This is a genomic window from Pinisolibacter sp. DMC100, assembly GCF_056313705.1.
This window is the reverse complement of sequence record NZ_JBQUZT010000002.1, coordinates 334,310-448,980: the sequence shown is the minus strand read 5'-3', so window position 1 is coordinate 448,980 and position 114,671 is coordinate 334,310. Positions and strand designations below refer to the sequence as shown.

Genomic DNA, 114,671 nt, shown 5'->3' with positions numbered 1-114,671 from the left:
GCCTCGCCAAGGCCGGCCACGTCGCGCTCGCCGCGCTGACGGTCGTCTCGGCCTGGACCTTCATCCAGACCTCCTTCGCCGTCCACTATGCCCATTCGTGGGCGATCGCGGTCGATTCCGGCTTGCCACAGTGCATGAGGATTCCCGGAGAAGATGCTCCGGATTATTGGGATTTCCTCTATGTATCGGTTTCGATCGGCACCTCGGGTCAGACGGCCGACGTCGAGTTCACCTCCAAGGCCCAGCGCCGCATCGGCACGGCGCACGCCACACTCGCCTTCTTCTTCAACGCCACCGTGCTGGCGCTGACGATCAACATCGCCGCCGGCCTGATCTGAAGGGCGTTGGATCGGAGGGCGCGGGCGCCCTTCCCCGTCAGTCGACCGACGGGCGCCCCTGCCGCAGGCTCTTCACCGCGCCGCGCTTCTTCTTGCCCTCGAGCCGGCGGATCTTCGACCCGAGCGTCGGCTTCGTCGCCTTGCGCGGCGGCGGTGGCGGCAATGCGGCCTCGCGCAGCATGGCGAGCAGCCGCTCCAGCGCGTCGGCGCGGTTCTGCTCCTGGGTGCGGAAGCGATCGGCGCGGATGACGACGACGCCGTCGTTGGTCAGCCGCCGTCCGGCGATCGCCGGCAGGCGCTCGCGCACCCGCTCCGGCAGGTTCGGCGAGTTGGCCACGTCGAAACGCAGGTCGACCGCCGTCGCCACCTTGTTGACGTTCTGCCCGCCCGGCCCCGAGGCGCGCACGAAGTTCTCGACGATCTCGTCGGCATCGATGGCGAAGGAGCGGGTGACGGGGATGAAGGGCGGCATGGGCTTCCCATAGCATGGCCGCCCTGCCCCGGTCTCCCCCGGCAAGGCGTGCCGCCTCTGCTATCCTGCGGCCGAATCGCGGCCTCTGGGCCGAGCTGGCCCGAGGAACCGCCGATGACCCCGTCCCGCGACATCGCCCGTCTCGTCGAGATCATGGCGCGGCTGCGCACGCCCGGCACCGGCTGCCCCTGGGATCTCGAACAGACCTTCGCGACCATCGCCCCCTACACGATCGAGGAGGCCTACGAGGTGGCCGAGGCGATCGGCCGCGGCGACCGGCACGACATCTGCGACGAGCTGGGCGATCTGCTGCTGCAGGTCGTCTTCCACGCCCGCATGGGCGAGGAGGAAGGCAGCTTCGACTTCGGCTCGGTGGTCGAGGCGATCACCGCCAAGATGATCCGCCGCCACCCCCACGTCTTCGGCACGCTCGACACCCGCGAGGTCGCCGTCGCGCAGGACGCCTGGGCCCGCATCAAGGCCGAGGAGAAGGCGGCGCGTGCCGCCCGCCTCGCGGCGGAGGGCCGCGTCGAGCCGCCGAAGGGCCTGCTCGACGGCGTCGCCCTGGGGCTCCCGGCGCTCTCCCGCGCGGTGAAGCTGCAGGAGAAGGCCGGCACGGTCGGCTTCGACTGGAACGATCCGAAGGCGGTGATCGCCAAGATCCGCGAGGAACTCGACGAGATCGAAGCCGAGATCGACACCCCCTCCCCGGTCCCCGCCCGTCAGGCCGACGAGCTCGGCGACGTGCTCTTCGCCGTCGCCAATCTCGGCCGCCACCTTTCGATCGACCCGGAGACCGCCCTGCGCGGCACCAACGACAAGTTCCGCCGCCGCTTCGCCCACATCGAGGCCCGCCTCGCCGAAACCGGCCGCACACCGTCTGACGCGACCCTCGACGAGATGGAAGCGCTGTGGGTCGAGGCGAAGGGCTCGGAGACCGGCTCTCAGTAGCGCAGCGCCGTCTCCTTCAGACGCGCGGCGTGCAGGAAGATGTCCTCGAGCCGTTCGATGTCGACGCGTTCCTCGTTCTTCTCGGCATCGAACAGGCCGATGAACTTGACGCTGCGATTGAAATGCAACCGGCAGAGCGGTTTGCGATTGTTGTCGTCGATCAGGATGCCGCAGTAGCTCTTGGCGTCGCGCATGAAGACGCGGTCGACCGGGATCACCTCGCGCACGATCGCCCGCACGATGTTGAATCCGTCGAGTTCCTCCGCCGTGGTGACGACGTCGTCGACCGGGGCCATCATCTCCGTCGTCGTCGCGCCGGCATCCTTCGCCCCCTCGCCGGCACTCGGCAGCGGCGACGGCGCGGTGTCGTCGATCGCCGACGAGAGCTTCTGGTTCACCAGTTCGCGGATCGTGTCGCGGATGGCGCGTTCGACCAGCGGCGAGAACTTGCCCATGACGTTCGTCGTCAGCTTGCCGTCGTAGACGCGGCCGACCAGCATCCGGCACAGCTCGTCGCAGGGCTTCTCGAGCTCGGCGGCGAACTCCTTCATCAGCTGCGACCGATATTTCAGATCGCTGGCGGTGACGAGGATCGAGTCGACGTCGAAGTTCTCGTTGCAGAACTTGGAGAGCTCCTCGATCTGCGCCGGCCGGAAATTGGCCATGTCGAACTCGAAGAACGGCTTGGCGTCCATCTTGTTGGGCTCGTCGAGATCGGAATAGAACCAGTAGACGATGCCGTTGGTGAGCACCGCGAACCGCGCCGCCGTGACCGAGAAGTAGCGGTAGAGTTGCGACGTGTGCGCGTCCGACAGCGCCGAGCGGCAGGGCTTGCACTCCACCAGGATGGCGATCTCGCCGTTTCGTTTGATGGCGTAGTCGACCTTCTCGCCCTTCTTCACCCCGACGTCGGCGGTGAACTCGGGGATCACGACGTTCGGATCGAAGACGTCGTACCCGAGTGCGCCGATGAACGGCATGATGAAGGCATTCTTGGTCGCCTCTTCGGTCTCGACCGAATCCCTGAGCTTGGAAATCCTCTGCGCGAGCGCTGCGATCTTCTCGTCCACACTCATGGCCACTCTCCCCGGCCCGGCGCGCGCCATGCGTGCGCGGCACGTCCAGTGAGACACTCTGCAATTCGGTTGTCCATATTCGGTTGTTGCCGTATTGCGTGCATATGGTACCCGGCTCCGTGCACCCCCGACGTGGCGGCATCCGGATGTTTCCGGGGCCCCCGGGCGACGCCTTTCCACCACGCCCACCGCATCGTAGGATGCGCGGCCCGTCGGTGAATTCCCCCCCTCACCGGCCGGCCGGATCGAGCGCATGCGCGACGAAGGGCGGCGATGAACCACCGGACGGACGGGATCTTCGAGACGATGCGCAGGAGCCGCCCCGGCGGCTTCGCGGCGATCGCGCTCATCCTGTTCCAGGTGGTGCTGTCGACCGATCACCTCGGCGCGGTCGCGGCACGGGCGTCCGGTATGGTCGCCTCGGATGCCGCGCTCGGTCTTCTCGCCCTGTGCGGCGGCAGAGAGACCAGCCCCCTCGATGCCACCGGCCCACAGGGCTTCCCGGCAGACCGCGCCAACGACTGCGTGCTCTGCTCCCTCGCCGCGATCGCGAGCAACGGTGTCGCCCCGACCGCCCCTGTCGTGGACGACCTGCCGCTCGCCGCCCGCGCGACCCCTCCGGCCGCCGTCGTCGCCGAGGCGATCCTCGATCGCCGCCCGGCGCTGCGCCACGGCACGCTGCGCGGACCTCCGCTGCCGATCTCCTTCGTCTGAAGGACGTGATCCCACGATCGCCCGTCGCCCGGACGTCGCGATCGATCGAGGCGCCTGCCGCGCGCCCCGTCGAGACGAGCGCATCGCGCCCTCGACCATCCGGGCGAGCCCCCTTCCCCACCCGACTACGACGGACGAACGCGGTGACAAGCGCCGCGTCGGTCGCTAGAGCATGGGCAGAACCGCCCGCGCCGATCGGGCCGAAGGAGATCCCCATGAGCACCATCACCAGCGACGGCCTCGAACCGCGGCGCAAGAAGGCGTTGTTCCGCGCCTGGCATCGCGGCACCAAGGAGATGGACTTCGTCATGGGCCGCTTCGCCGATGCGCATCTGGCGACGATGTCCGACGCCGATCTCGCCGACTTCGAGCACCTGCTCGACGTCTCCGACCGCGAGCTCTTCGCCTGGGTGGTCGGCACCGAGCCGGTCGACCCGATCCACGACAAGCCGGTGTGGCGGGCGATGAAGGCCTTCACCGACGCCAACGGCGGCTGACGGCCCCATCCCGCGACGGGATCAGTTCAGGGCCGAGACGACCGCGGCGAGGAGCCACCCGCCCTCGACGTTGGGCAGGAAGCAGAAGCCCCACGCTTGCGCCGGCAGCGCCCGGCCCGGTGCGACCCAGCCGGTCTTGCCGTCGGGCAACGTCACGCGGTTCCAACCGCCCTCGCCGGCACCGCCGTCGACATAGAGCTTCGAGGGCGCGAGCCGCGCCACGGGTTTCGCGCCCGCCGACGGCGACGCCCGCGCGTCGGTCGGCTCGAGCACGAAGACGGCTTGGGTCTCGAACTTCGCCTTCGTCGCCGCCGCCGCATCCCAGCGTGCACCGGCCCGGGTGCAATGACCGCCCGGCACCAGCGGGTCGGAGGCCCAGCGCGGCGCCTTCAGATCCTCGGCGATGCGGGTGAGCGCCGTGGCGATGCGGGCATCCTTCAGATCGAGCGGCCCGCCGCCGGGGCCGACCGGCTCGCCTTCGGTGAAGGCCCGGCCGATCGCCTCGAGCGCCGCTTCGGCGCCGTCGAAGCTGCGCTTCTCCGCCTTGCGCGGCACCGTCGGGGTGATACCGGTTTCGACGAAGATCACGTCGTCGGCGATGCCGGCATAGACCGCGTCGCGATCGCCGGCGGCGGCCGCCGCACGGACGGCCTCCGCGGCCGCGGTGAGATCGGGCAGCGCCTTCAACGGCTTGCCGACGGTCGCGGCGAGCGGCGTGTAGGGCTTGTGCTCCACCGCCACGGCCGAGCCGGCGAGAATGACGGGTGCGACGAGGGCTGCGAGCGCGACGGCGAACGGGCGTGCGAGACGGGTCATGGCGCGATCTCCCGAGGGTCCTCGATGATGCGCCTCGCCGGGCGGCCCGGCAATCGCCGCGCGTGGTGCGATGCTCGCGATCCCGCCCGTTCACGCCGATTTCGCTGGCGGCAGGCCTCGGAATCCTGTTCAAGAGACGGGCACCTGCGCGGGCATGAAAAGTCCCTCGCGGGCGTTTTCCGTTTTCCGCCGGCCGCGAGCCGATCACCGGGACATGCCGTCTTGAAGAAGCTCCAGGGTCTCTTCCGCACCCGCATCCACGTCACCCTGTCGCGCGTCCCCGACGGCGCCGAGGGCCTCGTGATCGGCGATCTCGCCCGCGATGCCGGCGCCCGCGACGGGCGGGCGAGCCTCCTGGTGATCTGCCGCGACGGCGTGCGGATGCAGCGGCTCGAGGCGGCGCTCGCCTTCTTCGCCCCCGACGTCCACGTCCTGGCGCTGCCCTCGTGGGACTGCCGGCCCTACGACCGCGTCTCGCCCAATCCGGTCGTCGTCGCCCGCCGCATGACGACGCTGTCGCATCTGGCCAGCCCCCGCGAGCGCAAGAAGCCGATCGTGGTGCTGACCACGGTCAACGCCGCCGCCCAGCGCCTGCCCACCCGCGACAGCGTGGCGAAGGAGACCTTCGCCGCCCAGGCCGGCGGTCGCGCCGACATGAAGAAGCTGGTCGAGTGGCTGGAATCGAACGGTTTCGAGCGCACCTCGACGGTGCGCGACACCGGCGAATACGCGACGCGGGGCGGCATCCTCGATCTCTTCGCGCCGGGCTCGGAGACGCCCGTCCGTCTCGACTTCTTCGGCGACGAGATCGAGCAGATCCGCCGTTTCGATCCCGAGACCCAGCGCACCACCGGCCAGCTGAAGCGGCTGGAATGGGTGCCGATGTCGGAAGTGACGCTGACGCCCGACGTCGTCTCGCGCTTCCGCCGCAACTATCTCGCGACCTTCGGCGCCGCGATGCGCGACGACGCGCTCTATTCCGCCGTCTCCGAGGGCCGCCGCTACGCCGGCATGGAGCACTGGCTGCCGCTCTTCCACGACCGGCTCGAGACCGTCTTCGACTATTGCGACGGTGCCCGCGTCGTCCTCGACGATCACGTCGAAGACGGATTGAAGGAGCGCATCGCCGACGTCGCCGATCACTACGCCGCCCGCCGCGAGGCGATGGAGGAGGCCCAGTCGGGCTCCGTTCCCTACAAGCCGCTCGAGCCCGCCCTCCTCAACCTGACGGCGGAGGAATGGACGGCCCGGCTGGTCGATGCCCAGACCACCCGCCTCACCCCCTTCGCCCTGCCCGGCGACCGGCTCGACGTCGTCGACTGCGAAGGCCGGCAGGGCCGATCCTTCGCCGCCGAACGAGCGGCCGAAGGCGTCAACGTCTTCGACGCGGCGATCGCCCATCTCTCCGAACTGCGCGGGGGCAACCGCAAGGTCGTCGTCGCCGGCTGGTCGGAAGGCGCGCTCGATCGCCTGCGCCAGGTGCTCGAGGACCACGGCCTCGGCCGCACCAGGCGCATCGAGACCTTCCCCGAGGCGGGCCTGCTGGAAAAGGGCGAGATCGGCCTCGCCGTCCTCGGCCTCGAACAGGGCTTCGAGATCGAGGATCTGGCGGTCGTCGCCGAGCAGGACATTCTCGGCGAGCGCCTGATCCGGGCGAAGAAGCGCAAGCCCAAGGGCTCGGACTTCCTGACCGAGGTCGCCGGCCTCGCCGAGGGCGATCTCGTCGTCCACGTCGATCACGGCATCGGCCGCTTCACCGGCCTGAAGACCATCACGGCGGCCGGCGCCCCGCACGACTGCCTCGAACTCGTCTATCAGGGCGGCGACAAACTCTATCTGCCGGTCGAGAACATCGAGCTCCTGACCCGCTACGGCACCGACGAGAGCGACGCCCAGCTCGACAAGCTCGGCGGCGTCGCCTGGGGTGTGCGCAAGGCGCGGATGAAGAAGCGGATCCGCGAGATCGCCGATCAGCTGATCAAGACCGCCGCGCAGCGCCTCCTCAAGACCGCCCCGCGCCACACCGTGCCGGAAGGCCTCTACGACGAGTTCCGCGCCCGTTTCCCCTGGGAGGAGACCGACGACCAGCTCGCCTCGATCGAGAGCGTCTTCGACGATCTCGCCGCCGGCCGCCCGATGGACCGCCTGGTGTGCGGCGACGTCGGCTTCGGCAAGACCGAAGTCGCGCTGCGCGCCGCCTTCGCGGTCGCCACCGCCGGCCGTCAGGTGGCGGTCGTGGTGCCGACCACGCTGCTGTCGCGCCAGCACTACCGGACCTTCGCCGACCGTTTCAAGGGCCTGCCGGTGCGCGTCGCCCAGGCCTCGCGCCTCGTCTCGCACAAGGACATGGTGGCGACCCGCAAGGAGCTGGCCGACGGTACGCTCGACATCGTCGTCGGCACCCACGCGCTGCTCGCCAAGGGCATCGAGTTCAAGGATCTCGGCCTCCTCATCATCGACGAGGAGCAGCACTTCGGCGTCAAGCACAAGGAGCGGCTGAAGGAGCTGAAGGCCGACGTCCACGTCCTGACCCTGTCCGCCACGCCGATCCCGCGTACGCTGCAGCTGGCGCTGACCGGCGTGCGCGAACTCTCGATCATCGCCACGCCGCCGGTCGACCGCATGGCGGTCCGCACCTTCGTCTCGCCTTTCGACGCCCTCGTGGTGCGCGACGCCCTGATGCGCGAACACTGGCGCGGCGGCCAGAGCTTCTACGTCTGCCCCCGCCTCTCCGACCTCGCCGAGCGGCGCGAGTTCCTGGAAAAGGTCGTGCCGGAGGTCAAGGTCTGCGTCGCCCACGGCCAGATGCCGGCGACCGAGCTGGAAGACGTCATGAACGCCTTCTACGAGGGCAAGTACGACGTGCTGCTCTCCACCACGATCGTGGAATCGGGCCTCGACATCCCGACCGCCAACACGCTGATCGTCCACCGCGCCGACATGTTCGGCCTCGCCCAGCTCTACCAGCTGCGCGGCCGCGTCGGCCGGTCGAAGGTCCGCGCCTACGCCCTCTTCACCACCCCGGCGGAGAAGAAGCTGACGACCCAGGCCGAGAAGCGGCTCAAGGTCCTCCAGTCGCTGGAAAACCTCGGCGCCGGCTTCCAGCTCGCCTCCCACGACCTCGACCTGCGCGGCGCCGGCAATCTGATCGGCGAGGAGCAGTCCGGCCACATCAAGGAGATCGGCTACGAACTCTACCAGCACATGCTGGAGGAGGCCGTCGCGGCGCTGAAGTCGGGCGACGAGGCGATGCCGGAGGAGAAGTGGTCGCCGCAGATCACCGTCGGCACGCCGGTCCTGATCCCCGAGGACTACGTCGCCGATCTGGCGCTGCGCCTCGGCCTCTACAAGCGCCTGTCGGACCTTCAGACCCTCGAGGAGATCGAGGCCTTCGGCGCCGAGATGATCGACCGCTTCGGCCCGATGCCGGAGGAGGTCGAGCAGCTCCTCAAGATCGTCTGGGTCAAGGCGCTGTGCCGCCGGGCGAACGTCGAGAAGATCGAGGCCGGCCCCAAGGGCGTCGTCGTCTCCTTCCGCGACGGCTCCTTCGCCAACCCGGCCGGTCTCGTCCGCTTCATCGCCGAGCAGGGCTCGATGGCGAAGATCCGCCCCGACCAGAAGATCGTGCTCACCCGCGACTGGCCGGAGCCGGCCGATCGCCTGCGCGGTGCCGCGGTCGTGCTGACCCAGCTGGTCAAGATCGCCGAGCGCAAGGACGAGGGTCCGATCACCCTGTCGGCGGGCATGGTGGAAGCGGCCGAACCCAAGAAGCTGCGGCTCGAGCCGACCCCGCCTCCCCCGCCCCCGCCGCAGAAGAAGATGGGCCGCTATCCGAGCCTCGACAGCCTGAAGAACCGCAACAAGTCGAAATGGCCGACCGGCGGCGGCTCGGGAGGATCGGGCGGCGGACGCTGGCGGTGAGGGAGGCGCGCTGCCGTCGCACCGATCGACAGCAGCGCCGCCGCATGCGACCGTCCCGCGAAACCCTCCATCGGGCCCCGCGTGCGCCGTGTCGCGCGGAGCGGATCACACGTCGAGGACCGTCCCTTGAAGCCACCCGTCAGGATCGCCGTCGCCGGCCTTCGCGGCCGCATGGGCCGCACGCTCGCCGAGGTTCTGGCGAAGGAGCCGGATGTGGCCTTCCTCGGCGGCTTCGGCCGTGACGGGAAGGCGGACGACGGGTTGATCGATCGCGCGACGGCGCTCGAAACCGCCGACGTCGTCCTCGACTTCACGACCGGCGCCGCCGCCGCGGACCTCGCCGAGATCTGCGCCGCGCGTGGCGGGCCGGCGCTGGTGATCGGCGCGACCGGCTTCGAAGCCGACGAGATCGCCCGCATCGACGCGGCTGCCCGCGTGATCCCGATCGTGCGCTCCGGCAATTTCTCGATCGGCGTGAACATGCTGATGTCCCTCGTCGCCGGCGCGGCGCACGCCCTGCCGCCCGAGGCGTGGGACATCGAAGTCGTCGAAATGCACCATCGAAACAAGATCGATGCGCCGTCCGGCACCGCCCTGATGCTCGGCGAGGCCGCGGCGGAAGGACGGAGCGTCCCCCTCGCCTCGGTCGAGCGACGCGGTCGCGACGGCATCGGTGGCGAGAGGCCCGTCGGCGCGATCGGCTTCGCCGTCTTGCGCGGCGGCGGCGTGATCGGCGAGCACTCCGTCGTCTTCGCCGCCGAAGACGAGGTGGTGACGCTGTCGCATTCCGCCAGGGATCGCGGCATGTTCGCCCGTGGCGCGCTGGCGGCCGCCCGCTGGGTCGTGGGCCGCGCGCCCGGCGCCTACGACATGCAGGACGTCCTCGGCGCCGCACCACGTCACGGCACCGTCGCCGACGGGACGGAGACTGGAGAACCCAGACCCACCGGAACCGATCCGATGTCCGACCTGCCCGCCCCGATCCGCGCCTACATCGACGCCTACAATCGCAAGGACGTCGCCGGCATGCTCGCCTGCCTGAGCGACGACGTCGTCTTCCGCAACCTCTCCGGCGACGAGGTGACGGCCGAGACCGCGGGCAAGGCGGCCTTCGCCGACCTCGCCGCCTTCGGCGCGACGGCGTTCTCGGAGCGCTGCCAGACCGTCGTGCACGCGATCACCGTGGCCGATCGGACGCTGGTCGAGATCGCCTATGCCGCGACCGTGGCGCAGGATCTCCCCAACGGCTGGAAGGCCGGCCAGGCGCTCGACTTCGCCGGCACCTCGTCGTTCCGTGTCGAGAACGGGCTGATCGCAGAGATCGTCGACCAGAGCTGACGCGGTCGCGCGTGGGAGGCGGGGCCGCATCGCTCCCTCGCCCCGCCCCCTCCCCTCCGTTCGCCCTTCCTGCTAGAACATATCGAGAATCCACCGCGACCGCACCCGAGGCTCCATGCGCCCCGAGATCCTGACGCCCCTCTTCGCCGGCCTGAAGGGCCTTCCCGGCATCGGGCCGAAGACGGCGCCGCTGTGGAACCGGCTGGTCGGTGCCGACGTCGCCGGCGGCGAGGCGCGGGTTCTCGATCTCCTGTTCCATCTGCCGGTCTCGGTGATCGATCGCCGCAGGACGCCGAAGATCGGCGAGGCGCCGGACGGCGAGATCGCCTCCATCCTCGTCACCGTCGCCCAGCACCGACCGCCGCCGCGCGGCAGTCGCGCGCCCTACAAGATCGTCGCCTTCGACGACACCGGCGACATGACGATCGTCTATTTCTCGCCGCGCGCCGACTGGCTGGCGAAGCTCTTTCCCGAGGGCGAGAAGCGCTGGGTCTCCGGGCGGATCGAGTGGTTCAACCGCTCGCCGCAGATGGTCCACCCCGACATCGTCGCGACCGAAGCCGAATTCGCGACGCTGCCGCTGGTCGAGCCGGTCTATCCGCAGACCGAAGGCATCTCGTCGCGCCAGATCGCCAAACAGGTCGCCCATGCCTTCGAACGCTTGGCCCATCTGCCGGAATGGCAGGATCCCGACTGGCTGGCGAAGCAACGCTTCCCCGACTTCCGATCGGCACTGACGGCCCTGCACCACCCCGAAGGCGCGATCGACGACGAGGCGCCCTCGCCGGCGCGCGATCGGCTCGCCTATGACGAGCTCCTCGCGCAACAACTGACCTTGGCGCTGGTGCGCGCCGATGCCCGCCGTCTGCCGAAGGAACCGCGCATCGCCACCGGCACCCTCACCGACAGGATCCGCGACGCCCTGCCCTTCGAGCCGACCGGCGCGCAGGAGGCGGCGATCGCCGACATCCGCGCCGATCTCGCCCGGCCCGACCGCATGCTGCGCCTTCTGCAGGGCGACGTCGGCGCCGGCAAGACACTGGTCGCGGTGATGGCGGCGGCGATGGCGGTGGAGACCGGCGGTCAGGCCGCGATCATGGCGCCGACCGATCTGCTCGCCCGCCAGCATGCCCGCTCGCTCGCCCCCCTGGCGGAGGCCGCCGGCATCCGCTGGGCGATCCTGACGGCGCGCGAGAAGGGCAAGGAACGCGAGGCGATCCTCGAAGGGCTCGCCGCGGGAACGATCGACGTGCTGATCGGCACCCATGCACTCTTCCAGGGGCCGGTCGAATTCGCCGATCTGGCGCTGGCGGTCGTCGACGAACAGCACCGTTTCGGCGTCCACCAACGCCTGGCGCTGACCTCCAAGGGCCGCTCGACCGATCTCCTGGTGATGACGGCGACGCCGATCCCGCGCACGCTGATGATGAGCTTCTTCGGCGATCTCGACGTGTCGCGCCTGATGGAGAAGCCCGCCGGCCGCCAGCCGATCGCCACCCGCCTCGCCTCGTCGGAGCGCATGGGCGAGATCGTCGAGAGTCTCGGCCGCGCCATCGCCAACGGCCAGAAGATCTATTGGATCTGCCCGCTGGTGGAGGAGAGCGAGGTCTCCGACCTCGCCGCCGCCTCCGAGCGCTTCGAGGATCTGACCCGCGCCCTCGGTCCGGTCGTCGGCCTCGTCCACGGCCGGATGAAGGCCGACGAGAAGGACGCCGCCATGCGCGCCTTCAAGGAGGGCGACACGCGGCTCCTGGTGGCGACGACGGTGGTCGAGGTCGGCGTCGACGTGCCCGATGCCACCATCATGGTGATCGAACACGCCGAGCGCTTCGGCCTCGCCCAGCTCCACCAGCTGCGCGGACGGGTCGGGCGTGGCAGCGAGGCCTCGTCCTGCCTCCTCGTCTACAAGGGACCGCTCGGCGAGACCGCCAAGGCACGGCTGGAGATCATGCGCTCGACCGACGACGGCTTCGTCATCGCCGAGGAGGACCTGAAGCTCAGAGGCGGCGGCGACGTGCTCGGCACCCGCCAGTCCGGCCTGCCCGGCTTCCGCATCGCCCGGCTCGACCGCCACGGCGACCTGCTCGAGGCGGCGCGCGACGACGCCCGGCTGATTCTTTCCCGCGACCCAGCCCTGCGTTCGCCTCGGGGTGAAGCCCTGCGGGTGCTGCTCCATCTCTTCGATCAGGACCGCGGCATTCGCCTCGTCGAGGCAGGGTGACGCCGAGGAGGCCCACCATGACCGAGCGTACCCCTGCCGAAGATCCCGCGGCCTTCGCGACCTGCGCCCTCACCGACGCCGTCCTGCCGCGGTCCGATCTGGTGCCCTTCTTCTCGCTCACCCCCGGCCTCGCCGACACGCTGCTGCGGGAGCGCCCCGGCCTCGCGCACGATGCCCTGCTGTCGCGCGCCGCCGTCGCCGAGCGCCGCGATCGCTACATCCGCGACATGCTGACGGCCGAACACGGCGAACTGAACGAGCTCGAGGCGCAGGTTGCGGCCTCGATCGCCCGCGCCGACACGATCTCCTCCGACGTCGCGGCCGAATTCGCCGAAGTGCGGACGGTGGGCCAGCGCATGGCCGACGTCGTCGCCTCGTTCGGCGGGTCGTGGACCTTCATCGCCCTGTTCGGCGCGTCGATGGTGGTGTGGATGGGCCTCAACGTCGCGCTCTCCGCCCGCGCCTTCGACCCCTACCCCTACATCCTGCTGAACCTCGTGCTCTCCTGCCTCGCCGCCGTCCAGGCGCCGATCATCATGATGAGCCAGAAGCGGCAGGAGGCGAAGGATCGCATGCGCTCGGAGAGCGACTATCGGGTCAACCTCAAGGCCGAGCTCGAAATCCGCCATCTCCACGAGAAGCTCGACCACATCCTGCAGCACCAGTGGCAGCGGCTCGCCGAGATCCAGCAGATGCAGATCGAGATCATGCAGGATCGCCAGGCGGCTCCGCCGCCGGTACCGGAACCGCCGACCCGACCTCCCGAGCCGGAACCGCCCGCTCGGGCGTGACGATGCCGCCGGAGATCACCAGTTTTGCGCCGTCCTCGACGCTCATGGCGAGGATCCGCACTTGCGTCTTCGGCAGGAACATGACGTAGCCGCCGGTCGGGTTGGGCGTCGTCGGGATGAAGACGGTGAGCCAGTCGTCGATGCCGACCTCCGGCCGCTCGGCCGAGAGCCGCTCGGCGACCTCGCCCTTCGCCGGGCCGGAGACGAAGACCAGCGACCACACGCCGGCGCGCGGCCATTCGATCAGCCCGACCTCGCGGAACGACTGGTCGCGCGAGGAGACGAAGGTCTGGAAGATCTGCTTCAGCGTCCGATAGACCGGCCGCACGAAGGGGAGCCGGCCGACGAGATCCTCGCCGTAGGAGAGCAGCGTGCGACCGAGCAGCGAGGCGGTCAGCGCGCCCAGAAGGGTGATGCCGATCATCGCCACCAGCAGCCCGAAGCCGGGCACGGCGAAGGGCAGATGGGTGTCGGGGTTCCAGGTCGAGGGGATCAGCGGCTTGACCGAGGCATCGACCCAGTCGAGGAAGCCGCGCGCCAGATAGACGGTGATCGCCAGCGGCCCGACCACCACGAGACCGGTGACGAAGTGATTGCGCAGCCGCGCCTTCCACGTCGTCTGGATCGGTCCGTCGTCCGGCCTGTCGTTCATCGGCGAGCGCGCCCCGTGCCGGCGAAGCAACTTCGCCATGGGGCGACCCTAGCCGCCTTCGCCGCCGGAATGAACCCCGGATCGGCGAGCCGCGACGACGACGCGGTGCAGCGTTGCATTCCGGCAAGAGCGCGGCGGGAACCTTACTTCTCCCCCTGCGGGAGAAGGCGCCGGATGGGCGGAAGAGGGGTATCGCGGCGCGCCACGACACCTCTCGCGCTCGGGAATCCCACGGGCTCGCGCCCGCCCCTCATCCGGCCCCGCGGGCCGTCATTTCCCACGATGGAAACCTCTGCGCATGTCGGTGGAACCGAACCGGATGCCGTGCGCGATGCTTCGAGACGGCGTTCTCCGAACGCCTCCTCGGCACGAGGCGCTTGTTTTGCATGGGAAATCCGGAGAGCCTCATCCTGAGGAGCGCCGCAGGCGCGTCGCGAAGGATCGCGCACGGACGTCGATCCGCGCCTCTCCGGACCGACGCAAAGGTTCCACGAAGGGGAGACGAGCACCCCCACCGCCGCACCACCTCGGCCCCACCGCCCCCGTCACCCGCGGGCCCATCTGTCGCAGGCCCCGGCCGAAGGTGTGACTTGTGTCGCGGTCAAAGTTGGATTTTATGTCCAACATATTTGATCTGGCGCATGGCTCGGAATCGTTCGAACCTGCACTGTCCGCCCGACCACCCCGCTCCGCGGGGGCACGAAACGTTCGGAGACGATCTCGATGGCCAAGGGTCCCGGCTTCGCGAAGCCCGCACCGCCGAAGGATGCATTCGAAGAGAGCTACTATCAGGAGCACATCAAGGTCTATCCGGCCGCCGTCGAAGGCACCGTCCGGAAGGTCAAGTGGGCGATCCTGGTGGTTCTGCTCGGCATCTACTACGTCATGCCCTTCATCCGCTGGGAACGCGGCCCCGGCCTGCCGAACCAGGCGGTGCTCGCCGACCTGCCCGGCCGGCGTTTCTACTTCTTCTTCATCGAGATCTGGCCCCAGGAAGTCTACTACTTCACCGGCCTCTTGATCACCGCCGCCTTCACGCTGTTCCTGATGACCTCGATCGGCGGGCGCGTGTGGTGCGGCTACCTGTGCTGGCAGACGGTGTGGACCGACCTCTTCCTCGCCGTCGAGCGCCTGATCGAAGGCGACCGCCGCGATCGCATCAAGCTCGACGAAGGCCCGAAGAACGGCACCTATTTCGGCAAGAAGATCCTCAAGATGCTCGCCTGGGGCGTGATCGCCGCGGCGACCGGCGGTGCCTGGGTGCTCTATTTCGCCGACGCGCCGACGCTTCTGAAGCAGATCTTCACCGGACAGGCGCCCTTCATCGCCTATCTGTGGATCGGCATCCTGACCTTCACCACCTGGTTCTTCGCCGGCTGGATGCGTGAGCAGACCTGCATCTACGTCTGCCCGTGGCCGCGCATTCAGGCGGCGATGACCGACGAATATGCGCTGAACGTCACCTACCGGGCCGACCGCGGCGAACCGCGCGCCTCGGTCAAGGAAGGCAAGAAGCTCGCCGCCGCCGGTGAGCCGGTGGGCGATTGCGTCGACTGCTACCAGTGCGTCGCGGTCTGCCCGACCGGCACCGACATCCGTATGGGCTCGCAGCTCTCCTGCATCCAGTGCGGCCTGTGCATCGATGCCTGCACCTCGATCATGGAGAAGCTCGGTCGTCCGACCGGCCTCGTCGCCTACGACACGCCGATCAACTTCGACCGCCGCAAGGAGGGCCTGCCGCCGATCTACAAGATCGTCCGGGCGCGCACGGTCCTCTACGCGGTGCTGATCTCCGGCGTGCTCGGCTTCATGTCCTACACGTTCATCATGCGCGGCAATGCCGGCGTGAACGTGCTGCACGACCGCAATCCGCTCTACGTGACCAATTCGGACGGTTCGGTGCGCAACGGCTACACCGTGCGCCTCCTCAACCGCATCGGCCACGAGCGCAACTTCACCCTCGCCGTCGAGGGCGCGCCGGAAGGCACGCGTCTCGAGGTGGTCGGCATCGACCAGAACGTCGGCGGCCTGCCGCTGATCCACGTCGGCGCCGACACCACGCGCGAAGTCCGCGCCGCGGTGGTCGTCCCCGGCGACAAGATCAAGGGCACGTCCGACGACGTCGTCTTCCGCATCGTCTCGCAGGAAGACAAGGTCACCGCGACCGCCAAGGACTTCTTCAAGGCGCCCTGATCGACGCCCCACGCAAACGAAGACGCCGCCCCTCGGAGATCCCGAGCGGGCGGCGTTCTCGTCTGGAGGGGACACACGCGGCGTCGACCGACCGGGAAAGGCCTCTCCCCGATCGGGACCTCCGCGCAAGTTCGCAAAGGGCCCGGATCGACGTCCGTGCGCGATCCTTCGAGACGCGCCTGCGGCGCTCCTCAGGATGAGGCGTTGGAGATTTCCTCTGCGAAAACAGACGCCTCATGCCGAGGAGGTGTTCGCGGAACGCCGTCTCGGAGCATCGCGCACGGCGTCGAACTCGGTTCCACCGAATGACGCGCGGGTCTCCGATCGGGACCCGCGGCCTCAGCCGCGGTTGCGCATGTGGAGGGCGAGCATCTCGATCTGCGGCAGGATGGCGGCGCGCGTGTCGGGATCGGCGACCGTGTCGGCGAGCGCGGTGCGGAAGCACAGCATCCAGCCCTTGATCTCGTCCTCGCCGATCGGCGAGGTCAGATGCCGGGCGCGCAGCATCGGCGCGCCGCGCTTCTCGACGAAGAGCTGCGGCCCGCCGAGCCAGCCGGAGAGGAACTCGAAGAACTTCTGCTCGCTGTCGGCGAGGCTCTCGGGATGGATCGCCCGCGCCGCCGCCGCCTGCGGATCGCTCTCCATCACCTCGTAGAAGCGCCGGGTGAAACGCCGAATGCCCTCTTCGCCGCCGAAGCGGTCGTAGAGGCTCGGTTGCGGGGTGGTCTCGACCGACGACATGGCGCGATCTCCGGCTCGTGCTGACGTTTCGAACCATCGACCACGGTTCGCCTTCCGCTGCAAGTAGGTCGAATCCCGTCGCGGAGGTTCTCGACACTTCGTCGGGGGCTGCGAAGGAACGAGGCGCCGGCCCCCCGCCGCGACCGACGCCGAGCACGCCGATCTCGCGCCTCCCGTTACCGCAAGGGCACCGTCGGCGGGACTGGGCGCCCATGGCCACCGGCCTGCGCTGTCACCGACAATACGTTGAAATGAAACGGAAACGTGACCCTTCGTCGAAGCCCCGCCCGGCTCCGGCCGTCGCCAAGCGTCGTCACCACGCGAGGCCGCCTCTTCCCGGACGTCATCGCCGTCGCCGCGCGGACCGTCGCACCGGTCCGCGGCTGCAACAATTCGTTCACAATTCGAAAAACCGACGCAAAACTTTCATGCGACCCCGCCCCTCGGCCACACCCCGCCCGAGGCTGGACGACGTTCGTCCCGACGAGCGGCAACGGACCGAACGATCGCGACCGGGAGGGTCTCGATCGTCTCTCGGGGGCAAGAGGGTGCGGCCGTGGAGGGCGGGACGACGTCCCGTCGGGAGGAAAGGTGCCGGGTCGCGCGTCCGTCGACGATCCCGTGTGCCGTCAAACGGGGGAGTGGACGCCATGTCCGGCTCGACTACCGAAAAGGTCCGAGCGAATCCGAAATTCCAGGAGCTCAAGTCGAAGCGCGCGCGCTTCGCCTGGACGCTCGCGGCAATCGTTCTCGGCACCTACTACAGCTTCATGATGATCGTGGCCTTCGCGCCCAGGAGCCTCGTCGGCAAGATCGGCGAGGGCTGGACGCTGTCGATCGCCTTCCCGATCGTCGCCGTCATCATCGTCGGCTCGTGGATCCTGACCGGGGTCTACATCCGCCGCGCCAACGGCGAGTTCGAAGCCCTGACCCGGGACATCGTCAAGGAGGCCAAGTCGTGATGCGTCGCGCCCTTTCCGCCGCCGCGCTTCTCGCGGCATCCACCCTCCCCGCGCTCGCCGCGGGCATCGAGGGCAAGGCCGAACAGCAGCCGATCAACTGGATCGCGATCGGCATGTTCGTCGCCTTCATCTTCATGACGCTCGGCATCACGTACTGGGCGTCGAAGCGCACCCGGTCGGCCGCCGACTTCTACACCGCCGGCGGCGGCATCACCGGCATGCAGAACGGCTGGGCGATCGCCGGCGACTACATGTCGGCCGCGACCCTCCTCGGTCTGTCGTCGATGGTGTTCTCGTCGGGCTACGACGGCTATCTCTACGCCACCGGCTTCTTCGTCGGCTGGCCGGTGATCATGTTCCTGCTCGCCGAACGCCTGCGCAATCTCGGCAAGTTCACCTTCGCCGACATCGCCTCCTACCGTCTCGACAAGACCAAGGTCCGCACCTTCGCCGCCGTCGGCTCGCTGACGGTCGTGTGCTTCTACCTGATCGTCCAGATGGTCGGCGCCGGCCAACTGATCCAGCTGCTCTTCGGCCTGCCCTACAACTACGCCGTCGTCCTCGTCGGCGTGCTGATGATCGTCTACGTGACCTTCGGCGGCATGGTGGCGACGACCTGGGTGCAGATCATCAAGGCCGGCCTGCTGCTCTTCGGCGGCACGGTCCTCTTCGTCCTGTCGATGTTCAAGCTCGGCTTCTCGATCGACGGCATCGCCGCCCAGGCGGTCGCCGCGCGCGGCGTCGCCGGCGATGCGCTGATGGGCCCCGGCAAGCTGCTGGCCGATCCGGTGACCGCGGTGTCGCTGTCGCTCGGCCTGGTCTTCGGCAACGCCGGCCTGCCGCACATCATGATGCGCTTCTTCACCGTTCCCAACGCCCAGGAAGCCCGCAAGTCCGTGTTCGTCGCGACCGGCCTGATCGGCTTCTTCTTCCTCGTGGTCTGCACCGTCGGTCTCGCCGCCGTCTCGATCGTCGGCACCGACCCGCAGTTCTTCGAGGGCGGCAAGGTCGGCGGCAAGCTGATCGGCGGTTCCAACATGCCGATCATGCACCTCGCCAAGGCGCTCGGCGGCGACGTCTTCCTCGGCTTCCTGTCGGCGGTGGCCTTCGCCACCATCCTGGCGGTGGTCGCGGGTCTGGCACTCGCCGGTGCCTCGGCGATCGCCCACGACCTCTATGCCGGCGTCATCGCCAAGGGCACGGCGACCGAGGCCTCGGAGATGCGCGTCTCCAAGATCTCGACCGTCGCCATCGGCATCGTCGCGATCTTCCTCGGCATCGCCTTCAAGGACCAGAACGTGGCCTTCCTCGTGGCCCTCGCCTTCGGCGTCGCGGCCTCGGTGAACTTCCCCGTGCTGCTGCTCTCGATGTACTGGCGCGGGCTGACCACCAACGGCGCGCTGGCGGGCGGCATCGCCGGCCTCGTCTCGGCGGTGACGCTGGTCGTCCTGTCGCCGGCGGTGTGGGTGAAGGTGCTCGGCAACGCCCAGGCGATCTTCCCGATCGACCATCCGGCGCTGTTCTCGATGACCGCGGCCTTCCTCGTCGCCTTCGTGGTGTCGAAGCTCGACAACTCGGCCGCCGCCAAGGCGGAGGCCGCCGCCTTCGACGAGCAGGACGTCCGTGCCGAGACCGGCATCGGCGCCGCCTCGGCGAGCCTGCACTGATCGGCGGACCCGTCCGCACGACGCCATCGGCCGGCGCGGGGTTCCTCGCGCCGGCCTTTCCTTGGGGCGGAACAGCCGACCGCCGACCGCCCTTGCACCCCCGCCGCCCCGCCGTCATGGTGAGCGCCGGGCCGCATCACCCCGACCGCGCCCGGAAGGTGTCATGGTCAAGTCTCGCCTGTTCCTCGAGATCTTTTCGGCGCTGATGCTGGTCGTCGCCGTGCTCGCGGGCGCGGTGTGGCTGTTCACCGTGCCGCTGGTCGAGCGCAAGGCCTACGAGATCGAGATGGCGGCGGGTCGCACCATCCTCGACAACGTCTTCGAGATGGCCTCCAAGATGGCCGGCCGCCTCGACGAGACCCGCGACATCACGCTGAAGTCCTTCGAGGGCCAGCTGCGCGCCGCCGTGTCGCTCGCCGTCGCCCTGATCGAAGGCGTCGAGGCCCGCCGCGCCCGCGGCGAGATCTCCGCCGCCGAGGCCGATCGCCTCGCCTTCGACACGCTGCGCACCATCAAGTGGGGCAACGACGACTACATCTGGGTGTCGGACTACGCCTCGCGCATCCTCTCCCACCCCGATCCGCGCTGGCACGGCCGCAGCGTCGCCGACGTCAAGGACGAGACCGGCGAGACCATCATCCCGCGCGTCATCGAGGTCGCCCGGAAGGCCGGTGAAGGCTCGACCATCTACGACTGGACGCGGCTGGGAGCGACCAAGCCGTCGCGCAAGCTCTCCTATTTCCGCGATCTGCCGCAGCTCGGCATCGTCGTCGGCGCCGGCGCCTGGCTCGACGACATCGACGCCGAGGTCGAACGCCGCCGCGTCGGGGCGATCGACGACATGCGCCGTGCCCTGCGCGAGATCCGCATCGCCCGCACCGGCTACGCCTACATCTTCGACGCGTCGAACAACATGATCATCCACCCCAACGCCAACATCGAGGGGACGGAGTTCACCGCCCGCAACGATCCGGCGACGGGGCGGCCGATCGCCGAGGAACTGCGCGCCGTCGCCGACGCCGACCGGCCGCTGCACTATCTCTGGGACAAGCCGTCCGACCCCGGCAACTACGTCTACGAGAAGATCTCCTGGGTCCGGCACTTCAGGGAATTCGACTGGTACATCGCCTCCTCGGTCTATGTGGAGGAGCTGAAGTCCTCGTCCGAAGTCCTGTCGCGGCGCATCCTGGCGATCACCACCGGCGTCGCCCTCATCGCCGCCCTCGTCGCCGGCTTCGGCATCTGGCACCTGGTCGAGCCGCTGCGCCGCCTCGCCGACACCGCGGCGCGGGTCTCCGGCGGCGATCTCGCGGTCGAGACCGGCATCCGTCGCTCCGACGAGATCGGCGTGCTGGCCGCCGCCTTCGACGCCATGGTCGCCCGCGTCCGCGAGAATGTCGGCGCGCTCGAGGGCCGGGTGCGCAAACGCACCGCCGAACTCGAGAGCGCCAACGCCCGCCTCGCCGCCTCCGCGAGCGCCGAACAGCAGAGCCGCGCCGCACTCGCCGAGGTCGAGGCTCGCCAGCGTCTGATCCTCGACGCCATCCCCGCGGCGATCGCCTATCTCGACGCCGACGAGACGTTCCGTTTCGTCAATCGCGCCTGGAGCGAGCTGATGGGCCGGCCGAAGGAGGCGATCGTCGGTGCGCCGCTGGTCTCCATCCTCGGTCGCTCCGCCTATGCCGCGATCTCCGAACCGCTCGCCCGCACCCGTCTCGGCGAAGTGGCGACGCTCGAATATGCCTTCACGCCCCGCGACGGCCGGCGCACCGTCACGGCCAACACGCTGATCCCGCAGATCGGTGCCGACGGTGCGGTGATCGGCTGCTTCGTGCTGACTCGCGACGTCACCGACGAACGCGAGACCGAACGGCGCATCTTCGAGGCCGAGCACCTGAAGGCGATCGGCGAACTCTCCGGTTCGCTCGCCCACGACTTCAACAACCTGCTCGCCATCATCATCGGCAATCTCGCCACCGCCCGCGAGAAATACGCCGACGTCGACGGCTTCGTCGCCTATGTCGCGCCGGCCGAACGCGCCGCGCGGCGCGGGGCCGACCTCACCTCGCGGCTCCTCTCCTTCGCCCGCCGCCAGCCGCTGCGCTCCGAACGGGTCGAGGTCGCCTCGCTGCTGGCCGAGACGACGACGCTGCTGCGCCGCTCGCTCCCCCACACGATCGACATCGCGCTCGAGGCCGAACGCGGCCGGCACGACTTCTGGATCCTGTCGGACCACGTCCAGCTCGAGCGCGCCGTGGTCAATCTGGCGCTCAACGCCCGCGACGCCATGCCCGAAGGCGGCCACATCCGCCTCGTCTGCCGCCGTCTGCCCGAAGGCGAGACCGAGGGCTGGGACGAGCCGGTACCGCCGGGGCGCTGGATCGAGGTGGCGGTCGCCGACGACGGCACGGGCTTCCCCGAGGGCGCGCTCGCTCATGCCTTCGAGCCCTTCTTCACCACCAAGAAGACCGGTTCGGGGCTGGGCCTCGCCATGGTCTGGGGCTTCGTCAAGCAGAGCCACGGCTACATCCGCATCCGCTCCGAGAAGGCGCGCGGTGCCACCGTCGCCATGCTCTTCGCCGAGACCGACCCCGCCCCCGACGCACCGCCGATCGACGCCGCCGCCTCCGACGGCGAGGCGCTCTTCCCCGGCATGATGGCGCTGGTGGTGGAAGACGACGACGACGTCCGCCGCGTCGTGCTCGAGCAGATGATCGGCCTCGGCTTCTCGGTGATCGAGGCGGAGAGCGGCGAGGAGGCCCTCAGCCTGATCTCCGGCATCGCCGACATCCGGGTGGTCGTCTCCGACGTGGTGATGCCGGGGATCTCCGGCCTCGACCTCGCCCGCCGGCTGACGAAGGAACGGCCGGAGATCGCCGTCGTCCTCGTCACCGGCTATGCCCGCGGCGAGACGCCGACCGATCTCACCGACGTTCCGATCTTGACCAAGCCTTGGGAAAAGGCCGATCTCGTCGACGCGCTGGCCTCGGCCATCCGCGCGCGCGGCGACGACGACAGGGAGCGCGTCTGATGAAGAAGCGGATCTATCTGGTCGACGACGATCCCGACATCTGCGACGTCGTGCGCGGCCTGCTCGAGACCTACGGCTATCAGGTGGCGACCTTCGGCACCGGCCGCGACGCCCGCCAGGCGATCCGCCGCGAGGCGCCCGATCTGCTGGTCGTCGACCTCGCCCTGCCCGACATGAACGGCCTCGACATCGTCCGCGAGAGCTGGAACGACGTCCGCTTCGGCCTCGTCGTGCTGACCGGCCGCGCCGAGGTCTCCGACCGCGTCCTCGGCCTCGAACTCGGCGCCGACGACTACATCGTCAAGCCCTTCGAGCCGCGCGAACTCGTCGCCCGCATCGGCGCCGTGCTGCGCCGCCACGATCAGCTCGTCACCGCCGCCGCCTCCGCCGATCAGGCCCGCGCCACCTTCGGCCCCTGGACCTTCGACGTCGGCAACCTGACGCTGACCCGCGACGACGGACGGGTGGAGAACCTCACCGCCGCCGAGGCGCAGCTGATGCTGATGTTCGCCCGTTCCCCCAACCGGGTGCTGTCGCGCGAGCAGCTGCAGGCCGACGGCGACGACGGCGACGACTTCCCCTACGAGCGCTCGATCGACGTCCGCATCTCGCGCCTGCGCAAGAAGATTGAGATCGATCCGCGCAAGCCGCAGTTGATCAAGACGGTCTACGGTGCAGGATATGTCCTGGCGAAGGACGTCGTCTGGTCCAAGACGCGCTGAGCGCGAGGCCCGGAGGTCGCCGGACGGCCTACGACCTATGGACCGGCCGTTGCAACATTCGGTTCACATTCGGACAGCATTGCGCAAAATCGCGTTGCTAGCGTGCCCTACAAAGAGGAACCCCGCGCTCGACCCCGGTCGGCCGACGGGCGAACGAGGAGGAAAGCCGAGTTGACCGCGCGCAACCCCTACGAGATCGATCTCGAGCAGAACGCCGCGAATTTCGTGGCGCTGTCGCCGCTCACCTACCTCGAGCGCTCCGCCGCGATCTGGCCGACCAAGACGGCCGTCATCCACGGCACCCTGCGCCGCACCTGGGCCGAGACCGCCGCGCGCTGCCGCCGCCTCGCCTCCGGCCTCGCCGCGATGGGCTTCGCCAAGGGCACGACCATCGCCTTCCTCGCCGCCAACACGCCCGAACTCTTCGAGGCGCATTTCGGCGTACCGCTGATGGGCGGCGTGCTCAACGCCATCAACACCCGCCTCGACGCCGAGGCGATCGCCTTCATCCTGAACCACGGCGAGGCGCCGATCGTCTTCGTCGACCGCGAGTTCTCCAAGGTCGCCAAGGCGGCGATCGCCGAACTCGGCCGGCCGATCACCGTCGTCGACATCGACGATCCGCAATACGAGGGCGGCGAGCTGATCGGCTCGATGACCTACGAGGACGTGCTGGCGAAGGGCGATCCGGAGGCCCCGTGGTCCTTCCCGACCGACGAGTGGCAGGCGATCGCGCTGAACTACACGTCGGGCACCACCGGCAACCCGAAGGGCGTCGTCTATCATCACCGCGGCGCCTATCTGAACGCCGTCTCCAACGCCCTCTCCTGGAACCTCGGCGACGACACGGTCTATCTCTGGACCCTGCCGATGTTCCACTGCAACGGCTGGTGTTTCCCCTGGACCATGGCGGTGGTGGCCGGCACCTCGGTCTGCCTGCGCGCCGTCCGCGTCGACCGCATCTACGACGCCATCGCCACCGAGCGCGTCACCCATTTCTGCGGCGCGCCGATCGTCCTCAACATGATCAACAACGCGCCCGCCGCCCTGAAGGAGAAGGTCTCCCACTCCGTCAAGGCGATGGTCGCCGGCGCCGCCCCGCCGGCCGCCGTCATCGCCGGCATGGAGCGCATGGGCTGGGACGTCACCCACGTCTACGGCCTGACCGAGGTCTACGGCCCGACCATGCTCAACGTCTGGAAGGACGAGTGGAAGGACCTGGAGATCGACGAGAAGGCGGCGATCAAGGCGCGTCAGGGCGTGCGCGGACCGATGCTCGAGGGCGTCATGGTGGCCGATCCCGTGACGCTCCAGCCGGTGCCGAAGAACGGCCGGACGATGGGCGAGATCTTCATGCGCGGCAACAACGTGATGAAGGGCTATCTCAAGAACGCCAAGGCCACCAAGGAGGCCTTCGAGGGCGGCTGGTTCCACACCGGCGACCTCGCCGTCTGGCACCCCGACGGCTACGTCGAGATCAAGGACCGCTCCAAGGACATCATCATCTCGGGCGGCGAGAACATCTCCTCGATCGAGGTCGAGGACGTGCTCTACAAGCACCCCGACGTGCTGGAGGCCGCCGTCGTCGCCCGCCCCGACGAGAAGTGGGGCGAGACGCCCTGCGCCTTCGTCATGCTGAAGGACGGCGCCGAGACGACCGAGGCGCAGATGATCGAGTTCTGCCGCGCCAACATGGCCGGCTTCAAGATCCCCAAGACCTTCGTCTTCGGCCCGCTGCCCAAGACCTCGACCGGCAAGATCCAGAAATTCATGCTGCGCAACCAGGCCAAGGAGATCTGAGGCCGACCGCGCATCGCCGGGGCGGTCGCCGCCCCGGTTCCGAGCTCCCGTGATCGATCGAGGCGGCCGGCGGACCCCGAAAGCCGCCGGCATCCCGTCCGATCGATCCGCGCCGGCGGTCTTCGCCGGCGCGTCTTTCTCACGCCCGAGGGCCCGCGCCCAGGAGACAGCCATGTCCGGCTATGCCGCGCCGATCCGTGACATCCGCTTCGTGCTCGAGTCCGTCGTCGACCTCCCCGGCCTCGCGAGCCTTCCCGGCTTCGAAGAGGCGACGCCCGATCTCGTCGCCTCGATCCTGGAAGAGGCCGGCAAGATCGCCGCCGACGTCGTCGCGCCGCTGAATCGCGTCGGCGACGAGCAGGGCGCCGTCTGGGTCGACGGCGCGGTGACGACCGCGGAAGGCTGGAAGGACGCGTGGACCGCGCTGGTCGAAGGCGGCTGGAACGGTCTGCCCTTCTCCGCCGACCACGGCGGCATGGGGCTCCCCCATGTGCTGAACCTCGCGGTGCAGGAGATGTGGCAGTCGGCCAACATGGCCTTCGCCCTCTGCCCGATGTTGACGCAGGGCGCCGTGCATGCGCTCGAGCTCTTCGGCTCGGACGCGCAGAAGGCCAAGTACCTGCCGAACATGGTCGCGGGCACCTGGACCGGCACCATGAACCTGACCGAGCCGCAGGCCGGCTCCGACCTCGCCGCGGTCCGCTCCAAGGCGGTTCCGGAGGGCGACAGGTACCGGATCTCCGGCCAGAAGATCTTCATCACCTACGGCGAACAGGACCTGACGGAGAACATCGTCCATCTCGTCCTCGCCCGCCTGCCCGACGCCCCGCCCGGCGTGAAGGGCATCTCGCTCTTCCTGGTGCCGAAGGTGCTGGTGAACGACGACGGGTCGCCGGGTGAGCGCAACGACGTCGTCTGCGCCTCGATCGAGCACAAGCTCGGCATCCACGGTTCGCCCACCGCCGTCCTCGTCTTCGGCGAGAAGGGCGGCGCCCTCGGCGAGCTGATCGGCCTGCCGAACCGCGGCCTGGAATACATGTTCACGATGATGAACCACGCCCGCCTCAACGTCGGGCTCCAGGGTCTCGCCATCGCCGAACGCGCCCATCAGCAGGCCGTCGCCTATGCCCGCGAGCGCGTGCAGGGCAAGCCGGTCGGCTGGACGGAGGCCAAGGCACCGCCGATCGTCGCCCACCCCGACGTCGCCCGCATGCTGGTGTCGATGAAGAGCCGCATCGAGGCGATGCGCGGCCTGCTCTATGCCGTCGCAGCAAGCGGCGACCGCGCCCATGCCCACCCCGACGAGGGCGTCCGCAAGGCGGCGCAGTTCGAGGTCGATCTGCTGGTGCCGGTCGCCAAGGGCTGGTCGACCGAGACCGGCGTCGACATCGCCTCGCTCGGCGTCCAGATCCACGGCGGCATGGGCTACATCGAGGAGACGGGCGCCGCCCAGCACCTGCGCGATGCCCGCATCACCACGATCTACGAGGGTACCACGGCGATTCAGTCGAACGCGCTGGTCGGCCGCGCGGTGCTGCGCGACGGCGGCCGCTCGGTCGATGCCTGGCTGGAGGCGCAAGGCGCCGTCGCCGCGGCGCTCCTCGCTCGCCCGGCGCTCGCCGAGATCGGCGAGGCGCTCGCCTCGGCGCTCACCGCCACCCGTGCCGCCACCGTCTGGCTGGTCGAGGCCGCGAGCGAAGACATGCGCCTGCCCTTCGCCGCCTCGGTGCCCTATCTGATGGCCTTCGGCACGCTCGCCGGCGGTCTCCAGCTCGGCCGCGCCGCGCTCGCAGCAGACGCGAAAGTCGCCGCGGGCGAGGACGGCGACGGCTGGTATGCCGGCCGCATCGCCATCGCGCGGGCCTATTGCGGCCAGACGCTGCCGCGCGTCGAGGCGGAATGGGCGACGATCCGCCAGTCCTCCGCGGCCGTGCTCGCGGTCGACGCGTCCCTGCTCTGAGACGAGACGTCGGGGCGCGGCCGATTGGACGGCCCCGCCCCGACGCGATCACCGACCGTCCTTCATCGTGACGCCGCCCGCGGTCCGGGTCGGCGAAGGGGAAAGCCATGTTCTTCGTCGAAACGGTCCGCCCCGCGCCCCGTCGCCGTGTCGCCCCCGAGGTCGCACGGGTGGAAGCCCGGCCGCTCGATCCTTTCGATCTCCTCGCCGTGGCGCTGCCGGCGCGTGCCTCCCGCGCGGTGCCGGCGGTCTCCGATCATGCGCTCGCCGCGCGGCTCCGGATCGATCGCCAGACCATGACGAAGCTGCGCGCGAGCGGTCTCCTCGGTCGTGAGCGCACCGGCCGGGCCTGGCCGCACGACGCGCGGTCTGCGGCGCGTGTCGCGGCGATCCGCGATCTGATGCGGATGGGGGCGACGCTCGACGAACTCGTCGCCGTCGCCGAGGACGAGAGCCGCGACGCGTACGCTCGCGCGATCGAACTGATGGAACGGATCGAGGCCCGCATCGCCGACGAACTCGCCCGCCGCAGCGCCTTCGAGACGCTGCTGCGCGACCACGCCGAGGGGCGGCGTCAGGCGAGCGGGTCGTAGGGGACGGAGGCCGGGCGTTCGTCGTCGCGCTTGGGCTCGACCACGCGGCCGCGCACCTCGCGGATGAAGCGGCCGGCGCGGGCGCGGAAATGATCGAGCGTCTTGTCGGGCACCCGCAGGCGCAGCGACACCGACTCCTCGCCGTCGACCCGTTCGATCACCTCGGTGTTGCGATGGACCCAGGCGACCAGTTCGCCCTCGGCCACCGGCACCTCGATGCGGAAGACCGCCCGGTCGCGGTTCAGCCGATCCTCGATCAGCGCCAGCAGCGAGGCGAGCCCGTCGCCGGTCAGCGCCGAGACCGGCAGCGCCGTCGGCGCGTCGAGCGCGTCGCGGCTGCCCTCCTCGAGCAGCTTCGCCCGATGGTCGGGATCGAGCTTGTCGATCTTGTTCCAGACCTCGATCATCCGATCGCGGTTCTGCGGATCCATGCCGAGCTGCGACAGCACGCCCTCGACGTCGGAGGCCTGCGCCGCCGTGTCCTCGTGGGCGATGTCGCGGACGTGGAGGACGAGATCGGCCTCGATCACCTCTTCCAGCGTGGCGCGGAAGGCGGCGACCAGCGTCGTCGGCAGATCCGAGACGAAGCCGACGGTGTCGGACAGGATGATGTCGCCGCCATGGGGCAGGCGCACCTTGCGCAGCGTCGGATCGAGGGTGGCGAACAGCAGGTCCTTGGCGAAGACGTCGGCCTCGGTCAGCCGGTTGAACAGCGTCGACTTGCCGGCGTTGGTGTAGCCGACCAGCGCCACGACCGGATGCGGCACCTTCTTGCGGTTCTTGCGATGGAGCGCGCGGGTGCGAGCGACCTGTTCCAGCTCGCGCTCGAGCTTGGCGATGCGCTCGGTCAGCATCCGCCGGTCGGCCTCGATCTGGGTCTCGCCCGGGCCGCCGAGGAAGCCGAAGCCGCCGCGCTGACGCTCGAGGTGGGTCCAGGAGCGGACGAGGCGGCTCTTCTGATAGTTGAGATGGGCGAGCTCGACCTGGAGCCGACCCTCCTTGGTATGGGCGCGCTCGCCGAAGATCTCGAGGATCAGACCGGTGCGGTCGAGCACCTTGGCCTTCCATTCCTTCTCGAGATTGCGCTGCTGGATCGGCGTCAGCGGGTGATCGACCACGACGAGTTCGATCTTCTCCGCCTCGATGAGGGCCTGGGCCTCTTCGAGCTTGCCCTGACCGAGCAGCGTCGCCGGCCGCGCCTCGCGCAGCTTGACCGGGAAATCGGCGATCACGTCGAGTTCGATGGCGCGGGCGAGACCGACCGCCTCCTCGCGACGGGCATCGAGCGACCGCGTCGCGGAGGGCGCATCCGCCCCCTCCCCGCGCACCGGTCGTTCGGACCGCCACGGCACCACCACCAGTGTCCGGGTCGGCGCCTTGTCGCGCGCCACGGCCTTGCGCGCGCGCGCATTGCGCGGCTCGTGGCCCTCGTCCTCGCCGGCACCCTCGAAGGGGCCGTCTTCGTCATCGATGTCGATCAAGTGCGTATCGTTTCGGGGTGCGGAACCGCCGCGGGAAACGCGCACGATCCCGCAACGCGCTCCGCCGATCAAGCCCCATTCGTCGGGGCGGGGAACAATCCGCGATCAGCCCTCTTCCGCCGGCTCGAAGAGCTGAACGGGGCCGCCCGGCATCACGGTCGAGATCGCATGCTTGTAGACCAGCTGCGAATGACCGTCCCGGCGCAGCAGGACGCAGAAATTGTCGAACCAGGTGACGACGCCCTGGAGCTTGACGCCGTTGATCAGGAAGATCGTCACGGGCGTCTTGTTCTTGCGAACGTAGTTGAGGAACGTGTCCTGAAGGTTGGGAGCGCGATCCGCCATAGTTGGTGACCTCTTTTCTTGGTGTTGCGAGGCTCCCGTTTCGTGGACGAACGGGTAGGCCCGCGTCGGGCGACGCGGACGCCTCGGGTCTGCAGTTCATGATAGACGGAACCGGCCGGCCCCGAACAGTGCAACGCCTTGCCGCATGACCAAACTTTGCGCATGGGTGTCGCCCCCGCCACACCTGTGACGCATATGCCACGGATGACGTTACGACTTTCCGTGCGGAAAACCGGCAGCCGCCGGCGCGGGCCTCAGAGCGGCACGCGCTCGACCGATTCGTGGAAGGCGCGGCGCAGCGCCAGCGAGGTCTCGCCGGGATGGCCGTTGCCGACGGTGTCGCCGTCGATGGTGACGACCGGCATGACCAGCGTCGTCGCCGCCGAGATGAAGGCCTCCTTGGCGGCCTTGGCCTCGGCGACGGTGAAGGCGCGCTCCTCGACCGTCAGGCCGAGCGAGGCGGCGACCCTCAGGAGCACCGTGCGGGTGATGCCGCGCAGGATGCCGGTCTCGGCCGGGCGGGTGACGAGCCTGCCGTCCTTGGTGACGATCCAGGCGTTGGTCGACGAGCCCTCGGTGACGAGGCCCGAGGCGTCGACGAACCACGCCTCCTTGGCGCCGGCCTGCTTGGCCGTCTCCTTGGCCATGCAGTTGGGCAGGAGGCCGACGGTCTTGATGTCGACGCGGCTCCAGCGGTTGTCGGGCACGGTGACGACGGCGATGCCCTTCGCGGCCTGGGCCTCGGCCTTGGCGCGGTCGTGCGGCTTGGCGGTCATGACCACGGTCGGCGGCAGGTCGGCCGGCGGGAAGGCATGGTCGCGCGGCCACACACCACGCGAGACCTGGACGTAGACGCCACCGTTCTTCACCCGGTTGCGCTTGGCTGTCTCGCGCATGACGATCAGCAGCGCGGCGCGGCTCATCGGCATGCGGATCGACAGTTCACGCAGCGAACGCTCGAGCCGGTCGAGATGAAGCCCCGAATCGATGACGAAACCGTCGCGGATCTCGCAGACCTCGTAGACCGCGTCGGCGAACTGATAGCCGCGATCGTCGATCGAGACGGCGGCGTTCGCGTGGGGCAGGTAGCGGCCGTTCACGTAGGCGATGCGGGTCATGATCCACTCCGGTTCGGGCGTCAGTTGACGCCGAGCGACTTCAGTTTGCGGTGGAGCGCCGAACGCTCCATGCCGACGAACTCGGCGGTGCGCGAGATGTTGCCGCCGAAGCGGTTGATCTGCGCCACCAGATACTCACGCTCGAAGATCTCGCGTGCGTCGCGCAGGGGCAAGCTCATGAGATGCTCGCCTCCCGTGGACGAGGGTAGCGCCGGGAGCATGGCACCGATCTCGGCCGGCAGCAGGTCGGCGGTGATGACCGCATCCTCCTCGCCGCGGGTCAGGATCATCAGCCGCTCGACGTTGTTCCTGAGCTGGCGAATGTTCCCCGGCCAGTCGTGCGCCTGCAGCACCGCCATGGCGTCGTCGCCGATCTTGCGGATCGGCAGACCCGCGGTACGCGACAGCTGCTCCATGAAGTGGCGGACGAGATGGGGGATGTCGTCGCGCCGTTCGGCGAGCGAGGGTACGCGGATCGGCACCACGGCGAGGCGGTGGAAGAGATCCTCGCGGAAGCGCCCCTCCTGGATCTCGCGCGGCAGATCGCGGGCGGTCGAGGAGACGACGCGCACGTCGACCTGCACCTTCACCGAGCCGCCGACGCGGGTGAAGGACTGTTCGACCAGCACGCGCAGGATCTTCGACTGGGTCTCGCGCGGCATGTCGGCGACCTCGTCGAGGTAGAGCGTGCCGCCGTGGGCCTCCTCGAGCGCCCCGATCTTGCGGTTCGAGCCGCCGTCCTGCTCGGTGCCGAAGAGTTCCATCTCCATCCGCTCGGGCGTGATCGCCGCGGCGTTGAGGACGACGAAGGGCCCCTTGGCGCGCAGCGAGGTCTGGTGCAGCAGCCGCGCCGCCAGCTCCTTGCCCGAACCCGACGGGCCGGTGATCAGCACGCGGCTGTTGGTCGGCGCGATCCGTTCGATCTGCTGGCGGAGCTGATTGACGGTGGTGGAACTGCCGAGCAGCTCCTGCGTGTCGATCGAGCGCTCGCGCAGCTCCTTCACTTCGCGCTTGAGCTTGGAGGCCTCCAGCGCGCGCTCGGCGATGAGGATCAGGCGATCGGCCTTGAACGGCTTCTCGATGTAGTCGTAGGCGCCCCGCTTGATCGCCGAGACGGCGGTCTCGACGTTGCCGTGGCCGGAGATGATGACGACCGGCAGGTCGGGGTGCTGGCGCTTGACGACGTCGAGCAGCGCCAACCCGTCGAGCCGGCTCTGCTGCATCCAGATGTCGAGGAAGACCAGGGTCGGCCGGCGGTTCTCGATCGCCGCCAGGCACTCGTCGGAATTCGAGGCGAGCCGCGTGCCGTGGCCCTCGTCCTCGAGAATGCCGGCGATCAGTTCGCGAATGTCACGTTCGTCGTCGACGATCAGAATGTCGGAGGCCATGGCCGGTCACTTCGTTTTCGTTGTCGTTGTCGCGATGTCGGATTGCGTCGAGGCGTCGACCCCGTCGGGAGGCGGATCGGGGGGCAGCGCCTCCCCCGCCCCGGCCGTACCGTCCTCGGGCGGCGCGACCTCCGGCGGCGGCATCTCCTGCGGCGGAACCGAGGTCCGCGGCGTCTCCGGCTCGGCCGGCAGCGTCAGGCGCACCATGGCGCCGCGCCCGCCCTGGGCCACCGCCGGCGCATCGACCAGTTCGATGCGGCCGCCGTGGTCCTCGAGGATCTTGCGGACGATGGCAAGGCCGAGGCCGGTGCCCTTCTCCCGCGTCGTGACATAGGGCTCGAGCAGCCGGTGGCGGTTCTCGGACGGCAGACCGATGCCGTTGTCGATCACCTCGACCACCACCATCTCGCCGTCGCGCCGGATCGCCGCCTCGACGGTACCGCGGCCGCGCTGGTCGTCGGGCACCGCGTCGATCGCCTCGCAGGCGTTCTTGACGAGGTTGGCGAAGGCCTGCAGCAGCAGGCGATGGTCGTACTGGCCCCAGATCGGCTCGTCGGGCAGACGGGTGACGAAGTCGACGTCGGCGGCGGCGACCGAGCGCAGGAACACCGCCTCGCGCAGCGCCTCGACCAGATCGGCGCGCACCAGTTGCGGCTTGGGCATGCGGGCGAAGGACGAGAACTCGTTGACCATCCGCTCGATGTCGCCGACCTGGCGGATGATCGTGTCGATGCAGCGATCGAACACCTCGTGGTCGTCGGCGACCACCTTGCCGTAGCGCCGGCGCAGCCGCTCGGCCGAGAGCTGGATCGGCGTCAGCGGGTTCTTGATCTCGTGGGCGATGCGCCGCGCCACGTCGGCCCAGGCCGAGGAGCGCTGCGCCGAAACGAGGTCGGTGATGTCGTCGAGGGTGACGACGAAGCGCCGGCCGGCCGGGTCGGAGGCTTCCGAGGTGATGCGGACGTTGACCGTCAGCTCGCGCCCGGCGCGCAGCAGCGAAACCTGTCCCTGATGGATGGCCGTGGTCGGCTCCGACAGCGCCTCCTCGAGAATGATCGCCAGTTCCGGCACCGCCTCGACGAGGCGGCGGCCCATCAGGTCCTCCTCGATCGTGGCGAGGAGCTTTTCCGCCGAACGGTTGACCAGCGTGATGCGGCCCGAGGCATCGACGCCGAGGACGCCGGCGGTGACGCCCGACAGCACGGCCTCGGTGAAGCGGCGGCGGCTGTCGATCTGGTCCTTGGCGGCGATCAGCTCGGCGCGCTGGCCGCGCAGCTCGTTGGTCATGGTGTTGAAGGTCTCGGCCAGGTGGGCGAGATCGCCCTCCTTCTTGCGGACCGGCACCTGCACCGCCAGATGGCCCTTGGAGACGTAGTCGGCGGCGAGAATCAGCCGTCGGATCGGCGAGACCAGCCGGTTGGCGAAACCGATGCCGATCCAGATCGCCGCGATCATGAAGATCAGCGACACGCCGACGAAGATCATCGCGAAGGCGAGCTGCGAGCCGAACCGCGTCTGATCGAGCTGGCGATAGTCGGCGACCGCCTCCTTGGCCTGACGCAGCGGCCCCAGCACCTTCGGGTCGAGAGGCCGGGTGATGTAGAGGAACTGTTCGTTCCAGCCCTCGAGCTTGATGATGACGCCGACCTGATTGGTCTGGCCGGGCGTGATCACGACCGGTTCGCCGTCGTCGGCCTGGGCGAAGGCCTCCGGCGGCGGCATCTGGATCTCGGCCCAGTCCGAGACGATGACGGTGCGGGTCAGCACCGTGCCGTCTTTCTCCAGGATGAAGGCCGCCGGCAGGCCGCGGACCTGCGCCTGGGCCACCATCACGGCGTCGAAGCGGTCGGGCTCGGTGTCGTAGAGCTCCTTGGCGCGGGCGACGTCGGTCGCCATGGCGACGGCGTCGGAGCGGATGGCGCGCGAATGCTCGGCGAGATAGGCGTTGCCGACCATCGCCGCGCTGTCGACGATCAGGCGCGTGCGTTCCTCGAACCAGCGATCGAGGCCGCGGTCGAGGGTGATCGAGGCCAGCACCGCGACCAACAGCGCCGGAGCCGCCGCCACCGCCGTGAAGGCGCCGATGACGCGCAGATGCAGCCGCGCCGCCGCTCGGCCGGCCGCCCAGGCCCGCCACAGGCCGATCAGCTCGAAGCCGATCAACCCGAGCAGCAGGCACATGAAGACGCCGTTGACGACATAGGTCGCGTAGACCGTCGAGGCGGTCGGGACGATCCGCGTCATGCCGGTCAGGATGGCGAAGGAGACGACGACGGTGACCAGCGCGACCACGGTCAGCGCCAGACCGATGCGTCGAACCGGTCGCGAGCGATCGCCCACCGGCACGGCCGTCGCCTTCTGGATGGTCAGAATGGTCTGTTGATCCACGCGCACCCTCGGTCTGGCCCACCCGCCCGTCTCGGAGAGGCGAGTCGGCGAATGACCTTCCTGTCATCGGTCGGGATTGTTGCCGAATTGCGGCACTGTTGCCAGCCGGCCACGCTTTTCCGTGTCCGCTGCGGCGTTTGGCGTCACGCCCGATGCGGCATCGCGGCGTCCCAGGCGGTCTTCAGCCCGAACAGCACGAAGAGCACGCCGACCGCCCGGGTCACCCCGCCACGGAAACGCAGGAAGAGCCGACCGACCTGCGGCAGGCCCGACCAGGCGACGGTGACGACGTCGCCGATCGCCATGCCGAGCGTCGTGGCGGCGAAGAGCATCGCCGCGCCGGGAAGATCGAGCGACGGCCCCGCCCCCACGGAGAGCGCGCCGTACATGGCGAGCGAGAACGGGTAGGCCTTGGGATTGGTCAGGCCGAACATCAGCCCGGCGCGGATCGGCCGGTCGCCGACGACCGTCGTCGCCCCGCCGTCACCCTTCGAGACGATCGCGCGGACACCGAGCCAGACGAGATAGAGGCCGCAGGCGAGGCCGAGCAGGCGGAAGAGCTCCGGCCCGAGCCGGCTCGCCCCCATCAGCGCGGCGAGCGCCAGCGCCGACCACGTCATGTCGCCGACGCCGTGGCCGAGGAAGAAGGCGAGCCCGCGCCCCCTGCCCTTGTCGGCGGTGATGGCGAGGACCGCCAGCGTCGCCGGACCCGGCGTCACCACGTAGACGATGCCGGCGAGAACGGCGGCGGGGATGATCGTCCAATCCATCGTCGTTCTCCCGAGTTCGGTTCAGCGCGACGAGCGGATCACCTGCACGTCGAGATCGCGGATCTTCTTGCGCAGCGTGTTGCGGTTCACGCCGAGCAGTTCCGCCGCCTTGATCTGGTTGCCGCGGGTCGCGGCGAGCGCCGCCGAGATCAGCGGATATTCGACCTCGCGCAGGATCCGGTGATAGAGCCCGGGCGGCGGCAGGTTGTCGCCGAAGGAGGCGAAATAGGTGGTGAGATGCCGCTCGACCGCCGCCGAGATGCCCTCTTCGCCGGGCTTTTCCTCCGGCGCGGAGACCAGCACCGGCTGGGCGAGTTCGGTCTCGATCACCGAGGTGGTGATGATGTCCTGCGGATAGAGCGCGGCGAGGCGGCGGATCAGGTTCTCGAGCTCGCGCACGTTGCCCGGCCAGCGATAGCGGCGCAGGCGGTCGAGCGCCGCCGTCTCGATCTGCTTGGCCGGCAGGCCTTCCTTCTCGGCGAGCGTGAAGAAGTGGCGCACCAGATCGCCGATGTCCTCCGACCGCTCCCGCAGGGGGGGAAGCCGGATCGGCACGACGTTGAGGCGGAAATAGAGGTCTTCGCGGAAGAGCCCCTGGTTGATCAGCTGACGCAGATCCTTGTTGGTCGCCGCGACGATCCGGACGTCGGTCTTGATCGGGGTGCGGCCACCCACCGTGGTGTATTCGCCCTGCTGCAGCACGCGCAGCAGGCGCGTCTGGGCGTCCATCGGCATGTCGCCGATCTCGTCGAGGAAGAGCGTGCCGCCCTCCGCCTGCTCGAAGCGGCCCGAGGCGCGGCTGGCGGCGCCGGTGAAGGCGCCCTTCTCGTGGCCGAACAGTTCCGATTCGATCAGGTCGCGCGGGATCGCCGCCATGTTGATGGCGACGAAGGGCCCGGTGCGGCGCTTGCCGTAGTCGTGCAGCGCGCGGGCGACCAGTTCCTTGCCGGTGCCGCTCTCGCCGGTGATCATCACCGTGAGATCGGTCTGCATCAGCCGGGCGAGGACGCGGTAGATGTCCTGCATCGCCGGCGAACGGCCGACCAGCGGGATGGCGTCGCCGTCGCCGTCGACGCGATCGGGCATCCGCCGGTTCTTCGGCTCGGCGAGCGCGCGCCCGACGATCGAGATCAGCTCCTTCAGGTCGAAGGGCTTGGGCAGATACTCGTAGGCGCCCTTCTCGGAGGCGCGGATCGCCGTCATGAAGGTGTTCTGCGCGCTCATCACCACGACCGGCAGATCCGGCCGCATCTTCTTGATGCGCGGCAGCAGGTCGAAGGCGTTCTCGTCCGGCATGATGACGTCGGTGATGACGAGGTCGCCCTCGCCCTGCGCCACCCAGCGCCACAGCGTCGCCGCGTTCGAGGTCAGACGGACTTCGTAACCCGCCCGCGACAGCGCCTGATTGAGCACCGTGCGGATGGCGGCGTCGTCGTCGGCGACCAGAATGTTGCCCGATGGCATGATCGAAGGTCCTCGCCGTTGGTCAGGAGCCGAAGTACGTCCGTTCGTCCCGATGCGCGGTGTAGGCCGGCATCAGGATGCGGAAGACGGTCTTGCGGGGCTGGCTTTCGCATTCGACCACGCCGCCGTGGTCGCGGACGATCTTGGCGACCAGCGCCAGACCCAGCCCCGACCCGTTGGTCTTGGTGGTCACGAAGGGATCGAAGAGATGCTCGAGGAGATCGGCCGGAACGCCCGGGCCGTTGTCCTTGACGCAGAATTCGAGCGGCAGCGTCATCTTCTCCTTCGAACCCGGCACCGACAGGCGGACGCCGGGACGATAGGCGGAGGTGAGCACGATCTCGCCGTCGGGCGCGTCGCCGATCGCCTCGGAGGCGTTCTTGATCAGGTTCAGGAACACCTGCACCAGCTGATCGCGATTGGCGAGCACCGGCGGCAGCGACGGATCGTATTCCTCGACGATGCGGATGGAACGGGCGAAGCCCGACTGCGCCAGCCGCTTCACGTGGTCGAGCACCCCGTGGATGTTGACCGCGTCGCGCTCCACCGGCCGCTCGTCGGAGAAGACCTCCATCCGGTCGACCAGCTTCACGATCCGGTCGGCCTCGTCGCAGATCAGCCGCGTCAGCGTGCGGTCGTCGTCGTCGGCCGACTGTTCGAGCAACTGCGCGGCACCGCGAATACCGGAGAGCGGGTTCTTGATCTCGTGGGCGAGCATGGCGGCGAGGCCGGTCACCGTGCGCGCGGCGCCGCGATGGGTCAGCTGACGGTCGATCTTGTCGGCCATCGAGCGTTCCTGGAACATCAGGACGACGTACTCGGGTTTGTCGGCGATCGGCGCGGCATAGATGTCGACCATCTTCTCGCCCGGCAGACGCGGGCTCTCGATGTCGACGCGATATTCGCTGACCGGCGCCTGACGCTCGCGCACCTGCGCCACGAGCTCCAGCACCGGCGAGCCGAAGGGCAGGAAATACGAGATCTCGTGCCGCCGCATGAAGGGGGCGGAGGCCTGGAAGAAGTGTTCGGCGGCGTCGTTGGCCGAGACGATGCGGCCCTCGCCGTCGACCGTGATCACCGGATGGGGCAGCGCGCCGAGCACCGCGACCGGGGTCGGGTCGGCGGGCGGCTCGCCCGGTTGGCGTGGAACGGTCTGGGTCATGCGGCCCGCCTTTGCGTGCTGTCGCCGAAGATGGCGTGGACATGATCGATCACCGCGGAGGGCTCCTTCGCGGTCAGGAGCGCCCGGCGGGCGGTATCGGTGACGGAGACGCCCGCCCCGGCGACATGGGCGTCGAGATACCAGGCGAGATGCTTGCGCGCCGCCATCAACCCGACGCGGACGCCGTGATGGGCGACCATCGCCTCGAAATGTTCGACGATCAGCCCGGTGAGCGCCCGGCCCGTGGGCGCAGCCACCGCCGCCTCGCCGCGAAGCGCACGGGCGACGTCGCCCGGCAGCCACGGCCGGCCGCAGGCGGCGCGTCCGATCATCACCCCGTCCGCTCCGCAAGCCGCCATGGCCGCGCGCGCCGTGTCGATGCCGTCGACGTCGCCGTTGACGATCAACGGCACGTCGACCGCCTCGCGCACCGCGGCGATCGCCGTCCAGTCGGCGGTGCCTTCGTAGAACTGATCGCGGGTGCGGCCGTGGACGGTGACGAGCGACACGCCCTCGGCGACGGCGCGACGCGCCAACTCCGGAGCATTCATGCTGTCGCGCGACCAGCCGAGCCGCATCTTCAGCGTCACGGGGATGCGATCCGGCGTCGCCGCGCGGACGGCCTTGACGATCGCAATCGCCAGATCGAGATCCCGCATCAGCGCCGAGCCGGACAGCCCGTTGCAGACGCGCTTGGCCGGACAGCCCATGTTGAGGTCGATGACGTCGGCACCGGCCTCGACCGCCATGATCGCGGCGCGCGCCGTCGGCTCCGGCTTGCGGCCGGCGAGCTGGACGACGTGGAGCCCCAGCCCCTCGCCCGCCAGACGGACGGAAGCATCGACGCCGCCGGTGGTGAGTTCGTCGGAGGCGACCATCTCGGTCACCACCACGTCGCAGCCGAATCGCGCCGCGATCCGCCGGAACGGCAGATCGGTGATGCCGGACATCGGCGCCAGGAACACGGGAGTGGATGGCAGCAATCCGCCGAGCAGGCCTTCGGGGGCCGCCGCGGATGTCGTCTCGTCGGAAAGCTCCGACCCGGCCATGCTCATTCGTTGGGCAAACTCGGTCATTGACCACATAGATGGCAGAAAATCGAAGGAGAGCAAGAACCCGGATGAAAAATCTCGGGGGCATTCGCCTCAGGATTGACCGATATGGTGTATTGGCAGGCATGTCGACGGCGCGAAGCTCGCATCGAAAGCGTCATGCCGTCGCGCCAGAGACCCTTCCAGCGGTTTTGCCGCCCTTCGGAGCGCTCGTACCCGTGAAGCCCTCGACCGCCGTCCTGATCGTCGCCGCCGGCTCCGGCAGCCGCGCCGCCCGCACCGATGCCCTGCCGAAACAGTATCGCCCGATCGGCGGCATGCCCGTCCTCGCCCGCACCGTCGCCGCCTTCCTCGATCATCCGGCGATCGACGCCGTCGTCGTGGCGATCTCGCCGGAACACGCCGATCTCTATGCCGAGGCGGCGGCGCGCTTCGCCGGCGACACGCGCCTCCTCGCCCCCGTTCACGGCGGGGCGACGCGGCAGATCTCGGTGCGGCGCGGCCTCGAGGCCCTGGCGGCGATCGCCCCCGATCGCGTCCTCGTCCATGACGCCGCCCGCCCCTTCGTCTCGGCCGGCGTGATCGATCGCACGCTCGCCGGCCTCGACACCGCCGACGGCGTCCTCGCCGCGGTGGCGGTGGTCGACACGCTGAAGCGGGTCGACGAGAACGGCCGTATCGTCGAGACGGTGTCGCGCGAGCGCGCCCACGCCGCCCAGACGCCGCAGGGCTTCCGTTGGGCGGCCCTCCACGCCGCCCACGCCCGCGCCGCCGCCGAGGGCCGCCACGACTTCACCGACGATGCCGCCGTCGCCGAATGGGCAGGCCTCGAGGTCCGCGTCGTCGAGGGCGATGCGGCCAACGTCAAACTCACCACCAACGACGATTTCGCCGCCGCGGAGGCCCGCATGTCGCTCGATCTCTACGCCCGCCTGCCCGACGTCCGCGTCGGCACCGGCTACGACGTCCACGCCTTCGCCCCCGGCGACCACGTCACGCTCTGCGGCGTCGACATTCCCCACGTCGCCCGGCTCGACGGCCATTCGGACGCCGACGTCGCGCTGCACGCGCTCACCGACGCCATCCTCGGCGCGCTCGGCGACGGCGACATCGGCGCCCACTTCCCGCCCTCCGACATGACGTGGCGCGGGGCCGACAGCGTGATCTTCCTGAAGGACGCGCTCGACCGGCTGGAGAAGCGCGGCGGCATGCTGGCGCACGCCGACGTGACGATCGTCTCCGAGGCGCCGAAGGTCGGTCCGCACCGCGAGGCGATGCGGCAGCGGCTCTCGCAGATCTGCCGCGTGACGATCGACCGCATCGGCGTCAAGGCGACGACCAACGAGAAGCTCGGCTTCGTCGGCCGGCGCGAAGGCATCGCCGTGATCGCCACCGCCACCATCCGCCTGCCCGCCTGAGGAGACCGCCCATGCTCGCGCTCGATCCGCTCCTGCCGCTCGCCGCCCGCGTGATCGAGCGGGCGATCGCCCGCGGCGTCATGCTCTCGACCGCCGAATCCTGCACCGGCGGGCTGGTCGCGGGGCTCCTCACCTCGATCGCCGGCTCCTCCGCCGTGGTCGATCGCGGCTTCGTCACCTATTCCAACGCCGCCAAGGCCGACATGCTCGGCGTCGAGCCGCGCCTGATCGAGCGCGTCGGCGCGGTGTCTCGGGAAGTCGCCGTGGCGATGGCGGAAGGCGCGCTCGGCCGCACCACGGTCGCCGCCCCGGCGCGCGAGGCGCTCGCGGTGTCGATCACCGGCATCGCCGGTCCCGGCGGCGGCTCGGCGGAGAAGCCGGTCGGCCTCGTCCATTTCGCCGCGGCGCGCACCAGCCGCCCGACCCGTCCCGTCGAGCGCCGCTTCGGCGATCTGGGTCGCGACGACGTGCGCCTGGCGGCGGCGGAACAGGCTCTGAAACTACTCGAAGAATTTCTTCTGAAAGATTGAAGTCATTCAATCTCGACAATGTGCGCGATGCTTCGAGACGGGCGCCGTAAGGCGCCCTCCTCGGCATGAGACGCTTTGGATTTCGTCGAACAATTGAAAGCGCCTCATGCTGAGGAGCGGGCCGAAGGCCCGCGTCTCGAAGCATCGCGCACCATGGTGCCTCGGCCCGAAGCCGAAGCGCCTCACGCCCCCTTGGCGACCCGGTCGAAGGCCTGGAGCTGGGCGAGCAGCGCCGGCATGTCCTTCAGCGCCACCATGTTGGGGCCGTCGGAGGGGGCGCGATCGGGATCCTCGTGGGTCTCGATGAAGAGGCCGGCGACGCCGACCGCCACCGCCGCCCGCGCCAGCACCGCGACGAACTCGCGCTGACCGCCCGAGGACGTGCCCTGCCCGCCCGGCTGCTGCACCGAATGGGTGGCGTCGAAGATCACCGGAGCGCCCATCGCCGCCATGATCGGCAGGGCGCGGAAGTCGGAGACCAGCGTGTTGTAGCCGAAGGAGGCGCCGCGCTCGGTCAGGAGCACGTTGGGATTGCCGGCGCCGGTGAGCTTGGCCACGACGTTCTTCATGTCCCAGGGGGCGAGGAACTGCCCCTTCTTGACGTTGATCGTCCGCCCGGTCGCGGCAGCGGCGAGCAGGAGGTCGGTCTGACGACAGAGGAACGCCGGGATCTGCAGGATGTCGACCACTTCCGCCACCGGCGCGCACTGCGCCGCGTCGTGGACGTCGGTCAGGACCGGCAGGCCGAGGCTCTCGCGGATCTCGGCGAAGACCGGCAGCGCACCGGCAAGGCCGACGCCGCGCTGGGCGGAGGCGGACGTGCGGTTGGCCTTGTCGAACGAGGTCTTGAAGACGAGGCCGATGCCGAGCTTCGTGGTGATCTCCTTCAGCGCCGCGGCGGTCTCGAGCGCATGCGCCCGGCTCTCCATCTGGCAGGGGCCGGCGATCAGCGCGAAGGGCGCCGCGTTGGAGAAGCGGACGGAACCGACGACGACTTCCGAGTTGGGCGACATGGGGCGTCTCCTCGATCGCAGCGCGATCGGCATGGTCGGGGATCAGGCGTGTTCGGCGAAGACCACGGTCGCGCCGTGGACGTCGGGGACGACCAGCGCCCCGTGACGCCGGCTGGCCGCGAGGCCGCCGGCGACGATCTGGCGCTCGGCCCGGTCGACGGTGTCGACGCCGAAACGAAGGCCGGCGAAGGTGAGCCTTTCGGGCGTGGCGCGCAAGGCCTCGGCACCGTGGCGGAAGCGGAAGGCGGCGGGCGTCATCACCTCGATCGCGCCGCGCGGGGTCGGGATGACGAGGCCGGCGCCGGTCGCGTGGAAGTCGCGCACACCGGCGAAGGCCGAGAGCCCCTCGTGGAAATCGGACGGATCGGGCGCGACCAGGATCACCGCCTCGAGCCGGCTGGCGCCGTTCGGGTGGCGCTGGAACTCCGCCCGCCAGAAGTTCTCGGGGAAGCGCTGGCGGCAGGTGAAGAAGCCCATGTCGGGCTCGCCCGCGGCACCCGCCCCGGTGAAGCCGGTGAAGGTCAGGTCGAAGCCGACGGGCCGCTCCTCGCCCTCCGGCGACACCGCGACGCGCTCGAAGGCGAAGGGCGCGTGGGTGCGCAGCCCCGCCGCGGCGAAGGCGGCGCGATCGGCCTCCGGATCGGTACCCTCCAGCGCCAGCATCGAGAGCCCCTCGCCGTGGCCGGCGAGGAAATCGCGATTGTACGCGCCGAAGGAGAAGGCATCGCCCGCATGCTCGGGGATCGCCGCGCCGTCGCCGACCGCCAGAACCTCGACGAAGGCGCCGGCGAGCTGGACGAGGCGGTTCTCGGTACCCCAGGGGTGGCGCGCCCGCGGCGTCAGGCGGAAGCCGAGCCGTTCCCACGTCCGGGCGGCGGTGTCGAGATCGCGAACCGCTGCGACGACGTGGTCGAGCCCGCGCGGGGCATTGACGGGATGGGACAAGTCCGGCCTCCGGGCGGCGAGCGGGCGCCTCACAGCGCCATGGCGGCGGCGTCGACGATGCCGCCGGCGAGCGAGGCGGTACCGAGCATCAGGCCGGTGGCGATCTCGCCGCGTTCGATGCGGGCGGAGACGTCGGAGAGCAGCAGCAGGCGGAAGAACCAGTAGACGACCACCTGCACGACGATCGCCACCAGCCCCCAGACGATGAAGACGAGGAGCGTCGCCGAGTGATGGGCGGCGACCGCCAGAGGCAGCGTGTAGCCGATCATCGACCCGGCGAAGGCGGCCGCGGCCGCGCCGTTGTTCGCCCGGATCAGCGCCATCTCGTCGTGCGGTGTCGCCAGCATGTAGATCGCGGCATAGACCGCGATCAGGCCGATCGAGATCCCGATCCAGATCAGGAAGGCGGGGAGCCCGGCGAGGCTCTCGGTGATCGGCGTGAAGTCCATCACTTCCCTCCCTGAGGATCGATCAGACCAGCCGGCTCTGCGCCTTCGCCGCCGCGATGAACGACGTGAACAGCGGATGCGGCTCGAACGGTCGGCTCTTCAGTTCCGGGTGGTACTGAACGCCGATGAACCACGGATGATCCGCGATTTCGACCGTCTCGGGAAGCTCGCCCGACGGCGACATGCCGGCGAAGTGAAGACCCGCCGCCTCGAGCGCGTCGCGATAGGCGACGTTGACCTCGTAGCGGTGACGATGACGCTCGGAAATCTCGGTCTTGCCGTAGATCTCGGCGATCTTCGAACCCGGCTCCAGCCGCGCGGTGTAGGCGCCGAGACGCATGGTGCCGCCGAGGGCACCGCCCTCCTCGCGCTTCTGCAGCTCGTTGCCCTGCACCCATTCGGTGAGCAGACCGACGACCGGCGCGGCGCAGGGTCCGAACTCGGTCGAGTTGGCGCCTTCGATGCCGGCCATGTTGCGGGCCGCCTCGATCACCGCCATCTGCATGCCGAAGCAGATGCCGAAATAGGGCACGTTCGACTTGCGCGCCCAGGAGGCCGCCTTGATCTTGCCCTCGGTGCCGCGCTTGCCGAAGCCGCCCGGCACCAGGATGCCGTGGACGTGCTCGAGATAGGGCGCGGGATCTTCCTTCTCGAAGATCTCGGAATCGACCCAGTCGAGCTTGACCTTGACCCGATTGGCGATGCCGCCGTGGGTCAACGCCTCGATCAGCGACTTGTAGGCGTCGAGCAGCTCGGTGTACTTGCCGACGACCGCGATCGTGACCTCGCCTTCCGGATTGTGGATCCGGTCGGAGATCTCGTCCCAGCGGTGCATGTCGGGCTCGGGCACCACGTCGATGCCGAAGGCGGCGAGCACTTCCGTGTCGAAGCCTTCCCTGTGATAGGCGGCCGGCACGTCGTAGATCGACTTGACGTCGAGCGCCTGGATCACGGCGGAGGGCCGCACGTTGCAGAAGAGCGAGAGCTTGCGCCGCTCGTTCTCCGGAATGTGGCGGTCGGCGCGCACCAGCAGGATGTCGGGCGCGATGCCGATCGAGCGCAGCTCCTTGACCGAGTGCTGCGTCGGCTTGGTCTTCAGCTCGCCCGCCGACGGGATGTAGGGCATCAGCGTCAGGTGGACGTAGACGGCATGGCCGCGTGGCAGATCGTTGCCGAGCTGGCGGATCGCCTCGAAGAACGGCAGGCCCTCGATGTCGCCGACGGTGCCGCCGACCTCGATCAGGACGAAGTCGTAGCCCTCGTTGCCGGTGACGACGAATTCCTTGATCGCATCGGTGACGTGCGGGATGACCTGGACGGTGCCGCCGAGGTAGTCGCCGCGGCGCTCCTTGGCGATGATGTCCTGGTAGATCTTGCCGGTCGTGATGTTGTCCTGCTTGTTGGCAGGCCGTCCGGTGAAGCGCTCGTAGTGGCCGAGGTCGAGGTCGGTCTCGGCACCGTCGTCGGTGACGAAACACTCGCCGTGCTGATACGGAGACATCGTCCCCGGATCGACGTTGAGATAGGGGTCCAGCTTGCGGAGCCGGACCTTGTAGCCACGTGCCTGAAGGAGCGCTCCGAGGGCCGCAGACGCAAGCCCCTTGCCGAGCGAAGACACCACGCCGCCGGTGATGAATACGTACCGCGCCATGGGATTCGACCATACTTCGGGGGCCACCCGATTCGCGAGTGGGAAAAGTGAGGCCCTGGATCTGTCCACCGAAAGGTCGCGAGGACCTTCCAACGAAGAAGGGACCGGAGACGGAAGGTCACCCGGTCCCGTTCGAGGCGTGCGCCCGAAGGCGCCCCGTCACTTGGCCGGAGCGGGCGCCGAGGCCGGAGCCTGAGGAGCCGGGGCGGTCGAGCCGCCCTTCTGCATCTGGTTCAGCTGATCGAGAATGCCGTTGCCGCCCGCCGGAGCGGCCGGGGCAGCCGGCGCACCCGCCGGAGCGGTCTGCGAGGCCGGCGCGCCGGTGTCGAGGATCGACGACGGCTTGTCGCCGTGACGACCGGCGAGGATCGCCAGGATCAGCGACGTGGCGAAGAAGCCAGCGCCGAGGATCGCGGTGGTGCGGGTCAGCACGTTGGCGGTGCCGCGCGAGCCCATCAGGCCGCCGCCGCCGCCGCCCATGCCGAGCGCGCCGCCCTCGGACTTCTGCAGGAGCACCACGCCCACGAGCGCGAGGACCAGCATCAGATGAATCACGATGATGACGGTTTCCATCGATTCCGACCGATCTTTCGAACGAACGCGACGACGCCGGGAAAATCCCCCGCGCCGCTGGTTCTGGATTGTTCGGGCGCCGAAGCCGACGCCGCATTTCGACGAGCCTCATACACGATCGCGCCCGCCCGCGCCAGTGACCCACACGCCGATCGGATCGGCGTTCATCACGACGCCGTGATGCGAACGATCGACATGCATCACCATCGATTGTTCGACCCGTGACGACGATCCGTCGTCGTCGTGCCGTCTCGTGCGAGTGGTTCGCATGCGGCATGGTCATTCTCGAAGCAAGCGGCGCCCCCCCTCGCCGCCCCTTGGACCGAACCGGATCATCGAACGGAGTTTCCCCCATGTCTTTCGCCGACAAGCTCGCCCCCCACGCCCCCAAGGCCCTCGCCGCGCTGCGAGTGGCGACCGCCCTGCTCTTCCTCCAGCACGGCCTCGCCAAGCTCTTCCACTTCCCCGCGGTGAAGATGTTCGAGGGGCTGAACCTCCTCTCCGGTCAGATCTTCTCGATGATGGGCGTCGCCGCTCTCCTCGAGGTGGTCGGCTCGGTGCTGATCCTGATCGGCCTCTTCACCCGCCCCGTCGCCTTCGTCCTGTCGGGCTTCATGGCGGTCGCCTACTTCATGGCGCATGCCCCGCAGAACTTCTTCCCGATCCTCAACGGCGGCGAGCTGGCGGCGCTCTATTCGTTCGTCTTCCTCTACTTCGTCTTCGCCGGTCCCGGCGCCTTTTCGCTCGACGAAAAGCGCGGCTGATCGTCGGCACGACCTCTCCGCAACCCCGTCCAGAACGAAAGAAGGCGGCCCCCGGGCCGCCTTCGTCGTGTTCGGAAGGGATCGTCGCGCTCAGAGATAGGCGGCGGCGATGCCGAGGAAGTCCGCGGCCTTCAGCGAGGCGCCGCCGACCAGCGCGCCGTTGACGTTGGAGACCGACAAGAGCTCCCTGGCGTTCGACGGCTTGACCGAACCGCCGTACTGGATGCGGACCTTCTCGCCCTCGGCGCCGTAGAGGCCGACGAGCTTGGCGCGGATGAAGTCGTGCACTTCCTTGACGTCGGCGAGGGTCGGGACGAGGCCGGTGCCGATGGCCCAGACCGGCTCGTAGGCGACGACCAGCGTCGCGCCCGTCATGCCGGCCGGCAGAGAGCCGGCGATCTGCGTGCCGACGACGTCGAGCGTGGTGCCGGCCTTGCGCTCGGCTTCCGTCTCGCCGACGCAGACGATGGCGACGAGGCCGGCGCGCACCGCGGCTTCCGCCTTGGCCTTGACGACGGCATCGGTCTCGCCGTGATCGGCGCGACGCTCGGAATGGCCGACGATGACGTAGGTCGCGCCCGCGTCCTTGAGCTGCTCGGCGGCGATGTCGCCGGTGTGGGCGCCGGAGACCTTGGCATGGCAGTCCTGGCCGCCGATCGGGATCGGGCCGCCGACCGCGGCGAGACGGGCGACCAGCGTCGCCGGCGGACAGATCGCGAGCTCGACCTTGGCGGCGAGATCCGCGCCGTAGCCGGCGATCATCGCCTCGAACTCCGCGACCGACGCGGTGGTTCCGTTCATCTTCCAATTGCCTGCGACGAGCGGCTTCATGGCGCTCTCCTCGATGTCGATCGTTTCTGCCCCGCGCCGAAGTAGCAGACGCGGCCGCCTCCCCGCAACGGCAGGGAGGCATGACGATGCCTCACCTCGCGGCATTACGGATGACGAAGACGTGCCTCACGCACCCGAAGCCGCGCGACGGCGGCGTTCCATCTCGCCGGCGAGTTCCTCCGGATCGCGGCCGTAGTGGTCGACCAGCGACGAGACGCCGAGCGTCGGATCGCGCGGCAGGCCGGGAAACGAGCGTGCCGCCGCCCCCTCGCGCAGATGGACGACGACCGCCGCCCCCGCCCAGCCCTCGCCCGCCTCGACCGCCTCGACGTCGGACCAGGCGACCGACCCGCCGAGGAAGCCGAGGACGCGGACGCGGAAGCCCTCCGGCGTCAGCGTCAGCGAGTTGGCGATCGGCAGGACGGCCAGCACCGTGCCGGCGACGGCGAGCCACATCACGCCGACGATCCACGGCATCAGCGCGCTCTTCTCGATGATCGACAGCACCGTCGCGGTGATGGCGATGCCGACGGCGATGCCCATCATCGGCACCCGTCGGACGTCCTCGGCGGCGAGCCGCACCACGGGATGGGCGGACAGATCGGTCGGCTGCATCGCGGTCCTCCGCGGACGAATCGGAGCCCGAGGGTCGGGCGACGGGAAGTCACTTTCGCCCGAACCGGCCCCTTGCCCAAGCCCCCCGAAGGTGCGATGCGATCGCCGGTCCGCGTCCTCTCGGCGCGGACGGCGCTGCCGCCTTGCCACTCGCGACGCGCGTTCCTATGATCCGCCCGCCCGCGCCGGGGGCTCGTCCCGGCGGTTCGAACACGTACCCACGGGACCCACGCCCCCCATGCTCGACGTCCTGCGCCGCGGCGCCTCCACCTGGATTTCCAAGCTCCTCCTCGGCCTGCTGATCGTCTCGTTCGGCGTGTGGGGCATCGCCGACGTGTTCCGCGGCTTCGGCTCGAACACCGCCTATCACGTGGGCAACCGCGAGATCGGCGTCGCCGAGCTCGACCACGACTACAATCGCGAGGTCCAGCAGATCGCGCGGCGCGCCGGCCGGCCCTTCACCAAGGACGAGGCGCTGAAGACCGGCGTCGGCCAGCAGATCCTCTCCCGCATCGTCACCGAGGCGACGATCGGCGAGGCGGCGCGGCTGGACAAGCTCGCGGTCTCCGACGCGACGATCCGCGAGGACATCCTGCGCGATCCGAACTTCAAGAACGCCACCGGCAACTTCGATCGCACCCGCTTCGTCGAGCTGCTGCGCTCGAACGGCTGGAACGAGGACATCTACATCGCCCGCCGCCGCGCCGACATGCTGCGCGCCCAGCTGCTCGACGGCATGGCCGGCGGCCAGCCGGCGCCGAAGGTGCTGGTCGAGGCGCTCGACACCTTCCGCAACGAGACCCGCTCGATCCGCTATGCCGTTCTCTCGGCGGCCGGCCTCGGCGAGATCGCCTCGCCCGACGAGGCGACGCTGAAGACCTTCTTCACCGATCGCGCCCGCGCCTTCCGCGCGCCCGAGCGCCGCGCGCTGTCGGTGCTGGTTCTCGACCCCGCCTCGATCGCCCGTCCCGAGGACGTCTCCGACGACGACGCCAAGGCCGAATACGAGGCCCGCAAGGCCCGCTTCACCGTCGAGGAGAAGCGCCGCGTGTTCCAGGTCCACGTCGCCGACGCCGCCGCCGGCGAAGCCTTCATCGCCGCCGTGAAGGGCGGCAAGGACTTCGAACAGGCCGCCGTCGAACTCGGCCAGAAGGCCGAGGACATCGACTTCGGCCTTCTCGCCCGCTCCGCCTTCGCCGATCCGGCGATCGCCGACGCCGCTTGGGACATCCCCGCCGTCGGCGACCTCTCCGGCGTGGTCGAAGGCAAGTTCGGCCCGGTCGTCCTGAAGCTCGCCGACCGCGTCGCCGGCTCCAGCAAGCCCTTCGCCGAGGTCGCGCCCGAACTGAAGAAGGAAATCGCCGCCCGCCGCGCCGAGAACGACGTTCTCACGCGTCACGACCAGATCGAGGACGCACTCGCCGGCGGAGCCAAGATCGAGGAGGTCGCCGCCCGCCTGTCGATGAAGGTGCGCACCGTCGACGGCGTCGATCGTCAGGGTCGCCTCGCCGACGGCAAGCCGGTCGAGGGCGTCCCGCATTGGGAAGACGTGCTGAAGGGCGCCTTCGAGAGCGACGTCGGCGTCGAGAACGACGCCATCGACCTCGGTGGCAAGGGCTTCCTCTGGTACGCCGTGACCCGGATCGATCCGGCCCGCGACCAGACGCTCGACGAGGTCAAGGACCGCGTCGCCGCCGCCTGGAAGACGGAAGAGATCGCCCGCCGCCTCGGCGAGACCGCCAAGTCGCTGACCGATCGCCTCGCCAAGGGAGAGGACTTCGAGACCGTCGCCAAGTCGGCCGGGCTCGAGGTGAAGACGTCGCCCGCCTTCAAGCGCGCCGAGCCGCCGGAGGGCCTGTCGACCAAGGCCGTCGCCGCCGCCTTCGCCGGTCCCGAGGGCCACGTCGCCACCGTCACCCTCGAGGGCGGCGACACGATGCTGCTCAAGGTCGCCGACGTGACGCCGCCCGCCTTCTTCGCCGAGAGCGAGGAAGCCAAGACGGCGGCGAGCCGCATCTCCGGTTCGCTGCGCAACTCGCTGCTCGAGGCCTGGCTCGGACAGGTCCGCACCGACATCGGCGTGACCATGAACCCGGCGGTCGTCGACCGCGTCACCGGCCGCGCCCGCGACTGATCATCGAGAGTAGACCATGCGTATCGAACCCTCGCTCGAAGCCCTTGCCGAACGCTACGACGCGGGGCATCCGACCGTGGTGTGGACCACGCTGGTGGGCGATCTCGAGACGCCGGTCTCGGCCTACGTCAAGATCGCCCGCGGCCGCGACCACTGCATCCTGCTCGAATCGGTCGAGGGCGGCGCCGTCCGCGGCCGCTATTCGATGATCGCCTTCGATCCCGATCTGGTCTTCCGCGCGCACGGCGAGAAGGGCGAGATCAACCGCCGCTTCGCCGCCGACCGCACCGCCTTCGAGCCGGTCGAGGGCCGTTCGCTCGACGTCATCCGCTCCCTCGTCCACGCCAACGAGTTCGCGATGCCCGAGGGCCTGCCGCCGATGTCGGCCGGCATGTTCGGCTATCTCGGCTACGACATGGTGCGCCAGATGGAGGAGATCGGGGCGCCCAACCCCGACGTCCTCGGCCTGCCCGACGCCATCCTGGTGCGCCCGCGCACCGAACTGGTCTTCGATGCCGTCAAGGACGAGATCTGGGTCGTCACCCGCGTCACGCCGGAACCCGGCGTCTCGGCGAAGGACGCCCATGCCCGCGCCGTCGACCGCATCACCGCGGTGATCGACGCGCTCGACCAGCCGGTCGACAAGTCGGCCTGGGAAGGCGGCGAGGTCTCGCTCGACGTGCCCATGGTGTCGAACACCGGGGCCGACGAATACTGCGCCATGGTCGAGCGCTCGAAGGAGTACATCAAGGCCGGCGACATCTTCCAGGTGGTACTGTCGCAGCGCTTCGAGGCCCCCTTCACCCTGCCGCCCTTCGCGCTCTACCGCGCGCTGCGCCGGGTGAACCCCGCGCCCTTCCTCTATTTCCTCGACTTCGGCGACTTCTGCGTCGCCGGCTCCTCGCCGGAGATCCTCGTCCGCGTGCGCGACGGCGAGGTCACCATCCGCCCGATCGCCGGCACCCGCCCCCGCGGCAAGACGCCGGGCGAGGACAAGGCCAACGCGGCCGATCTCCTGGCCGATCCGAAGGAACTGTCGGAACACCTGATGCTGCTCGACCTCGGCCGCAACGACGTCGGCCGCGTCTCCGAGATCGGCTCGGTCAAGGTCACCGACAAGTTCTTCCTCGAGTACTACTCGCAAGTGATGCACATCGTCTCGAACGTGACGGGACGGCTCTCCTCGTCGCACGACGCACTCGACGCCCTCGCCGCGGGCTTCCCGGCCGGCACGGTCTCGGGCGCGCCGAAGGTGCGGGCGATGGAGATCATCGACGAGCTCGAGAAGGAGAAGCGCGGGCTCTACGCCGGCTGCGTCGGCTATTTCTCCGCCGACGGCGCGATGGACACCTGCATCGCGCTGCGCACCGCGGTGATCAAGGACGGGAAGATGTACGTCCAGGCCGGCGCCGGCATCGTGGCGGATTCGGTCCCCGCCTCCGAACAGGCCGAATGCGTCAACAAGGCCAAGGCCCTCTTCCGCGCCGCGGAAGAAGCCGTCCGCTTCGCGCAAGGCGCCAAACGCGGTCAGTGAGCGGGCGGCGCCGCGGCGCCGTCTCTGCCCCCGCCCTTCGCCGCGCAGGCCGCTTCGGCGCGGGCGGCGAGGTCGGGGAGCGTCCGCTCGGCCAGCCATGCCGCCATCGGTCTACGGACGGCGACATCGCGCTTCGCGCCGACCGTCGCGCATGGATCGAGCCCCCGACCGAGCAGCAGGTCGACGGCGTCCGCGACGAATGGGGCATCCCGATCCGCCAGGCCGTCGAGGACGTTCTCCCCCCATGAACTCGTCGCGTCGGGTCGAGCACCGTGGTCGAGGAGCAGGCGCAGATGGTCGATGCGGCCGTTGCTTGCCGCCAGCACGATCGGCGACGCACCGCGACCGTCGCGACGGCCGGGATCGGCACCGGCCTCGAGGATGATGGCGAGCTTTGCCGGCGTGACCGTGTCCCCCGGCGGGATGTCGAGCGCGAGGGTCAAGACCGTCCAGCCGGTCGCCTCCGCGTTCGGATCGAAGCCGGTCCAATGCATGAAGCGCATCAGGCCTTCGCCGCCGTCATTGGCCAGCGCGCCACCGTAGCGATCGATCGGCTTGCCGATGCGCAGGATCTCGCGTCCCCACAGTTCGACGAGTTCCGTCTGCTGCGGCCAACGCGCCCAGGTTTCGTCGAGGGCGAAGGCGAGGCAGAACGCCGAACCGGCCACGATGGCGAGGGTGGCGAGCGCGTAGGCGGCGATGCGAAGGATACGCCGAGCAAAGGTCGTCATGGCACTCCGCCCCCGCCCTTCGCCGCGCAGGCCGCCTCGGCGCGGGCGGCGAGGTCGGGGAGCTTCCGCTCGGCCAGCCACACACGGAGTGGTTTCGCGACGGCGGATTCCGGCAGGGGCGGCCGAACGAGGGCGCAAGGGTCGAAGCCATGATCGAGGAGAAGTCCGACGAACGCACCCAGATCGGAGCTCTGTCCCGAACGGACGACGTCGACGGCATGATACCCCCGATGATCGCGACCGTCGGCCGAGGCGCCGTGATCGAGGAGCTGTGCGAGGCGCGCCGGATCGGTATACCGTCCCGCCTCGACGATCGGCAGCCTGCCGTCGGCGTCGCGTCGGTTCGGATCGGCCCCCGCCTCGAGAATGACGGCGAGCGTCTGCGGAGAGACGGCACGCGTCGGCGGCGAGTCGAAGGCGAGCGTGAGAAGCGTGTGTCCGGCGATCTCGGTCTCGACCGCCCCGTCGTGGCGGAGCAGACGGCGCAACAGCGCTTCCGGCCGATCCAGTTCGAGAGCCACGGCGAAATGGTCGGCAAGGTCGCCGATGCCGAGGGTGTCCTCGATCCATACGCCGACATATCTGAACCGGTCGGGGTACTCCTCGGCGAAGCGATCGATGGCGAGGATCGCAGCGATTGCGACGCCGACGAGAGCGACGATCGTGGCGAGGGCGTAGGCCGCGATGCGTGGCACTCGTCCGATCATGGCGCGCGAACTCCACGATAGCGTCGCAGACGATAGACCTTTTTCGGATCATCGAAGGGCCATTTGCCGAATTCGACGACGCGATCCTTCGCACTGACCGACATCGGAGTCCCACCGTCGTATCCGACGAAGATGCCGACATGTCCCGTCGAGACCGGAGACCACCTCGGCGCCGAAATGATGTCGCCGATTGCGGGCCTCCCCTCGACGATGTCCCAACCGTCGACGTGGAATGCAGGATCACCCCACTGACCCGCCAGGACCGGATATTTCGGTACGCCGAAACCGAACCAATTGTAGAGTCTCCCGCCGTTGGCCAACGGCGGATCGGCTTCGACGCTCTTCAGGACATCGAACACGAACAGATTGCACTTGTACGAACCAGCCCGGAAATTGTCTTTTGCCGTCCCCCAAGCCCATTCCGTGGACCCGATTTCCGCGACCGCTTTTTCGGCGACGGCCAGTTGGGCTCTGTCGATCTCCGCATGAGAAATCTCGAGCCCCGACGAGGCGCGGGCGTAGGCAATCGCCAGTCGCTCGTCTGCGGCGTCGATCCGGCGTTTCAACTCGGCGAGAAACTCGGGTGAAGGACTCGGGGAAGCATCCGCCACCCGAATGCGGTCGGACCTCGGCGGCCTGTCGCCCCCGGTCCACGAACCGTTTCCGTCGGTCCATCGCCCGCCGCCGGTCTCGCCGGCCGGGATGCGTGGTTGGTCGGGATTCCATCGGGAGCGCTCGAGCGCTTCGAGCAGTCGCGCGGCGGACGCGTCGACGCGGGCGGCGAGGATCGCCGAACGGCGGGCGGCCGGCGTGGGATGGAGGGAGGACAGCGGCATCGGATCACCTCTCGGTTGCATGATGCCACCATTGTCCCACCGATTTCAAAGGGTGCGGAAAAGTCGCACCTCTCTCCCCGCGACGCGTTCCGGCCGTCGCGGCGGTGCGCGAGCCGCACCCTCGTGCGTGACAAAGCCGCCCTCCCCGGCTATCTCTCGACCACGTTCATTGCCGGGGCATCGGGCCGCATGTTTCTCGTCGTCGACAACTACGACAGCTTCACCTGGAACCTCGTCCATCTGATCGGCGCCGAGGGCGTCGAGCTGAAGGTCGTGCGCAACGACAAGATCACCGTCGACGAGGTCGCGAAACTCGATCCCGAAGGCGTCATCCTGTCGCCCGGCCCCTGCACGCCCAACGAGGCCGGCATCTGCCTCGAGACGATCGAACGGCTCGGCGCCCGCATGCCGATCTTCGGCGTCTGCCTCGGCCACCAGTCGATCGGCCAGGCCTACGGCGGCAGGGTCATCCGCGCGCCGCACCTGATGCACGGCAAGACCTCGACCATCCGTCACGACGGACGCGGCCTCTTCCGTGGCCTCAACGCCGACTTCACCGGCACCCGCTATCACTCGCTGATCGTCGAGCGCTCGAGCCTGCCGGCGTGCCTCGCGCCCGTCGCCTCGTCGGACGACGGGCTGATCATGGGCCTGATGCACGTCGAGCACCCGGTCCACGGCGTCCAGTTCCACCCCGAGTCGATCGCCTCGGAGAACGGCACCAAGCTCGTCCGCAACTTCCTCGAGATCGCCCGCGACTTCAACGATCGCACCCGCGACCGCCGCGCCGCCTGAACCGTCCGGAGCCCGTAGTCCCATGACCGATCTGAAGGCCCTCATCGCCAAGGTGGCGACCGGCGCCAGCCTCACCCGTGCCGAGGCCCGCACCGCCTTCGACGTGATGATGTCCGGCGAAGCGACGCCCGCCCAGATCGGCGGCTTCCTGATGGCGCTGCGCGTGCGCGGCGAGACGGTCGACGAAATCACCGGCGCCGTCGAGGTGATGCGCGAGAAGATGCTGCGGGTCGACGCCCCCGCCGACGCCATCGACATCGTCGGCACCGGCGGCGACGGCTCCGGCTCGTGGAACGTCTCGACCGCCTCCGCCTTCGTCACCGCCGCCTGCGGCGTGCCGGTCGCCAAGCACGGCAACCGCGCGCTGTCGTCGAAGTCCGGCGCCGCCGACGTGCTGATCGGCCTCGGCATCAAGATCGACCTCGCCCCCGCCGACATCGCCCGCTGCGTCCGCGACACCGGCGTCGGCTTCATGTTCGCGCCGTCGCACCACGCGGCGATGAAGCACGTCGGCCCGGCCCGCGTCGAACTCGGCACCCGCACCGCCTTCAACCTGCTCGGACCGCTGTCGAACCCGGCCGGCGTCAAGCGGCAGATGACCGGCGTCTTCGCCCGCGCCTGGATCGAGCCGATCGCCCACTCGCTCGCGGCGCTGGGCTCGGAAGCCGCCTGGATCGTCCACGGCTCCGACGGGCTCGACGAGATCACCGTGACCGGCGAGACCCATGTCGCCGAGCTGAAGGCCGGCAAGATCACCACCTTCGTGGTCTCGCCGGAGGCCGTCGGCCTGCCGCGTCACCCCGCCGAAGCCCTCAAGGGCGGCGACGGTGCCCACAATGCGGCGGCGCTGCGCGCCATGCTCGACGGCGCGCCGGGTGCCTATCGCGACATCGTGCTGATGAACACCGGCGCGGCGCTGGTGGTGGCCGGCAAGGTCGCGACCCTCGCCGAAGGCGTGACCCGCGCCGCGAAGGCGATCGACGACGGCTCGGCGCGGGCGCGTCTCGATGCCCTCGTCATCGCCTCCAACGCCTGAGGCGGACGATGGCCGACATCCTGAAGAAGATCGAGCTCTACAAGCGCGAGGAGATCGCCGCCGCCAAGGCGCGCGTCTCGGAAGCCGAGCTGCGTGCCCGCATCGCCGACGTCGACGCCCCGCGCGGCTTCCTCGCCGCGCTGCGCGCCGAGAAGGCCGAAGGCAGGCGCGGCCTCATCGCCGAGATCAAGAAGGCGAGCCCCTCCAAGGGTCTGATCCGCCCGGACTTCGATCCGCCGGAACTCGCCCGCGCCTACGAGGCCGGTGGCGCCGCCTGCCTCTCGGTCCTGACCGACACGCCGTCGTTCCAGGGTGCACCCGAGTATCTGACCGCCGCACGTGCCGCCGTGTCGCTGCCGGCGCTCAGGAAGGACTTCCTGTTCGAGCCCTATCAGGTGCTGGAAGCCCGCGCCTGGGGCGCCGACTGCATCCTGATCATCATGGCCTCGCTCACCGACGACGAGGCGAAGGCCATCGAGGACGCGGCCTTCGAACTCGGCATGGACGTGCTGGTCGAGGTCCACGACGAGGAAGAGACCGAGCGCGCGCTGCGGCTCGCCTCGCCGATGCTCGGCGTCAACAACCGCAATCTCAAGACCTTCGAGGTCTCGCTCGAGACCTCCGAACGGCTGGCGAAGCTCGTTCCCGACGACCGCCTGCTGGTCGGCGAGAGCGGCATCTTCACCTCCGCCGACTGTGCCCGGCTCGAGGCCGTCGGCATCTCGACCTTCCTGGTCGGCGAGAGCCTGATGCGCAAGGCCGACGTGACCGCTGCGACCCGCGAACTGCTTGCAAGGTGAACCCCATGACCGCGACCGGCTCCCGCCTCACCCATGTCGACGAGACCGGTGCGGCCCACATGGTCGACGTCGGCGACAAGGCCGAGACGACCCGCACGGCGGTGGCCGAGGCGACCGTGACGATGAAGCCCGAGACGCTGGCGCTGATCCTCTCCGGCAACGCCAAGAAGGGCGACGTGCTGGCGGTCGCCCGCATCGCCGGCATCATGGCGGCGAAGAAGACGCACGAGCTGATCCCGCTCTGCCATCCGCTGCTGCTGACCAAGGTCACCGTCGACCTCGTCCCCGACGAGAGCCTGCCGGGGATCCGGATCACCACGCTCGCCCGCGTCAAGGGACAGACCGGCGTCGAGATGGAGGCGCTGACGGCGGCCTCGGTCGCGGCGCTGACGGTCTACGACATGGCCAAGGCGGTCGACCGCGGCATGGTGATCGGCGGCGTCCGCCTGCTCGAGAAGTCCGGCGGCAAGTCCGGCGAATGGAAGGCTGAGTGATCCCATGGCCCTGACCCCGGTCGACGACGCGCTGACGCGCCTCCTGTCCGACGTTTCGCCCGTCTCGGTCGAACGCGTCGCGCTCGCCGCCGCCAACGGCCGGGTTCTCGCCGAAGATCTCACGGCGCGCCGCACGCAGCCGCCCTTCACCGCCGCCGCGATGGACGGCTGGGCGCTCGCCGCGCGCGACGCGACCACCCCGGGCGCCCGCCTGGCCATCGTCGGCGAAGCCGCCGCCGGCCATGCCCACGACCGACCGCTCCGCGCCGGCGAGGCGATCCGCATCTTCACCGGCGCGCCGATGCCGGAGGGCGCCGACACCGTCGTCATGCAGGAGCACGCGACGCGCGACGGCGATCACGTCGTCTTCGCCGACGCCGCCGCCCCCGGCCGCCACGTCCGCGCCGCCGGCATCGACTTCCGCGAAGGCCAGCCGATCCTCGCGGCCGGCACCCGGCTCGACTGGACCAATCTCGGCCTCGTCGCCTCGGCGAACCATGCCGAGGTGCCGGTCCGCCGCCGCACGCGTGTGGCGATCCTTGCGACCGGCGACGAACTGGTGCCGCCCGGCACCGTGCCCGGCCCCGACCAGATCGTCGCCTCCAACGGCTACGGCATCGCGGCACTCGTCGAGGACGCCGGCGGCATGGTGGTCGATCTCGGCATCGTCCGCGACGATCTCGCCGCCACCCGCGCCGCCATCGCCGGCGCCTTCGCCGCCGAGATCGACGTGCTCGTCACCCTCGGCGGCGCCTCGATGGGCGATCACGACCTGGTCCACCGTGCGCTCGAGGCCGAAGGCGTCGCCTTCGACTTCTGGAAGCTGGCGATGCGCCCCGGCAAGCCGCTGATGTTCGGCCGCCGCGGACCGATCCGCGTCCTCGGTCTGCCCGGCAATCCCGCCGCCTCGCTGGTCTGCGGCCTGCGCTTCGTCGCGCCGCTGGTCGCGGCGCTGGCCGGTCGCGGCCCCGCCGGTCTCGCCCGCGAGACCGCGATCGCCGGTCGCGCCATGCCCGCCAACGACGAACGCGCCGACCACCTGCGCGCAGCCCTTCGTCACGACGCCGAGGGCCGGCTGGTGGCAATGCCGCTCGACAGTCAGGATTCCTCGCTGCTGTCGCGCTTCGCCGATGCCGACGCACTCATCGTGCGGCCGATCCACGCCCGCGCGGTCGAGGCCGGCGAACCGGTCGAGATCATCCGTCTGCGTCACGTCTGAGGGCGCTCAGCGGCCGTTGGCGACCGCCAGATAGAGCATCCGCTTGTGCTCGGCGCGCGAGCGGGCGAGGCTGTCGAGCACGATGCCGCAGGTGGCGGAAAGTCCCGCGAGCAGGATCATCCCGACGCAGAGCACCGCCGTCGGCAGCCGTGGCACGAGGCCGGTCTCGGCGAAGGTGACGAAGAGCGGCACCGCGAGCACCAGCGCCGCGATAGTCAGCACAAACGCCGGCAGGCCGAAGAAGGCCGCCGGCCGCGTCTCCTTGAGGAGATAGGCGAAGGTCCTCAGGATCCGCCAGCCGTCGCGCAGGCTCGACAGTTTCGAGGCAGACCCCTCCTGCCTCCGCCCGTAGGGCGTCTCGATCTCGACGACCGGCAGCATCATCTGCCCGGCATGGACGCTCATCTCGGTCTCGATCTCGAACCCGTCGGAGAGCGCCGGAAAGCTCTTCACGAAGCGCCGCGAGAAAGCGCGGTAGCCCGAGAAGATGTCGCGGTAGTCCGAACCGAAGAACCCGGCATAGAGCCGATTGAAGACCGCATTGCCGAAGGCGTGACCCGGCCGATGCGCCTCGCGCCGCACGTCGGCGCGGGTGCCGATCGCCATGTCGACGCGCTCCTCCGCGATCGCCGCGACCAGCTTCGGCGCCGAGGCGGCATCGTAGGTGCCGTCGCCGTCGGCCATCAGATAGACGTCGGCGTCGATGTCGGCGAACATCCGCCGCACGACCGCCCCCTTGCCGCGCCGCCGCTCGAGGAAGACCTCGGCACCCGCGGCCCGGGCGATTTCCGCCGTGCCGTCGGTCGAGCCGTTGTCGAAGACGCAGATGCGGGCCGCCGGCAACGCCGCGCGGAAGTCCGCCACGACGCGAGCGATCGAGGCGGCCTCGTCGAAACACGGCAGCAGCACCGCGACGCGCGGCCCCTCGGCCGGCACGTCCTCGTGACGCTCCGGAGCCTCGCGCGCCGCCAACGCCGCCGCGAGATGCCGACCGCTGTCGCCGAGGGCCGCGACGAGCGCCTCGTCGGAGAGCGGCTCGCACGGACGCGCCAGCATCCGCGCGGCGGGTTCCGGAGCAAAGGCATGGGGTTGGGCGAGCGGCATCGCGGCGTCCGAACGAGACTTCATGGTCCGTCAAACATTCGCTCCTAATGGTTGAGGGGTGATGAATCCACGGGCCCGCCGCCGCGCCCCGCCACGATGCCCCCGCCACGGACGACGCCTTGACCGACGCGCCCCGCCCCCTCCCGACCGCGACGCCCGCCTCGCCCGCAGCCGCGCGGATCGAAGCGGCGCTCGTCTCCTGGCCGGTCGCGCTCCTCGCCGGTCTCGCGCTCTGGGCGCTGTTTCAGGTGCCGGCGATCCACGGCCTGTGGGCATCCCGCGACTTCGGCGATTCCGACGACGCCATGCGCATGCTGCAGGTGCGCGAGTGGATGGACGGCAAGGCCTGGGGCGATCTCGTCGAGACCCGCATGAACCCGCTCGACGGCGTGCGCATGCACTGGACCCGCGTCGTCGATCTGCCGATCGCCGGCCTGATCCGCCTGTTCTCGGCCTTTCTCTCGCGCGCCGACGCCGAGATGGCGACGCGTCTCGTCCTGCCGGCGCTGATCTTCACGGCGACGCTGGTCCTCCTCGTCGCCCTCGCCCGCCGTCTCGGCGGGCCGGGCGCCGGTCTCGCGGTCGGTATCCTGTCGCCGCTCACCGCCTTCGTCGCCCAGGCACGCCTCGGCCGCGTCGACCATCACGACGCCCAGATCGCGCTCCTCGTCGCAGCGACCCTCGCGCTGGTCGTCTCGCTCGATCCGGCCCGCGCCCGCGTCGCCGTCGGAACCGGCATCGCCGCGGCTCTGTCGTTGGCGATCAGCATCGAGAACCTGCCCTTCCTCGTGGCGATCTCCGCCGCCTACGCCCTCGCCGCCACCGCGAGCCCGGCCCAGGGCCGCGCCGCCGCGCTCTACGGCGGGGGCCTCGCCGCGGCCTGCGCGCTCACCTGGGGGCTCTTCGCCGACCCGGCCGCCGGTCCCGTCTGCGACGCCTTCTCGACCGTGCAGCTGACACTGGCGATCTTCGGTGGCGTCGGCCTCGCGGTAGCGGGCACCCTCGCCCCGCGGCTCGGCGCACCCGCTCGCTGGATCGGCCTCGCCGTCCTCGGCGCGGCGCTGGCGGGGCTCCTCGTCGCCGTCTTCCCGCAGTGCCTCGCCGACCCGCTCGCCGGTGTTCCCCGCCTCGTCGTCGACTTCTGGCTCGCCGACGTGCCCGAGGCGCTGTCGCTCCGCCGTCTCGCCGCCCTCGATCCCGCCGCCGCCGGCGCCGCCGTGGCGCCGATCGCCGTCTCGCTCGTCGTCGCCCTCGTCGCGGCTGCCCGCGAGACCGGCGTCGCCCGCGTCCGCTGGCTGGCGCTCGCCGGCGTCGTCGCCGTCGGCCTCGCCGCGACGGTGTGGCAGGTGCGCGCCGCGACCTCGACCTCCGCCCCGGCGCTCGCCGCCGCCGGCTGGGCGCTGGCCGCGCTCGGCCGCCACCTCGCCCGCTTCGACGCGCCGCGCTGGCGCCTCGCTCTCCTGCCGGCGGCCCTGCCCTTCCTGTCGCTCTTCTGGGTGGTCGTCCTGCCCGCGAGCCCCGCGCTCGCGCCTGCCGATCTCGCCGGCCTCGCCTGTCTCGACACGGCCGAACTCGCCGCCCTCGACCGCGCCGCCCCGCCCGGTCTCGCCCTGACGACGATCGACACCGGCGGCCACGTGCTGGGCCTGACCCGCCACGCCGTCCTCGCCGCGCCCTATCACCGCAACACGCAGGGCAACGCCGACGCCCTCGCCGCCTGGCTCTCGCCCCCCGACGAGGCCCGCGCCGTGCTCGCCCGGCGAGCCGTCACCCACGTCGCCTACTGCCCCGGCCAGGCCGACTTCGAACGCTACGCCGCCCGCGCCCCCGCGGGCCTTGCGCAAGCATTGCGCCACGGCATCATGCCGCCGTGGCTCGAGCCGATTCCCGTCGCGGGCAGATGGAAGCTGCTGAAGCTGCGGTGAGGGACGTGCGCCGAAACGCCGTTCCACGGCGCGAAACGGCGCCGTTCACGCTTCCCCCTTGCGGAACATCCGCAGAACGCGTAGCGTGAGTTCGTGATTTGTACCCATCGCGAGTCGCCTGCCTGACCGGCCGAAGAGGCCGGTGGGAGTGCATGGTGCGGACGGGTACGTTCGAGTGCGGGGCTTCTTCGGGGTCCGCGGGGATGGAACATGCCGGGGCGGACGCCGATCGCGTCGCGCCGGCTGGCGAGGGAACGGGGTCATGCTGACGCGCAAACAGTTCGAACTTCTGATGTTCATCCACGAACGTCTGAAGGAGGACGGCGTTCCCCCCTCCTTCGACGAGATGAAGGACGCGCTCGACCTTCGCTCCAAGTCGGGCATCCACCGCCTGATCACCGCGCTCGAGGAACGCGGCTTCATCCGCCGCCTGCCCAACCGGGCGCGGGCGCTCGAGGTGGTGCGCCTGCCGGATTCGGTGGCGCCGGGCCTCGCCAGCCCCGCCCGCGCGCCGGGCTCGAAGGGCTTCTCGCCCTCGGTGATCCAGGGCACGCTCGGCAAGCCGCGGCCGACCGCGATGCCGGGTCCCGCCGGTGAGGAGACGGCGGAGGTCGTGTCGATCCCGGTCATGGGCCGCATCGCCGCCGGCACGCCGATCTCGGCGATCCAGACCTATACCCACGCCATTCCGGTGCCCTTCGACCTGCTGGGCGGCGGCGAACACTACGCCCTCGAGGTCCGCGGCGATTCGATGATCGATGCCGGCATCCTCGACGGCGACACGGTGCTGATCAAACGCGGCGACAACGCCGATTCCGGCGACATCGTCGTCGCCCTCGTCGACGAGGAGGAGGCGACGCTGAAGCGCCTGCGCAAGCGCGGTGCCTCGATCGCCCTCGAAGCCGCCAACCCGGCCTACGAGACCCGCATCTTCGGCCCCGACCGGGTGAAGGTGCAGGGCCGCCTCGTCGGCCTCATCCGCCGCTACTGACGACGCGCGTCGGCCACCCCGCGCGTGGACGCGTCGTGCGCTCGGGGTGGCCGACGGTAGACGGATCCGGCCCGGGAGCAGGCGACGCATCGTTCTCGGGCTGCGGAGGTGTGTCGCTCTGCCGATCCATGAACGGGCTCACCAGTCGTCGTGCGCGTCGCTGGCTCGCGGCGGTCCCGCATCGTTGGTCGAGGCTCGCGCGGTTTCCATCGGCCTCCCGGCCTCCCGGGCGCTCGGGCTCCATGAGACCGTCTAGGGATCGGCGCCGACCGCCGTGGAATCGGAGAGGTCCGCCTCGGCCGGCGCCGGCGCGGCGGATGCGCCGCCGTCCGGCGGATCGGCCGTCACCTCGGCGAGCGCATGGACGGCGTTCGGGTCTCGTGGCGTCCATGCCCGCGGCGACGCCGGCAGGCTCGGCGTCACGGAGAAGGTGAGACGTTTCTTCGTCGGCTTCGTTTCGCCGACCGTGACCTCGGCAGGCCCTGCCGGTCGCGATCGGTCCCCGTCCTCGGGTGCGGACGCCGCATCGTCCTGCGTCGGGTCGACCGCACCGGCCGACGGCGACGCATCTTTCCGGTTCGCCCCGCGCCCGAGCGCCTCGACTGCCCGCGTGCCGTCCGACTCGACACCGTCGGGCACCGGCACCGCCGCCACGTCGATCGTCACCGCGCCGGTCTTCGCCCGGGCGACGCGGTCGAGCACCAGGCTCGTCGCGGCGCAGCCCGGCGGGGCGGCGAGCGCCGAGATCACGATGTCGGCGCGGCCGCAGTCCTCGACGAAGCCGCGCGGATGGCGCACCACCACGACCCGCAGAGGCGGCCGCCCCCGATCGGACGAAGGCCCGCCTGCCGAGCCGCGCGCGCCCTCACTTCGCCCGTCGGCGAGCCCTTCGACCGACGTCTCCGCACTCGACTCCACGTCTCTCGCGCCGGTCCCGACCGCGCCTTCGCCGCCCCGGACGAAGGCGCAGCCGATCGCGTCGCAGCGCCAGCCGTCGGCGATGCCGGGCGCTCGCGGGTCGCGCGGATCGGCATCGGCGGCGAGCCAGATCGCCGTGTCGAAGGCGTCGTCCTTCGTCGCCAGCACGTGCAGCCGCCCGTCGTCGCCGCGCACCGCGACCGGCGAGCCGTGGCGGCCGATCATCACGTCGGGCCGCGGGCCGAAGCCGAGGAGGACGATCGACAGCACGCCCGGCACCAGGCCGACGAGGCGGATCCGCGAGCGCCACAGCGACAGCCACAGCACCGCCGCGACGCCGAGCGGCATCGCCGCCCAGTGCGGTGCGCCGAGGAGACCGCCGCCGCCCGGTAGCGCCGAGGTCCAGCGCCCGACCGCCACCATCCAGTCGATCCCGAGCCCCATCACCCACAGCGGCAGCGCCTCGAGCCCGAAGGGCATGGCGAGAAAGGCCACGACGGCGGCCGGCATCACGGCCATGCCGACGACCGGCAGCACCACCATGTTGGCGAGGATCGAATAGGGCGCGCCGCGATAGAAGATGCCGGCGATCACCGGCGCGGTCGCGAGCCCGGCGATCAGCGAGGAAAAGGCGAGGCCCTCGGCATGGTGCCAGGCGGAGACCAGCGCATGGACGATCGGTCCGCGCACCTCCGGCCGCGGCGGCCGCGCCGCGACGCGGATCTGCCACAGGTCCCACGAGGCGACCAGCGCGATCACCGCCAGGAACGACATCTGGAAGCTCGGCTCCATCGCCGCTTCCGGGTCGAAGACGAGGATGCCGACCGCCGCCACCGCCACCGTGTGCATGGTGATCGCCGGCCGATCGACGATCACCGCGAGCAGCGCGATCGACACCATGATGTGCGAGCGCAGCGCCGCCACCTGCATGCCCGACATCAACAGGTAGAAGGTCGCCGCGACGAAGGCCGCCGCCGCCGCCCATTTGCGGATCGGATGGTCGAGCGCCAGCCGCGGCGACAGCGCCATGAGCATGCGCAGCACGATCATCACGCCGCCGGCGACGAGGCTCATGTGCAGGCCGGAGATCGACACGATGTGGGTGAGACCGGAGGCGCGCAGCGGCTCGCCGACGCTCTCCGGGATCGCCCGCTGCTCGCCCACCATGATCGCCGCGGCGATCGCGCCGGCGCCGCCGGGAAGCCCGGCGCGGACGCGTTCGGCGACCCGGTGGCGCAGATCGCCGATCGGCGCGACGAGGCGATCGACGAGGCCCGGCGCCGCCGTCTCGCCCGGATGAGTCCGCCCGAGGACGTAACCGCCCGCCCCGCGCCCCTCGAACCACGCCCGCCGGGCGAAGTCGTAGCCGCCCGGCAGCACCGGCCCGTCCGGCGGCTTCAGCCGCGCCTTGAAGGTGACGGCCTCGCCCATGCCCGGCGCCTCGCGGCCGGCGGCGAGCGTCGCGGTGACGCGCGCCGGCGTCGTCGCGGGAGAAAGCCCGCCGCCCTCCATGCGTCCGACGTCGACGGTCAGCCGCGTACCGCCCTTGGCGGTGGCATCCAGATCGACGACGCGGCCGGCGACGGCGACGGTGCGCTCGTGATCGAGCCGGGGTGCCGCCGCGCGCCACGAACCGAAGGCGGCGACGAGCCCGCCGGCGATCACCGCGGCGAAGACGACGCGACCGATCGCCCGCCCGCCGCGCCGCCGCGAGACGGCCGCCGATCCGGCGACGACGAGGAAGAGGAGCGCGAGCGCGAGCGCCGACGGCTCCGCCGGCAGGGTGAACCACAGCGCGATGCCGCCGGCGAAACAGGCCGCGAGAAGCGGCGGCGCGGCACCACGGGCGAGATCGTCCTCCGCCCCGTCGACGAGGCGACGCAGCGCCTCCTCGAAGCGAAGCCGCCGTCCGCCGCCCGGCGGCGGAGCGAACCGCCGGTCGTCGTCCGCGCGATCGAGCACGCGGGGCGCGCCGAGGCGCCGCGGGGCTGCGTCGACCGACATGCACGAGGTTCCGGTTCGCTTTGCCGTCCCGACATGCTACACGATCCCGCGTCTGCCGCCATCGCCGCCGCGGGCATCCCCCTTTTTCTCCCGATCGGACCCCACCATGGTCGAGACCGTCGTCACCCGCTTCGCTCCCTCCCCCACCGGCTACCTCCACATCGGCGGTGCCCGTACGGCGCTGTTCAACTGGCTCTGGGCCCGCCACACCGGCGGCCGGATGCTGCTGCGCATCGAGGACACCGACCGGGAACGCTCGACCGACGCCGCCATCGACGCGATCCTCGACGGTCTGCGCTGGCTGGGCCTCGAGGGCGAGGGCGAACCGATCTTCCAGTTCGTCCGCGCGAACCGTCACGCCGAGGTGGCGCTCGAGCTGCTCGCCAAGGGCGGCGCCTACAAGTGCTGGGCGACCCAGGCCGAGCTCGAGGAGATGCGCGAGACCGCGATGAAGGAAGGCCGCCCGCCGCGCTACGACGGCCGCTGGCGCGATCGCGATCCTTCCGAGGCGCCGGCCGGTGCTCCTTACGTCATCCGTCTGAAGATGCCGCAGGAGGGCGAGACGGTGGTCGACGACCTCGTCCAGGGCAAGGTCACCTTCCGCAACGACGTGCTCGACGACTTCATCCTGCTGCGCTCGGACGGCACGCCGACCTACATGCTGGCCGTGGTGGTCGACGACCACGACATGGGCGTCACCCACGTCATCCGCGGCGACGATCATCTGACCAATGCCGCGCGCCAGAGCCAGATCTATCGCGCCATGGGCTGGACCGTTCCGGCCTTCGCCCACATCCCGCTGATCCACGGTGCGGACGGCGCCAAGCTCTCCAAGCGCCACGGCGCCCTCGGCGTCGATGCCTATCGCGCCATGGGCTACCTGCCGGAAGCGCTGAAGAACTATCTCGCCCGCCTCGGCTGGTCCCACGGCGACGACGAGATCTTCTCGATGGAAGACGCCGTCGGCTGGTTCGAGGTGTCGGACATCAACAAGGGCGCCGCGCGCTTCGACTTCGCCAAGCTCGAGAACCTCAACGGCGTCTACATGCGCCAGACGAGCGACGATGACCTGTGGGCGGCGTTCCGCGCCTTCCTGCCCCACACCGAGGACGGCCGCGCCCTGCTCGACAAGCTCGACGACGCCCTCGAGGCCAAGATCCGCATGGCCCTGCCGGGCCTGAAGGAGCGCGCCAAGACGCTGGTGGAACTCCTCGACGGCTGCCGCTTCATCCATGCCGCCCGGCCGTTGCCGATGGAGGAGAAGGCCGCCGCCCTCCTCGACGAGGCGGGCCTCGCGGTGATCGCCGCGCTGGTGCCGCGTCTCGAGGCGGTCGCCGAATGGTCGGCCGAGGTCACCGAGGCGGTCGTGCGCGCCCATGCCGAGGAGGCCGGCCTCAAGCTCGGCAAGGCGGCCCAGCCGCTGCGCGCCGCGCTGACCGGACGCACCACCTCGCCGGGCATCTTCGACGTCCTGGCGGTGCTCGGACGCGACGAGACCATCGCCCGTCTGCGCGATCGGCTCGCCGCCTGAGGCCCGGTCGCGGAGGGCTCCCGCCGATGACGAAATCGCGAGGCCGCGCCGTCCGACGGCGCGGCCTTCGCATGTGCGAGAACAGACTTCTCTCGCCCCTGCAAGGGGTTGACATGATACTTCTTTGAGCTGTTTCTGCACCGCCTCATCCGTAGGAAGTGCTTGTCGACCCGAGAGGAATGGGCTACGCCTCCTACCCGGACGCACGGACCGAGACAAATCGTCTCGCCTTTCCGTCCGGTTCCTTCGAATCGGTTGGAAAGTCACGTGCCACTGGGTGATCTTCCGCGTTCGGGGGTAACTGCATGAGCGACAAGTCCGCCACTCTCAACTTGGGCGAAAAGTCCGTAACGTTCCCGGTCAAGTCCGGAACGATCGGTCCCGACGTCATCGACATCACCAAGCTCTACGGCCAGACGGGTGCCTTCACCTACGACCCGGGCTTCACCTCGACCGCCTCGTGCGAATCGAAGATCACCTACATCGACGGCGACGCCGGCGTGCTGCTGCACCGCGGCTACCCGATCGACCAGCTGGCCGAGAAGGGCTCGTTCCTCGAGACCTGCTACCTGCTGCTCTACGGCGATCTGCCGACCAAGACCCAGTTCGCCGACTTCCAGGGCCGTGTCTACCGTCACACGATGGTGCACGAACAGATGATGAAGTTCTTCACCGGCTACCGTCGTGACGCCCACCCGATGTCGGTGATGGTCGGCACCGTCGGCGCGCTGGCGGCCTTCTATCACGACAGCTTGGACATCGCCGATCCGCACCAGCGCATGGTCGCGTCGATCCGCATGATCTCCAAGATGCCGACCATCGCGGCGATGGCCTACAAGTACTCGATCGGCCAGCCCTTCGTGTACCCGGACAACTCGCTCGACTACACGTCCAACTTCCTGAAGATGTGCTTCTCGATCCCGTGCGAGGAGTACAAGGTCAATCCGGTCCTCGCCAAGGCCCTCGACCACATCTTCATCCTGCACGCCGACCACGAGCAGAACGCGTCGACCTCGACGGTTCGTCTCGCCGGTTCGTCGGGCGCCAATCCCTTCGCCTGCATCGCGGCCGGCATCGCCTGCCTGTGGGGCCCGGCGCACGGCGGCGCCAACGAGGCGGCGCTGCAGATGCTCCAGGAGATCGGCACCGTCGATCGCATCCCGGAATACGTCCGCCGCGCCAAGGACAAGAACGATCCGTTCCGTCTGATGGGCTTCGGCCACCGGGTCTACAAGAACTACGACCCGCGCGCCAAGATCATGCAGAAGACCTGTCACGAGGTCCTCGCCGCGCTCGGCATCAAGGACGATCCGCTGCTGGACGTCGCCGTCGAGCTCGAGAAGATCGCGCTGCACGACGAGTACTTCATCGAGAAGAAGCTCTACCCGAACATCGACTTCTATTCGGGCATCACGCTGAAGGCGATGGGCTTCCCGACCTCGATGTTCACCGTGCTGTTCGCGCTCGCCCGCACCGTCGGCTGGATCGCGCAGTGGAAGGAAATGATCGAGGACCCGCATCAGAAGATCGGCCGTCCGCGTCAGCTCTACACCGGCGCCCCGATGCGCGACTACGTCGACATCGAGAAGCGTTGATCGGATCGATCGACCGGAACGAAATCGAAAGGGCGCCCTCGTGGGCGCCCTTTTTCGTTGCCGGGTCGACACCGCGTCCCGCGCCGACGACCCCTCAACGTCGAACCGTCACCGCCCCGACGAGAAGCTCGACCAGGACGCCGCGGTCGGCCCGCGGCGCGCCCGGCCCGCGTCCACCACCCTCGCGGATCAGCCCGTCGATCAGCAGCGCCGCATGGCCGTGCTGGGCGGCCCACAGCGTCGAGGCGACGATCTCGGCCGACGGGACGGCGACGATCTCGCCCGCCGCCTGCCCCGCCTCCACCAGCCGCCGCAGCGTCTCGAAGGCGGCACTCATCGCCGCGCCGAGGCCGGGATGGCGGTCACGATCGCAGAGCTCGGGCATGAACATCACCCGGTAGGCACCGGGATTGCGCTCGGCGAAGGCGAGATAGGCCCGCCCCGCCGCGACGAGCGCAGCCGCACCGCCGCCGGCCCGCGCGGCGGCACGGGCGATCTCGTCGTCGAGCCGGGCGAAGGCGCGTTCGGCGATCGCCGCGAAGAGATCCGACTTGGCGGCGAAGTGGCGGTAGGCGGCGGTATGGCTGACGCCGACCGCCTCGGCCACCTCGCGCAGCGACACGTCGGTCGAGGCGCGTGCCGCGATCATCGCCGAGGCGGCGGTCACCAGCGCGTTCTCGAGATCGCCGTGATGGACGCCGCGGCGGACGCCGCCCGCCTCGCTCCGCGCCCCGCCGCCCTTCTCCTTGACCGTCATCGCTCGTTCCCCCCTCGCCTCTGCCGTGCCCGCACGGCCCGCGTCGGACGCGCGCGAGGCGGCACCTCGGAACCCTTCGAGGCGGCCGACTCGGTACCGCACCTCGGACGACACCGCCGGCCCGGGGCGCACCCGCGAGGCTGGCCACGCGGGACACGCATCGGCACCGCCGACCCGTGCGGCCGACCTCGTGCGACCGACCGACCGACCGACCGACCGACCGACCGACCGAAGCATCGTGCCGCTACTCGCTCGAAGCCATGTTGCCATTGGTCACATTTCGGTGCAACATGTTGCCAGTGGAAACATGGAGGGGGTGATGACGCGCATCCTGGTTCTGGCGGGGCATCCCCGTCGCGAGAGTTTCTGTGGGGCGCTCGCCGAGCGTTACGCCGACGGCGCCGAGGCGGCCGGCCACACGGTGCGCCGCCTCGCCCTCCCCGACCTCGCCGTCGACCTCGTCCCGCCCGACTATCGCGCCGCCGAGACGGCGGCGCCGGCCGACTGGGTCCGCGAGGTGCAGGAGGCGATCGCCTGGGCCGAGCACTGGACGATCGTCGCGCCGATGTGGTGGGGCGGCCTGCCGGCCGGGCTCGAGGCGCTGTTCGACCGGGTGCTGATGCCCGGCTTCGCCTTCCGCTATCACCGCGACGATCCCTATTGGGACCGGCTGCTCGCCGGCCGCTCGGCACGGGTCGTGCTGACCATGGACACGCCGCCCTGGGTGCTGCGCTGGCTGTGGTCGGACCCGATCGGCCACCGTCTGCGCCGGCAGGTCCTCGGCTTCTGCGGCTTCGATCCGGTGGCGATCACTCGCATCGGCCCGATCCGCCGGTCCGCCCCCGCCGCGCGCGAGGCCCGGCTCGCCGAGGTCGAGGCGCTCGGCCGCCGCGCCGTCTGACGTCGCATCGCACGAGACGACGAAGGCCCGACCTCGCGGCCGGGCCTTCGCAAGTCGTCGCCGGCGCGGGGACGCGCCCCTTCCCTCAGTGCAGGATCTGGCTGAGGAACAGCTTGGTGCGTTCGTGGCGCGGGTTGGCGAAGAAGGCGTTCGGCTCGTTCGCCTCGATGATCTGCCCGGCGTCCATGAAGATCACCCGGTCGGCCACCTGACGGGCGAAGCCCATCTCGTGGGTGACGCAGAGCATGGTCATGCCCTCGTTGGCGAGGCCGACCATGGTGTCGAGCACCTCCTTGACCATCTCCGGGTCGAGCGCCGAGGTCGGCTCGTCGAACAGCATGATCTTCGGGCTCATGCACAGCGAGCGGGCGATCGCCACGCGCTGCTGCTGGCCGCCGGAGAGCTGGCCGGGGTACTTCAGCGCCTGCTCGGGGATGCGCACGCGCTTGAGATAGTGCATGGCGATCTCTTCGGCGTCCTTCTTGGGCATCTTCTTCACCCAGATCGGCGCCAGCGTGCAGTTCTCGAGGATGGTCAGGTGCGGGAACAGGTTGAAGTGCTGGAAGACCATGCCGACGTCGCGGCGGATCTCGTCGATGCGCTTCAGGTCCTCGGTCAGCTCGATGCCGTCGACGACGATGCGGCCGGCCTGGTGTTCCTCGAGCCGGTTGATGCAGCGGATCATCGTCGACTTGCCCGACCCCGACGGGCCGCAGATGACGATCTTCTCGCCCTTCTTCACCCGGAGATCGACGTCCTTGAGGACGTGGAAGTCGCCGTACCACTTGTTGACGCCGATCATCTCGACGGCGAGGTCTTCGGCGACCGTCGCGTCGGGAGCGGCGAGTTTGGCGTCGGTGTTGCTCATGCGCTTGTCCTCGTCGGGCTCAGCGTTTGTGACCGGTGGCGAGCCGACGCTCCATCCACTGCGAATAGCGGCTCATGCCGAAACAGAAGATCCAGAAGGTCGCCGCCGCCACCAGATAGCCGGTGGTGCCGGTCGACGGCGACGCCCACAGCGGGTCGGAGCGCGACGACTGGATCATGCCGAGCAGGTCGAAGATCGAGACGATCAGCACCAGCGTCGTGTCCTTGAAGAGCGAGATGAACGAGTTGACGATGCCGGGGATCACCAGCTTCAGCGCCTGCGGCATGATGATGAGACCCATCATCCGCCAGTAGCCGAGGCCGAGCGCCATGGCGCCCTCGTACTGGCCCTTGGGGATCGCCTGCAGGCCGCCGCGGATCGTCTCGGCGAGATAGGCCGCCGTGAAGATCGAGACGCCCACCAGCGCCCGCAGCAGTTTGTCGACGTCGACCCCGTCCGGCATGAACAGCGGCAGCATGTTCGACGCCATGAACAGCACGGTGATCATCGGCACGCCGCGCCAGAACTCGATGAAGACGATCGACATCATCCGGACGATCGGCATCTTCGAGCGTCGCCCGAGGGCGAAGAGGATGCCGATCGGCAGCGAGCAGACGATGCCGGTCACCGCCACCACCATGGTGACGAGCAGGCCGCCCCACTGGGTGGTCTCGACCGGCACGAGGCCGAACCAGCCGCCGCACAGCAGGACATAGGCGAAGATCGGCAGACCGACGAAGAAGAGGAGCGCGTTCAGGCGCTTGAACGGCACCTTGGGGATCGCCAGCGGCGCCAGCAGGACGAAGAAGGCGAGGAACACCAGCGTCGCCCGCCAGCGCTCGTCTTCCGGATAGCGTCCGTAGACGAACTGCTTCCAATAGGCCGAGACATAGGGCCAGCAGGCACCGGTGCCCTGGACGCGGCAGACCGCGCCGTCGTTGCCGGTCCACACCGCGCGGATGACCGCGAAGTCGAGGATCGCCCAGACGATCGAGGCGGCGAGCGCCGTGCCGAAGATCGTCAGCAGTGCGTCGAAGACCGAGCCGAACAGCCGTTCCTTGACCAGCAGGACGATGCCGCGGGCGGAAACCGGCGCCGGCCGGGCTTCGGCCAGCGTCTCGCGCACGAAGGCGACGTCGGAGGGGGAAATCGAGGTCATCGGTTCACCTCTCCACGATCGCCATGCGGCGGTTCCAGCCGTCCATCACCATGGCGGTGAGAACCGACGTGCCGAGATAGATCGCCATCCAGATGGCGATGACCTCGATCGCCTGACCCGACTGGTTGAGAACGATGCCGCCGGTCGACACGAGATCGGGATAGCCGATCGCCACCGCCAGCGACGAGTTCTTGGTCAGATTCAGATACTGGTTGGTCAGCGGCGGCAGGATCACCCGCATCGCCTGCGGAACCACGACCAGCCGCAGCGTGTGGCCGTTCGACAGACCGAGCGAACGCGCCGCCTCGGTCTGGCCGTGCGACACGGCGAGGATGCCGGCACGCACCACCTCGGCGATGAAGCTCGCGGTGTAGATCGCCAGCGCCAGCGTCAGGGCAATCAGCGAGGGGATGATCTCGATGCCGCCGGAGAGGTTGAAGGTCGACTTCTTCGGCGCCACCAGCGTCAGGTCGAAGCCCGAGGCGGCGAAGACGAGGAGCGGCAGGCCGACGACCAGACCGATGCCGGTCGACCAGACCGGGAAGGCCTGTCCCGTCTCGCGCTGCCGCGCCTTCGCCCAGCGGGCGATCACCCAGGCGGCGAGGAGGCCGAGCCCGATGCCGGCGAGGATGCCGGTTCCGGCGAAGCCGCCGAAGCGGAACTCCGGCAGATAGAGGCCGCGGTTGTTGAGATAGACCCAGCCGGCGATCGGCTCGTAGGACGCCCGCGGCACCGGCAGCACGCCGAGCACCGCGAAATACCAGAAGAAGATCTGCAGCAGCACCGGGATGTTGCGCAGCGTCTCGACATAGGTCGTGGCGATCGAGGAGACCACGAGATTGCGCGACAGCCGGCCGATGCCGACGGCGAAGCCGATGATCGTGGCGAAGAAGATGCCGATGACCGCGACGATCACCGTGTTGGCCACGCCCACCAGGAGCGCCCGGCCATAGGACGCGTCCTTGGGGAAGGCGATCGGCGTCTGGTTGATGTCGAAGCCGGCGGTCGTCGACAGGAAGGAGAAGCCCTGCGCGATGTGGCGCTTCTCGAGATTGACGGCGGTGTTGTGGATCACGCTCCAGGCGATACCCACCACGATGGCGAGCGTCAGCGCCTGAAAGACGATGCCCCGCCATTTCGGATCGTTGTACCAGACGACGCGCGGGGGGATCTCCCCCGTTCCGCCTCGGCGATCAGCCTCGCTTGCGGCCATGTTCCCTCCCCTCGACCAGACACGCGGCCCGTCCCCCGACGGGCGAGAAACCCGCGCCCCCGTCCGAGGGCGCGGGTCCGTCGCGATCAGCGGATCGGCGGCGAATACTGCAGACCGCCCTTGGTCCACAGCGCGTTGAGGCCACGGGCGATCTTCAGCGGCGTGTTGACGCCGACGTTGCGCTCGAAGACCTCGCCGTAGTTGCCGACGTGCTTGACGATCTGGTAGGCCCAGGCATTGGTCAGGCCCATGTCGGCGCCGAAGGAACCTTCCTTGCCGAGCATGCGCTTGACTTCCGGGTTCTCCGACTTGGCCAGCTGCTCGTCGACGTTCTTGCTGTCGAGACCGAGCTCTTCGGCCTGGACCAGCGCGAAGTAGGACCACTTCACGACGTTGAACCAGGCGTCGTCACCGGAACGCACCATCGGGCCGAGCGGCTCCTTGGAGATGATCTCGGGCAGCACGATGTGCTCGTCGGCGTTGACCAGCTTCAGGCGCTCGGCATAGAGGCCCGAGGCGTCGGTGGTCAGCACGTCGCAGCCGCCGGCGTCGTAGGTCTTCACCACCTCGACGTCCTTCTCGAAGGACACGAGCTTGTACTCGAGCTTGTTGGCGCGGAACCAGTCGGCGAGGTTGAGCTCGGTCGTCGTGCCGGTCTGGGTGCAGACGGTGGCGCCGTTCAGCTGCTTGGCGGAGGTCACGCCGAGCGACTTGCGCACCATGAAGCCCTGGCCGTCGTAATAGGTGACGCCGGCGAACTTGCCCTGCTTGGTGTCGCGCGACATCGTCCAGGTGGTGTTGCGCGACAGGACGTCGATCTCACCCGAGGCGAGCGCGGTGAAGCGCTCCTTGGCGGAGAGCGGCGTGTACTTGACCTTGTTCGGGTCGTTGAAGACGGCCGCCGCGACGGCGCGGCAGAAGTCGACGTCGAGACCGGTCCACTTGCCCGAAGCGTCCGAGATCGAGAAGCCGGCGAGGCCGGTGTTGACGCCACACTGGACGAAGCCCTTGGTCTTCACGTCGTCGAGCGTGCCGGCGACGGCGCCGGTCACGGATACCGCGAGCGCGACGCCGAAGGTCGCCGCCATGGTCTTCTTCTTCATTTGAACCCGCCTGATGGTTGCCGGTCGACCCCGCGGTCGCCGGTGGTGAGATCGGAGCCCCGGAGCGCGTCGTGGCGATCGTTTCGCCGCCGAGCGCTCCCCCGTCTCGCGAAGCACGACTTGTTGGACTAAAGTGTGCCGTCGCGAGCGAACGCGGGGCTCATCACAAACCGATCCTGACGGTCGGTCAAGAGGAAGCTTACGTCGAACTTCGTACTGCGATGCAAAAAATTTACGCTTCCCCGCCCCGGGGAGAACAATTGGACCTTCCCATGCGCGACAGCCGGAATCAGTCACCCGAGGGCACCCCTCGGGATCACGCCGCGTCTCTTTCGCCCGCGACCCGCCTCGCCCACGGCGGTCGCCCCGAAGGCAGCCCCTTCGTCAATCCGCCGGTGATCCACGCTTCCACCGTGCTGTTCGACAGCGTTGCCCAGATGAAGGGCAAGTCGGAGAAGCCGGCGCGCTACACCTACGGTCGCCGCGGCACGCCGACGTCGGAGAGTCTCGAGGGTCTGATCACCGATCTCGAGGGCGCCGTCGGCACCGTGCTGACGCCGTCGGGCGCCTCGGCCTGCGCCACCGCGCTGCTGTCGGTGCTCTCCGCCGGCGATCACGTTCTGGCGATGGACGGCGTCTACGGGCCGACCCGCAACGCCCTCGACGGTATCCTGAAGCGCTTCGGCATCGAGACGACCTATTTCGACGCCCATGTCGGCGCAGGCATCGTCGATCTCGTGCGGCCGAACACCCGCGCCGTCTTCCTCGAGAGCCCGGCCTCGCTCACCTTCGAGATGCCCGACATCCCGGCGATCACCGGCGCGCTCGACGGCCTCGGCGATGCCCGCCCGATCGTCCTGATGGACAACACCTGGGCGACGCCGCTGTTCTTCAGGCCGCTCGACCACGGCGTCGACGTCTCGATCATGGCGGCGACGAAATATGTCGTCGGCCATTCCGACGCGCTGATCGGCACCATCGCCTGCGGCCCGCGCGCCTGGAAGCAGGTAAAGGCGACCCACGGCGATCTCGGCCTGTGGACCGGTCCGGACGACATGTATCTGGCGCTGCGCGGCGCCCGCACCATGGCGGTGCGTCTCGCTCGTCATCAGGAGAGCGCACTCGCCCTCGCCGCCTGGCTCGAGACCCGGCCGGAAGTCGCCCGCGTGCTCCATCCGGGCCTGCCGTCGCATCCCGACCACGCGGTCTTCAAGCGCGACTTCGCCGGCTCGTCGGGCCTCTTCGCCTTCGAGCTGAAGCCCTGTTCGTTCGAGACGGTGGGTCTGCTGCTCGACGGGCTGGAGCTCTTCGGGTTGGGCTATTCGTGGGGCGGCTTCGAGAGCCTCGCCATCCTCGCCGAGCCGGCGTCGATCCGCACGGCGGTGCCGTGGAAGGCGGCCGGCCCGCTGATCCGTCTGCAGATCGGTCTCGAGGACGTCGCGGATCTGAAGGCCGATCTCGCCCGCGGGCTCGACCGGATCGCCGCTCACCTCGGCTGAGGCCGGAGTGCTCCGAGGAGATCCTCGAGCAGATCGAACCATCCGGCCGGGCTGGTGTCCGGCCGGGGCACGAGATTGCCGTCGAGATCGTGCAGGAAGACCAGTCCGCGCGTCGCCAGAGCCTGCGCGCAGGCGAGCGTGAAGGCCGCCCCGAGCGCGAAGCCGGCGATGACGTCCGACGGGAAATGGGCACCGAGCCCGATCCGGGTCAGGGCGATGGCGACGCCGAGCCCGAGCGCGAGGCGGCGGATCCGCGGGAAGAGCAGCGCCAGCACGACCGCGCTCGCCCCCGCCGTGGTGGCGTGACCCGAGGGGAACGCCGCCCATTTCGCGGCGAAGACCGCGTCGTGGATCTGGAAGACGGCGTCGCCGACGAGATGTTCCGGCCGGGCCCGTCCGAACAGGTTCTTGGCCAGCGCCGCGACGATGCCGGAGCCCGCGACCGAAACGAAGACGAAGCCGAACGTCGCCGCCGCCTCGAAGAGCCGCGGCCGCAGCATGCGCGGCAGACGCAGTCCGCCGAGCACCGCCAGCGCGATCACCAGCACGCCCGAACCGACCAGCAGCTCGACGCCCTCACCGAAGGAGGTGAAGAAGTCGAGCACGCCGTAGACGAAGCCGCCCGGCGTCGGCACCGGGCGATGGCGCATCAGCGGATCGAAGATCTTGATGGCGGCGAGCGCCGCGACGAGGCCGGTGGCGAGGACGACGCTCGGCCGTTCGATCGCCGGCATCGGACCGTGGAAGGGATCGACCGGCCGGCGCAGGACATGGCGCGCGCCGCACAGGATCCGGCGCGCGATCGTCAGGCCCGTGCGGGCGGCGGTCGTCGTGATGGAGCGGAGATCGGCCAATCGTCCCTCGGCGGTCGTGAATGCCGGATCGACCTATCACGTCGCGGCGACCTCGCGAAGAGGCTGCGGTGAGACCAGACGGCGGGGCGCGTTCCGCTCAGCGCTCCGGCGGCAGCAGCGAGGCGACCGACACCGGCGGCAGGCCGTGCGAGGCCTCCTCGCCGGGAACGGGCGGCAGCAGCGGCATCGAGCGTTTGGCCGGACCGCCGGTGCTCGACACCGGAACGATCGGCTGCGGCGCCGGGGTCGCGGCGATCGGCGACACGTAGTCGGAATCGAAATGCGACGCGCTGTTCGACGAGCAACCACCGAGGACACCGGCCGTACCCGCCAGAAGACCGGACGCCAGGAGGCGCATGCGGAGTTTGGAACGCGACATGACGATATCCCTGCGGTCGACGGAGAGGCGCCGCGCCTGCCCGCCTTCGTGGAAAGACGATCGAGTGCCGAACATTCGACGGATCGAATCAAGAAGTCGTTAATCTCTGGCCGGCGCGCGCTACCATCTGGTCGATTGGTTGACCGAATCTGAACGCGGTCCCCGCCGCACACCGAAACGTGAACCTCGTCGGCCGAGAGCCGCCGCTCTCGGCTGAAAGTTTCATGCAAAATGTGTAATATGCGGGCGCGTTCTTGCTCCATGTCAAAGAAGCCCCCCGCCGCCTCGTGCGAGACGGTTCGGCGGCGGACGCGGAAATTCGGCTCCGCCGGAACGATAGAGACCATTTCGGGCCGACGGCCCAGCTGAGGATCGTTGTCGATGTCGAAGACGCGCAAGTCGATGGCCATCGTGATCGCCGGCAGCGGCGGCACCGGCGCCATCACCGCCGGCAGCACGCTGCTGGCGACTGCCGCCCGTGCCGGCCTCCACGGCCTGATGACCAAGCTCTCGGGCGCCCAGGTGCGCGGCGGCGAGGCGGCCGCCCTGATCGAGATCGGCCTCGAGACGATCGAGGCGCAGCCTGACCGCTTCGACGCGCTGATCGCGCTCGACTGGCAGAACATCGACCGCTTCGCCCCCGAGATCCCGCTCGACGCCGCGAGCATCGTCATCTCCGATCCCAAGGCGGGCGACGTGCCGCCGGTGATCGCCGCGACCGGCGCCCGCATCGTCGTGCTGCCGATCGCCGAGATCGCCGCCTCGGTCGAGGGCGGCCGCGTCAACATGGTGGGCTACGGCATCGCCGCCGGCCTCGCCGGCCTCGCCGACGCCGACATCGAGGCGGGCGTCCGCGCCCAGATCGGCGCCAAGGGCGAGAAGGCGGTCGCCGCCTCGCTCGCCGGCGCCCGTGCCGGCGCCGCCGCGCTCGCCGCGACCGGCGCCTCCTTCGCCCTGCCCGAAGGCACCCGCCGACCGCTCTGGCTCTGCTCGGGCAACGACGCCGTCGGCCTCGGCGCGCTGCGCGGCGGCATCGAGTTCGTCGCCGCCTATCCGATCACGCCGGCGACCGAGGTCACCGAATGGCTGGCGGTCGAGATGCAGGAGCACGGCGGCCGCGTCGTGCTCGCCGAGGACGAGATCGCCGCGATCAACATGTGCTGCGGCGCCTCCTTCGCCGGCGTGCCGACCATGACCATCACCTCCGGCCCGGGCCTGGCGCTGAAGGTCGAGACCATCGGCCTGGCGATCGCCGCCGAACTGCCGATGCTGATCGTCGACGTGATGCGCGTCGGCCCGTCGACCGGCATCCCGACCAAGTCCGACCAGGGCGATCTCGACATCGCGCTGCGCGGCACGCCGGGCGACGCCCCCCGCGTCGTCTATGCGCCGATGTCGATCGCCGACTGCGCCGCGACGACCGAGCGCGCCGTCCACGTCGCGGAAGCCCTACAGACCCCGGTGATGCTGCTCTCCGACCAGTCGATCGGCCAGACGCAGGCGATCATCGACATTCCCGAAAAGCGCCCGGCGCCGCTGAAGCGCGTGACGGAGCCGCTCGCCGAGGGCGTCGACTTCCGCCGCTACGCGCTGACCGAGAGCGGCGTCTCGCCGATGCCCGCCCCCGGCCGCCCCGGCACCCAGTGGGTCGCCGACGGCCTCTCCCACAAGGAGAGCGGCCATCCCTCGAATTCCGCCGCCGACCACGTCGCCCAGCTGAACAAGCGTCTCCGCAAGCTGGAGACGTTCGACTGGGGCGAAGACTGGGGCGAGGTCTACGGCCCGGCCGATGCCCCCGTGGCGCTCGTCGCCTTCGGCTCGACCGTCGGCCCTGCCAAGGAAGCTGCGCGCCGCCTGACCGCCGCGGGCCGACCCACCAAGGTCGTCGCGCTGCGGCTGCTCTCGCCGTTGCAGAAGACGCCCTTCGCCGCGGCCCTCGCGGGGGCCGCCCGCGTCGTGGTGATCGAGCAGAACGCCTCGGGCCAGCTCTTCCGCCATCTGCTCGGCGAACGCGCGCTGCCCTCGATCGCCGAGAGCTTCGCCCGTCCGGGTCCCGCCCCTTTCCGCCCTGCCGAGATCGTCGCCCATCTCGCCCAGCCGACCGCCGAGGCCGCCGAATGACCGTGCACGAAACGCCCCATGCCTGCCCGTCGCAGGCCCTCACTCTCAAGGACTTCAAGTCCTCGGTCGAGCCGATCTGGTGCTCGGGCTGCGGCGACTTCGGCGTCCTCCAGTCCCTCCAGCGGGCGCTCGCCGAACTCGGCCGACCGCCGCACGAGGTGGTCGTGGTCTCCGGCATCGGCTGCTCGTCGCGGCTTCCCGCCTACACGACCGCCTACGGCTTCCACGGCGTCCACGGACGCGCGCTGCCGGCGGCGACCGGCCTGAAGCTCGCCCGGCCCGATCTCCAGGTGATCACGGTCGGCGGCGACGGCGACGGCTATTCGATCGGCGGCAACCACTTCCTGCACGCCTGCCGCCGCAACGTCGACCTGACCTACATCGTCATGGACAACCGGGTCTACGGCATGACCAAGGGCCAGCCGTCGCCGACGACCGAAGCCGACTGGGACAGCGACGCCGCCCCCGGCGGCACCGGCGTGAAGCCCTTCTCGCCGCTCGCCATCGCGCTCGCCGCCGGCGCCAACTTCGTCGCCCGCGGCTTCGCCCTCGACGTCAAGCCGCTCGCGAGCATGATCGTCGAGGCGGTGCGCCACCCCGGCTTCTCCTTCGTCGAGGTGCTGTCGCCCTGCATCACCTTCCGCCCGGAAGAGATGGAGTGGAAGAAGACGGTCGAGCGCAACGCCGTGCAGCCGACCTCCGACCGCGCCGCCGCCACCGCCGCCATCCTCGGCGGCGCCGAGATGGCGACCGGCATCTTCTTCAAGGGCGACCGCGGCGCCTACGGCGCGGCCCCGACGGGCCACGGCGACGCCGAGAAGATCGCGGCGAAGTTCGTGGTCGGGTGAGGCTGCGGACGACGTGTTCGAGACTGTGGAAGGGGCCCGCGAGGGCCCCTTTTCGTTTCGGACGAAGCACAGGGCGCCGGAATCGGGTGCGTGATGCTTCGAGACGGGCCGCCGATGGCCGCCCTCCTCAGCATGAGGCGTATGTGTTTGTATCGAAAACAAAAACCGCCTCATGCTGAGGAGCGGGTCGAAGGCCCGCGTCTCGAAGCATCGCGCACGGCCTCCCGCCATTCTCCCGTCTGCCGACGGCACCCCGCCCCGTTGTTCGCGGAACTGGACTTGCGCCCCCCGCGCCCCATGTCGGAGCCTGATCTCCCCGCACATCGCGAAAGATGCTCCTTGTCGACCGGCGACCCCGTCCTCTCCCCCCGCTCCGCCGCCGGTCTCGCCGCGCTGCTCGTCGGCCTCGGTTTCGGCCGCTTCGCCTATACCGCGCTGGTGCCGGGCCTGATCGGCGAGGGTTGGATCGATCCGACCGGCGCCGGGCCGCTGGCGGCGGCGAATTTCGCCGGATACCTCGCCGGCGCGGTCCTCGGCGCGCCGCTCGCCCGCCGTTTCGGCACCCGCGCCACGCTGCGCCTGACGATGATCGCCACCGCCCTGTCGCTCGCCGCCGGCATGGTGCCGCTCGGCGCCGTGGTCCTCGGTCTCGCCCGTTTCGGCGCCGGTGTCGGCGGGGCGATCCTGATGGTGGTGGCGCCGACGACCGTTCTCCGCTTCGCCGATCCAGCCAGGCGCGGCGCCGTCGCCGGCATCGTCTTCACCGGCATCGGCCTCGGCATCGCCGCCTCGGGCACCGTCGTGCCGCTCCTGGCGAAAGCCGGCGTCGCCGTCACCTGGGGCGTGCTCGCCGCCGTGGCCGCGCTGCTCACCGCACTCACCTGGCGCGCCTGGCCCGACGTCCCCGTCGCCCCGGCCGCGCCGCACGAGAAGGGCCTGCCGAAGGGCTTCCTGCTCTTCGCCTTCGCCTATTGCACCGACGCCGCCGGCTTCGTGCCGCACACGGTCTACTGGGTCGACTGGATCGCCCGCGATCTCGGCCGCGGTCTCGCCGCCGGCGGGCTGCAATGGACCTTCTTCGGCCTCGGCGCCATGGCCGGGCCGATTCTGGCCGGCCGCGCCGCCGACCGCTTCGGCTTCCGCACCGCGCTCGCCGGAGGCCTCGCGATCAAGGCGGCCGGCGTCGCCCTGCCGCTCGTCGCGAACGGGTTCGTCGCTCTGGCGATCTCGTCGATCGTGGTCGGCGCCCTGACGCCCGGCTGCGCCCTGCTCGCCTCCGGCCGCGCCGGTGAACTCGCCGGCCCCGCCCGCCACGCCCATGCCTGGGCCCTGGCGACGGCCGCCTTCGCCTGCGTCCAGGCGCTGGGGGCTCTCGCCTTCTCGCGCCTGTTGGCGGTGAGCGGATCCTACCTCGCGCTCTTCGCGGTCGGTGCGGCCTGTCTCGTCTTCGGCACGCTCGCGGTGCTCGCCGGGCCGAAGAGCGCATCACGCTGAAGACAGGTCGAGCCGGCCGTCGAACAAATCATTGATTGTGACATTCCGTGATGACACGCTCCGCGAGATGCGAGGGAGGACCGTGTCATGTCGAACTATGTCGTCGCCTTCTGGAATCTCGAGAACCTCTTCGCCCCCGAAGGCTTCGCCGACCGCGAGCCCTGGCTCGAAAAAGCCGTCGGCAAGGATCTGGAGGGATGGAGCAAGGAACTCTTCGAGCGCAAGGTCGAACAGCTCGCGCACATCATCGCCCGAATGAACGACGGCGCCGGCCCCGATCTGCTCGGCGTCTGCGAGGTGGAGCACCGCTTCTGTCTGGATGCGCTCACCGCCGCTCTCGCCACGCGGCTGCCGACGCGCCGTTACGACGTGGTGCACGTCGACTCCTCTCACGACCGACGCGGCATCGACACGGCCTTCATCTTCGACTCCGCGCGGCTGAGCGTCGACCGCGCCAAGGTCTTCTCCTACTTCGTGATGCGTCGGACCGGGACGCGCGACATCACGCAGGCGACCTTCAAGACGACCGCCGGCAACGAGTTCGTCGCCCTGTGCAATCACTGGCCCTCGCGGTCGGGCGGACCGGCCAACGAGAGCGCGGGATTTCGCATGACGGCCGGCGAGACGCTCGGCTACTGGCACGAGCGCATCCGTGAAGAACGCGGCGACGCCCTGCCGGTGATCGCGATGGGCGACCTCAACGACGATCCGCACGACATGTCGCTGACGATCCACGCCCAGGCGACGAGAGAGCGCGACGACGTCGAGAACGCCACTTCGGCGCGTTTCTTCAACCTGACCTGGAACATTCTGCGGCAATCGGTGGTCGACTCCGCCGGGAACCCGCGGACGCTCTACGGATCGCTCTATTTTCAGGGCAACGGCAATTCGTTCGACCAGATCCTGGTCTCGCGGCCCTTCCTCACCGGGCGATCGCCCCTCCGGGTGCTGGAGGGCACGATGCGCCTCGAGGCCTACCCCGAAATGGTTTCGACCTCCAAGAACGAGGGGCCGATTCGTTTCGGACTACCGAAGGGCAACCCGGCCAAGAACGTCGACCGCGAGGGCTTCTCGGACCACTTCCCCGTCTCGGTGACGATCGAGGAGGTCGAGTAGGCCCGAACCGCCCCCTCACCCGATCTTCGGCAGCCACGCGCCCATGCGCTCCACCGCTTCCTTCATGTCGGCCATGGTGCCGGCGAAGGAGAAGCGGACGTAGCCGTGGCCGCGATGGCCGTCGAAGTCCGGCCCCGGCGTCGCCGCGACGCCGGCCTCGTTCAACATGCGACGGACGAAGTCGAGGCTGTCGTTGGAGAAGCGGCGGATGCTCGCATAGGCGTAGAACGCACCGTCGACCGGCAGCAGGTCGTCGAAGCCGAGCCGCGGCAGCTGGTCGACGAGATAGGCGCGGTTCGCCGCATAGCCGGCCTTGACCACGTCGAGCTCGGCGGTCGAGGCCGGGTCGAAGGCCGCGAGCGCCGCACGCTGCGAGATCTCGTTGTTGGAGAGCGTCAGGTTCTGCGCCAGCCGGTCGATCGGCTTGACCAGCACCTCCGGCATCACCATCCAGCCGATGCGCCAGCCGGTCATGCAGTAGTATTTGGAGAAGGAGTTGACGACGATCGCCCGCGGGCTCGACGTCAGCGCCGTCGCCTGGGCGCCGTTGTAGACGAGGCCGTGGTAGATCTCGTCGGAGATGAACCACAGGCCGAGATCGTCGGCGGCCCTCACCAGCGCGTCGAGCGCATGCGGCGTGTACATCGTGCCGGTCGGATTGGCCGGCGAGGCGACGAGCACGCCGGCGAGCGGCTTTTCCGCATGCGCCCTGCGCAACATCTCCGGCGTCAGCGCCCAGCGCGTCTCGGGACCGCATTCGATCTCCACCGCCTCGAGCCCGAGGGCGGCGAGCAGGTTGCGATAGGCGGGATAACCCGGCGTCGGCATGGCGACGCGGGCGCCGGGCGCGAAGGCGGCGAGGAAAGCGAGGTTGAAGCCGCCCGACGATCCGGCAGTGATCGCCACCCGGTCGGGCGAGACCTCGACGCCGTAGGTCCGATGGTAATGCGCCGCGATCGCCTCGCGCAGCGGGCGGATGCCGAGGGCTTCGGTATAGCCGAGCCGGCCGTCGAGGGCGCGTTTCGCCGCCGCGATCACCGGCGAGGGCGCATTGGCGCCGGGCTGGCCGACCTCCATGTGGACGACGCGGTGGCCGGCACGTTCACGCTCCACCGCCGCCGCCAGCACCTCCATGGCGATGAAGGGCGCGACCTGCGAACGGGCGGACGGCATGAACGGCGACATCGGCGGCTCCTGTGGCGAGAAGAGGCCCTTCTAGCCGAAGTCCGCCCGGGTTGCACCTCACTCCGGGATCGGCGTCTTCAGCTTGCCCGTGGCGATCCAGCTCTCGACGTTGGCGAGCGTCAGGTCGGCCATCGCCCGTCGCGTCTCGACCGTCGCCGAGGCGACGTGCGGCAGCAGCACGACGTTCTCCATTGTCGTCAGCTCGGCCGGCACGTTCGGCTCGTCGGCATAGACGTCGAGTCCCGCACCGGCGATGTGACCGGCCTTCAGCGCCGCGATCAGCGCCGGCTCGTCGACCACGCTGCCGCGGGCGGCGTTGACGAGGAAGCTCTTCGGCCCCAGCGCCTCGAGCACTTCGGCGTCGACGATCCCCCGTGTCGCCTCGCCACCCGGGCAGAGCAGCACGAGCACGTCGGCCCAGCGCGCCAGCGATACGAGATCGGAAAGATAGGTGTATGCGACGGAAGGGTCGGGCTTTCGATTGTGATAGCCGATCTCCATGTCGAAGCCCGAGGCCCGCCGCGCCAGCACCTTGCCGATGCGGCCGAGGCCGAGGATGCCGAGCTTCTTGCCCGAGACCCGCGTCGCCAGCGGGAAGCGGCCGGTCAGCCAACCGCCGGCGCGCAGGAAGCGGTCGGCGGCGACGGTGCCGCGCATCGTGTCGAGGACGAGGGCGAAGGCGAGATCGGCGACGCAGTCGTCGAGCACGGCCGGCGTGTTGGAGACGGCGATGCCGTGGGCGCGGGCATGGGCCGTGTCGATCGCGTCGTATCCGACGCCGAAGTTGGCGATCGCCTGGAGCTTCGGCAGGGCGGTCATGGCGGCCGCGTCGAAGCCGCCGAGCGCCGAGGTGACGGCGATGCGCACCTCCCCGGCCACGGTGGGAAGCCGCGCCCTGCCCTCGTCGGTCCAGCCGCGAACCACGTCGCCGAGGGTGGCGAGACGGGCGTCGAAGTCGGGGTTGACGGAGGTGGCCTGGAGAATGACGGTCTGCGAAGTGGTCATGGCGCGGGATCCTCGTCGATGCCGCAGGATGGCGCCGCGACACCCTTCCCCGCAAGCGCCGGCGGCGCGCGTCGGCCCTGCATCGACCGGGGAGACGAACTCGCGACATCGTGACGGACTTCGCCGCGCCGTGCCTTCGTTCCGGCAGGCGGCTCGCCTATAAGAGGCGTGACGATTCCGCACGCACGCTTCCGCGCGCCCACATGCACGCCCACGAGGTCCGACACTTCCATGACGATCAAGCGCACTCTCCTCGCCGGCGTCGCCGCCCTCCTCTGCCTCGCCGCGCCGGTCGCGACCCGGGCCGAGGCGCCGCTCGACAAGGCCGCCGTCGAGAAGATCGTGCGCGAGTATCTCATCGCCAATCCGGAAGTGATCGCCGAAGCCATCCAGGCGCTCGAGACGAAGCAGGCGGCGGCCCAGGCGGCCGAGCAGAAGGCGACGATCGCCTCCGCCGCCAAGCAGCTCTGGGACAGCCCGCGTCAGGTCGTGCTCGGCAACCCCAAGGGCGACGTCACCGTGGTCGAGTTCTTCGACTACAACTGCGGCTACTGCAAGCGCGCCCTGCCCGACATGCTCTCGCTGATCGAGAAGGATCCGAACGTCCGCATCGTGCTGAAGGAGTTCCCCGTCCTCGGACCCGGCTCGACCGAGGCGGCGAAGGTGGCGGTCGCGGTCAACCGCATCGCCCCGGACAAGTATCTCGAGTTCCACAAGCGCCTGCTCTCGGCGCGCGGTCAGGCCGACAAGGCCAAAGCGATGGAAGCGGCCACCGGCGCCGGCCTCTCCGCCGCCACGATCGAGAAGGCGCTCGGCGACGCCGAGGTCGAGGCGACGCTGCAGGAGGTCTACGGGCTCGCCGGCAAGCTGGGTCTCTCCGGCACGCCGTCCTATGTCGTCGGCACCGACGTGGTGCCCGGCGCCATCGGCCTCTCCAAGCTCCAGGCCCACGTCGCCGAGGCGCGCTGCGCCACCACCAAGAAGTGCTGATTGCGCGCGCCCTGGGGACGATCGGATGCGGGAATCGGGCGGGGCCTTGTTCCCGCGCCCGGCCGCGCCTATAAAGCGCGACGCGCGGCGCGACCGTCCGTGACCTCGGGGAAGCTCGACGAGCACCCGGAGCACGACGGTCGACGGTCGATCGCGTCCCACAAGGCCCGCCGATCCCCGATCGGCGCCGCCCGGAACACGAGATGCCCGACACCGTCTTCGTCCTGAACGGCCCCAATCTCAACCTCCTCGGTCTGCGCGAACCGGCGGTCTACGGATCGACGACGCTCGCCGACGTCGAGGCCGAGGTTCGGGCGGCGGGCGAACGGCTCGGCCTTTCGATCGTGTTCCGCCAGTCGAACCACGAGGGCACCCTCGTCGACTGGCTCCACGAGGCTCGCGGCACCGCCGTGGGCGTCGTCATCAATCCCGGTGCCTATACCCACACCTCGATCGCGCTCCACGACGCGATCAAGGCGGTCGAGCTGCCGGTGATGGAGGTCCACATCTCCAACATCTTCGCGCGCGAGAGCTTCCGCCACCACTCCCACGTCTCGCCGGTCGCGGCCGGCGTCCTGTGCGGTCTGGGGACCCACGGATACGTGTTGGCGCTCGAAGCCCTCGCTCGCATCGTCGCGACCCGAAACGCGGCCCCCTCCACTCGAACCCGAGACGAGTAAGACCAGCGATGGCCACGCCCAAGAAACCCTTCGACACCGAATTCATCCGCGATCTCGCGCATCTCATCGCCGAGACCGATCTCTCCGAGATCGAGGTGGCGCAGGGCGACCTGAAGATCCGCGTCTCGCGTTCGGTGCAGGTGGTGGCGCCCGTCACCGTCGCCGCGCCGGCCCATCACGCCCCGGCCCATGCGCCGGTCGCCGCCGCGCCGGCTGCCGCCGCCGCTCCCGCCGCCACCGGTGAGACCGACTGGTCGAAGCACCCCGGCGTCGTGAAGTCGCCGATGGTCGGCACCGCCTACCGTTCGCCCTCGCCGGGCGCCGCCTCCTTCATCGAGGTCGGCTCGACGGTGCGCGAAGGTCAGACGCTCCTCATCGTCGAGGCGATGAAGACCATGAACCAGATCCCGGCGCCGAAGTCGGGTACCGTCACCGCCATCCTGTTCGACGACGCGAGCCCGGTCGAATACGGCGAGCCGCTCGTCGTCATCGAATGACGAAAGCTGCGCGGGGCCCCATGTTCAACAAGATCCTGATCGCCAACCGCGGCGAGATCGCTCTGCGAGTTCTGCGCGCCTGCAAGGAGCTCGGCATTCGCACGGTGGCGGTCCACTCCACCGCCGACGCCGACGCCATGCACGTCCGCCTCGCCGACGAGAGCGTCTGCATCGGTCCGCCGAAGGCGTCCGAGAGCTATCTCAACATCCCGCAGCTGGTCGCCGCCTGCGAGATCACCGGCGCCGAGGCCGTCCACCCCGGCTACGGCTTCCTGTCGGAGAACGCCCGTTTCGCCGAGATCGTCGAGGCGCACGGCATCAAGTTCATCGGCCCGTCGGCGGAGCACATCCGCATCATGGGCGACAAGATCGAAGCCAAGCGCACCGCGCAGCGGCTCGGCATCCCGGTCGTCCCGGGCTCCGACGGCGCGGTCGAGACGGTCGAGGCGGCGAAGAAGTTCGCCTCCGAGATCGGCTACCCGGTGCTGATCAAGGCATCGTCGGGCGGCGGTGGCCGCGGCATGAAGGTCGCCAAGACCGCCGACGACATCGAAGAGGCCTACGAGACCGCCCGCGCCGAGGCCAAGGCCGCCTTCGGCGACGACGCCGTCTACATGGAGAAGCTGCTGCTGACCCCGCGCCACATCGAGGTGCAGGTGCTCGGCGACGGCCAGGGCGGCGCCGTCCATCTGGGCGAACGCGACTGCTCGCTGCAGCGCCGTCACCAGAAGGTCTGGGAAGAGGCGAACTCGCCCGCTCTCAACGCCGAGGCGCGCGAGAAGATCGGCTCGATCTGCGCCAAGGCGATCGCCGACCTCGGCTATGCCGGCGCCGGCACGATCGAGTTCCTCTACGAGAACGGCGAGTTCTACTTCATCGAGATGAACACCCGCCTGCAGGTGGAACATCCGATCACCGAGGCGATCACCGGCATCGATCTGGTCAACGAGCAGATCCGCGTCGCCGCCGGTGCCGGCCTCTCGGTGAAGCAGTCGGACATCGAGTTCAAGGGCCACGCCATCGAGTGCCGCATCAACGCGGAGAACCCGGCGACCTTCACCCCGTCGCCCGGCCTGCTGACCTACTACCACCCGCCGGGTGGTCTGGGCGTGCGCGTCGACAGCGGCGTCTATCAGGGCTACCGCATCCCGCCCTATTACGACAGCCTGATCGGCAAGCTGATCGTCCACGGCCGCAACCGCGTCGAATGCCTGATGCGGCTGCGTCGCTGCCTCGACGAGTTCGTCGTCGACGGCATCGAGACGACGATCCCGCTGTTCCGCAAGCTGATCGACAACCAGGACATCGCCAACGGCATGTACGACATCCATTGGCTGGAGAAGTTCCTGGAGACGAAGCCCTTCGACTGATCGATCGGCGACGTCGGACGAATGCGACCCTCGACCGGAGACGGCCGGGGGTCTTTTCCCATCCCCCTCGCGAGTGACGCCCTTGCGCCCGCCCGAGCCGCGCCTCGATCCGGATCTCCTGCTGCGCGCCTATGCCGGCGGCATCTTTCCGATGGCCGAGAGCGCCGACGATCCCGAGCTCTTCTGGGTCGAACCCGACAAGCGCGGCGTGCTGCCGCTCGACGGCTTCCACCTCTCGCGCCGCCTCGCCCGCACCGTGCGCGCCGACCGCTTCGCGGTGACCTGCGACACCGACTTCGCGGCGGTGATCGGCGGTTGCGCCGCCCCGGCACCGGGCCGCGAGGGCACCTGGATCAACGCCGAGATCCGCCGCCTCTACGGCGAACTCTTCCGCCGCGGCCACGTCCACACCGTCGAGGTCCGCCGCGACGGGACCCTCGTCGGCGGGCTCTACGGCGTCCGCATCGGCGGCGCCTTCTTCGGCGAGAGCATGTTCTCGCGCGAGACCGACGCCTCCAAGGTGGCGCTGGTCCATCTGGTGGCACGCCTGAAGATCGGCGGCTTCGTCCTGCTCGACGCCCAGTTCATCACCGCCCACCTCGCCCGCTTCGGCGCGATCGAGATCCCCCGCCGCGCCTATCGCGCGCGGCTGGCGGCGGCCCTGCCGGTCGCGGCCGACTTCCACCGTTTCGGCGCGCCGGGCGAGACGACGTCGGGTGCGGCGGCGGTGGCGGCGATCCTCGGCGAGGCGGACGGCGCGGACCTGTGACGGTTCGGGCGCGGGTACGCGTCTCGAAGCAACGCGCACGAAATCCGAACCCTTGCGGACCTTTCGCGGAGGCCCTTCATGCTGAGGTGCGAGCGTGAGCGAGCCTCGTGGGGCACGAAGGGCCGAGAGGCACGGCCCCGTCGTGGCTTCGCGCCTCACGAGGCCCGGCGTTGCCGGGCACCTCGGGGTGAAGCCGAACAGAGGCAGAGGGTCGGAACGTCCGACGTCCGATATCAGTCTTCCGTCTGGAAGATCACCGAGGACGGCGGCTGCGAGCGCGGCGCGGAGCCGGCGCCGGAACCGGCCTGGATCGGCGCGCCGGTCACCGGATCGACCACGGGCGCGGGCTTCTTCGGGCGCTGCGGCTTGGGCGGCGTGGCGGCCGGGTCGGCGACGGCCGTGGGGTTCGCCGGATCGAGCGCCGGAGCAGGCGTGGACGCGGCCGGCTTGGGCGCCGCCGGCGGCTTCGGCGCGGAAGCGGGCGCCTCCGGCTTCTTGGCGGCGTCGCTCTTGGGCGCATCGGCCTTGGCGGCCGGAGCCCCCGGCGCGGCGGCGGGTGCCCCCTGCGCGGCCGCCTTCTCGGCGGCGCCGCGGCAGTCGGTCAGCCACACGTCGTAGACCGCGTGGTCGACGGCGTGGAGGCCGGGGCTGTCGGCGAACATCCAGCCGGAGAAGATGCGGCGGATCTTGTTGTCGAGGGTGATCTCGTCGACCTCGACGAAGGAATCGGTCAGCGGTGCCACCGTCTGCGGCCGCGAGTAGCAGGCGCGCGGCGTCACCTGCAGTGCGCCGAACTGCACCGTCTCGTCGATCGACACGTCGAAGGAGATGATTCGCCCGGTGATCTTGTCGAGGCCGGAGAAGACCGCGATGGGTTGGGCGATCTTGTTGGCGTCGTCGGGCAGCGCCGGCGCCGCGAGGTCGCGCGCCACGGCGAGCGAGGGCACGAGGGCGACGCCCAGCGCCAGCACCGGCACGAGGCGGCGCAGGGTCGAACGGGCGGAAGGGGACGGGCGACGCGTCATGTCGGGATCGCACGGGGCTCGCGAGGACGAAGAAGGCGCCCCGGCCGAAGCAGGGACGCCCATGGAGATGCACCGGTCTCGTGGCGAAGTCGAGGCGGAACCCCGACCCCCGCCGATCATTCCGGCTTCCAGGCCACGTAGTCGCCGGCCTGGGCGGCGCGCTTGGCGTTGCCGAGGAGCGACCCCTGCGGGCGATGGGCATGCGCGGTGCCGGTCTGGTTCGGCAGATGCGGCTTCTGCCAGGAATGGGGCTTGTAGCCCTTCTCCTCGGACGGCGGCACGTCGGTGCGCTGATGCATCCAGCCGTGCCAGCCGGGCGGGATCTTGGAGGCTTCCGCCTCGCCGTTGTAGATCACCCAGCGGCGCTGGAAGCCCAGGCCCGGATCGATCGCACCGCCCTTGGTCCGATAGTACTTGTTGCCGAACTCGTCCTCGCCGACGAGCTCACCGTGAAGCTTGGTGTGCAACCAGGCGCCGACCGTCTGGCCCTGCCACCAGGTGAGGATCAACAACAGCAGCTTCTTCATCGGCGCGCCCTCGGCCCCCGGCCCGCGATGCGCCCGGGAGGGCGCCCGGCACGGGGGCGGTCGTTGTTCGGCGAAACGGATAAGGATTCGCACGCGCGCCACGCGCCCGCGAGACCGTCTCGGACGCGCTCGTTATGCCGTGCGTCCGAGCCGCTGTCCAGTCGCCCCTTCGACGGGTTCGCCCGGCGCGCGACGCATCGGCGCACCCAGCCCGTGGAGCGGGCCGCGACGACGCGGCTCCTCGAGTGCCTCCTCGACCGGAGACTGTGCGTCGCGCCGCGGCGGCATGGCGTCGCGGCGCTTGGGGAAGGCCCTGACGCCGTCGAGCAGATCGTTCCAACGCTTGCGCTGGACGTCGAGCAGACGGTCGCAGTCCTGCAGCACGAAACGGCCGGTCACCTCGTCGAGCACGAACTGTCGGGCATCGCGCACGATCGCCTCGAGCCGCCGCAGGACGGCGACCGGCGACAGCGGCTTGGCGACGACGTGATGGACCCCGAGGGCGATCGAACGTTCGACCACCATCCGGGTCGGCGTGCCGGCAACCAGAATCACCGGCACCGCGGTGAGCGGCCCGGCGCGCGGATCGCGCATCGAACGCACCAGCTCGAGCCCGTCGGCGACCGGCATCTCGTAGTCGGTGACGACGACGTGCGGCGGCTCCATCAACATGGCGTGATGGGCCTCCTCGGCGGACGAGAAGCCGCGGATGCGCCCGACGCGAGCACCCGTCAGGATCGATCGCATGATGGCCTGGTCCTGCCGCGCGTCGTCGACGAAGACGACGTCGAGATCGCGCAGGTCGCACCCCATCGCTCGATTCTGTCGCATGTCACCGATTCTCCCACACCCGATCCGCCGGGCCCTCGGGAGTGATACTGACATGCCGTTCTCGAGACCGCGTTTCCATGCCGTCGGGGAATTTACTTGAATTGGAACGAATTCCCTCGGCACCGTCGGGACTTGCGCGCGGACCTTCGTTCGTCCCCGTTTTCCACACCGCCATACACCATATTTAGCCGACGGAACGTCACCTGCCCCAAGTCCTTGACCCCCCGGAGGACTCGGACTAGCGTCGCTTCGGTTCGGTACCGAGCGGTCCGGGGTTTCCCCGCCACCCGGCTCGGATCTTCAAAAAGCGTCAGCGTTTCGACCCTCGCGGCCAACGTTCTCCCTCTCGGGAAACGGGGGACGAGGATGTGCGTCTGGTCGCCGGGGCTCCCGGAACGACCCTGTGCGAAAGGCGTCGTTAACCCTATATTTGGTATTTACGGCGACCGTAGCCACAAGATATTCCCATTCATCGGGAATCATCGGACCGAGGCGGCACCATCCGCCCCGGTGGAAGACGCGGACGGGAGACCGGCCGCGAGAGCGAAACGGGCGGGTCGAACCGCCATCGGGGAAGACGGGTTCGGCGGCACCCAGACGTGCCGACCGACGACGGGCTGGGGATCGAAGACATGCGCATCGAGCGTCGCTACACGACGGCAGGACAGTCGCCCTATCAGGCGATCGAGTTCCGCACCACGACTTCCGAGATCCGCAATCCGGACGGCTCGGTGGTGTTCAAGCTCGACGGCATCGAGGTGCCGGCGGCCTTCTCGCAGGTCGCCGCCGACATCCTCGCCCAGAAGTACTTCCGCAAGGCCGGCGTCCCGGCGCGTCTGAAGCGCGTCGAGGAAGAGACCGTTCCCTCCTGGCTGTGGCGCTCCGTGCCCGACGAAGCCGCGCTCTCCGCCCTCCCCGAGGCCGAGCGCTTCGTCTCCGAGCACGATGCCCGCCAGGTCTTCGACCGTCTCGCCGGCACCTGGACCTACTGGGGCTGGAAGGGCAACTATTTCGACGGCGAGGAGGACGCCCGCGCCTTCTTCGACGAGTTGCGCGCCATGCTCGCCCGCCAGCTGGTCGCCCCGAACTCCCCGCAGTGGTTCAACACCGGCCTGCACTGGGCCTACGGCATCGACGGTCCGTCGCAGGGCCACTTTTACGTCGATTACCAGTCGGGCGAGCTCGTCCGCTCGGCCTCGGCCTACGAGCATCCCCAGCCGCACGCCTGCTTCATCCAGTCGGTCGCCGACGACCTCGTCAACGAGGGCGGCATCATGGACCTGTGGGTGCGCGAGGCGCGCCTGTTCAAGTACGGCTCGGGCACCGGCTCGAACTTCTCCCGCCTCCGCGGCGAGGGCGAGAAGCTCGCCGGCGGCGGCAAGTCGTCGGGCCTGATGAGCTTCCTCAAGATCGGTGACCGCGCCGCCGGCGCCATCAAGTCGGGCGGCACCACCCGTCGCGCCGCCAAGATGGTGGTGGTCGACGTCGACCATCCCGACATCGAGGCCTACGTGAACTGGAAGGTGAAGGAGGAGCAGAAGGTCGCCGCTCTCGTCACCGGTTCCAAGACGGTCGCCAAGCACCTCTCGGCGATCATGAAGGCCTGCGTCAACTGCTCGGGCTCGGGCGACGACTGCTTCGACCCGGCCAAGAACCCGGCGCTGAAGCGCGAGATCCGCGCCGCCAAGAAGGCCTTCGTGCCGGAGAACTACGTCAAGCGGGTGATCCAGTTCGCCAAGCAGGGCTACACCGACATCGAGTTCCCGATCTACGACACCGACTGGGATTCCGAGGCCTATCTGACGGTCGCCGGCCAGAACTCGAACAACTCGGTGCGCGTCACCGACACGTTCCTCCGGGCGGTCGAGACCGGCGGCAAGTGGGACCTGATCCGCCGCACCGACGGCAAGATCAAGAAGACCATCGACGCCCGCGCCCTGTGGGAAGACATCGGCCACGCCGCCTGGGCCTCGGCCGATCCGGGCATCCAGTTCCACACCACGATCAACGACTGGCACACCTGCCCGGCGTCCGGCGAGATCCGCGCCTCCAACCCGTGCTCCGAGTACATGTTCCTCGACGACACGGCCTGCAATCTCGCCTCGATCAACCTCCTGCCCTACCGCACCGACGACAACGGCTTCGACGTCGCCGCCTACGAGCACACCTGCCGTCTGTGGACCGTCGTGCTCGAGATCTCGGTGCTGATGGCGCAGTTCCCGTCGAAGGAGATCGCCCAGCTCTCCTACGACTACCGCACCCTCGGCCTCGGCTACGCCAACATCGGCGGCCTGCTGATGTCGTCCGGCATCTCCTACGACTCGGCCGAAGGCCGCGCCATCTGCGGCGCCCTCTCGGCGATCATGACCGGCGTCGCCTACGCCACCTCGGCCGAGATGGCCGGCGAGCACGGCCCCTTCCCGGGCTATGCCCCGAACGCGGCCGACATGCTGCGCGTCATCCGCAACCACCGTCGCGCCGCCCACGGCGAGGCGACCGGTTACGAGAAGCTCGCCGTCGCCCCTGTTCCGCTCGACCATGCCTCCTGCCCGAACAAGGCGCTGATCGAGGCCGCCGAGCGCGCCTGGGATCAGGCCCTCGAGCTCGGCGAGAAGCACGGCTATCGCAACGCCCAGGTCTCCGTCGTCGCCCCCACCGGCACGATCGGTCTCGTCATGGACTGCGACACCACCGGTATCGAGCCCGACTTCGCGCTGGTGAAGTTCAAGAAGCTGGCCGGTGGCGGCTACTTCAAGATCATCAACCAGTCGGTCACCTCGGCGCTGCGCGTCCTCGGCTATCGTGAGAGCGAGATCGCCGAGATCGAGGCCTTCGCCGTCGGCCACGGCACGCTCGATCAGGCGCCGGGCATCAACCCGACGACGCTGAAGGCGCGCGGCTTCACCGACGAGGCGCTCGCCAAGATCGCCGGCGGCCTCAAGTCGGCCTTCGACATCAAGTTCGCCTTCAACAAGTGGACGCTCGGCGAGAAGTTCTGCATCGAGACGCTCGGTTTCACCGCCGAACAGCTGAACGACCCGTCGTTCGAGATGCTGACCGCCCTCGGCTTCTCCAAGGCCGAGATCGAGGCCGCCAACATCCACGTCTGCGGAGCGATGACCGTCGAGGGTGCCCCGCATCTCAAGGCCGAGCATCTCTCGGTCTTCGACTGCGCCAACCCCTGCGGCCGCACCGGCAAGCGCTTCCTGTCGGTGGAGAGCCACATCCGCATGATGGCCGCGGCCCAGCCGTTCATCTCGGGTGCGATCTCCAAGACGATCAACATGCCCAACGACGCCACCGTCGAGGACTGCAAGAACGCCTATCTCCTGTCCTGGCGTCTGGCGCTCAAGGCCAACGCGCTCTACCGCGACGGCTCCAAGCTGTCGCAGCCGCTGAACTCGCAGCTGATCGCCGACGACGAGGACGAGGCGGAAGACGCGATCGAGGCGATGCGTTCGTCCGAGCCGGCGCAGAGCCGCGCCACGGTGATGGCCGAGCGCATCGTCGAGCGGATCGTCGAGCGCACCGTCCGCGCACGCGAGAAGATGCCGAACCGCCGCAAGGGCTACACCCAGAAGGCGATCGTCGGCGGCCACAAGGTCTACCTGCGCACCGGCGAATACGACGACGGCCGCATCGGCGAGATCTTCGTCGACATGCACAAGGAAGGCTCCGCCTTCCGCGCGCTGATGGACAGCTTCTCGATCGCGGTCTCGGTCGGCCTGCAGTACGGCGTGCCGCTCGAGGAGTTCGTCGACGCCTTCGTCTTCACCAAGTTCGAACCGGCGGGCATGGTCATCGGCAACGAGGCGATCAAGAACGCCACGTCGATCCTCGACTACATCTTCCGCGAACTGGCGGTCTCCTATCTCGGTCGGCACGATCTGGCCCACGCCAATCCGGAGGACTTCGGCTCGACGACCGTCGGGTCCGGCACCGGGGAAGCCGCGAAGCCGCAGACGCCGATCTCCCGCGGCCTCGTCCGCGGCAAGATCCCGGAGCGCCTGAAGGTGGTCGAGGGCTCGCCGCGTCCGGCGAGCGCCGGCCAGCCGTCCGGCACGGTGTCGCAGTCGACCGCGGCGGTGACCGCCCTCAACGCCGTCTTCGGCGCCACGGCGCTGAAGCAGGACGCCGCCGCCGAGATCCGTCCGGCGACGGCCGGTTCCGCCGAGGTCAAGCCCGCGACGGTCGCCGACCGCCGTGCGGAGGCCCGGATGAAGGGCTACGAGGGCGAGAACTGCTCGGAATGCGGCAACTTCACCATGGTGCGCAACGGCACCTGCCTGAAGTGCGACACCTGCGGCAGCACGAGCGGCTGCTCCTGAGCGAACGATCGGCGAGGACCGTCCGCGCGGACGGTCTTCGCCCGGCACTCGTCTGGTTGCCGAGATCGGGGTCTGTCGCGAGACAGGCCCTTTTTCTTTGGACCGAAAGCCACCCGAGCGCCTCGTCCGCGACCGACGGGCCGCCGCGCCTCAGCGGGTGACGATGCGGACGCCGCTCTCCTCGACCCGCCGGCGCAGGCCGGCGTCGACGTTCGAATCGGTCAGCACCGCGTCGAAGTCGCCGATGTCGGCGAAATAGGCCGAGCGGACGCGGTCGAACTTGCTCGAATCGATCACCAGATAGGTCTCGATCGACCGGCGAATCGCCTCCTGTTTGAAGGCGACCTCGTGAAAATTCGAACAGCTCGCGCCCTGATCCGGGTGGAGCCCGCCGGCGCTGATGAAAGCCTTGTTGATCCCCACCCGCTTCAGCACTTCGAGGGCCTCCGGGCTCTCGAACGAGGCGGACGAGCGGTGATAGAAGCCGCCGAGCAGCACCAGCGAGACGTTTTCGAGCCGCCGCACCACCTCGGCGATGTTGATCGAGTAACACACCACCGTGATCTCGCCGACGCCGCCCAGACGCCGCGCGAGATGCGGCGTCGTGGTGCCGCAGTCGATGAAGATCGTGTCGCCGGCCTCGACGAAGCCGAGGGCGAGCTCGCAGGCCGCCCGTTTGCCCGCCGCATGCGCCTCGCGCTCGCGATAGAAGACGTAGCCGGCGCTGGGCACCGCCGACTGGGCGGCGATGACGTGGCCGCCGTGACAGTTGAAACGCTCCGGATGGGCCGCCACGTCGCGGCGGATCGTCATTTCCGAGACGTCCAGGGCCCCGGCGAGGTCGCTCAGCCGCAGCGATGCCGCCGTCTCGAGCGCTTCGGAGATCCTCTCTATCCGCTGGGGTCTGGTCAGGCTCATCACGTCGTCCGATCGGTCCGATCGTCGTGGCGCGCCCTTCGCGTCGCGACGGATCTCGGGGTGGTCGGGGACGGTGCCCCGGGTGGCGAGAAGCGGAACCGCGACGGGCGCTCGCGGCGACATCCCCAGCTTCCACGTGAACGCGTCTTCACAACAGAATGTTAATCTGATAACACCGCTTGTGACAATCGAAACATGGGCCGAATGGCCGCAGTCCTCCGGAGAACCCCATGGTCATCGCCGCAGCCGACCTCCACGGTGTCATCGATCATACCATTCTGAAGCCGGATGCGCGTTGCGACGACGTCCTGCGTTTCTGCCGCGAAGCCCGCGAGAATCGGTTCTTCTCCGTCTGCGTCAATCCCGTCTGGGTGCCCACCGTCGCCGAGGCGCTGGCGGGCTCCGGCGTCGCCACCTGCTCGGTCGTCGGCTTCCCGCTGGGCGCGATCCCGACCGCGGTGAAGGCGAACGAGACCGCCTGGGTGGTCGCCGCCGGCGCCGGCGAGGTCGACATGGTGATCGACGTCGGCGCGCTGAAGGACGGCGAGACCGACAGGGTCCGGGCCGACATCGCCGCCGTCAAGGTCGCCTGCGGCCGGGCGCTCCTCAAGGTGATCATCGAGACCTGCCTCCTCACCGACGAGGAGAAGGTCACCGCCTGCCGTCTCGCGGTCGAGGCCGGGGCCGATTTCGTCAAGACCTCCACCGGCTTCTCGACCGGCGGCGCCACCGTCGAAGACATCGCGCTGATGCGTCGGACGGTCGGCCCGAAGGTCGGCGTCAAGGCTTCCGGCGGCGTGCGCACCCGCGACGACGCGCTGAAGATGCTCGCCGCCGGCGCCTCGCGCATCGGCGCCAGCGCCAGCCTGGCGATCATCGCCGGCTGATCCCTTCCCCATCCCCTCCCCCTCGGACGACAGGAGACCCGAGCCGCTCTACCTTCCTCGGAAGTCTGACATCAAGAATCGACATCAGGGATAAGAAACGAGGACAATGCCATGAAGAAGCTCATCGCCGCCGTCGCGACGGCCGCCGCGCTGGTCGCCGGCTCCGCCTTCGCCGCCGGCAACGGCCCCGTCGACACCTCGCAGGTCCGCAAGGACATCGTGTCCTCCGCCACCGGCAAGAAGTTCACCATCGCCACCGTCGTCAAGGTCGACGGCATCGCGTGGTTCGACCGCATGCGCGACGGCATCAAGCAGTTCAAGGCCGACACCGGCCACGACACCTGGATGCTCGGACCGAGCCAGGCCGACGCGGCCGCCCAGGTGCAGATCATCGAGAGCCTGATCGCGCAGGGCGTCGACGCCATCTGCGTGGTGCCCTTCTCGGTCGAGGCGGTCGAGCCGGTGCTGAAGAAGGCCCGCGATCGCGGCATCGTCGTCGTCGCCCACGAGGCCTCGAACATCAAGAACGCCGACTACGTGCTCGAAGCCTTCGACAACAAGGCGTACGGCGCCAAGCTGATGGAAGTGCTCGGCACCGCCATGGGCGGCGAGGGCAAGTACGTGGCGACCGTCGGCTCGCTGACCTCCAAGTCGCAGAACGAGTGGATCGACGGCGGCGTGGAGTACCAGAAGGCCCACTTCCCGAAGATGCAGCAGGTCACGACCCGTCTCGAGACCTATGACGACGCCAACACCGACTACACCAAGCTCAAGGAAGTCCTGACCACCTATCCGGACCTCAAGGGCATTCTCGGTGGACCGATGCCGACCTCGGCCGGCGCCGGCCGTCTGGTCGCCGAACGCGGCCTCAACGGCAAGCTGTTCTTCGCCGGCACCGGCCTCGTCTCCGTCGCCGGTCAGTACCTGAAGAACGACAACATCCAGTACATCCAGTTCTGGGACCCGGCGGTCGCCGGCTACGCCATGAACGTCGTCGCCACGATGGCGCTGTCCAAGAAGGGCGGCGAGATCAAGGCCGGCCTCAACCTCGGCCTGCCCGGCTACACCAAGCTGACCACGCCCGCGGGCGGCGCCGCCAACCTGCTCTACGGCGCCGGTTGGGTCGGCGTGACCAAGGCCAACATGGCCGACTACAACTTCTGACCCCACACGGAGGGCGTCGTCCGCGACGCCCTCCCTCTTCCGAGCCCCATCCACTCGAAAGCGGGTCAGCGCCATGCCCTTCCCCACTGCCTCTCCGGCGTCCCCTGCCCCGGCGGCCGCGGCCGACGTCTTCCTCGACCTGCGCAACGTGGAGAAACGCTTCTCCGGCGTCCGCGCCCTCGACGACGTGTCGCTGACCATACGGTCGGGCGAGATCCACTGCCTCGCCGGCGAGAACGGCTCGGGCAAGTCGACCCTCATCAAGATCATGTCCGGGGTCTATCGGCCCGACGGCGGCTCGATCCTGATCAACGGCCGCAATCTGCCGCATCTGACCCCGATCGAGGCGATCCGCCAGGGCGTCCAGGTGATCTATCAGGACTTCTCGCTGTTCGGGAACCTGACCGTCGCCGAGAACCTCGCCCTCAACACCGAGCTCCAGGCCAAGCGCAGGCTGGTCAGCTGGAGCCGCGTGCGCTCCATCGCGGCGCAGGCGATCGAACGTCTCGGCGTCGACATCGACCCGACCAGGGAGGTCGACGATCTGTCGACCGCCGGGCGCCAGCTCGTCGCCATCGCCCGCGCGCTGATGTCCGATCCGCGCCTCCTCATCATGGACGAGCCGACGACCGCGCTCACCCGCAAGGAAGTCGAGACCCTCTTCCGCATCGTGCGCGACATCCAGGCGCGCGGCATCGCCGTGCTCTTCGTCAGCCACAAGATGCGCGAGATGCTGGAGATCTCCGAACGCATCTCGGTCATCCGCAACGGTAGGAAGGTCGCCGAAGGGCCGACCTCGGAATTCGACGAGCCGAAGATCATCCGCCACATGACCGGCCACGACATCGCGTCGCAGAGCTACGTCTGGACGCCGCCGACGGAGGACGTGCCGCCGCGCCTCGAGATCCGCAACCTGACGCTGCCCGGCGCCTACGAGGATCTGTCGCTCGCCATCCGCCCCGGCGAAATCGTCGGCCTGTCGGGCCTGCTCGGCTCCGGCCGCACCGAGGTCGCCAACACGCTGTTCGGCCTCGAGCCCGGCTACACCGGCTCGGTGCTGGTCGACGGCAAGGACGTGCGGCTCGACCGGGTTTCGACCGCCATCGACGCCGGCATCGCCTATGTGCCGGAGGACCGGTTGACCGAGGGCCTGTTCCTCACCCAGTCGATCGACCGCAACATCCTCGCCACGATCTACGACCGCATCGCCGCGTGGTCGGTGGTCGACCGCGACAAGGCGGCGGAACTCGCCGCCGGCTCGATCCGCTCGCTGCAGATCGCCACGCCGACCGGTGAGAAGCCCGTCGGCCAGCTCTCGGGCGGCAATCAGCAGCGCGTGGTGCTCGCCCGCTGGCTCCTGACCGACGCCCGCGTGCTGATCCTCAACGGCCCGACCGTCGGCGTCGACGTCGGCTCCAAGGCAGAGATCCACCGCATCATCCGCGACCTCGCGGTGAAGACCGGGGTCTCGGTGCTGATGATCTCCGACGACATCCTCGAGCTGGTGCAGAACTGCAACCGCATCGTGGTGATCCATCGGGGCCGCTTCGTCGACACGATCGAGACCGCCGAGACGTCGGAGCACGCGATCTCCGACATCCTGACGTCCTTCCGGTGAGGTGACCCATGGCTCTCTTCCATAGATCGGAGGTCGTCATCGCGGCCATTCTCATCGCCGCGATGATCCTCATCGGCCTCGTCAATCCGGCCTTCTGGCAAATCGACAACCTGTTCTCGCTTCTGCGCTCCAACATCGTCATCGGCATCATGGCGCTCGGCGTCCTGCTGGTGATGCTGTCGGGCGGCTTCGACGTCTCCTTCCCGGCCTTCGCCGTCGCGGCGATGTATCTGACCGTCAAGGCGATGCTGGCGACCGGCTACGAGGGCGTCTTCGTGCCCTTCCTGATGGCGATCGCCATCGGCGCGGCCTGCGGCGCGATCAACGCCTTCTTCGTCTGGAAGTTCCGGATGATCCCGCTGATCGTGACGCTCGGCACCGGTTCGATGGTGCGCGGCTTCCTGCTCGGCGTGGTCGGCACCTCGATGATCAACATCGACCGCTTCCCGCCGGTGCTGATCGACTTCGCCAAGGCCGAGATCTTCACCATGACCAAGGCGGACGGCACCCATTCGGGTCTGACCGCGATGATCCTGATCTACGTCGCCCTGGCACTCGCGGTGCATCTGATGCTGCGCTACACGATGATCGGCCGCTCGATCTTCGCGCTCGGTGGCGGCGCCGAGGCGGCCACCCGCGTCGGCTTCGACCTGAAGAAGACGATCTTCTTCATCTACTGCCTCGCCGGTGCGCTCGCGGGCTTTGCCGGCATGCTCCACTGCTCGATGATCTGGCTCGCCAACCCGCGCGACTTCGTCGGTACCGACCTCGAGGTCATCGCCGCCGTGGTTCTGGGTGGCGCCTCGATCTTCGGCGGGCGCGGCAGCGTGCTCGGCACCATGCTCGGCGTCTTCATGCTGGTCATGGTCAAGAACAGCCTGATCATCATGAAGGTCGACACCACCTGGCAGCTCGTCGTCGTCGGATCGATCATCGTCATCGCCACCGCGGCCAGCGCCTGGCGCGACCACGGCCGTCGGGCCTGAGCGAGGAGAGACCCCTTGAACAAGATCTCTTTCGACCCCCGCTCGCTCTTCAACCGCGACAACAACATCGCCCAGCTCCTGGTGATGGTCGTGCTGATCTTCGCCGTGATGACGGCGCTGTCACCCGACAAGTTCCTGCGCTGGTACAATTTCGAGAGCCTGACCTATCTCTTCCCCGAGCTCGGCGTTCTCTCGATCGCCATGCTGGTGGCGATGATGACCGGCGGCATCGACCTGTCGATCATCGGCATCGCCAACGTCTCGGCGATCCTCGCCGGCCTCTTCTTCCACCGCATGATCGGCCGCGGCGCCGAGGCGGCGGAGGGGCAGACCCTGTGGATCCTCTGCGGCATCGGCCTGTCGATGAGCGTCGGCATGCTGGCGGGTGCCTTCAATGGCTTCCTCATCACCCGGCTCAAGGTGACGCCGATCCTCGCCACCCTCGGCTCCGGCCAGATCTTCACCGGCATCGCGCTGGTGCTGACCGGCGGCCCGGCGATCGTCGGCTTCCCCGCCGCCTGGGACTGGATCGGCAACGGCAAGATCTTCGGCCTCGCCGTGCCCTTCGTTCTGTTCATCGTCATCGCCCTGGCGATCGCCTTCGTGCTGACGCGCACCACCTTCGGCCTCGCCCTGCAACTGATCGGCACCAATCCGAAGGCCGCCGTCTATGCCGGCCTCGACCGGGCGAAGATGGTCTTCATGAGCTACGTGCTCACGGGCACCCTCGCCTCGATCGCCGGCATCATGCTGTCGGGCCGCACCAACGCGGCGAAGTCGGACTACGGCACCTCGTACCTGTTGCAGGCGGTGCTGATCGCCGTGCTCGGCGGCACCAATCCGGCCGGCGGCAAGGGCACGGTGGCGGGCGTCTCGATCGCGGTGATCGCCTTGATGCTGCTGTCGTCGGGCTTCCAGATCCTGCGCTTCTCCAACCACCTGATCGACTTCATCTGGGGCGCCTTCCTGCTCCTGGTGATCGCCATCAACGCCTACAAGAACCGGACCCGCTGACCCCCGACCGCGCCGCCCCTCCGGCGGCGCGGCACGGACGCGAGACGACCAGAAGAGGGTGTCATGACCACCACCGTCACGCTGCGCGAGAGCCATTTCGGCGAAGCCGAATACGAGTTGCTGCGCTCGGGCGCGCTCACCGCCCGCCCCTTCCGCTACCCGAGCGGCATCGCGGCGATCCGGCTCGCCAACGAGCGCGGCCATCTCGTCGTGCTGCCCTTCATGGGCCAGATGATCTGGGACGCGGTCTTCGACGGCGTCGATCTCGGCATGAAGGACATGTTCGCCGAACCGCGCCCCGCCGACTCCATCGTCGGCACCTACGGCTGCTTCGCCTTCCACTCGGGCCTCCTCAGCAACGGCTGCCCGTCGCCCGCCGACACCCATCCGCTGCACGGCGAAATGCCCTGCGCGCCGATGCAGTCGGCTTCGCTCGAGATCGGCGAGGACGCCGAGGGACCCTATCTGGCGCTCACCGGCACGCGCGAATGGGTGATGGGCTTCGGCGATCACTATCGCGCCAGCCCCCGCGTCGTGCTGCGGCCGGGGACCGCGCTCTTCGACTTCGGCATCGAGGTCGAGAACCTCGCCTCGGCGCCGATGGACCTGATGTACATGGCGCACGTCAACTTCGCCCTGGTCAGGGGCGGCCGCATCGTCCAGCCCGCGCCCTTCGACGCCGCCCACACCGTGGTGCGCTCGGTGGTGCCCGGCCACGTCCGGCCGACGCCGGCCTATCTCGCCTTCATCGAGGAACTGGCGCGCGATCCGTCGAGCTCCGCCGTCCTCGACCGGCCCGAACGCTACGATCCCGAGCAGGTCTTCTACGTCCGCGGGGTGCGCCGCGGTGCCGACGGCCGCACGGCGATGATGCAGGTCGGCCCGACGGGCGACGCCCTGACCATCGCCTGGAACCCCGACGACCTGCCGCACACCGTGCGCTGGATCTTCGACAACGGCGATCAGCAGGTCGCCGCCTTCGCCCTGCCGGCGACCTGCGAGCCGGAGGGCCGCGTCGCCGAGAAGGCCAAGGGCCACGTCCGTTCGCTGGCGCCCGGCGCCGCCGCCGCCTTCTCCGTCCGTCTCGGCCATCTCGACAGCGGGGAAGCCGCGCGCGTCGAGGCCGAGATCGGCAAGTTCCGTTGATCCCGAGGAGACCGTCATGCCCGTGAAGATCGCCGTCGTCGGTTCCAACATGGTGGACCTGATCAGCTACATCACCCGCATGCCCGACCGCGGCGAGACGGTGGAGGCGCCGGACTTCCGCATGGGCTGCGGCGGCAAGGGCGCCAACCAGGCGGTCGCCGCCGCCAAGCTCGGCGCCGAGGTGACCATGGTCACCAAGGTCGGCGACGACGCCTTCGCCGACACGACCATCGCCAACTTCCGCCGCTTCGGCATCGACACCACGCATGTCGAGAAGGTCCCGGGCGTCTCGTCCGGCGTCGCGCCGATCTTCGTCGAGCCGTCGGGCGAGAACTCGATCCTGATCATCAAGGGCGCCAACGGCCACCTTGCGCCCGCCGACGTCGACCGTGCCGCCGACGATCTGAAGCGCGCCGATCTCATCCTGATGCAGCTCGAGGTGCCGCTCGAGACCGTCTATCACACGATCGAATTCGCCGCGGCGAACGGCATCGAGACGGTGCTCAATCCGGCGCCCGCCGCCGCGCTCGATCTCGCCCGCATTGCCAAGGTGACGTTCCTGACGCCGAACCAGACCGAGCTGGCGCTCCTCACCGGCATGCCGGTGGGCGACGAGGTCGAGGCGATCGTCGCCGCCAAGTCGCTGGTCGACAAGGGCATCCGCGTCGTCGTGGTGACGCTGGGCTCGCGCGGCGCGCTGCTGGTCGACGGCAAGGGCGTCACCCGCATCCCGCCGGTCGCGGTGAAGCCGGTCGACACCACCGGCGCCGGCGACGCCTTCATCGGCTCCTTCGCCCGTTTCTACGGCGAGAGCCGCGACGTCGAGGCCTCGCTGAAACTCGCCGCCCGCTACGCCGCCGATTCGATCACCCGCCCCGGCACCCAGACCTCCTACGCCACGGCGGAGGAGTTCGCCGCGCTGCGCGGGGCCGAATGACCGGACGCCCGGCGGAGGCACGCCGGGCAAAAGAGCGACCCGAACGGGGTCCGTCGCGAGACGGGCCCCGTTTTCGCGTGTCGACCCGCCGATTTCCCGCCCTCTTGCCACTTCCGTCGAAGTCGCATCGATTGAAAGCTGAATGAAAGCCGGATCGATCATGATCGACGCCGAGCCTTCTCCCGCCCTCGGGCGTCGAGAGGAAGGCCTGAAGAAACGTCAGGAGAAACGCATGTCCGTGAAGGCATGGGTGCTTGCGACCGTGGCCACGTCCGCGCTCGCCGCCTCGATCACCACCGCTTCCGCCGCCGACAAGATCACCATCATGGTGGGCGGCATCGAAAAGCAGATCTATCTGCCCGCCAAGCTCACCGAGCAGCTCGGCTTCTTCAAGGAAGAGGGCCTCGAGGTCGAACTCCTGTCGGAGGCCGCCGGCGTCGACGCCGAGAACGAGATGCTCGCCGGCGCCGTGCAGGGCGTGGTCGGCTTCTACGACCACTGCATCGACCTGCAGGCCAAGGGCAAATACACCATGTCGGTGGTGCAGCTCTCGCGCGCCCCCGGCGAGGTCGAGCTCGTCTCCACCAAGCACCCCGAGATCAAGTCGCCGGCCGACTTCAAGGGTCAGTCGCTGGGCGTCACCGGCCTCGGCTCGTCGACCAACTTCCTCACCCAGTATCTGGCGGTGAAGAACGGCGTGCCGCTCGGCTCCTTCACCACCCTGCCGGTCGGTGCCGGCGGCACCTTCATCGCCGCCATGCAGCAGGACAAGATCCAGGCCGGCATGACCACCGAGCCGACGATCTCGCGCATGCTGAAGACCGGCGAGGCGACGATCCTCGTCGACATGCGCACGCCGGAGAAGACCCGCGCCGCGCTCGGCGGCACCTATCCGGCCGCATCGCTCTACATGTCGACCGCCTTCGTCGAGAGCCACAAGCCGGAAGTGCAGAAGCTCGCCAACGCCTTCGTCAAGACGCTGAAGTGGATGTCGACCCACTCGGCCGAGGAGATCGCCGACAAGATGCCCAAGGACTACTGGGCCGGCGACCGCGCGCTCTACGTCAAGGCGATCGCCGAGGGCAAGGAGCAGTTCACCACCGACGGCGTCATGCCGGAGGACGGTCCGGCGACGGTGCTCGCCGTGCTCTCGGGCTTCTCCAAGAACGTCAAGGGCAAGCAGATCGACCTCTCCAAGACCTACACGACCGAGTTCGTGAAGGCCGCGAAGTGATCCTGCGCGCGTGAGGCCGAGCGGCCCACGCGCCCTCCCCCGTCAGACACGACACGCCCGCGCGAGGCCCTGCCCGCGCGAAGGAGCCCCGCATGTCCGAAACCCCGCAGGCCGCCGGCCCCGCCGTCGAACTCGTCGACGTCGAGCGCCGCTTCCTCACCCCCGACGGGCGCCACATGACGGCGATCCGCGACTTCTCCATGACCGTCGGCCGCGGCGAGTTCGTCGCCGTCGTCGGCCCGACCGGTTGCGGCAAGTCGACGACGCTCGGCCTCGTCTCGGGCCTGTCGATGCCGACGCTCGGCCGCGTCGAGGTCTTCGGCGAGCCCGTCACCGGCATCGATCCGCGCATCGGCTACGTCTTCCAGTCCGACGCGCTCTTCCCCTGGCGCACCGTCGTCGACAACGTCGTCGCCGGCCCGCTCTTCCGCGGCCGGCCGAAGGACGAGGCCTACGACAAGGCGCGCGCCTGGCTGAAGCGGGTCGGCCTGTCGAAGTTCGAGAAGCACTACCCCCACCAGCTCTCCGGCGGCATGCGCAAGCGCGTCTCGCTCGCCCAGACCTTCATCAACGACCCGAAGATCCTGCTGATGGACGAGCCCTTCTCGGCGCTCGACGTCCAGACCCGGGTGGTGATGCACGAGGAACTGCTGAACCTGTGGTCGGAGAACCAGGCCTCGGTGATCTTCGTCACCCACGACCTCGAGGAGGCGATCGCGCTCGCCGACCGGGTCTACGTGCTGACCAACGGCCCGGCGACGGTGAAGTCGGTCTACACGATCGACCTGCCGCGTCCGCGCGTCGTCGCCGACATCCGCTACGATCCGAAGTTCATCGAGATCTCCCACACCATCTGGTCCGACCTGCGCGAGGAAGTGCAGGCGGGCTATTCCCGCAGCGCGGCCTGAGGAGGCGCCCATGACCGACGTCACCACGCTTCCCGCCGCCGTCGCCGAGCCGCTCGGCTCGGGCGAGACCCCCGGCGCCCGCGCCGCACGCCTGCGTCGCTATCAGGTCCTCGCCTGGCGCTGGGCCATCCTCGCCGCCGCGCTGGGCGGCTGGGAACTGGCCTCGATGCGCGGCTGGATCGACCCGTTCTTCTATTCCCAGCCCTCGGCCATCGCCGAACGCCTGTGGGAATGGATCACCGAGGGCACCGCCGAAGGACCGCTGTGGTTCCATCTCTGGGTGACGATGGAGGAGAGCCTCGCCGGCTTCTTCTCCGGAGCGATCGCCGGCGTGGTGATCGGCATCGCGCTCGGCCGCAACCGCATGCTCGCCGACATCTTCTCGATCTACATCAAGGTGATCAACTCGATCCCGCGCGTCGTTCTGGCGCCGATCTTCATCATGATCTTCGGGCTCGGCCTCGGCTCGAAGGTGGCGCTGAGCTTCGTCATGGTGTTCTTCGTCGTCTTCTCCAACGCCTTCCAGGGCGTACGCGAGGCCGACCGCAACATGATCGCCAACGCCCAGATCCTCGGCGCCTCGCCGTGGCAGCTGACCCGTTCGGTGATCGTGCCCTCGGCGATGAGCTGGATCTTCGCCTCGCTGCACGTCTCCTTCGGCTTCGCCATCGTCGGCGCCATCGTCGGCGAGTTCGTCGGCTCGAAATACGGCATCGGCCTGCTGATCAACGTCGCCAAGGGCTCGTTCGACGCGGCCGGCATGTATGCGGCGATCGTCGTCATCATGGTGGTGGCGCTCACTGCCGACTGGGCGATGTCGAAGCTCGAGCATCGGCTGGCCAAGTGGCGGCCACAGCCCCACGGCGCCGAAGGCTGACCCCCGGCCGATCGACGCGAAGCGACCCCGTCCGGTCCTGCCGGGCGGGGTCGTCGCGTTTCACGACGCGATCGGCAGCACGACCTCGGCGCGCAGCCCCGACGCTCCGTCGGCGCGCGGTCCCAGCGTGATCCGGCCGCCGTGCGCGGCGGCCGCCTCCTGCGCCACCGCGAGGCCGAGCCCGGTGCCGCTCCCGTCCGACCGATCGAGCCGGTGGAAACGCTCGAAGACCCGCTCGCGCTCGCTCTCCGGAATGCCCGGCCCGGTGTCCTCGACGACGACGACCGCCGTCGCCTCGCGGCGTTCGACGCGGACCACCACCTCGCCGCCGCGACCGGCATGGCGCAGCGCGTTGTCGACCAGATTGGCGACGATCTCGCCGAGCAGCGTCGCGTGCCCCTCGAGCTCCAGCCGGTCGACCGCCGGTTCGAAGGCGAGGTCGACCCGCCGTTCGACCGCCAGCAGCGCCAGATCGTCGAGCCGGGCGCCGATCAGCGCGACGAGATCGACGCGATCCTTGCGCACCGCCGCCCCTCGCTCGGCCCGCGCCAGCGAAAGGAGCTGGTTGACCAGCCGGCTCATCACGTCGATCGAGCGGTCGACGGCCGAGAGCGCCTCGCGTTGCGCTCCACCGCCGGGCTCGGCGAGACCGACGCCGACCTGCGTCTTCAGGACCGCGAGCGGCGTGCGCAGTTGATGGGCGGCATTGGCGACGAAACGGCGTTGGATCGCCACGTCGCCCTCGATCCGCTCGAAGGCCTGATCGAGGACGCGCGCGAGCGGACGGAACTCGTGCGGCAGATCCTCGTCGGCGAGCCGTTCGGGCTGCTTGGGATCACGGGCGATGATGCGGTCGCGCAGCCGCGTCAGCCGGGCGAGGCCACGCGTCAGGCCGTAGACGGCGAGGCCGCAGGCGGCGGCGACCAGCAGCACCTGATCGCGCAGCGCCTTCCACCACAGATCGGCGACCAGTCGGTCGTGGCCGGCGAGCGTCGAGCCGACCACCACCATGCCCTCGCGTGTCCCCTCCGCCATGACGATCGGCTGGACCAGCGCGACGGCGCGCACGCGCCGGCCCTCGAAGGCGGCGTCGAAATGGAGCGGCTGCAACCCCTTCGGCCGATCCGGCGGCATCGGCCCGTCGGCATAGCCGGCGAGGAGCTCGCCCCTCGGGCCGATCACCCGATAGACCACCCGGTCGCGCGCCTCGGAGGCGAACATCTCGAGCGCCGCCGGCGGGATGGTCGCCTCGACCAGCACGCCGTCGCTCTCGATCCGCTCGGCGATCACCCGCGCCGAGGCGGTCAGCGTTCGATCCTGCACGATGTCGGCGGTGGAGATGGCGTCGAGCCGGGTCGTCCAGACGTTGAAGGGCACGAGTGCGGCGAGCGGCAGGCCGAGCCGCAGCAGCAGATCGCCGCGCAGGCCGAGCCGGCTCATCGTTCTTCGCCCAGGAGATAGCCGAGGCCGCGCAGCGTCGCGATCGCCACCCCCGAACCCTCGAGCTTCTTGCGCAGCCGATGGACGTGGATCTCGATCGTCGAGGCGCTGGCCTCGTCGTGATGGTCGAAGACGGTCTCGAACAGCGCCTCCTTGCGCACCGGCTTGCCGGCCTTGAGGATCAGCGCCTCGAGCACGGCGCTCTCGCGCGGCGTCAGGGCGAGCGCCGCGCCGGCGAGGGTGAAGGCCCGCGTCGTGCCGTCGTAGACGAGTGGGCCGCAGCGCATCTCCATCGCCCTGCCCGGTCGCGCCCGGCGCAGCTGGACGCGAATGCGGGCGAGCAGCTCCGACGGCTCGAAGGGCTTGACCAGATAGTCGTCGGCGCCGCTGTCGAGGCCGCGGACACGGGCCGAGACGGCGTCGTCGGCGGTGACCACCACCACCGGGGTCGAGGTGTTGCGGCCGCGGAACTGCTTCAGCACCGTCAGCCCGTCGATGTGCGGCAGGTCGAGATCGAGCAGGACGAGGTCGTAGCCGCCGATCGTCAGGGCCGCCTCCGCCTCCTCGCCGTCGCCGGCGAGATCGACGGCATAGTTCTCGCGCCTGAGCAGACGGGCGAGCCATTCGGCGAGTTCGGCATTGTCTTCGGCGAGAAGCAGGCGCATGGGCGGGTCCGTACGACCGTCGCGGTCGGTCGGCGCCGGAACGGCGCGGGCCGAGATGTGATCATCTTCGGCCCGCTCAGGCAACCGCCGGCAAGGGGTCGCGCCCGCCGCCCGAAGACCGAGACACGGGCTCCCCGCCGTGGCACCTTGGGCCGCGTCGCCACGAGGGCTCTGGAATGATCGTCGCCCGGACCAGTCTCACCCATCCGCTGCAGATCGCCGAGGTGCGCGCGAGCCCGGAACACGGCCGCATCGGCATCACCTTCTGTCCCGGCAAGCAGGACATGGACGCCATGTCGGGCGCCTGGGCGCGTGACCTTTCGACCGATCTCGACGCGATCGTCGCCTGGGGCGCGACGATGGTGGTGACGCTGGTCGAACCGGCCGAACTCTCCACCCTGAAGGTCGCCGACCTCGGCCCGGCGGCGCTGGCGCGCGGGCTCGATTGGCGCCATCTGCCGATCCCCGACTTCTCGGTGCCCTCCCCCGCCTTCGAACGCCGCTGGCTCGCCGACGGCCACGACATCCGGGCGCGGCTCCGCGCCGGCGAGAACGTCGTCGTCCACTGCAAGGGCGGCCTCGGCCGCGCCGGCATGATCGCCGCCCGCCTCCTCGCCGAACTCGGCGTCGAGCCCGAACGGGCGATCCGCGACGTCCGTGCCGTCCGCAAGGGCGCGATCGAGACGCACGGCCAGCTCGCCCTCGTCCGCCGCACCACGGAGATCGCCGCCGAAGGCCTCGACGTCGCGAACCTTCGCAAGGTCGGCGGCCAGCTCGGCTCCAACCCCGGCGGCGTCCACGAGGACGATCTCGGGCGGCGGTACTACGTCAAGACGCCGGAGACGCCGACGCTCGCGCGCAACGAACGGCTGGCGGCGGCGCTCTATCGGCTGGCCGGTGCCCCGACTCTGATCCATGTGCCGGTCGCGGGCGACGCCCATGTCGCCACCGTCTTCGTCGACCTCGCCAAGCGCAGCCTCGCCCGCTTCGACGCCGCCGAGCGGCGGCAGGCGCGGCGTTGGTTCGCCGTCCACGCCTGGACCGCCAACTGGGACGCCGTCGGCTTCGACGGCGACAACCAGGGCGTGGTCGACGGTGTCGCGACGACGCTCGACGTCGGCGGCGCACTCGAATTCCGCGCCCAGGGTGACCCCAAGGGCGACGCCTTCGGCAAGAGCGTCGGCGAGATCGAGACCCTGCGGACGAACCCCGACAACCCGCACGCCGCCCGCCTCTTCGGCGACATGACGCCGGCCGAGATCGTGAAGGCGATCGCGGTCGTCACCCGCATTCCCGACGGCGCGATCCGCCGGGTGGTGGCGGAAGGCGGCGGCAGCGCGGCGCTCGCCGACAAGCTCGTCGCCCGCAAGGCCGACCTGAACGACCGCGCCGGCCGGATGATCTGACATCCGACCGGCGCGCTCCCCACCGTCGTTCACATCGGCGATCGATCAGGCTCCGATCGCGTGGTCGGCCGGATCGGCATTCGCCGCCGCCTCGGTCGGCTTGGCCGCCTGCGCCAGCGCCGCCAGACGAGCCGCGAGGTCGTCGTAGCGCTCGCGGATCGCCTCGGCCTCGGCCGTGCGTTCGGCCATCGCCTTGGCGGCGTCGCGGCCGGCGAGATGGCGCAGCAGACGCCAGTTGCGCCGCCGCTCCTCGACCAGACGGACGATCGGATCCGGCACCGCGAAGCGGACCAGCTTGCGATCGCGCACCTGATAGACGAAGGGCACGCGGCCGACGCGTTCCGCCGCCGGCAGGTCGATCCACTCGTGGATCGGCACGCCCGCCACGTCGTCGGCGAGCGGACGCGGCTGGAACTGCTTCTTGAAGCGGCCTTCCTCGAGGGCGAAGTCGGCCGGGGTCAGCGGCACTTCCATCGTCTGCGTCACGCCGTTCTCGTCGTCCCATTCCAGTTCGACCGTGGTCCAGTCCTGCTCGGCGTCCGGGTTGCCGGCGAGCGACAGGCGCGCCCGCGCCGACGGCTCGACCCGCGGGTCGTGGACGAAGAGCGGCGACACGCGGCTGCGGACCGCGAGGCGGGCATGGCCGCTCGCCACCGCGTCGCCGATGCCGTTCTCGCCCTGGCACGGCGTATGGACGTCGATCACCACCGGGCCGTCGCGATAGTCGAGCGCGGTGAGCACGTTCTTGAGGAAGTGCCCCTGCATCGCCGGGGTCGACTGCACCACCATCACCTTCGGGTGGAAGGCGGCGATCAGCCCGAGTTCCTTACGGTCGTCGGTCTTGCCGGCATGGGCGGCGCCCACGCTGGCGAGGTCGGAGTCCTGACCGAGGAAGCTCGAGGTCGACGCCTGTCCGCCGGTGTTGGAATAGGCACCGGTGTTCAGCACCACCACCTTGATCGGCGTATGGGTGGTCAGCAGCTTCGACAGCGCGCCGAAGCCGATGTCGTAGGTGGCACCGTCGCCGCCCATCGACACGATGGTCGGCATCAGCGCCAGTTCCTCGTCGGTGAAGTCCGCCCAGGACAACATGGCGAGAGGCTTGTCGTGACGGGCCGGATCATAGGCACCGTCGCGCTCCAGCGCGGCGATGCGACGAGCGCGCACCACCTCGACGAGATCGGCCGCGAGGCCTTCGAACAGGCCCTTGGCCACCGCCGGCGTGTCCTGGAACAGGCTGTTGACCCAGGGCGCCCGGTAGGGGTTGGCCGGGAAGGTCGAGCAGTAGACCGACGAACAGCCGGTGGCGTTGGCGACCACCATCGGCGCACGACCGCCGCCGGTCGGACCGCTCTCGAGGGCGAAGAGCCGCTTCTCGAGCACCGCCGCCGCCCGGTCGATCCGTTCGGCGCGAGCACCCTCGGCGCCGACGCGGACCTTCTCGAGATCGGCGAGCATGGTCTCGATCGCCGCCGTCTCGCCTTCGGCCCGACGCGTGCCGAGCGCCTGGACGGTCGACGTGATCTGGCGGATCACCGTCGCCTCGCCGCAGCCGCGGCAGGCGCCGTGACCGCCGGTGGTGGCGTAATAGGCCTCGCGATCGAGCACGAAGCGCTTGGCCTCGGGCCCGGCGAGATTGCCGACGAAGCGGCGCGGCGACGGCTGCGTCTGCGACAGGAGCGCGAAGCGCGTCTGCATCTCGTCGTAGAGGTCGTCGTCCTGGACCTGCTCGCTGAGCGCCTCGCCGCCGCAGACGGTCAGGCATTCGAGACAGCCCGAGCACTTCGACGGGTCGATGCCGATCGACAGGAGACCGCCGGACCCGGCCGCCTTCTTCTCGAACTGGTCGAAGAACAGGTTGGTGCGGGCGACCGGGAGCCAGGACAGCGTCTCGGCGAGTGCGCCGAGATCGGCCGCGAGTTCGCCGTCACCGGCCGCGACCGAGGCCGCCGCACCGGCGACCAGCGCCGACAGCGCCGGCTTCTCGCTGGTCTCGACGAGCGCGATGCGCACCTTGGCCTCGAGCGCCGGCAGGACGGCCGAGAGCCGAGCCGCACGACCTTCGGGCAGCGCCGTCGCCTTGGCGGCGGTCGCCAGCAGGTCGGCGATCTCGTGGACGGTGGCCGGCAGGGCCGCGTCCGGGCACACCAGCGTGCATTCGAGGCAGCCGGTGCACTTCTCCGGTTCGAAGGCCGGTACCTGACGGCGGAACAGGCCCTTGTCCTTGGCCGCGGCGCTGCCGGGCGGCAGGAAGAGGCCGGACCCCGGCATCACCGGCGCTTCGCCGATCGAGCCGTCGCGCATCGGCTTGCCGACGATCGCGTCGAAATAGACCGGATCGAACAGGCCCGAGGGCGCCGCCCGCGACGCCAGGCCGGCGAGACGGGTGTCGACGCTGCGGGCCCGCGCCGCGAGGGCGACCAGTTCGGCCTCCTCGTAGGCCGGCTCGCGCCACGGCACCTCGATCGTCGCCTCGAGACCCTCGCGGATCACCTGCATGTTGCCTTCGACGACGGCCTTGCCCTTGGCACCGAACTTCTTCTCGATCTGCTTGCGGATGCGCTCCAGCGCCGCGTCGCGATCGAGACCGGCGGAGACCCGGTCGACCCGGCCGGCGAGCGCGCCGATGAAGGCGATGCCCATCATGCGGGTGGCGAGTTCGGGCGTCGGGGCGTGACGCGCGGCGACGGCGAAGGCGTCGAGCACCATGAAGTGCACCCCGCGTTCGCGGATCGCCGCCCGCGCCTTGGCCGGCAGCGCCTCCCAGGCGGCATGCGGCGGGAGGTTCGTCTGCAGCACGAAGGTGCCGCCGGGAACGAGGCCCTTCAGCGGATCGGTGTGCGAGAACACCTTGTGGTCGGCCGACAGGACGATCTCGACGTCCTCCAGCTCGGCATTGGTGATCTTCACCGGATCCGGCGACAGGGTGATGTAGAAGTTGGTCGGCGCACCCGACTTCTCCGAACCGTACTTCGGCGCCGACTTGGAGTGCAGCCCGAGCAGACCGGAGAGAATGTCGGTGGCGAGCTTGCCCGTCGCCACCGTGCCGTAGCCGCCGACCGAGTGGAAGCGAATGCGCATGGCGCCGGCCGGCAGCAGGTCGGCCGGGTTGTCGCCGGTCTTGAGCACACTGGTCAGCCGCTCGGGATAGGCCGCGGCGAGCCGCTCGTGCAGATCCGTGACGACCGCCGGGGCGTTCGGCGCGGTGAAGCGCGAGCCGAGCCAGACGAAGGGCGCGGCGTCGGCGCTGTCCATCGCGTCATAGGCGGCGATCAGATGGCGCGGCTGCAGGTCGTGGCCACCGAGGCCGAAGATCGCCGTGGTCGTGCGCGGCAGGACGGCGAGCGCCGGGATGCCGGGATGGCGCGGGGTCGCGCTCTCCGCGTTCTCGCGCGCCTTGACCAGAGCCCGCGACACGCGATCGGACAGCGCCGTCACGTCGGAGCGCTCGAGCACCGTCACCGCCCGCTTGCCGGCGATCGCGGCGATCAGCTCGGCCTCCGGGAAGGGCTGGAGCTGCTTGATCGCCACCACGCCGACCTTGCGGCCGTGACGACGCATCCACTCGGCGACCGCCTCGGCGTCGCTGGTGACCGAGCCGAGGCCGATCAGCACCGTCTCGGCGTCCTCGCAGGCATAGGTCATCACCGGCGCGTAGCGGCGGCCGGTCAGTTCGCCGTATTCCTCGAAGGCCTTGGCCGCGAGCCGCGGCACGTCGGCGAGGAAGTGGACGTGATGGTCGACGACGCCGGCCTGATAGTCGGGCTGGTTCTGCACCGCGCCGGTGAGGCCGGGGTTGTCGGGATCGACCAGTGCCGGCACGCGCATCCGCGTGCCCTTCTCCCAGGCGTTCAGCCACAGCCGCCGCCAGCGCGGCATCAGCGCCGCCGGCACGAAGGGCTCGGTCGCGCCGATCAGCGCGCCGACACGATCGGTCTCGATCGTTTCCGCCCGCTCGGCGAGGAGATTGCGCAGGCTCGCGAGATCGGCCGGCGCGAAGGAGTCGGCGTGACGGGCGACCCACTGCTTCAACTGATAGACGCGGCCCTTGGCGCCGTGCAGCACCTCCTGCGCCAGCGTCGGGCAGGCAATGCGCTCGGACGGATCGCCGAGATAGAGCTTGAGCAGTTCCGGTTCGGGCAGCAGCGCCTCGCTCGTCATGTGCGAGGTGGCGAAGCCGTCCAT

The 114,671-nt window shown here is 69.6% G+C and carries 96 protein-coding genes and 1 pseudogene (2 of these 97 running past the window's edge); 56 read left to right on the top strand and 41 right to left on the bottom strand.

Annotation, left to right across the window (positions count from 1 at the left end):
- Positions 1–338, top strand: the 3' portion of a protein-coding gene (locus ACT541_RS10950) for a DUF1345 domain-containing protein (RefSeq protein WP_476136768.1). The gene continues 334 nt to the left of window position 1, outside the view; only the last 338 of its 672 coding nucleotides appear in the window; its start codon lies beyond the left edge, outside the window; its stop codon occupies positions 336–338.
- A 37-nt stretch (positions 339–375) separates the two neighbouring features.
- Here the strand turns inward: ACT541_RS10950 and arfB are convergent, their stop codons facing one another.
- Complete coding sequence (arfB, locus tag ACT541_RS10945) at positions 376–810, bottom strand: alternative ribosome rescue aminoacyl-tRNA hydrolase ArfB (RefSeq protein WP_476136766.1); 435 nt, start codon at positions 808–810, stop codon at positions 376–378.
- A gap of 114 nt (positions 811–924) precedes the next feature.
- On the opposite strand from arfB, the gene mazG reads away from it, so the two are divergent.
- Complete coding sequence (gene mazG / locus ACT541_RS10940; RefSeq protein WP_476136765.1) at positions 925–1,761, top strand: nucleoside triphosphate pyrophosphohydrolase; 837 nt, start codon at positions 925–927, stop codon at positions 1,759–1,761.
- Here the strand turns inward: mazG and ACT541_RS10935 are convergent.
- On the bottom strand, positions 1,755–2,837 hold the full coding sequence (locus ACT541_RS10935; protein ID WP_476136763.1) for a type I restriction endonuclease: 1,083 nt from the start codon (positions 2,835–2,837) through the stop codon (positions 1,755–1,757). The two genes, mazG and ACT541_RS10935, sit on opposite strands and share 7 nt — an antisense overlap.
- Before the next feature lie 273 nt (positions 2,838–3,110).
- Between ACT541_RS10935 and ACT541_RS10930 the strand changes: the two genes are divergently transcribed.
- Both ACT541_RS10930 and ACT541_RS10925 read left to right on the top strand, forming a co-directional pair.
- Positions 3,111–3,551, top strand: coding sequence for a hypothetical protein (locus ACT541_RS10930; protein WP_476136761.1), 441 nt, complete (start codon positions 3,111–3,113; stop codon positions 3,549–3,551).
- 215 nt (positions 3,552–3,766) lie between these two features.
- The gene (locus ACT541_RS10925) at positions 3,767–4,048 is read left to right on the top strand and encodes an FAD assembly factor SdhE (RefSeq protein ID WP_476136760.1); all 282 of its coding nucleotides are present in this window, start codon (positions 3,767–3,769) and stop codon (positions 4,046–4,048) included.
- Between the two features lie 21 nt (positions 4,049–4,069).
- Here ACT541_RS10925 and ACT541_RS10920 read toward each other — a convergent pair whose 3' ends face one another.
- Positions 4,070–4,864, bottom strand: a complete 795-nt coding sequence (locus ACT541_RS10920; RefSeq protein ID WP_476136758.1) for an SH3 domain-containing protein — start codon at positions 4,862–4,864, stop codon at positions 4,070–4,072.
- Positions 4,865–5,086: 222 nt separating this feature from the next.
- Here ACT541_RS10920 and mfd point away from each other — a divergent pair, with 222 nt between their 5' ends.
- From mfd to ACT541_RS10895, 5 genes and pseudogenes are all read left to right on the top strand, one after another.
- Complete coding sequence (gene mfd, locus ACT541_RS10915; protein WP_476136756.1) at positions 5,087–8,785, top strand: transcription-repair coupling factor; 3,699 nt, start codon at positions 5,087–5,089, stop codon at positions 8,783–8,785.
- Between the two features lie 126 nt (positions 8,786–8,911).
- Positions 8,912–9,679, top strand: a pseudogene (gene dapB, locus ACT541_RS10910) (4-hydroxy-tetrahydrodipicolinate reductase); the annotation flags it as partial.
- Entirely contained in the window at positions 9,656–10,123 is a 468-nt protein-coding gene (locus tag ACT541_RS10905; RefSeq protein ID WP_476137521.1) for a nuclear transport factor 2 family protein, read from the top strand. The pseudogene dapB and the gene ACT541_RS10905, both read left to right, overlap by 24 nt.
- Before the next feature lie 115 nt (positions 10,124–10,238).
- Positions 10,239–12,344: an ATP-dependent DNA helicase RecG gene (gene recG, locus ACT541_RS10900; RefSeq protein WP_476136754.1), complete on the top strand. Its 2,106-nt coding sequence runs from the start codon at positions 10,239–10,241 to the stop codon at positions 12,342–12,344.
- Between the two features lie 17 nt (positions 12,345–12,361).
- Positions 12,362–13,135 (top strand): DUF1003 domain-containing protein, encoded by a 774-nt coding sequence (locus ACT541_RS10895; protein ID WP_476136753.1) that lies wholly within the window; start codon positions 12,362–12,364, stop codon positions 13,133–13,135.
- Here the strand turns inward: ACT541_RS10895 and ACT541_RS10890 are convergent.
- On the bottom strand, positions 13,050–13,787 hold the full coding sequence (locus tag ACT541_RS10890; protein WP_476136751.1) for a DUF502 domain-containing protein: 738 nt from the start codon (positions 13,785–13,787) through the stop codon (positions 13,050–13,052). The genes ACT541_RS10895 and ACT541_RS10890 overlap by 86 nt on opposite strands.
- 723 nt (positions 13,788–14,510) lie before the next feature.
- Between ACT541_RS10890 and ccoG the strand changes: the two genes are divergently transcribed.
- The gene (ccoG, locus tag ACT541_RS10885; RefSeq protein ID WP_476136749.1) at positions 14,511–15,980 is read left to right on the top strand and encodes a cytochrome c oxidase accessory protein CcoG; all 1,470 of its coding nucleotides are present in this window, start codon (positions 14,511–14,513) and stop codon (positions 15,978–15,980) included.
- 339 nt (positions 15,981–16,319) lie between these two features.
- Here the strand turns inward: ccoG and ACT541_RS10880 are convergent, their stop codons facing one another.
- The gene (locus ACT541_RS10880) at positions 16,320–16,721 is read right to left on the bottom strand and encodes a group II truncated hemoglobin (protein ID WP_476136747.1); all 402 of its coding nucleotides are present in this window, start codon (positions 16,719–16,721) and stop codon (positions 16,320–16,322) included.
- A gap of 650 nt (positions 16,722–17,371) precedes the next feature.
- Between ACT541_RS10880 and ACT541_RS10875 the strand changes: the two genes are divergently transcribed.
- The 7 genes from ACT541_RS10875 to ACT541_RS10845 all read left to right on the top strand — a co-directional run bounded on the left by ACT541_RS10875 (position 17,372) and on the right by ACT541_RS10845 (position 27,456).
- Entirely contained in the window at positions 17,372–17,683 is a 312-nt protein-coding gene (locus ACT541_RS10875) for a DUF485 domain-containing protein (protein WP_476136746.1), read from the top strand.
- Positions 17,683–19,350, top strand: coding sequence for a cation/acetate symporter ActP (gene actP / locus ACT541_RS10870; protein ID WP_476136744.1), 1,668 nt, complete (start codon positions 17,683–17,685; stop codon positions 19,348–19,350). The genes ACT541_RS10875 and actP overlap by 1 nt, the downstream gene beginning before the upstream one ends.
- A 163-nt stretch (positions 19,351–19,513) precedes the next feature.
- Positions 19,514–22,381: a cache domain-containing protein gene (locus ACT541_RS10865; protein WP_476136742.1), complete on the top strand. Its 2,868-nt coding sequence runs from the start codon at positions 19,514–19,516 to the stop codon at positions 22,379–22,381.
- Positions 22,381–23,103, top strand: a complete 723-nt coding sequence (locus ACT541_RS10860; protein ID WP_476136740.1) for a response regulator transcription factor — start codon at positions 22,381–22,383, stop codon at positions 23,101–23,103. The genes ACT541_RS10865 and ACT541_RS10860 overlap by 1 nt, the downstream gene beginning before the upstream one ends.
- A 171-nt stretch (positions 23,104–23,274) precedes the next feature.
- Entirely contained in the window at positions 23,275–24,903 is a 1,629-nt protein-coding gene (locus ACT541_RS10855) for an acyl-CoA synthetase (protein WP_476136739.1), read from the top strand.
- A gap of 172 nt (positions 24,904–25,075) precedes the next feature.
- The gene (locus ACT541_RS10850; RefSeq protein ID WP_476136737.1) at positions 25,076–26,863 is read left to right on the top strand and encodes an acyl-CoA dehydrogenase; all 1,788 of its coding nucleotides are present in this window, start codon (positions 25,076–25,078) and stop codon (positions 26,861–26,863) included.
- Between the two features lie 107 nt (positions 26,864–26,970).
- Complete coding sequence (locus ACT541_RS10845; RefSeq protein ID WP_476136735.1) at positions 26,971–27,456, top strand: hypothetical protein; 486 nt, start codon at positions 26,971–26,973, stop codon at positions 27,454–27,456.
- On the opposite strand, the gene hflX is transcribed toward ACT541_RS10845, so the two are convergent.
- The 9 genes from hflX to ACT541_RS10800 all read right to left on the bottom strand — a co-directional run bounded on the left by hflX (position 27,438) and on the right by ACT541_RS10800 (position 38,555).
- On the bottom strand, positions 27,438–28,847 hold the full coding sequence (gene hflX, locus ACT541_RS10840) for a GTPase HflX (protein ID WP_476137520.1): 1,410 nt from the start codon (positions 28,845–28,847) through the stop codon (positions 27,438–27,440). The genes ACT541_RS10845 and hflX overlap by 19 nt on opposite strands.
- 195 nt (positions 28,848–29,042) lie before the next feature.
- On the bottom strand, positions 29,043–29,282 hold the full coding sequence (gene hfq, locus ACT541_RS10835; protein WP_476136733.1) for an RNA chaperone Hfq: 240 nt from the start codon (positions 29,280–29,282) through the stop codon (positions 29,043–29,045).
- 254 nt (positions 29,283–29,536) lie between these two features.
- Positions 29,537–30,400 carry a D-amino-acid transaminase gene (locus tag ACT541_RS10830; protein ID WP_476136731.1) on the bottom strand — a complete coding sequence of 288 codons (864 nt, stop codon included), beginning with the start codon at positions 30,398–30,400 and terminating at the stop codon, positions 29,537–29,539.
- A gap of 20 nt (positions 30,401–30,420) precedes the next feature.
- Positions 30,421–31,788, bottom strand: a complete 1,368-nt coding sequence (gene ntrX, locus ACT541_RS10825) for a nitrogen assimilation response regulator NtrX (RefSeq protein ID WP_476136729.1) — start codon at positions 31,786–31,788, stop codon at positions 30,421–30,423.
- Between the two features lie 6 nt (positions 31,789–31,794).
- Positions 31,795–34,176: a sensor histidine kinase NtrY-like gene (locus tag ACT541_RS10820; RefSeq protein ID WP_476136727.1), complete on the bottom strand. Its 2,382-nt coding sequence runs from the start codon at positions 34,174–34,176 to the stop codon at positions 31,795–31,797.
- Between the two features lie 143 nt (positions 34,177–34,319).
- Positions 34,320–34,946: a LysE family translocator gene (locus ACT541_RS10815; protein WP_476136725.1), complete on the bottom strand. Its 627-nt coding sequence runs from the start codon at positions 34,944–34,946 to the stop codon at positions 34,320–34,322.
- Between the two features lie 21 nt (positions 34,947–34,967).
- Positions 34,968–36,410, bottom strand: coding sequence for a nitrogen regulation protein NR(I) (gene ntrC / locus ACT541_RS10810; RefSeq protein ID WP_476136723.1), 1,443 nt, complete (start codon positions 36,408–36,410; stop codon positions 34,968–34,970).
- A 22-nt stretch (positions 36,411–36,432) separates the two neighbouring features.
- Entirely contained in the window at positions 36,433–37,572 is a 1,140-nt protein-coding gene (locus tag ACT541_RS10805) for a two-component system sensor histidine kinase NtrB (RefSeq protein WP_476136721.1), read from the bottom strand.
- Entirely contained in the window at positions 37,569–38,555 is a 987-nt protein-coding gene (locus tag ACT541_RS10800) for a tRNA dihydrouridine synthase (RefSeq protein ID WP_476136719.1), read from the bottom strand. The genes ACT541_RS10805 and ACT541_RS10800 overlap by 4 nt, the downstream gene beginning before the upstream one ends.
- A 287-nt stretch (positions 38,556–38,842) precedes the next feature.
- On the opposite strand from ACT541_RS10800, the gene ACT541_RS10795 reads away from it, so the two are divergent.
- Both ACT541_RS10795 and ACT541_RS10790 read left to right on the top strand, forming a co-directional pair.
- Positions 38,843–40,042, top strand: coding sequence for a bifunctional 2-C-methyl-D-erythritol 4-phosphate cytidylyltransferase/2-C-methyl-D-erythritol 2,4-cyclodiphosphate synthase (locus ACT541_RS10795; RefSeq protein WP_476136717.1), 1,200 nt, complete (start codon positions 38,843–38,845; stop codon positions 40,040–40,042).
- An 11-nt stretch (positions 40,043–40,053) separates the two neighbouring features.
- Positions 40,054–40,572, top strand: coding sequence for a CinA family protein (locus ACT541_RS10790; RefSeq protein WP_476136715.1), 519 nt, complete (start codon positions 40,054–40,056; stop codon positions 40,570–40,572).
- Positions 40,573–40,754: 182 nt separating this feature from the next.
- Here ACT541_RS10790 and kdsA read toward each other — a convergent pair whose 3' ends face one another.
- The 5 genes from kdsA to secG form a co-directional block, all read right to left on the bottom strand.
- Positions 40,755–41,585, bottom strand: a complete 831-nt coding sequence (gene kdsA / locus ACT541_RS10785) for a 3-deoxy-8-phosphooctulonate synthase (RefSeq protein WP_476136713.1) — start codon at positions 41,583–41,585, stop codon at positions 40,755–40,757.
- A gap of 42 nt (positions 41,586–41,627) precedes the next feature.
- On the bottom strand, positions 41,628–42,530 hold the full coding sequence (locus tag ACT541_RS10780) for a VOC family protein (RefSeq protein ID WP_476136711.1): 903 nt from the start codon (positions 42,528–42,530) through the stop codon (positions 41,628–41,630).
- 29 nt (positions 42,531–42,559) lie between these two features.
- Positions 42,560–42,979 carry a DUF350 domain-containing protein gene (locus ACT541_RS10775; RefSeq protein WP_476136709.1) on the bottom strand — a complete coding sequence of 140 codons (420 nt, stop codon included), beginning with the start codon at positions 42,977–42,979 and terminating at the stop codon, positions 42,560–42,562.
- A 22-nt stretch (positions 42,980–43,001) separates the two neighbouring features.
- Complete coding sequence (locus ACT541_RS10770) at positions 43,002–44,630, bottom strand: CTP synthase (RefSeq protein WP_476136707.1); 1,629 nt, start codon at positions 44,628–44,630, stop codon at positions 43,002–43,004.
- A gap of 159 nt (positions 44,631–44,789) precedes the next feature.
- Positions 44,790–45,203, bottom strand: a complete 414-nt coding sequence (gene secG, locus ACT541_RS10765) for a preprotein translocase subunit SecG (RefSeq protein ID WP_476136705.1) — start codon at positions 45,201–45,203, stop codon at positions 44,790–44,792.
- On the opposite strand from secG, the gene ACT541_RS10760 reads away from it, so the two are divergent.
- Both ACT541_RS10760 and ACT541_RS10755 read left to right on the top strand, forming a co-directional pair.
- Positions 45,177–45,428, top strand: a complete 252-nt coding sequence (locus ACT541_RS10760) for a hypothetical protein (RefSeq protein WP_476136703.1) — start codon at positions 45,177–45,179, stop codon at positions 45,426–45,428. The two genes, secG and ACT541_RS10760, sit on opposite strands and share 27 nt — an antisense overlap.
- 128 nt (positions 45,429–45,556) lie before the next feature.
- Entirely contained in the window at positions 45,557–45,967 is a 411-nt protein-coding gene (locus tag ACT541_RS10755; RefSeq protein ID WP_476136701.1) for a DoxX family protein, read from the top strand.
- A gap of 90 nt (positions 45,968–46,057) precedes the next feature.
- On the opposite strand, the gene tpiA is transcribed toward ACT541_RS10755, so the two are convergent.
- Positions 46,058–46,798, bottom strand: coding sequence for a triose-phosphate isomerase (tpiA, locus tag ACT541_RS10750; RefSeq protein WP_476136700.1), 741 nt, complete (start codon positions 46,796–46,798; stop codon positions 46,058–46,060).
- Positions 46,799–46,924: 126 nt separating this feature from the next.
- Complete coding sequence (locus ACT541_RS10745; RefSeq protein WP_476136698.1) at positions 46,925–47,413, bottom strand: hypothetical protein; 489 nt, start codon at positions 47,411–47,413, stop codon at positions 46,925–46,927.
- Between the two features lie 238 nt (positions 47,414–47,651).
- Here ACT541_RS10745 and ACT541_RS10740 point away from each other — a divergent pair, with 238 nt between their 5' ends.
- Together ACT541_RS10740 and trpE are read left to right on the top strand one after the other, a co-directional pair.
- Positions 47,652–49,547, top strand: a complete 1,896-nt coding sequence (locus ACT541_RS10740) for a peptidylprolyl isomerase (RefSeq protein ID WP_476136696.1) — start codon at positions 47,652–47,654, stop codon at positions 49,545–49,547.
- A gap of 16 nt (positions 49,548–49,563) precedes the next feature.
- Positions 49,564–51,081 (top strand): anthranilate synthase component I, encoded by a 1,518-nt coding sequence (gene trpE / locus ACT541_RS10735; protein ID WP_476136694.1) that lies wholly within the window; start codon positions 49,564–49,566, stop codon positions 51,079–51,081.
- Here trpE and ACT541_RS10730 read toward each other — a convergent pair.
- Complete coding sequence (locus ACT541_RS10730; protein ID WP_476136692.1) at positions 51,075–51,812, bottom strand: ankyrin repeat domain-containing protein; 738 nt, start codon at positions 51,810–51,812, stop codon at positions 51,075–51,077. The genes trpE and ACT541_RS10730 overlap by 7 nt on opposite strands.
- Positions 51,813–51,961: 149 nt before the next feature.
- On the opposite strand from ACT541_RS10730, the gene ACT541_RS10725 reads away from it, so the two are divergent.
- A complete protein-coding gene (locus tag ACT541_RS10725) occupies positions 51,962–52,540 on the top strand; it encodes a hypothetical protein (RefSeq protein WP_476136690.1) in 579 nt (192 codons plus the stop codon).
- On the opposite strand, the gene ACT541_RS10720 is transcribed toward ACT541_RS10725, so the two are convergent.
- Positions 52,516–53,355, bottom strand: coding sequence for a hypothetical protein (locus tag ACT541_RS10720; protein ID WP_476136689.1), 840 nt, complete (start codon positions 53,353–53,355; stop codon positions 52,516–52,518). The genes ACT541_RS10725 and ACT541_RS10720 overlap by 25 nt on opposite strands.
- 189 nt (positions 53,356–53,544) lie before the next feature.
- Here ACT541_RS10720 and ACT541_RS10715 point away from each other — a divergent pair, with 189 nt between their 5' ends.
- Genes ACT541_RS10715 through ACT541_RS10695 form a run of 5 tightly spaced genes read left to right on the top strand, consistent with a single transcriptional unit; the run spans position 53,545 to position 57,699 of the window.
- Positions 53,545–54,150 (top strand): anthranilate synthase component II, encoded by a 606-nt coding sequence (locus ACT541_RS10715; protein WP_476136687.1) that lies wholly within the window; start codon positions 53,545–53,547, stop codon positions 54,148–54,150.
- Positions 54,151–54,172: 22 nt separating this feature from the next.
- Positions 54,173–55,186 (top strand): anthranilate phosphoribosyltransferase, encoded by a 1,014-nt coding sequence (gene trpD / locus ACT541_RS10710; protein WP_476136686.1) that lies wholly within the window; start codon positions 54,173–54,175, stop codon positions 55,184–55,186.
- A gap of 8 nt (positions 55,187–55,194) precedes the next feature.
- The gene (gene trpC, locus ACT541_RS10705) at positions 55,195–55,986 is read left to right on the top strand and encodes an indole-3-glycerol phosphate synthase TrpC (protein WP_476136684.1); all 792 of its coding nucleotides are present in this window, start codon (positions 55,195–55,197) and stop codon (positions 55,984–55,986) included.
- A gap of 5 nt (positions 55,987–55,991) precedes the next feature.
- Positions 55,992–56,480 (top strand): cyclic pyranopterin monophosphate synthase MoaC, encoded by a 489-nt coding sequence (moaC, locus tag ACT541_RS10700; RefSeq protein ID WP_476136683.1) that lies wholly within the window; start codon positions 55,992–55,994, stop codon positions 56,478–56,480.
- Positions 56,481–56,484: 4 nt separating this feature from the next.
- The gene (locus ACT541_RS10695; RefSeq protein WP_476136681.1) at positions 56,485–57,699 is read left to right on the top strand and encodes a molybdopterin molybdotransferase MoeA; all 1,215 of its coding nucleotides are present in this window, start codon (positions 56,485–56,487) and stop codon (positions 57,697–57,699) included.
- Between the two features lie 6 nt (positions 57,700–57,705).
- Here the strand turns inward: ACT541_RS10695 and ACT541_RS10690 are convergent, their stop codons facing one another.
- Entirely contained in the window at positions 57,706–58,827 is a 1,122-nt protein-coding gene (locus tag ACT541_RS10690) for a glycosyltransferase (RefSeq protein ID WP_476136679.1), read from the bottom strand.
- A gap of 95 nt (positions 58,828–58,922) precedes the next feature.
- Here ACT541_RS10690 and ACT541_RS10685 point away from each other — a divergent pair, with 95 nt between their 5' ends.
- Together ACT541_RS10685 and lexA are read left to right on the top strand one after the other, a co-directional pair.
- The gene (locus ACT541_RS10685; protein ID WP_476136677.1) at positions 58,923–60,728 is read left to right on the top strand and encodes a hypothetical protein; all 1,806 of its coding nucleotides are present in this window, start codon (positions 58,923–58,925) and stop codon (positions 60,726–60,728) included.
- A 262-nt stretch (positions 60,729–60,990) separates the two neighbouring features.
- Positions 60,991–61,719, top strand: coding sequence for a transcriptional repressor LexA (gene lexA, locus ACT541_RS10680; RefSeq protein ID WP_476136675.1), 729 nt, complete (start codon positions 60,991–60,993; stop codon positions 61,717–61,719).
- 252 nt (positions 61,720–61,971) lie between these two features.
- On the opposite strand, the gene ACT541_RS10675 is transcribed toward lexA, so the two are convergent.
- Positions 61,972–64,641 (bottom strand): ComEC/Rec2 family competence protein, encoded by a 2,670-nt coding sequence (locus ACT541_RS10675; RefSeq protein WP_476136674.1) that lies wholly within the window; start codon positions 64,639–64,641, stop codon positions 61,972–61,974.
- 106 nt (positions 64,642–64,747) lie between these two features.
- On the opposite strand from ACT541_RS10675, the gene gltX reads away from it, so the two are divergent.
- Both gltX and gltA read left to right on the top strand, forming a co-directional pair.
- Positions 64,748–66,172, top strand: coding sequence for a glutamate--tRNA ligase (gene gltX, locus ACT541_RS10670; RefSeq protein WP_476136672.1), 1,425 nt, complete (start codon positions 64,748–64,750; stop codon positions 66,170–66,172).
- Between the two features lie 305 nt (positions 66,173–66,477).
- Complete coding sequence (gltA, locus tag ACT541_RS10665; protein ID WP_476136670.1) at positions 66,478–67,767, top strand: citrate synthase; 1,290 nt, start codon at positions 66,478–66,480, stop codon at positions 67,765–67,767.
- Positions 67,768–67,861: 94 nt separating this feature from the next.
- Here gltA and ACT541_RS10660 read toward each other — a convergent pair whose 3' ends face one another.
- The gene (locus tag ACT541_RS10660; protein ID WP_476136669.1) at positions 67,862–68,524 is read right to left on the bottom strand and encodes a TetR/AcrR family transcriptional regulator; all 663 of its coding nucleotides are present in this window, start codon (positions 68,522–68,524) and stop codon (positions 67,862–67,864) included.
- 319 nt (positions 68,525–68,843) lie between these two features.
- Between ACT541_RS10660 and ACT541_RS10655 the strand changes: the two genes are divergently transcribed.
- The gene (locus ACT541_RS10655; RefSeq protein WP_476136667.1) at positions 68,844–69,425 is read left to right on the top strand and encodes an NAD(P)H-dependent oxidoreductase; all 582 of its coding nucleotides are present in this window, start codon (positions 68,844–68,846) and stop codon (positions 69,423–69,425) included.
- A gap of 85 nt (positions 69,426–69,510) precedes the next feature.
- Here the strand turns inward: ACT541_RS10655 and ACT541_RS10650 are convergent, their stop codons facing one another.
- From ACT541_RS10650 to ACT541_RS10635, 4 genes are all read right to left on the bottom strand, one after another.
- Entirely contained in the window at positions 69,511–70,293 is a 783-nt protein-coding gene (locus ACT541_RS10650; RefSeq protein ID WP_476136665.1) for an amino acid ABC transporter ATP-binding protein, read from the bottom strand.
- 19 nt (positions 70,294–70,312) lie between these two features.
- Positions 70,313–71,452: an amino acid ABC transporter permease gene (locus ACT541_RS10645; protein ID WP_476136663.1), complete on the bottom strand. Its 1,140-nt coding sequence runs from the start codon at positions 71,450–71,452 to the stop codon at positions 70,313–70,315.
- A gap of 4 nt (positions 71,453–71,456) precedes the next feature.
- A complete protein-coding gene (locus ACT541_RS10640) occupies positions 71,457–72,665 on the bottom strand; it encodes an amino acid ABC transporter permease (RefSeq protein ID WP_476136661.1) in 1,209 nt (402 codons plus the stop codon).
- 86 nt (positions 72,666–72,751) lie between these two features.
- Positions 72,752–73,768: an amino acid ABC transporter substrate-binding protein gene (locus ACT541_RS10635; RefSeq protein ID WP_476136659.1), complete on the bottom strand. Its 1,017-nt coding sequence runs from the start codon at positions 73,766–73,768 to the stop codon at positions 72,752–72,754.
- A 272-nt stretch (positions 73,769–74,040) separates the two neighbouring features.
- On the opposite strand from ACT541_RS10635, the gene metC reads away from it, so the two are divergent.
- Complete coding sequence (gene metC, locus ACT541_RS10630) at positions 74,041–75,267, top strand: cystathionine beta-lyase (protein ID WP_476136657.1); 1,227 nt, start codon at positions 74,041–74,043, stop codon at positions 75,265–75,267.
- Here the strand turns inward: metC and ACT541_RS10625 are convergent.
- Both ACT541_RS10625 and ACT541_RS10620 read right to left on the bottom strand, forming a co-directional pair.
- Positions 75,255–76,121 carry a phosphatase PAP2 family protein gene (locus tag ACT541_RS10625; protein ID WP_476136655.1) on the bottom strand — a complete coding sequence of 289 codons (867 nt, stop codon included), beginning with the start codon at positions 76,119–76,121 and terminating at the stop codon, positions 75,255–75,257. The two genes, metC and ACT541_RS10625, sit on opposite strands and share 13 nt — an antisense overlap.
- A 97-nt stretch (positions 76,122–76,218) precedes the next feature.
- Positions 76,219–76,500: a hypothetical protein gene (locus ACT541_RS10620; RefSeq protein WP_476136653.1), complete on the bottom strand. Its 282-nt coding sequence runs from the start codon at positions 76,498–76,500 to the stop codon at positions 76,219–76,221.
- 381 nt (positions 76,501–76,881) lie between these two features.
- Between ACT541_RS10620 and ACT541_RS10615 the strand changes: the two genes are divergently transcribed.
- The 4 genes from ACT541_RS10615 (at position 76,882) to ACT541_RS10600 (ending at position 82,079) form a co-directional block, all read left to right on the top strand.
- Complete coding sequence (locus ACT541_RS10615; protein ID WP_476136651.1) at positions 76,882–78,621, top strand: 2-oxoacid:acceptor oxidoreductase subunit alpha; 1,740 nt, start codon at positions 76,882–76,884, stop codon at positions 78,619–78,621.
- Complete coding sequence (locus tag ACT541_RS10610) at positions 78,618–79,469, top strand: 2-oxoacid:ferredoxin oxidoreductase subunit beta (RefSeq protein WP_476136649.1); 852 nt, start codon at positions 78,618–78,620, stop codon at positions 79,467–79,469. The genes ACT541_RS10615 and ACT541_RS10610 overlap by 4 nt, the downstream gene beginning before the upstream one ends.
- A 339-nt stretch (positions 79,470–79,808) precedes the next feature.
- On the top strand, positions 79,809–80,963 hold the full coding sequence (locus ACT541_RS10605; RefSeq protein ID WP_476136647.1) for a YbfB/YjiJ family MFS transporter: 1,155 nt from the start codon (positions 79,809–79,811) through the stop codon (positions 80,961–80,963).
- An 87-nt stretch (positions 80,964–81,050) separates the two neighbouring features.
- Positions 81,051–82,079 (top strand): endonuclease/exonuclease/phosphatase family protein, encoded by a 1,029-nt coding sequence (locus ACT541_RS10600; RefSeq protein ID WP_476136645.1) that lies wholly within the window; start codon positions 81,051–81,053, stop codon positions 82,077–82,079.
- Between the two features lie 15 nt (positions 82,080–82,094).
- Here ACT541_RS10600 and ACT541_RS10595 read toward each other — a convergent pair whose 3' ends face one another.
- Together ACT541_RS10595 and ACT541_RS10590 are read right to left on the bottom strand one after the other, a co-directional pair.
- Positions 82,095–83,264, bottom strand: coding sequence for a pyridoxal phosphate-dependent aminotransferase (locus ACT541_RS10595; protein ID WP_476136643.1), 1,170 nt, complete (start codon positions 83,262–83,264; stop codon positions 82,095–82,097).
- Between the two features lie 57 nt (positions 83,265–83,321).
- On the bottom strand, positions 83,322–84,269 hold the full coding sequence (locus ACT541_RS10590; RefSeq protein ID WP_476136642.1) for a 2-hydroxyacid dehydrogenase: 948 nt from the start codon (positions 84,267–84,269) through the stop codon (positions 83,322–83,324).
- Between the two features lie 231 nt (positions 84,270–84,500).
- On the opposite strand from ACT541_RS10590, the gene ACT541_RS10585 reads away from it, so the two are divergent.
- The 5 genes from ACT541_RS10585 (at position 84,501) to aat (ending at position 88,575) form a co-directional block, all read left to right on the top strand.
- Positions 84,501–85,259: a DsbA family protein gene (locus ACT541_RS10585; protein WP_476136640.1), complete on the top strand. Its 759-nt coding sequence runs from the start codon at positions 84,501–84,503 to the stop codon at positions 85,257–85,259.
- Positions 85,260–85,462: 203 nt separating this feature from the next.
- The gene (gene aroQ, locus ACT541_RS10580) at positions 85,463–85,939 is read left to right on the top strand and encodes a type II 3-dehydroquinate dehydratase (RefSeq protein ID WP_476136638.1); all 477 of its coding nucleotides are present in this window, start codon (positions 85,463–85,465) and stop codon (positions 85,937–85,939) included.
- 8 nt (positions 85,940–85,947) lie between these two features.
- Positions 85,948–86,436, top strand: coding sequence for an acetyl-CoA carboxylase biotin carboxyl carrier protein (gene accB / locus ACT541_RS10575; RefSeq protein WP_476136636.1), 489 nt, complete (start codon positions 85,948–85,950; stop codon positions 86,434–86,436).
- A 20-nt stretch (positions 86,437–86,456) separates the two neighbouring features.
- A complete protein-coding gene (gene accC, locus ACT541_RS10570; RefSeq protein ID WP_476136634.1) occupies positions 86,457–87,806 on the top strand; it encodes an acetyl-CoA carboxylase biotin carboxylase subunit in 1,350 nt (449 codons plus the stop codon).
- A gap of 73 nt (positions 87,807–87,879) precedes the next feature.
- A complete protein-coding gene (aat, locus tag ACT541_RS10565) occupies positions 87,880–88,575 on the top strand; it encodes a leucyl/phenylalanyl-tRNA--protein transferase (protein ID WP_476136633.1) in 696 nt (231 codons plus the stop codon).
- A 233-nt stretch (positions 88,576–88,808) separates the two neighbouring features.
- On the opposite strand, the gene ACT541_RS10560 is transcribed toward aat, so the two are convergent.
- From ACT541_RS10560 to ACT541_RS10550, 3 genes are all read right to left on the bottom strand, one after another.
- On the bottom strand, positions 88,809–89,600 hold the full coding sequence (locus tag ACT541_RS10560; RefSeq protein WP_476136631.1) for a DUF2155 domain-containing protein: 792 nt from the start codon (positions 89,598–89,600) through the stop codon (positions 88,809–88,811).
- A 116-nt stretch (positions 89,601–89,716) separates the two neighbouring features.
- Complete coding sequence (locus ACT541_RS10555; RefSeq protein ID WP_476136629.1) at positions 89,717–90,127, bottom strand: NADH:ubiquinone oxidoreductase subunit NDUFA12; 411 nt, start codon at positions 90,125–90,127, stop codon at positions 89,717–89,719.
- Positions 90,128–90,259: 132 nt separating this feature from the next.
- Complete coding sequence (locus tag ACT541_RS10550) at positions 90,260–90,958, bottom strand: response regulator (protein WP_476136628.1); 699 nt, start codon at positions 90,956–90,958, stop codon at positions 90,260–90,262.
- Between the two features lie 632 nt (positions 90,959–91,590).
- On the opposite strand from ACT541_RS10550, the gene ACT541_RS10545 reads away from it, so the two are divergent.
- Entirely contained in the window at positions 91,591–95,286 is a 3,696-nt protein-coding gene (locus ACT541_RS10545) for a vitamin B12-dependent ribonucleotide reductase (protein ID WP_476136626.1), read from the top strand.
- Between the two features lie 150 nt (positions 95,287–95,436).
- Here the strand turns inward: ACT541_RS10545 and ACT541_RS10540 are convergent, their stop codons facing one another.
- Positions 95,437–96,204 (bottom strand): DeoR/GlpR family DNA-binding transcription regulator, encoded by a 768-nt coding sequence (locus ACT541_RS10540; RefSeq protein WP_476136624.1) that lies wholly within the window; start codon positions 96,202–96,204, stop codon positions 95,437–95,439.
- A 230-nt stretch (positions 96,205–96,434) separates the two neighbouring features.
- On the opposite strand from ACT541_RS10540, the gene deoC reads away from it, so the two are divergent.
- From deoC to ACT541_RS10490, 10 genes are all read left to right on the top strand, one after another.
- Entirely contained in the window at positions 96,435–97,091 is a 657-nt protein-coding gene (gene deoC, locus ACT541_RS10535) for a deoxyribose-phosphate aldolase (protein ID WP_476136622.1), read from the top strand.
- 111 nt (positions 97,092–97,202) lie between these two features.
- Entirely contained in the window at positions 97,203–98,255 is a 1,053-nt protein-coding gene (locus ACT541_RS10530; protein WP_476136620.1) for a substrate-binding domain-containing protein, read from the top strand.
- Between the two features lie 73 nt (positions 98,256–98,328).
- Complete coding sequence (locus ACT541_RS10525; RefSeq protein WP_476136618.1) at positions 98,329–99,873, top strand: sugar ABC transporter ATP-binding protein; 1,545 nt, start codon at positions 98,329–98,331, stop codon at positions 99,871–99,873.
- Between the two features lie 8 nt (positions 99,874–99,881).
- On the top strand, positions 99,882–100,859 hold the full coding sequence (locus tag ACT541_RS10520) for an ABC transporter permease (RefSeq protein WP_476136616.1): 978 nt from the start codon (positions 99,882–99,884) through the stop codon (positions 100,857–100,859).
- Positions 100,860–100,874: 15 nt separating this feature from the next.
- Complete coding sequence (locus ACT541_RS10515) at positions 100,875–101,873, top strand: ABC transporter permease (RefSeq protein ID WP_476136614.1); 999 nt, start codon at positions 100,875–100,877, stop codon at positions 101,871–101,873.
- A gap of 63 nt (positions 101,874–101,936) precedes the next feature.
- The gene (locus ACT541_RS10510; RefSeq protein WP_476136612.1) at positions 101,937–103,019 is read left to right on the top strand and encodes an aldose 1-epimerase family protein; all 1,083 of its coding nucleotides are present in this window, start codon (positions 101,937–101,939) and stop codon (positions 103,017–103,019) included.
- Between the two features lie 16 nt (positions 103,020–103,035).
- Complete coding sequence (gene rbsK / locus ACT541_RS10505) at positions 103,036–103,956, top strand: ribokinase (protein ID WP_476136611.1); 921 nt, start codon at positions 103,036–103,038, stop codon at positions 103,954–103,956.
- 232 nt (positions 103,957–104,188) lie between these two features.
- Positions 104,189–105,190, top strand: coding sequence for an ABC transporter substrate-binding protein (locus ACT541_RS10500; protein ID WP_476136609.1), 1,002 nt, complete (start codon positions 104,189–104,191; stop codon positions 105,188–105,190).
- 92 nt (positions 105,191–105,282) lie between these two features.
- Positions 105,283–106,098 (top strand): ABC transporter ATP-binding protein, encoded by an 816-nt coding sequence (locus ACT541_RS10495; protein ID WP_476136607.1) that lies wholly within the window; start codon positions 105,283–105,285, stop codon positions 106,096–106,098.
- Positions 106,099–106,108: 10 nt separating this feature from the next.
- Entirely contained in the window at positions 106,109–106,975 is an 867-nt protein-coding gene (locus ACT541_RS10490; protein WP_476136605.1) for an ABC transporter permease, read from the top strand.
- A gap of 60 nt (positions 106,976–107,035) precedes the next feature.
- Here the strand turns inward: ACT541_RS10490 and ACT541_RS10485 are convergent, their stop codons facing one another.
- Positions 107,036–108,415, bottom strand: a complete 1,380-nt coding sequence (locus ACT541_RS10485) for a sensor histidine kinase (RefSeq protein ID WP_476136603.1) — start codon at positions 108,413–108,415, stop codon at positions 107,036–107,038.
- On the bottom strand, positions 108,412–109,080 hold the full coding sequence (locus tag ACT541_RS10480) for a response regulator (protein WP_476136602.1): 669 nt from the start codon (positions 109,078–109,080) through the stop codon (positions 108,412–108,414). The genes ACT541_RS10485 and ACT541_RS10480 overlap by 4 nt, the downstream gene beginning before the upstream one ends.
- Positions 109,081–109,256: 176 nt before the next feature.
- Between ACT541_RS10480 and ACT541_RS10475 the strand changes: the two genes are divergently transcribed.
- Positions 109,257–110,486 (top strand): cyclin-dependent kinase inhibitor 3 family protein, encoded by a 1,230-nt coding sequence (locus tag ACT541_RS10475; protein WP_476136600.1) that lies wholly within the window; start codon positions 109,257–109,259, stop codon positions 110,484–110,486.
- 45 nt (positions 110,487–110,531) lie between these two features.
- Here the strand turns inward: ACT541_RS10475 and ACT541_RS10470 are convergent, their stop codons facing one another.
- On the bottom strand, positions 110,532–114,671 hold the 3' portion of the coding sequence (locus ACT541_RS10470) for a 2-oxoacid:acceptor oxidoreductase family protein (protein WP_476136598.1). The gene runs 528 nt beyond the window's last position; 4,140 of the gene's 4,668 nt are visible here — the last part of the coding sequence; the start codon falls outside the window, past its right edge; it ends in the stop codon at positions 110,532–110,534.

What these genes read in the sequence shown, in the direction of transcription:
- arfB (WP_476136766.1), bottom strand. Translation starts at nt 810, where the DNA reads ATGCCGCCCTTCATCCCCGTCACCCGCTCCTTCGCCATCGATGCCGAC.
- mazG (WP_476136765.1), top strand. Translation starts at nt 925, where the DNA reads ATGACCCCGTCCCGCGACATCGCCCGTCTCGTCGAGATCATGGCGCGG.
- ACT541_RS10935 (WP_476136763.1), bottom strand. Translation starts at nt 2,837, where the DNA reads ATGAGTGTGGACGAGAAGATCGCAGCGCTCGCGCAGAGGATTTCCAAG.
- ACT541_RS10930 (WP_476136761.1), top strand. Translation starts at nt 3,111, where the DNA reads ATGAACCACCGGACGGACGGGATCTTCGAGACGATGCGCAGGAGCCGC.
- ACT541_RS10925 (WP_476136760.1), top strand. Translation starts at nt 3,767, where the DNA reads ATGAGCACCATCACCAGCGACGGCCTCGAACCGCGGCGCAAGAAGGCG.
- ACT541_RS10920 (WP_476136758.1), bottom strand. Translation starts at nt 4,864, where the DNA reads ATGACCCGTCTCGCACGCCCGTTCGCCGTCGCGCTCGCAGCCCTCGTC.
- ACT541_RS10905 (WP_476137521.1), top strand. Translation starts at nt 9,656, where the DNA reads ATGCAGGACGTCCTCGGCGCCGCACCACGTCACGGCACCGTCGCCGAC.
- recG (WP_476136754.1), top strand. Translation starts at nt 10,239, where the DNA reads ATGCGCCCCGAGATCCTGACGCCCCTCTTCGCCGGCCTGAAGGGCCTT.
- ACT541_RS10895 (WP_476136753.1), top strand. Translation starts at nt 12,362, where the DNA reads ATGACCGAGCGTACCCCTGCCGAAGATCCCGCGGCCTTCGCGACCTGC.
- ACT541_RS10890 (WP_476136751.1), bottom strand. Translation starts at nt 13,787, where the DNA reads ATGAACGACAGGCCGGACGACGGACCGATCCAGACGACGTGGAAGGCG.
- ccoG (WP_476136749.1), top strand. Translation starts at nt 14,511, where the DNA reads ATGGCCAAGGGTCCCGGCTTCGCGAAGCCCGCACCGCCGAAGGATGCA.
- ACT541_RS10880 (WP_476136747.1), bottom strand. Translation starts at nt 16,721, where the DNA reads ATGTCGTCGGTCGAGACCACCCCGCAACCGAGCCTCTACGACCGCTTC.
- ACT541_RS10875 (WP_476136746.1), top strand. Translation starts at nt 17,372, where the DNA reads ATGTCCGGCTCGACTACCGAAAAGGTCCGAGCGAATCCGAAATTCCAG.
- actP (WP_476136744.1), top strand. Translation starts at nt 17,683, where the DNA reads ATGCGTCGCGCCCTTTCCGCCGCCGCGCTTCTCGCGGCATCCACCCTC.
- ACT541_RS10865 (WP_476136742.1), top strand. Translation starts at nt 19,514, where the DNA reads ATGGTCAAGTCTCGCCTGTTCCTCGAGATCTTTTCGGCGCTGATGCTG.
- ACT541_RS10860 (WP_476136740.1), top strand. Translation starts at nt 22,381, where the DNA reads ATGAAGAAGCGGATCTATCTGGTCGACGACGATCCCGACATCTGCGAC.
- ACT541_RS10850 (WP_476136737.1), top strand. Translation starts at nt 25,076, where the DNA reads ATGTCCGGCTATGCCGCGCCGATCCGTGACATCCGCTTCGTGCTCGAG.
- ACT541_RS10845 (WP_476136735.1), top strand. Translation starts at nt 26,971, where the DNA reads ATGTTCTTCGTCGAAACGGTCCGCCCCGCGCCCCGTCGCCGTGTCGCC.
- hfq (WP_476136733.1), bottom strand. Translation starts at nt 29,282, where the DNA reads ATGGCGGATCGCGCTCCCAACCTTCAGGACACGTTCCTCAACTACGTT.
- ACT541_RS10830 (WP_476136731.1), bottom strand. Translation starts at nt 30,400, where the DNA reads ATGACCCGCATCGCCTACGTGAACGGCCGCTACCTGCCCCACGCGAAC.
- ntrX (WP_476136729.1), bottom strand. Translation starts at nt 31,788, where the DNA reads ATGGCCTCCGACATTCTGATCGTCGACGACGAACGTGACATTCGCGAA.
- ACT541_RS10815 (WP_476136725.1), bottom strand. Translation starts at nt 34,946, where the DNA reads ATGGATTGGACGATCATCCCCGCCGCCGTTCTCGCCGGCATCGTCTAC.
- ntrC (WP_476136723.1), bottom strand. Translation starts at nt 36,410, where the DNA reads ATGCCATCGGGCAACATTCTGGTCGCCGACGACGACGCCGCCATCCGC.
- ACT541_RS10805 (WP_476136721.1), bottom strand. Translation starts at nt 37,572, where the DNA reads ATGACCCAGACCGTTCCACGCCAACCGGGCGAGCCGCCCGCCGACCCG.
- ACT541_RS10790 (WP_476136715.1), top strand. Translation starts at nt 40,054, where the DNA reads ATGCTCGCGCTCGATCCGCTCCTGCCGCTCGCCGCCCGCGTGATCGAG.
- kdsA (WP_476136713.1), bottom strand. Translation starts at nt 41,585, where the DNA reads ATGTCGCCCAACTCGGAAGTCGTCGTCGGTTCCGTCCGCTTCTCCAAC.
- ACT541_RS10775 (WP_476136709.1), bottom strand. Translation starts at nt 42,979, where the DNA reads ATGGACTTCACGCCGATCACCGAGAGCCTCGCCGGGCTCCCCGCCTTC.
- ACT541_RS10770 (WP_476136707.1), bottom strand. Translation starts at nt 44,630, where the DNA reads ATGGCGCGGTACGTATTCATCACCGGCGGCGTGGTGTCTTCGCTCGGC.
- ACT541_RS10760 (WP_476136703.1), top strand. Translation starts at nt 45,177, where the DNA reads ATGAATCACGATGATGACGGTTTCCATCGATTCCGACCGATCTTTCGA.
- secG (WP_476136705.1), bottom strand. Translation starts at nt 45,203, where the DNA reads ATGGAAACCGTCATCATCGTGATTCATCTGATGCTGGTCCTCGCGCTC.
- ACT541_RS10755 (WP_476136701.1), top strand. Translation starts at nt 45,557, where the DNA reads ATGTCTTTCGCCGACAAGCTCGCCCCCCACGCCCCCAAGGCCCTCGCC.
- tpiA (WP_476136700.1), bottom strand. Translation starts at nt 46,798, where the DNA reads ATGAAGCCGCTCGTCGCAGGCAATTGGAAGATGAACGGAACCACCGCG.
- ACT541_RS10745 (WP_476136698.1), bottom strand. Translation starts at nt 47,413, where the DNA reads ATGCAGCCGACCGATCTGTCCGCCCATCCCGTGGTGCGGCTCGCCGCC.
- ACT541_RS10740 (WP_476136696.1), top strand. Translation starts at nt 47,652, where the DNA reads ATGCTCGACGTCCTGCGCCGCGGCGCCTCCACCTGGATTTCCAAGCTC.
- trpE (WP_476136694.1), top strand. Translation starts at nt 49,564, where the DNA reads ATGCGTATCGAACCCTCGCTCGAAGCCCTTGCCGAACGCTACGACGCG.
- ACT541_RS10730 (WP_476136692.1), bottom strand. Translation starts at nt 51,812, where the DNA reads ATGACGACCTTTGCTCGGCGTATCCTTCGCATCGCCGCCTACGCGCTC.
- ACT541_RS10725 (WP_476136690.1), top strand. Translation starts at nt 51,962, where the DNA reads ATGATCGAGGAGAAGTCCGACGAACGCACCCAGATCGGAGCTCTGTCC.
- ACT541_RS10720 (WP_476136689.1), bottom strand. Translation starts at nt 53,355, where the DNA reads ATGCCGCTGTCCTCCCTCCATCCCACGCCGGCCGCCCGCCGTTCGGCG.
- ACT541_RS10715 (WP_476136687.1), top strand. Translation starts at nt 53,545, where the DNA reads ATGTTTCTCGTCGTCGACAACTACGACAGCTTCACCTGGAACCTCGTC.
- trpD (WP_476136686.1), top strand. Translation starts at nt 54,173, where the DNA reads ATGACCGATCTGAAGGCCCTCATCGCCAAGGTGGCGACCGGCGCCAGC.
- trpC (WP_476136684.1), top strand. Translation starts at nt 55,195, where the DNA reads ATGGCCGACATCCTGAAGAAGATCGAGCTCTACAAGCGCGAGGAGATC.
- moaC (WP_476136683.1), top strand. Translation starts at nt 55,992, where the DNA reads ATGACCGCGACCGGCTCCCGCCTCACCCATGTCGACGAGACCGGTGCG.
- ACT541_RS10695 (WP_476136681.1), top strand. Translation starts at nt 56,485, where the DNA reads ATGGCCCTGACCCCGGTCGACGACGCGCTGACGCGCCTCCTGTCCGAC.
- ACT541_RS10690 (WP_476136679.1), bottom strand. Translation starts at nt 58,827, where the DNA reads ATGAAGTCTCGTTCGGACGCCGCGATGCCGCTCGCCCAACCCCATGCC.
- lexA (WP_476136675.1), top strand. Translation starts at nt 60,991, where the DNA reads ATGCTGACGCGCAAACAGTTCGAACTTCTGATGTTCATCCACGAACGT.
- ACT541_RS10675 (WP_476136674.1), bottom strand. Translation starts at nt 64,641, where the DNA reads ATGTCGGTCGACGCAGCCCCGCGGCGCCTCGGCGCGCCCCGCGTGCTC.
- gltX (WP_476136672.1), top strand. Translation starts at nt 64,748, where the DNA reads ATGGTCGAGACCGTCGTCACCCGCTTCGCTCCCTCCCCCACCGGCTAC.
- gltA (WP_476136670.1), top strand. Translation starts at nt 66,478, where the DNA reads ATGAGCGACAAGTCCGCCACTCTCAACTTGGGCGAAAAGTCCGTAACG.
- ACT541_RS10660 (WP_476136669.1), bottom strand. Translation starts at nt 68,524, where the DNA reads ATGACGGTCAAGGAGAAGGGCGGCGGGGCGCGGAGCGAGGCGGGCGGC.
- ACT541_RS10655 (WP_476136667.1), top strand. Translation starts at nt 68,844, where the DNA reads ATGACGCGCATCCTGGTTCTGGCGGGGCATCCCCGTCGCGAGAGTTTC.
- ACT541_RS10650 (WP_476136665.1), bottom strand. Translation starts at nt 70,293, where the DNA reads ATGAGCAACACCGACGCCAAACTCGCCGCTCCCGACGCGACGGTCGCC.
- ACT541_RS10645 (WP_476136663.1), bottom strand. Translation starts at nt 71,452, where the DNA reads ATGACCTCGATTTCCCCCTCCGACGTCGCCTTCGTGCGCGAGACGCTG.
- ACT541_RS10640 (WP_476136661.1), bottom strand. Translation starts at nt 72,665, where the DNA reads ATGGCCGCAAGCGAGGCTGATCGCCGAGGCGGAACGGGGGAGATCCCC.
- ACT541_RS10635 (WP_476136659.1), bottom strand. Translation starts at nt 73,768, where the DNA reads ATGAAGAAGAAGACCATGGCGGCGACCTTCGGCGTCGCGCTCGCGGTA.
- metC (WP_476136657.1), top strand. Translation starts at nt 74,041, where the DNA reads ATGCGCGACAGCCGGAATCAGTCACCCGAGGGCACCCCTCGGGATCAC.
- ACT541_RS10620 (WP_476136653.1), bottom strand. Translation starts at nt 76,500, where the DNA reads ATGTCGCGTTCCAAACTCCGCATGCGCCTCCTGGCGTCCGGTCTTCTG.
- ACT541_RS10615 (WP_476136651.1), top strand. Translation starts at nt 76,882, where the DNA reads ATGTCGAAGACGCGCAAGTCGATGGCCATCGTGATCGCCGGCAGCGGC.
- ACT541_RS10610 (WP_476136649.1), top strand. Translation starts at nt 78,618, where the DNA reads ATGACCGTGCACGAAACGCCCCATGCCTGCCCGTCGCAGGCCCTCACT.
- ACT541_RS10600 (WP_476136645.1), top strand. Translation starts at nt 81,051, where the DNA reads ATGTCGAACTATGTCGTCGCCTTCTGGAATCTCGAGAACCTCTTCGCC.
- ACT541_RS10595 (WP_476136643.1), bottom strand. Translation starts at nt 83,264, where the DNA reads ATGTCGCCGTTCATGCCGTCCGCCCGTTCGCAGGTCGCGCCCTTCATC.
- ACT541_RS10590 (WP_476136642.1), bottom strand. Translation starts at nt 84,269, where the DNA reads ATGACCACTTCGCAGACCGTCATTCTCCAGGCCACCTCCGTCAACCCC.
- ACT541_RS10585 (WP_476136640.1), top strand. Translation starts at nt 84,501, where the DNA reads ATGACGATCAAGCGCACTCTCCTCGCCGGCGTCGCCGCCCTCCTCTGC.
- aroQ (WP_476136638.1), top strand. Translation starts at nt 85,463, where the DNA reads ATGCCCGACACCGTCTTCGTCCTGAACGGCCCCAATCTCAACCTCCTC.
- accB (WP_476136636.1), top strand. Translation starts at nt 85,948, where the DNA reads ATGGCCACGCCCAAGAAACCCTTCGACACCGAATTCATCCGCGATCTC.
- accC (WP_476136634.1), top strand. Translation starts at nt 86,457, where the DNA reads ATGTTCAACAAGATCCTGATCGCCAACCGCGGCGAGATCGCTCTGCGA.
- ACT541_RS10560 (WP_476136631.1), bottom strand. Translation starts at nt 89,600, where the DNA reads ATGACGCGTCGCCCGTCCCCTTCCGCCCGTTCGACCCTGCGCCGCCTC.
- ACT541_RS10555 (WP_476136629.1), bottom strand. Translation starts at nt 90,127, where the DNA reads ATGAAGAAGCTGCTGTTGTTGATCCTCACCTGGTGGCAGGGCCAGACG.
- ACT541_RS10550 (WP_476136628.1), bottom strand. Translation starts at nt 90,958, where the DNA reads ATGCGACAGAATCGAGCGATGGGGTGCGACCTGCGCGATCTCGACGTC.
- ACT541_RS10545 (WP_476136626.1), top strand. Translation starts at nt 91,591, where the DNA reads ATGCGCATCGAGCGTCGCTACACGACGGCAGGACAGTCGCCCTATCAG.
- ACT541_RS10540 (WP_476136624.1), bottom strand. Translation starts at nt 96,204, where the DNA reads ATGAGCCTGACCAGACCCCAGCGGATAGAGAGGATCTCCGAAGCGCTC.
- deoC (WP_476136622.1), top strand. Translation starts at nt 96,435, where the DNA reads ATGGTCATCGCCGCAGCCGACCTCCACGGTGTCATCGATCATACCATT.
- ACT541_RS10530 (WP_476136620.1), top strand. Translation starts at nt 97,203, where the DNA reads ATGAAGAAGCTCATCGCCGCCGTCGCGACGGCCGCCGCGCTGGTCGCC.
- ACT541_RS10525 (WP_476136618.1), top strand. Translation starts at nt 98,329, where the DNA reads ATGCCCTTCCCCACTGCCTCTCCGGCGTCCCCTGCCCCGGCGGCCGCG.
- ACT541_RS10520 (WP_476136616.1), top strand. Translation starts at nt 99,882, where the DNA reads ATGGCTCTCTTCCATAGATCGGAGGTCGTCATCGCGGCCATTCTCATC.
- ACT541_RS10510 (WP_476136612.1), top strand. Translation starts at nt 101,937, where the DNA reads ATGACCACCACCGTCACGCTGCGCGAGAGCCATTTCGGCGAAGCCGAA.
- rbsK (WP_476136611.1), top strand. Translation starts at nt 103,036, where the DNA reads ATGCCCGTGAAGATCGCCGTCGTCGGTTCCAACATGGTGGACCTGATC.
- ACT541_RS10500 (WP_476136609.1), top strand. Translation starts at nt 104,189, where the DNA reads ATGTCCGTGAAGGCATGGGTGCTTGCGACCGTGGCCACGTCCGCGCTC.
- ACT541_RS10495 (WP_476136607.1), top strand. Translation starts at nt 105,283, where the DNA reads ATGTCCGAAACCCCGCAGGCCGCCGGCCCCGCCGTCGAACTCGTCGAC.
- ACT541_RS10490 (WP_476136605.1), top strand. Translation starts at nt 106,109, where the DNA reads ATGACCGACGTCACCACGCTTCCCGCCGCCGTCGCCGAGCCGCTCGGC.
- ACT541_RS10485 (WP_476136603.1), bottom strand. Translation starts at nt 108,415, where the DNA reads ATGAGCCGGCTCGGCCTGCGCGGCGATCTGCTGCTGCGGCTCGGCCTG.
- ACT541_RS10480 (WP_476136602.1), bottom strand. Translation starts at nt 109,080, where the DNA reads ATGCGCCTGCTTCTCGCCGAAGACAATGCCGAACTCGCCGAATGGCTC.
- ACT541_RS10475 (WP_476136600.1), top strand. Translation starts at nt 109,257, where the DNA reads ATGATCGTCGCCCGGACCAGTCTCACCCATCCGCTGCAGATCGCCGAG.